Raw genomic sequence first — 115,343 nt, forward strand, 5'->3', positions numbered from 1 at the left:
ACCGCTTCCAGTTCGTTGAAGATCACAAGGCGCTCTACGGGGTGAAGCGGTTGTGCCGGGTGCTGCAGGTGTCACGCTCGGGTTTTTACCGGTGGCTGAAGGGCGCCGCGGCGCGGCTGGGCCGCCGCCAGGCCGATGAGCGGCTGGCCGAGCGGATGCGGCGGATTCACACCGAGCATGAGGGCACCTACGGCTCGCCCCGGATGACGGCCGAACTACGCGCGGCCGGGATGAGGGTCAACCACAAGCGGGTGGAACGGGTGATGCGCGAGCACGGCATCGCCGGGCTGCATCTGCGCAAGAAGGTCCGCACCACTATTCCGGAGCCGGACGCCGTGCCGGTGGCGGACCTGCTCCAGCGCGACTTCACCGCCGAGCGGCCGAACACCCGCTATGTCGGCGACATCACCTATCTGCCCGTCGGCGGCGGCCGGTTCCTCTATTTGGCCACCGTGGTGGATCTGTATTCGCGCCGGTTGGCCGATTGGTCGATCGCCGAGCACATGCGCACCGAACTCGTCGTCGATGCGTTGCAGGCCGCGGCGCAGACCCGGGGCGGCCGCCTGGACGGGGCGGTCTTTCACAGCGACAACGGAGCGCAATACTGCTCGCAGGAGTTCGCCCGGGTCTGTCGCCGCCTCGGGGTCACCCGCTCGCGCGGTGCGGGTGGCACCAGCGCCGACAACGCGGCGGCCGAGTCCTTCAACGCGAGCCTGAAACGCGAGACGCTGCAGGGCGCACACGGCTGGCCCGACGCCCGCACCGCCCGCTTGGCCGTGTTCGGCTGGATCACCCGCTACAACACGATCCGGCGGCACTCCCGCCTCGGCCACCTCAGCCCGATCGACTACGAGAAGACGGCAGATAACCTGAAGCCTGCCGCCTGAAATCGGTGTTCACGTTCATGGGGGAAGCCCCGAAGGTCATGAGGCATCTCCCTGGCTGGCGGCGGATGGGCGATCACGGCGGCGCAACAGCTGGTCGTAGGCGGCGACTGAGGGCAGCGGCCGGGAATCGACCGGTAACGTCGTCAGCCGCCGCTGGGTGAGGGAGGCGACGTCATCAGGAATCTCGGCCGGGTTGCCGACCGGGCGTGATCCAGGGGTGGTGTGCCGAGGTTCGGCGCTGCCGGCCTGGTCGGCTTGGGCGGCTTTGCGGGCTTCGACGGCGACGACGTCCGCAGAGAGCGCACCAACGCTCAACGCCGTGGCGATCCCGGCGACGACGTGGTCGTGCGCCATGGTCCGGTGCAAGAGCAGAACCTCGATCAGCGCCCGGGTCCCATCAGCGTCGCCATGGGCTCGACGGACCGCCGCCCACCACGCGTCATGCACCGGGGTGAACTTGCCGGTCTGGCGCGCCTGCTCTAGCGCGGTTGAGCCCGGCAACGCGCCAGGCTTGCGTATCAGGATTTCCAGATAGTGATTCAGGTCCAGGCGGGACCGATGCCGGGTGTCCATCCGCTCATGCCGGGCGACCTCGGCAGCCGCGCCGTCATCGGCCAGGACCCGGTAGGTGCTGGCCGTCGAGGTGTCGTACCAGACGCGGTTGCCGCGCCGGTCGGGATCATTCGCTTAACCATGGTCGGGGGCGGGAAAAGCAGCCTCCACCTCACCAGCGTTAATGAGTGCTGTGCGCAGCAGGTCATGCTTAAGGCTGTCGCTTGTGCTGGTACGAAGCAGCTTGAGGGCGTGGCGTCGGACCTCTAACGTCGTAAAGGCATCGGCGGAAACGCCCAAGATGGCTGTGACGATGCTCAGAGCCTCGGGCGAGGAAGGGGTGGCTGCGGCGCGGGCGGCGATGTTGGGGGCGTTGTCCAGGGCGGGTTGCTGTTGGATGGTGCGGGCGGTGAGGTCCAGCCACCTGTGCTCGTCGATCGTGTGGGCATCGGCGAAGTGTCCGGCGCCAGTCAGCGCGATCGGTGGGAGCGCGGCGTCCAGGGCCGAAGCCCACACTGTGCAGGCCCGTTCAGCTGCAGGAGGGGGCGTGGAAGGGTGGCCGATCATCCAGGCCAGCCGCTTCAGCAGGGCCGATACGGCGGCAGATCCGCCGTCATGGGCGGTGAGTTCGGTGAGGAACACCCGAGCTGATCCCAGAGGGTTGGCGTCTCGCATGAGGGCCAAACCGACGCGCTCGAGTACACCGACGTTATTTGGCGCGCATAGTTCGGTGTAAAGATCATCGCGTTTGAGTCGGGCCAACAGGTCGGGGCTGGGGGTGCCGTACCTGAGCCAGGTGTGTGCCGGACGCCAGCGATGGTCCAAGGCGAACAGATCGGTGGTGTGTGCGGCCGCCCAGGCAGGGTCGCTGTTGACGAGCTGAGTGAGGCAGAATCCGATGACTGCCAGTGCCTGATCGTCGGGAGCGGACTTCAGAATCTGGTCCAGGCGAACTGTCACCTGCGACGGCAACCCGTTCCCGGCGGCCCGGGCATGGTGCACGCCCCAGGCGATCATGGTTCGCAGCGCGGTCCCGCCCAACTGCATGGCGGCGTTGATCGGCTCAGGCGTGGAGGTGCGTGGCCGTATCCAGGCGATGGCGTGGTCGTCGAGCCAGGACAGGGCGGTGGGTGTGATGTCGCCGAGGTCCACATCGGCGTTCCAGGCCTGTTGGAGCAGCATGCAGATGATCAGCTGGAAGGAGTCGGTTTCGGACGGATCTGTGGTGGAATCCGTTGGTCGGTGTGCGAACGCGGCACCAGCGACTGCGGCAAGGGAGCTGGTAGGGGCGAGGTTCTCGTCTTGATAGGCACGCTGCAAGGCGGCGAAGTAGGCGAGGCGCAGGTCGGGGTCGCGGGCTACAGCGGTCACGCGGACTGGATCGGCTGCCCACCTGACGGGATCCGCGGCGACCAGGTCGGAGATGATTCCGCCGTAGACGGATACCGGGTCGCGGGTGTCTTGCGGGATCGGCGTGCGGATCAGAGTTTCGACGGCGGCTGCTGGGCCTTCTTCGGCCGCCTGCTGGGCGAACGGCGCGGGGGTCAGGCCGCCGTTGATGGTCCAGGTGTGGGTTTCCACGGCCCAGAGGGGTTCGGGTCGGCCAGGGGGAGGACCACCCGTCACCTCTTCAAGAAGGCGCAGGAGCGGCTGCCACGGGGCCAGGAGTGTGGCGGGCAGGATTTGGGCCAGGTCCCACACGGTGTGCCAGGCATCAGGCAGCGGTTCGCCGTTGCTGGTGTAGTCGTCCTGCCATTGATCGATGCGGGCCTGGCCTGGGGCAGGCCCCAGGCCGGCGGCGAGCGCGGCCTCCACCGTCGGCCGCTGATCGCTGGGCGCCACCTGCACGACGTGCCGCAGGAAGTCGAAGACGTCGGCGCGCACCGATTTCATCTCCAACGCCTTTTTGATCACCTCGATGGCCATGCTCCACCACGTTGACAGGGCGAACTCATCGAGAGCGACGTCGTCTGAGGGGTAGCTCTCGCGCAGATGAACTGCCAGCAGCCGTTCTCGTGTGGCCTCGGCGGGCAGGGCGTTTTGCAGCGGATTCACACGAAGGTGAAGCGGAACGCCGTGGGCGGTGTCGGCGCGCGCCAAGTCCAGCACAGCACCCAGCAGGAGAACCACGAATTGGTCCCTGCCCTCATCAACCGACACCGCGGCGAGGTCGTTCACAGATTCGATCGCCCAGCGGGTATCTCGGTTATTTGTCAGATGATGACCGAGAGTATGCGCGAGCGCGTACCGGATGCCGGTAGCCAGCTTGCCGTCGTCGTCGCGAGCGGCATTGCCTGGGTAGGCGGTCTCCAACAGCATGCGGAGAAGCTGGCCGCAGCGCCAGGTCTCGTGATCGGTGAATGAGGTCTTCTTGAAGATTTCCTCGATGACCTGGGCCCAGCGGCGGTTTCTTTCAACGGGGCTCACCGCGCCCACCCAGTTGGCGATGCGGAGCAGCACACCATGGTCGTCGGTGGCTTGGGCGGTTTTCCACATGAGGGGGAGGGCATACATGCCAGCCTCACGCAGCAGATGAAACGTCATCTTCACCGCGTGCGGGCCCCGCTGGTCAATGAACTCCAGCTGAGTTGTGACCCACGCGCAGACCAGTTCCGGATCATCAGCCAGCAGCCGTTGCAAGTAAGGGCTGGCTGACCAGCGGTTTTGGTCTGGAACCAGCCGCTCCGGCGGCAGCAGCTTCAGCCAGTGCGGGCTGATCGCGACGCGGAAGAAGTAATCACCTGCTCGCGGGTCGGTCATCAGCGCGACCTCCGCGGCGTCTTTCTCCAGGGGGTTTGCCAGCAGGGCCAGCTCACGCAGGCGCTCTGCGCGCTCGGGCAGGCCCAGGAACAACTGTCTGATCGCGGCGACCAAGTCTTCCCACAACTGGCGGGCGCTGTCCAGGCTGCTGGCCGAACCGTGTAGTACCCCTGAGGTGTCGCGGTAGAACTTCGCCCACGAAGCGCGGACCGCGGTCTGTTCGGCGATGCCTATATCCCGGCGTGTCCGTTCCCGTACCAGGTAGCCGACCTGCCGGACCCGGAACCCGCCCGGCTCCTTCTCCTCCAAGACGAGGGCGTCGACGGCGTCGCCGAGGGCGGTCAACCTCTCGGCCAGATCCGGTGCGTTTGCACGTACCGCCTCGACCACCGACTTCGCCTGGCTGGTCACCTTTTTTTGCGCCGACTGAAGACCGGGAAAGTCATCTCCCGCGATCTTCAGGATGCTGTCGAGCGCGTTACGACAGCAGGACTGAGCGACTTCGGCAGCGGCCGGATACTGCTGCGGTGTCGACAGCATCATGCCTGCGGTCTCTAGCAGGTTGACCGCCCGTTCCCCGTTGGGACCTCGTGCGGTCAGTGCGGCGGCGAGATCAGCCTGCACGATGAACCGTTCGAGCGAAACGACGTCATCTGTATCGTGGGAAGACATATGACTCACTGAGACACCGTAGCTCTTGTGTGAACTCGCGCCCCAGGAGTTTGATCGCGAACGTTCACGGTGGGGGAGGGGAGCGAAGTTAGCTGGTCCGCTAACGCCGGCGACGGGTGACCTCGGTTGGCATGTGCTGATCAAATCGGTGGTGTTCACACGGGTCGAGTTCAGGCACGCCTCTCGCGCGTGATCGGCGGGGTGCGACGACACGTGGATCCCGAGCACCACTGATCGGTGCTTGCCGTGTGCGCATCGAGGAGGTTGCGCTTTCGCTCACCGTGCGCTCTTTGACGGCTGGGTGGCCTTGGTCGGCAGCGGGAGGCTGAGACGGGGAAGGCCGTCGGCGCCCCGGCTCACCTCGGCGGTGACTCGATAGACCTCCGCCAGCAGTTGTTCGGTCACGATCTCCTGCGGCGCCCCCGCCGCCACTAGCTGGCCGTCGTGAAGCACCACTAGGCGGTCGCAGGCCGCCGCGGCCAGCTGCAGGTCGTGCAGGGCCGCCACCACCGTCACTCCCAGCTCGCCGATCAGTGCCAGCAGTTCCACCTGGTGGCGCAGGTCGAGGTGGTTGGTGGGCTCGTCCAAGATGAGCAGGCCCGGTTCTTGGACCAGGGCGCGGGCCAGTTGCACCCGCTGGCGTTCACCGCCGGACAGGCTCGCGTACACGCGTCGCGCGAGATGGGAGACCTCGCAGCGGGTCATGGCCGAGGCGATCAGCTCTTTTTCCCGGTCGGACAGGCGGCCGAGGGCGCCCAGGTAGGGAATGCGGCCGAGCGCGACGATCTGCTCCACCTGGTTCTCCAGGTCGGCGGGGGAGTCCTGGGTCACGGCGGCGACCCGCCGGGCGACCCGCATGGCGGGAGTCGCCCAGACGTCGGCTCCGTCGAGACGAACCACGCCGCGATCGGGCCGCTGGCGCCGGTAGGCACATCGCAGGAGGCTGGACTTGCCGCTGCCGTTGGGGCCGATCAAACCGACGATTTCCCCGGGTTCCACGGTGAGGCTGATGCCGCGCAGGATGGGTTTGCCACCTGGAGCCCAGTGCACGTTCTCCACCCGCAGGGCGGCCGGATCGGTCATGTGCCCGCCTCTGATGCGGAAGGTTCGGGCTTCGGCGGTGGGGGGGACGTCACGACAGGGATCTCCGATCGGCGCGTGCCAGCAGGACCAGGAAGAAGGGGGCGCCGAGCACGGCGGTGATGACGCCGATGGGAATCTCGTCGGGCTGGTTGAGCAGGCGCGCGCCGACGTCCACCCACACCAGCAGGAGCGCTCCGCCGAAGGTGCTCAGCGGCAGCACCCATCGGTTGTCGCCGCCGACGAGCATCCGCGCCGCGTGGGGCACCATGAGCGCGACGAAGCCGATGCCGCCGCTGACCGAGACGACCGCGCCCACGGTGACCGCGCCGGCCACGATCAGGCGCCATCGCACCCGGTTCACCTCGACGCCCAGGCTGGTGGCCCCCTCCTCGCCCAGGACGAGGGCGTTGAGCAGGCCCGCCCGTACCCAGAACCAGGCCGCGGCGCACGCCACGACGGCGGCGGGCACCCACAGGTCGCGCCACTGGGTGCCCGACAGCCCGCCGAGCGTCCAGAACAGCGCCGAGCGCAGTTGCGCCTGCGGTGAGGTGAGCACGATGAAAGAGGTCACGGCCTCGGTGAGGGCGGCCACGGCGACCCCGGACAGGATCAGGCGGGTGGTGGCGAGCTGGCCGCCCCGGCGCGCCAGCAGCACCACCGTCGAGAAGGTCGCCATCGCGCCGGCGAAGGCCGACAGCGGCAGGGACAGCACGCCGAACCAGGAGGCGCCCGACAGCAGGGCGAGCACGGCTCCCAGGGAGGCGCCGGAGCTCGCGCCGATCAGGTAGGGGTCGGCCAGGGGGTTGCGCAGCACCGCCTGCAGCACCGCGCCGGTGACCGCCAGCCCGGCGCCGACGACGGCGCCCAGCAGCACGCGAGGCAGGCGGATGTCGAGCACAATGGTGGCCAGCGGCCCGTTCAGCGCCCCGGCCGCCGCGTCCGCCGCGTCCGGCCACACCGCGCCCGCGATGATGGCCCAGACCTCGCCGAACGGGATGGACACCGGGCCCAGCCCGACGGCCGCGACGAGGGAGGCGGCCAGGGCCAGGGCGAGCAGGGCGACGGTGGCCGACAAGGTGAGCCGTCGCCGGGTTCGCGCCCGGTGGGGGCCGGCACTGGTCCCCACCGGGGTGACGATGTCGTTTTTCACGCGGTCGTCACCTGGCGAAGCCCTCGGCCAGTGCCTTGAGCGCCCGGCCGCTGCGCAGGCCCGGCTGCAGGTCGTTGACCGGGATGACGACGAAGCGGTTGTTCTTGACCGCGGTCACGTTCCTGATCGGCGCGTACGAGCGCATCCACGCGATCGACGCGTCGGCGGGCTCGAAGGCCTGGTCCTCCACGACGATGACCTCGGGGTCGCGTTTGACGATCTCCTCCCAGCTGACCTGCCCGAACTCGGTCACCTCGGGGAAGATGTTCTTCCCGCCGGCCCGTTCGAACAGGTCGTCGTACAGGGCGGTCGAGCCGGTCATCATTGGTTTTTCCTTGCCGCCGGCGTAGTCGAACACGCGCAGCGCCGGAGTGCGCGGGGTGACGGCGTCGATCTCGCTCTTCAGCGCGGTAGCGAGCTCTTCGGCCTTGGCCTCGACGTTGAAGATTTTGCCGAGGTCGCGCAGGTCGGTGTAGGTGTCCTCGACGTTCGCGGTGTGGCCGGGGCAGCTCGCCGACAGCAGGTGGGTGTTGACCCCGTCCTTTTGCAGCTGTGCTCGATCGCCCATGGCCTTGGGGCCGTAGTCGTCGGGGTAGCCGCTCACCACCATGTCGGGGTTGGCCGAGTAGACGACTTCCCGCGATGGGGGCGGGAAGGCGGACTCGGCGATGACCTTGATGCCGTTCAGGTCGGCGGCGTAAGCGTCGAGGATGTCCTTGGCCGCGACGGTGCCGGCCATTCGCTCCTTGAGGCCCAGGGCGAGGACGACCTCGGTGGCGACCGTGCTGGAGGTGACGATCCTTTCCGGCGTTTTGGTGTAGGTGTAGACGCTTTCGCAGTTGGTCACCTGGACCGGCCCTGCGCTGGAAGCCGCCGCGGACGCGACGGCCGAGGGCGTGGCGGGGGAGGCGGCTGTCGTGGTCGTGCCGGACTGTGCGCCGCAACCGGTGAGCAGGACCGTGGCGAGTGCTCCGGCGGTGATCGGCATCCGTGTGGTCATCGGACGTGGTTCTCCTTCATGGTTCCCGCGCTGTCGCGGGAGGTGTGGGGTGCGCGTGCGGCGGCCAACCGGGCCGCGTACTCCCCGCGCACGCGCAAGGTGTCGAGGATCGCCGAGGGCAGGTCTTCGGCGACCTCGGTGGCGGCGGCGACCAGGCAGGCCTGGTCTGCGGCGAAGCGGGCGAGGGCGTCGGCGTCCAGGTCGGCCAGGTCGGCGGGAGCCAGGCGCTCGACGACCAGGTCGATCCACTCGCGCAGGGCCGGTCCCGTGGGGCGCGCCCACCGGGTGGCCGCCACCCTGCGCAAGGTGGCCGCCCGCTCCAGCTCCTCGTACAACCCTTCCTGTCGCAGAGTGTGCAAGACCGCGTCGGTGAGGGCGGGAGGCAGCCCGTTGCGCGAGGCGGGGCGCACGGCCCGCCACTGCACCGTCTCCTCGAAGTGCCAGGCTTGCCCGGCGGGCGGGTGGGGCAGCGCGTCGGCGGCGAGCAGGGTCAGCAGGTGGCGGGCGTCGTCGGCTTTGACGTCGCGGCGCCCCTCGGGCAGCCAGCGGCGCAGCCCGGGGTGGCGGGCGGTGAGGGCGGGCCAGCGCCGATCGGGGTAATGCGTTTTCTTGGCCGTGCCGATGACCTCCTCGGCGGCCGCCGCGTCGATCACCCCTGCCGACAAGGCGGCCCGCATGGTCGCACGGATGTTGACCATGGCCTCACTGACCGGGCGATACCCCTCCTCAGGGCCCAGGTGGGCCACCGCGACCTCGTCGTCGTCGGTCAGCTCCCCGGACATCAGCGCCCGGTAGACCTCTCCGGCGCCGATCATGCCGTAGGGGGTGAGTTCGGCGGCGCGTAACGCGCCCATGCTGGCCGCCCCCGCCATCACGACGCCTTCGCGTAGCGCCCACAAAATCTCCTTGTGCCACACTGCGGGCACCCGCTCGTAGACGCCGTCAATGATCGCGATCACCCGGGGCCGGTCGGCGGCAACCAGTGCGGCCACGTCCCCCTGGGCGGCTGGCGGCAGCACTGTCGTCGTCCGGCCGGCCAGGAGTGTGCGGATCTCCCTTTCGCCGAGAGTGGGACCAGCAAAGACCGCGATATCAGGCACGCTCGTCCTCCAGCGGCATGGACAGTGCCCGCGGGCCGGGCACCGTGGGCTCCCCGGTGAGCGCTCCCGCGCCTTCCAGGCCGGGAACCAGCACCTTGACCACCGGGACGGCGAACTCGGGCCTGGTCAGGTCGACGGCGACGACCTCGCCCAGCCCGGACGCCTCCAGCCGGGCGATCAGCCAGTCCAGGTCGTCACCGAGCACGTCGTGGTCGGCACCCGCGCCCGCGTCAAAGGACCTGGCATGGGCGGCGGTCGAACGCAGCGCATCTCGCAACTCGACGATGCCCTCCACGTCACCGGTCTGCTCATAGCGTTCGCGGGTGATGTCGTCGCGGGTCCCGGAAATGGTGATCAGCCGGCTCTGAGCCGCCTCGGTGATCGCCCGCTGCAGGGCGATCACCGGGTGCGGGTGACAGCCCAGACCGGCGGCGGCCGGCAGCGGCCGAAATAGGTCGGGCTCGGCGTCGACAATGTGGCACAACACGCAGGGGACGCCGATGTCGGAGGTGATGTCGAACAGCGCGACCTCCACCCCGGCCGCCGCGTAGCGCTCCAGCAGCGCCACGGTCTGCGGATCGGTCACCGTGGCCGTGTCAAGACGCGCATCGGCCTGCTGCTCGGCCTCACGCAGGTCCCACAGCGCGGCCGCGTCCCGCTCGATCACCTCGCACAACGCGTGCACCAGGGCCTCCAGGGCGCTGTTGCCGCCGGCCAGGCCGTTGCTGTCGCGGCACAATCCGTGGTCGGTCAGCGCGGGCGGCAGGGTGAAGTCCAAGCTGACCGCCTCGAAGGGCACGAACACCGGCTCTCCGCCGACCACGTGGCGTCCTTCGACCCACAGCAACGCGGTCGCCTCGTCGAGCACCCCGTCGGCGGTGCGCGGCAGCGAGCGGGGGTCCAGGGCCGAGGTCAGCTCGGCCCGCCGGGCCAGTCGCAACGGCAGGTTCACCCGCTCGGCGTGGGCGTGCTCGACGGCCTCCATCACCGCCGAGATTCGGCTCGCCGCCCGGCTGACGCCCTTGCCCTGGCTGACGGCCAGACTGCGGGAGTTGGGGCGGTAGGCGGTCATGACGGGAATTCCGATCACGTCCAGCCCGGTGATGTCAGCCACCCGGGTGATGCCGCAGGCGGACATGACCGGCTGCAGCCGCCGCCAGGTCTGCTCCAGCAGTGCGGCGCGGTGGGTGCCGACGCGTTCGGCCTTGCGGCCGGGGCGCTCCAGGTTCCACGGGGCCGGCTCAGGCATGAGGCACCGGCAGCAGGTCGCAGGTGCCGGGCAGCGGGTCGGCGCCGTCGCCGAGGAAGGGGAAGGCGGCCGGGGCCGTGGAGCGCAGCCCGGGGACCACCACCCGGGTGACCGCGAGCCCCGATGCGGCCAGGTCGCGGGTGGTCAGGTCGACGCTGATCGGCCGCAACCCGTGCGCGGCCAGCGCCCGGCGGGGACTCCAGTCCGGCGAGCCGACTGGCTCGGGGGAGACGCTCTGCGGGCCTGGCATGAGAAATCGGTCGCGGACGGCGTCGGCGATGCGCGGGTCGGCCAGCAGCTGCAGCGTGCACAGCAGGTCGGTCGCGTCGCTCAGGTCGGCGGCGTAGGAGTCGGCGTAGCGGCGGTCCTCGCGGTGGGGCATGAGGGCGCCCAGGGGTCTTTCCCACTCGGGGATGCCGGCGATGACCTCCCGCAGGGCGTCGAGTGACCGCAGCGCCTCGGCGGCGGCCTTGCGGCCGGAGGCCTCCGCGCTCTCCGACAGCGAGCAGCCGGCCCCGAGCAGCCCGTCGCGTTCGGCCAGGCACAGCACGACCGGCGCCCGCAGCAGGTTCGGTACGGCGTACCAGCGCAGCCGGGCTCCCACGGGGCAGGGTAGGGGCGGGGCGCCCAGCGAGGGAAAGGCGTGCGCGCCGTGCCAGGCGGTCGCCAGCGCGTGCCGTTCCACGACCTCGGCTAGCGCCGCGGCACCGGCCGCCCGCGGGGTGGGACCGGCGGCGATGCCCGCGGCGACGGGCAGGTGGACCGGACGGCCCCGCGCGGTGGCGTGCTCGCCCGGGGCCAGCCACACCAGCGAGGCGGGTACCCACACGACGCCGCCGTCGCCCGCGCGGCCGGCGACCCAGTCGACGGCGTCGGTGCGGCGCAGGCCGGCGAACGGGAAACCGGGACGCTCGTGCTGGGCGGGGGTGTACAGGGCGAGCGCGGCGGGGTCCACGGCGTCGTGGCCGTCGGACGTCAGCCGCTCCCAGCTGTCGCGGCGCAGCCGGGAGCGGGGGATGAGGTGCCCGGCGTAGCGTTCGGCGGCCTCACCCAGCGCGCGGGCTCGGGCTCGGGCCGGGTCGCCGAAGGAGGCGCCGCCGACCGTGGGATTTCCCAGCGGGTGGGCGAAGACGCCGGTGTCGGCGAGCACGGCGGTGGCGGTGTGCAGTACGCCGTGGCTGCGGCCTCGCAGCACCCGGGTGACCAGGCCGCTGCGCTCGTCGCGGGCGAGGGCGGGGGGCGGTGTCATGGCGGCCTTCACGTGTGCGGCAGGGGAACGAGGTTGATGTCGGCCTCGGCCAGAGCGGCGGTGCGCAGGCCGAGCCGGACCGGGTCGTCGTACAGGCGGCTGCCGCCGAGGAAGGGGAAGGCCGCCGGGGGGTTGGAGTAGGCGCCCGGGACGACGACGCGGCTGACCCGCAGGCCGGTGGCGGCGACGTCGGCGGTGGTCAGGTCCACCGCGTGGGCCGTCAGGCCAGCGGCGGCCAGCCGCCCGAGGTAGGCGAGGTAGAGGTCGCCGGTGATCGTGGGCAGCTGCTGCAGCGACACCGTTGCGTTGCCGGCGGTGATCGGCGTCAGGTATTCGCTCATCGCCGGGTCCAGCCAGATCTGGCTGTGGCAGGCCAGGTCGACCACGTCGCGGAAGTCGGCGCGGTAGGAGGAGCGGTAGGCGCGGTCGGCGCGGTGGGGGTGGAAGAGGTCAGCGCTCAGGTCGCCGTCGGCGACCGCCTGCCAGATCGCGCCGTCGGGTTCGAGCAGGCCGAGCGCGTAGACGCGCAGGGTGACCGCTTCGGCGAGGGCCTTGGACACGGCCGCGACGGGGTCGGGGCGGGCGGCGACGCCGAACACCGACAGTCCCAGGGTGTGGTCGCGCAGCAGCACGCCGATCACGGACACGTCGAAGACGGTGGGGATGGCGACGACCCGGTAGCTCAGCTCCGTACCGGTTCCGGCCGCGTGACCCCAGCCCGGCCCCAGGTCGGGGGCGGGGCGCAGCAGGTGCGCCAATCGTGGGTCGTTCAGGTCCACGGGTGTGGCGGGCAGGTGGTTGGCCCACCAGATCACGGTCGCGTCGCGCTCGATGACCTCCTCCAGCGCCGCGGCGCGTGAGGCGCGCAGGTCCGGGCCGGCGGCGATGCCGGCGAGCATGGCGAAGTTGGTGAGCGGTTCGGCCTCGCGCGGCGGCTGGAAGTAGTTGACGTAGGTCAGCGAGGACGGCACCCAGATCTCCGCCTCGTCGTCGCCGCCGTCCAGGGTGACGCCGCGGCTCCACAGCACCGGCAGGTCCGCGGTGAACCTGGTGAACGGGCAGCCCGGTTCGGCGTACTGCGCGGCCGAGTACAGGGCGAGGGCGGCGGGGTCGACGGCGCGCTCACCGGCGCTGACGAGGTCGGTGTAGGAGGCGCGGCGCAGGCCGGCGGGGACGAAGTTGCCGCAGTAGCGTTCGATGGCCTCGCCGATGGCGCCGATCCGGGCGCGGCCGGGGTCGTTGAAGGCGGTGCCGGTGGAGACGCGGTCGGCGGGCCAGGGCAGGTGGCGGGAGATCGCCGCCACCGAGGTGGAGTAGACGTCCAGTCCGCGCGGCCACCAGGGCTGCGGCTCGGCCCGGTCCACGCGGGTGATCAGCCCGGTCCGCTCATTCACCAGCGCTTTCACGGTATCTCCTTACGCGGCCGGGGCAGCAGCAGCGCGGTGTCGGGGTCGAGGTCGAAGGTGAGGGTGAGCGATCGGCTCGGGGCGCGGTGGCGGGGGTGGCGGCCCGCGGTGAGTTCCAGGTGCAGCAGGTGTCCCTCGGGTAGTTCGGCGGCGACGGGGGCCAGGCGCACCTCCACCTCCTGGGTTCCCGTGGTCAGCGGCGCCGTTCCGTCGCACAGGCGTACCCGCGTCCCGCCGGGCCGCTCGTGGACCAGCGTGGCGACCAGTTCGGTCGGCGCTTCGGCGGTGACCTCGCAGCGCAGCCGCGCGGCGCCGTGCCAGCGCGCCGGGGGACGGGCCGTCAGGCGCACCACGTCGTCGCGGCCGGCGAGTACGGACAGATCGGCCGAGTGCGGCAGCGACGGGTAGGGGTCGCCGGGGTCGTGGCGCAGCGTGTGTCGCCGCGCGCGCGGTAGCACTGGGACGGGCTCCAGCGTGGGTCCGGCCGGTGGCAGCGGGTTGGCCTCGTGCCATCGGTCTGCTCCCAGGGTGAGAAGCAGGTCGCCGGTGACCTCACGCGGGTCGCCCTTCGCAGCGGCGGTGGCCAGCCAGGAGAGGGCCAGGTCGCTGGGGTCGGGCTCGTCGGGCACCTCGATGGCGCACTCCTGCTGAAGCCGGTGGGTCAGCGGCGAGGCCCATCCGCCCATCACGACCGTGGCCTGGCGGGCGAGCGCGGCCTGGCGCAGCGACGTGCCGGCCGATCCGCAGTACCAGCTGCCCAGGTGCAGGGTGGGGACCCGGGCGGCGCGCACGCGGGTCAGGGCGCGGCGCTCCTGGGCCTTCCAACTGCCGGGGGTGGGTGGCCAGGGGCCGATCGCGACCGGCCAGTTCGCCGGATCGGCCAGCACGCCGCGCAGGCCGGGGTCGCGGGCGGCGGCGAGGTCGTACAGGCCCGGCCGCGGGTGGCGGCCCGTGCCCAGCTCCGTGCGCCACCACAGTTCCTCGTCCACGGCGATCACACCGGGTGGCCAGGGCTGCCTGCTGACGACGCCGCGCACCGAGGGGTGGTCGGCCGCGCACCAGGCGGCGTAGGCCTCGTACGCGGTGCCGTACAGCAGGCTGGTGCCGTCCGACCAGCTCTGACGGGCGATCCAGTCGAGGGCGGCGTGGCCGTCGGCGCTCTCGTCGGCACCGGCGCTGAACGTTCCGGCGGAACGGTAGCGGCCGCGCAGGTCCTGCAGGACGACGGCCGCGCCCGCCCCGGCCAGGACCTCGGCCTCTGGCCACAACGCCGGCGTGCCGTAGGGGGTGCGCACCACGACCACCGGGGCCGGGAGCCGTTCGGGCAGGAACACGTCGGCCGGCAGCTGGCCGGTGCCGTCGGCCGGGATCGGCACGTCGATGGAGATCACGGGGTTTCCACCATCAGCAGGTCGCCGGGGACCGGCAGGACGGGGTGGCGGCGGATCCGCCCGGTGGCCGGATCGGCGCCCACCTGGACCCCGGCGCCGGGGGGACTGCCGCCGTGCAGGAAGGCGCGCAGGTCGGCGGTGATCAGCGCGGCGATCAGGTGGGCGCCGATCGGGGCCGCCGGGTCGGGGTGGGGCAGGCCGCCGGCGTCCAGCCAGGCCCAGTGCGCGGCCAGCTCCCGGGGCCAGGGCGAGGCGGCCAGGCGGCGCAGCCGCAGGTCCCGGTAGGAGGCGGTGTCCGGGCCGGTGTGGAAGGGGCCGGCGTACCAGCGGCGGCCTTCGGCGTACCCCAGGTGCCAGGGCAGGCGCCGCGAGCGGCAGTACTCGTCGATCAGGGTGAACCGTTCGTCGCGCAGCCGTGAGGTGGCCACCACCAGGGCGGCGACGTCGCGCAGCCCCTCCGGTTCCCGCGCGTGGGGGGCGTCCTCACCGGGAAGGACGCGAACGGCCAGGCCGGAGGCGGCCAGGAGAGGCGGCAGAACCTCCAGCAGGGGTCCTTCGCCGCACACGACGACGTCGCCCGGGACGGCGGGGGCGGTGGGGGCGACCAGCACGCCCTCCTGCCTGAGTACCTCCAGCAGGTCGGCGTTGTCCTGGCCGTCCTCGGCGAGCAGGTCCGGCACCGTGGTGGCGCGCTCGCCGTCCACTTCGACGGTGAGGAAATCCTCCTGCGGGGTGTGGATGAGCCAGCCGTCCACCGTCGGCACGAACGAGGTCCCGCCGGCAAGGGCGTCCATCGTGTTCTCCCGTCCTTCCTGGACTACTGTGCGAGTCCCGCGTGGGGGCGCGATTGGAGCGCGCCCCCACGCGGGCGACGACCCTCAGGTCATCGGCGGGTCACCGGGCCTCTAGCGCCAGGCGACGTTGGTGCGGGTGACGGTCGCGTGGTTGTGCGAGTGCACGCTCGCGCGGACCTGCGAAACCTTCAGCTTCTTCACCTTCATGTCGATTCACCTCCTTGGGGGGATAGGGAATTCGTCTGCGCCGGGCCAGCTGACAGCAGCGCGGCCGCGTCACGCTGAGCCTGGACCAGACGTCTGTAGGGTTCACATCGCGCCATGAGCTCGGCGTGTGTGCCGAGATCGGCGATGCGTCCCTGGTCGAGGACCGCCACATGGTCGGCGTGCAGCAACGTCGACAGGCGGTGGGCGATGAGGAGTGTGGTGCGTCCCTGGCGGGCGCGCTGCAGCGCCTGCTGCATCTCCTGCTCCGACAGCACGTCGAGCTGGCTGGAGGATTCGTCCAGCACCAGGATGGGGCTGTCTCTCAGCAGGGCCCGGGCGATCGCGACCCGCTGGCGCTCGCCTCCCGACAGTGCCGCGCCGCGCTCACCGACGACGGTCTCCAGCCCGTCCGTCAGCCGTTCGAGGAAGGGGGTCACCCGCGCGTCCTCGCAGGCGCGCCGCACCTCCTGCGGTGAGGCGTCCGGCCGGGCCAGCTCCAGATTGGCGCGAAGCGTGTCGTGAAAGAGGAAGGCCTCCTGCGGGACATGGCAGATGAGCCGGGTCAGCTCGGCGCTGGGCAGCTCGCGGATGTCCACCCCGCCGACTCGCACCGTGCCGGAGGCAGGGTCGAAGTGGCGCAGCAGCAGGTGAGCGAGGGTGGACTTGCCGGCCCCGGTGGGTCCGGCCAGCGCGAGCGTGGTTCCCGCCGCGACGGTGAAGGAGACACCTTCAAGGACGGGGGAGCCCTCGTCGTAGGCGAAGGTGACAGCGTCGAACTCCACCGTGAGCGGGCCAGGGTCGGCGAGCAGTAGGTGCTCGCCGTCATCGGGCACCGCGGCGGGCTCCTCTAACAAATCGAACACTCGCCCGGCCGAGGCCGAGGTCAGGCCCCAGACCTTGGTCACATTGAGCAGCATCGTGATCGAACCGAACGACCCCGCCGCCAGAGCGACCGCGGCCAGCAGCGAGGTCAGACCCAGTGTCTGCAGGTTCACCAGGCCAACGGTGAGGACGCTGAGCGCCGCGCCACCGGCCGCGATCCCACCACAGGCGCTCTCCAGCCCGGCTCGCAGCGCTTGCCGCCGCTGAGCGCGGGCCAGCATCCGGTCGGTCTGGGCGAGTGCGGCCAGCCGGTCGCCTTCCCGGCCGAAGGAGACGATCTCGCGAAGCCCCTGGACGAGGTCGGTGACCTCGATGTTGACCTGTGTCGTACGCAGGCTGACCTCGCGTCCCTGCCGGGCACCCAGCCTGCGCAACCACAGCGGGACCACGGCGGCGGCCAGCAACCACGGCAGCAACGCGAGCGCCAGCCAGCCGCTGATCCATGCCATCACTCCTACCGCGAGCGGCGGGAGCAGCAGGGCGACCGCGATGTAGACCGAGGTGTGCGCATAGAAGATCTCCAGGCTTTCGCTGTCATGCAGCGCGCGCACCACCAGGTCTCCGCTGCGGCGTCGCTGCAGCCCGCCGGGCGCGATGCGCTCGAAGGAGCGATACAGCCACTGGCGGACTTGGGCCAGGACGCGAAAGGACAACTCGTGGGAGATCCACGCCTCCACCCAGTTGGCGACGGCGCGCACGGCCACCAGGCCCAGTACCCAGCCGGCGAGGGGCCACAGCACCGACGGTGTGGCGCCGCTCAGTGCCCGCGCCACGGCGACGGCGGCCAGTACGACGGCTGCGGTGGCGGCGGCCTGGTTGAGGGCACCAAACAGCACTGAGACGGCGAAAGCGCGCTTGTGGGTGGACAAGACCTTCAGCAACCCGGCCGTGCCGCGCCGCTGGGGCGGAGCGGAGTCAAGAAGTCCCTGCTCCCATGCCGTGTCCACGATCGGTGACGAGGTCATCGCGGGCCTCCCGCGGAGGCGTTCGCGGTGACCAGCTCGGCCCAGGCGCCGCCGAGGGTGACCAGCCGCTCAGCAGGACCGGCTTCCATGATCTGCCCGCCGTCCATGACGACCACCACGTCGGCGGTGGCGAGACTGGACAGCCGGTGGGCGATCATGATGGTGGTGCGGCCCTCGCGTACCTCGTCCAACGCCTCGCGCAGCGCGGCTTCGGTGGCGCCGTCCACGCTGGCCGTCGCCTCGTCCAGGATCAGCACGGGTGCGTCCTTCAGCAGCGCGCGGGCGATGGCTAGGCGCTGGCGCTCACCCCCCGACAGTCTCGCGCCGCGCTCGCCCACCACCGTGTCGAATCCGTTGGGCAATGCCTCGATCACCTCTAGGACGCGAGCGCGGGCGGCTGCCTCGGCGAGCCTCCGCGGGCTCGCACCGGGTCGGGCCAGCAGCAGGTTCTCGGCGATCGTGCCGTGAAAGAGATAGGTGTCCTGGCTGACGACGGCGCTCAGGGCCCGTACCTGGGCCACCGGAAGGTCACGCAGATCCACACCGTCGGCGAGCACCTGACCGCCGCCGGGGTCGAAGAAGCGTTGCAGCAGGGCGATGAGCGTGGACTTTCCCGATCCCGAACGGCCGGTGATCGCCACGGTGGTTCCGGGCTCGATTGTCAGGCTCACCTCGCGCAGCGCCGGATGCGCGGCGCCAGGGTAGGTGAACGACACCTCCCGCAGCTGCAGGTGGGGCGGGCGGCCGGTGACCGGGCGTGGAAGTGACCGTGACGGCGCCGGCGTCAGGGAAGGGGTGTCGAGCAGGGCGAAGACACCGGCGCTCGCGGCCAGGCCGTGAAACCCCTCGTGCCAGTAGTTCTGCAACTCCAGCAGCGGGCGGAAGGCCTCGGCCGACAGCCACAGCACCAGCAGCAGAGCCGCGGCGTCCAGATGACCTTCGGTAAACCGGACGGCCCCCACGACCACCGCCAGCGCGGTGCCGGCCGTCATGACGAACGCGTTGAGACAGTAGACGCCGCTGGAGACGGCCAGATCTCCCATCGTCGCTCGGTACAAGGTCACCGCGTCGCGGCGCAGCAGCCGCCCGTACAGGGCCGAGGCCCCCAGCGACTTCAACGTGGTCATGCCTTGCAACGCGTCCAGTACCCGGGCGGCGAACGCCTCGTAGGCCTCCCAGTGCCGTGCGCTGCGCGTGCCGATGAGGCGGCGCCACAGCGGGCGAGACAGCGGGACCAGCGTGACGCACACCCCGCTCACCGCGCCCGCCACTGGATCGGCCTCGACTATCACGGCGACGATCAGCAGGGGGCCGAGAACGCTGACGACCAGTTGCGGAAGGTAGAAGCCCACGTAGGCTTGGATGGCGTCCACGCCGTCGGCGATCGTGGTGCGTAACGCGCCGCCGGGGCGAGTCACGCCGTAGCCGGGTCCCAGATCGAGCAGCCGCTCGGCCAACTGGGCGCGCAGGCGCCGTTTGACGATCGACGCTGTCCAGGTTCCCGCCTGGTCGCGCCCCCACAGCAGCAGCGAGCGTGCCAGGAGCAAAACGGCCGCAGCCAGGAGCGGCCCGGTGAACAGGCCCAGGTCAAAGGCGCCGCCAGGGGCGGCCAATGCCCGGCGCACCGTCTCGGCGATCGCCACTGCCTGTCCGGCTCCGGCGGCCGTGGCTAGCAAGGACAGCAACGCGGTCACGGTGACCGGGCCCGGAGCCTGACGTGCCAGAGCCAACAGTCGCCGACGGACCAACACGTGCCAACCTCCTGTGTTTCGGCCCGCCGGGCGGCGAGAGCGATCGGCTCAGATAACGGGCGATCAGCCCAGAACCTATGAAGTAACGATAATCATTGTCAATGATTATTTGGGGATGGTTTTCACTTTCTTTTCCGGATACCGTGAGGCGCCGTGGACGACATCAAGAGCGCGCCTCCCCCCGCGGCCGAAGGGCTTTTCACCCTGCTCGCCGGCAACCGGGACTTCCGGCTGCTGTGGTGGGGCAACCTCGTCAGCGTCTGCGGGGGCTGGTTCACCGCGGTCGCGGTCTTCGCCATGATCTACGAGCACACCGGTGCCGCCCTCGCCGCAGGCGCCTCGCTGGCTGTGCGCTACCTGCCGGGAATCGTCTTCGGAGCCTGGGGCGGCGTGCTGGCCGACCGGCTGGACCGTCGTACCGTCATGCTCACCGGTGATGCGGTCATGGCCGTGCTCGCGCTGGCCTTCCTGCTCGCCGACAACTCTGCCACCATCTGGCTGGTCTATCCCCTGACGTTCGCCTCCGCCGCGGCCGGGTTCGTGTTCCAGGCGGCCCGCAACGCGTGGATGCCCTCGCTGGTCCAGCCGCGGGAGTATGTGTTGTACTCCGCCGCCGTCCAGGTCAACGGCCTGCTGTTTCAAGCGGTCGGCGGCATGGCCGGCGCCGCCGTCGTCTCCTTGATCGGCTGGCGCTGGGCCTTCGCGGTCAACGCCCTGTCGTTCGCGCTGTCGTTCTACTTCACCGCCAGGGTGCGTCGCGGTGCCCGCCGGGGCGACACCGGTCCCGGTGCCGCGCGCGGCTGGCGGGCCTTTCGCGAAGGGCTCGACGTCGCCCGCCGCAACCGAGTGATCAGCGCGCTGCTCGGGCTGGAGGCCGTCTTCTGCCTCGGCCTCGGCGGCACTATCACCACCATGACCTTCCTGGCCGTTCAGGTCTTCCACCTGGGAGACGGCGGAGTCGGCTGGTTTTACGCGGCTCAGGGCGTTACCGGCGCCGTCGTGCTGCTGCTGGCCGCCCCTCGCCTCAAACGCCTCTCCGCCCGACGCCAGCTTGTTGTCCTTGGCTGGTCATGCGTAGGCGAGGGGGTGTTCACCGCCGCGCTGGGCCTGCCCTCCACGGTGGGGCCGGCGCTCGTGCTGTGGGCCGCCGCGGCCGCCGTCGACGTGTTGTACGGCCCCACCTCGATGGCTGCCCTCCTCAACGGCGCGCCCAACGCTGTACGAGGTCGGGTGATCTCTCTGTGGAGCGCCGTGGCGACCGCCAGCCTGGGCGTGTCCGCGGTCGCCTCCGGCGCCCTGCTGGACATCGTCGGCCCCGGCACGCTGCTGCCGATTCTCGGAGCGTGCATGGCCCTGCCCGGCGCTGCTTGGCTTTTGGCCTTGCGCCTGGGGGGTGTCACCACTTCCGGCTGAATCCTCGCCCGCCTCGCCTGGGCCGACAACGCCGGGGACCTGTCCTGACCTTCACTCGGTAGGTGCTGCGGGCCGGACCGGAGCACGCAACGGATCGCGACCGAGGCGATCAAAGGCCGGTTGAGCGGAGTGGTCAGTGAGGTGAACAGATCTCGGGGACCTACGATCTGCTTCAGCGAGAACTGCGTCAGCACCTTTCAGGCCCGAGGCATCGGCCCGATCATCCTGGGCCGTCTGGGCGAGCACGTTTGCGGCGGGAAGTGCCCGTGTCCGTGAGTCAACGGCGAATGTGCGCCGGGTTCGGCCGCGTGAAACCGTCGCAGACCGGCGGGAGCGAAAGTTATGCCGGCATACCGACATGAATGCCCTATCGGCCTAGGGCGCCTGCAAACGTGCCTGCGGCCCGTGCGGGATTTTCGTTACCAGCATGGCGGCAAATATAACCAAAGCTGGCATTGGCCGGATTTTATGACGATGTCGCGCCATTAAGGAAACCCGGCTGTGCCCTTGCGGGTTCCGTGCCGCCGAGAGGTTCATCGGGCGTCAGTGGTCGTCCCAGTGCCCCTCGTGTGAAGCGTGGCGATGCCCGTCGTGAACGTAGTCGACGTGGCCGTCGTGCGGAATCGCCACGTGGCCGCAGCCCTCACCGTGCTGGTGATCATGCCCAACGTGCTCGACATGGGCAGTTGAGCCGCACTCGTCGGCATGGTCATCATGAGGCCGGTGCAGGTGCCCGTCGTGAACGTAGTCGACGTGGCCGTCGTGCGGAATCGCCACGTGGCCGCAGCCCTCACCGTGCCGGTGATCGTGTCCGGTGTGTGGACGATGCTCAGTCGAAACAGACATGATTCCCCCCGCTGAATTTGGTATGCCAATACCGAACAATACCCAGGGAGGTTTGGGTTTCAAAACTCACGAACGACGACGGTTCGATCTGGATAACCATTGTCGATTGCTGTTCTATCTTTGCGGTTTCTGTATTGTTAATTTAAAGTGAGGGGAAAAATTGTGTTTTGAGAAAGCAGGGATCGGAGTTTGCCGGGCCAGATGGCCTCGCGCGGCGGCCGGTTGTTCGCGTTGGTCGGTCGGTAGCGCCGGTACGCAGAGAGATCGTTCGATCCAGTGGAAAATACGGCAGACGGAGGCGGCCTCCGGGAGACGCGCTCCCGTCACCCGCCTCCGATAGACGTGCTTGATGCATCATTCGCTCGGGGACTCGATAGGGGAAGTCGACCGCCCCCCTGGCCTCCATCGGCAGGAGATGGCCGCAGGTCCAGGCGCCCGAAACGCCATACCCCACGCTCTGTGGCCCGCTCGATCTGCATTCTCGGGGCCGGTGAACCAATCGGAAAGCCTGCCCCGGCGTGCTACGTACTTCGCGAATCCGAAATATTCAATTATGGTTATCAATATTATTACGGGTTGGAAGATTGCCTTCCGCAAAACACTCAGCTGGCGTGCTTCAGCTGAGGCGGTCAACGAGCATCTATGTTCGCTGGCAGGCAGCGGTGCAACGACTCTTTGAACTTCTCCGCTTGGTCAGCGGGATCGCGAGGCGGAGGCGTAGGGGAGCAGGGCCATCTCGCGGGCGTTCTTGATCGCGATGGCGAGTCGTCGTTGCTGCTGGACGGTGACCCCGGTGACGCGGCGGCTGCGGATCTTGCCGCGGTCGGAGATGAATTTGCGGAGCAGGTCGGTGTCCTTGTAGTCGATGTGGCTCACGCCGTGCAGCGGGTTGGCCTTCTTGCGGGACGTGCGGCGGGGTTTCACGCGGAGGTCTCCTTCAGGTCGAGGTCGAGGACGGAGGCGAACGGGTCGGGGTATCGGGCCCAGACGTCGGAGCCGGCCAGGGTCTCGGCCTCGGTGAGCAGGCAGGAGTCCAGCAGCCGGTGGATGCGGTCGTGGTCGAGGTCGGGGCCGGTGAAGGCGAGGTGCTGGACGCGGTCACCGAGCTGGGGGGTCCAGTCGAGGGTGGCGGCCATGCGCCGGGCCGGGCTCTCCATCTCCCAGGCGGCCTCGGGCAGGGTGACCAGCCAGGGACCGGCGTCCTCGACGGTGATGACGCCCGCGACGGCGTCCCAGGCGAGCAGGCGCTCGTGCCGGGTGGCCAGCCAGAACCGGCCGCGGCTGCGGACGGTCTCGGTGACGAGCTCGTCGACGGCGTCGAACAGCCGCTGGGGGTGCAGGGGGCGCAGCCGGTGCCAGACCACGGTGGAGATCTCCCCGGTACGCGCGTCGCAGGGCAGCTGGGCGGTCGCCGGGTCGACGCGGGCCCCGAGCATCTCCACGTCGATCCCCGCGCCGGTGACGGCGGGCAGGGCGAGGTCCGGCGGGGCAGCCGGGGTGGTGGGGGCGAGGTGGCCGAGCACGGCCAGGGCCAGCTCGACGTCTTCTTCGTCCGCGCCGGACACGACGAGGGCGGTGGCGTACTCGATCTGGCGGACGAGCACCTCGGCCAGGTGGCGCGTGTCGCCGGCCGCCGCGTGCTTGCCGTGGGCGGCCAGGGTGTCGCCGCAGCAGATGTCCTCGGTCGTGCGTGCCGCGTCGAGCGCGGTCAGCACTCCGGTCAGGCGCAGGCGGTGCACGGTGTCCTCGTGCCAGGCGAGGGCCTCGGCCACGGTCCTGGGCTCGACCGAGTCCCACAGCTCCACGATGAGCAGCGGCGCCGAGCCCGCCAGGGATAGCAGGACGGGGATGAGGTCCTCGCGCACGGTGCAGGTGACGCAGCCGTGCGCGAGTCGTACCTCGTGCAGGTCCAGCGTCCCCGACGTGTCGCGCACGACGCGCTGCACCCGTCCGGTGCTCACCTGCCGCAGGTCGTGGTGGATCGCCACCGATCCGGGATGCTCGGCGAGCAGGCGGTCCACCAGGGCCGAGCGCGGTTCGGGATGCAGTCCGGAGACGATGACGACGGGGACGGACATGACAGCTCCTCTCATGGTGCGGGGTTCACCGCGCGGGGTCGGCGCGTGGTCTCACGGTGCCGGTTCGCGGCGGTGGTGGCTTCGGGGTGCGGGCCGGTCCTCGGGGGATGCTTGCCGGGAAGCTCGGGAGGCGGTTTTCAGGGGGTGAGCAGGCCGCGCCGGTAGGCGCGGACGAGCCGGCGCGGTACCAGCAGCTCGCGCCCGTCGATGGTGATCGGGACGAGGTCGGGCGCGGTGGCCTTCCACTGCGAGCGGCGGTGGCGGGTGTTGCTGCGGGAGGTCTTGCGTTTGGGGACGGCCATGTCGTAGTGCTCCTACCAGCTGGACTTGGTGACGCCGGGCAGTTCGCCGCGGTGGGCCAGTTCGCGGAAGCGGATCCGGGAGAGCCCGAATTTGCGCAGGTGGCCGCGGGGGCGGCCGTCGGTGCTGTCGCGGTTGCGCACCCGAGTGGCACTGGCGTCGCGCGGCTGGCGGCTCAGCTCGCGGACGGCCTGAGCCCGCTCGTCGGGGGAGCCGGTACGGATGATCTCCTTGAGCTCGGCCCGGCGCTCCGCGTAGCGGATGACGACGAGCTTGCGCCGCTCGTTGGCCGCGATCTTGCTTTTCTTCGCCATCAGACGCGTTCTCCCCGGGCGCGGATGCGGGCCACGGCGGCCTCGATGCCGATCTTGTCGACGGTCTTGACCGCCCGGGCGCTGAGCGTCAGCCGTACGAAGCGACCCTCGGCGGGCATCCAGTAGCGGTGGGGCTGGATGTTGGGACTCCAGCGGCGCCGGGTGCGCCGGTGGGAGTGGGAGACGTTGTTGCCGAACACCGGCTTGACGCCGGTGAGCTGGCAGTGGGCGGACATACGGTTTCCTTTCTGAAGAGAGCGGGTCAGGTCTTGCCGTAGCGCTGGTTGAACCGTTCGACCCGGCCCGCGGTATCGAGGACGCGGCTGCGGCCGGTGTAGAAGGGGTGGCTAGCCGAGGAGACGTCGACGTCAACGAGCGGGTAGGTGTTGCCGTCCTCCCACTCGATCGTCTTGCTGCTGGTGACGGTGGAGCGGGTCAGGAAGGCGAAGCCCGCGCTTGGGTCGCGGAACACCACGGGGTGGTAGTCGGGGTGGATGTCTTTTCTCATCGCGTCAGCGGTCTTCTCGAAACAGCACGTGCTGGCGGATGACCGGGTCGTACTTGCGCAGGGTGAGCCGGTCGGGATCGTTGCGGCGGTTCTTGCGGGTCACGTAGGTGTAGCCGGTGCCCGCGGTGGACCGCAGCTTGATCACCGGGCGGACGTCGTTTCTGGCCAAGCGTCTTCGCTCCTGAGAGGGGGACAGATGGGGCAATAATAGCGATAACCGTTTTCATTAGCGAAGTGGGGGTGGCGATGACCCACCGTCTCGCCACACACTCCTTGACGATCTACTTAAAAGAGACGGCACAACCTGCCGTGGAAGAGCGCGGCGGGTCCTCACCCGGCATTCGACGCAGGCAGGCCATACGGGACTGGTGGAGGCTCTGGCGCCCCTGATCCTGTGGAGGCGGGGGCCTGGATTCCTGGAGCACTCATTGAGGGGGAGTGGCATGGGCGCACGCCATCCATCGGAGCTTCGGTGTGAGACGTCAGATCTCGTCGAGGCGGGCCATGAAATCGCCGATGTGGTTAGAGATCTAGTGTCCTGCGTCAGAAATTCGTCGGCAATATCGGGCTAACGAGTCGAGGATCTCCTCGGCGGTCTTCTTCCAGACAAACGGGCGCGGGTTGTCGTTCCAGTCGGCGATCCAGGCGCGGATGCCGCTCTCCAGGGCTTGCACGCTTTTGTGCACTCCGCGCCGGATCATCTGGTCGGTCAGGAAGCCGAACCAGCGCTCGACCTGGTTGATCCAGGAGGAGCCGGTCGGGGTGAAATGCATGTGAAAACGGGGATGACGGGCCAGCCACGCTTTGATCGCCGGGGTCTTGTGGGTGCCGTAGTTGTCGCAGATCAGGTGGACGTCCAGGTCCGCGGGGACACTCTTGTCGATCGTGATCAAGAACTTCTTGAACTCCGCGGCGCGGTGCTGGCGGTGCAGTTCACCGATGACGGTGCCGTCGGCGATGTTGAAGGCGGCGAACAGGCTGGCGATCCCGTTGCGGACGTAGTCATGGGCGCGCCGCTCGGGCATGCCCGGCATCATCTGCAATACCGGCTGTGAGCGGTCCAGGACCTGGATCTGGGACTTCTCGTCCACGCACAACACCACGGCCCGCTCGGGCGGGTTGTGATACAGCCCCACGACGTCAACGACCTTCTCCACGAACAGCGGATCACTCGACAGCTTGAAGGTGTCGGCCCGGTGGGGCTTGAGGCCGAAGTCGCGCCAGATTCGCCCGATCGTGGACTTCGACAGTCCGCTGCGGGCGGCCATCGAGGTCCTTGACCAGTGGGTGGCGTTCCTCGGCACCTGCTCCAAGGTCGTCACCACCACCTGCTCGACCTGATCCAAGGTGACCGAGGGCGGGCGGCCGGGGCGCTGCTCGTCCATCAGCCCCTCCAGCCGGAGCCGAACGAACCGCCGCCGCCATTTGGAGACCGTGTCGCGGTGGATCCGCAGGGCGGCGGCAATCTCAATGTTGTCCAGGCCGTCCGCACACGCCAGCACGATCTTCGACCGCATCGCCAGGACTTGTGAGGACTTCGCACGCCGGGCCCAGCGTTCCAACGTGGCCCGCTCATCAGCGGAAAGCGTCACCGGAGTCTTGGGCCGTCCCGTTCGCGCCATGCAGCCCATTCTAGACTTAGCCGACGAACTTTAGACGCGGCACACTAGCGACGCATCGCTCCAGCGGCGACTCGACACCGCGTTGGAGCGTAATCGTCAGCTCTGGGATCAGGTCGGCGATCTCACTCGGCGACTGGAGGCAGCGCTGGGTGAGGTCCGCAGGCTCCGGATTCTTGGACCTTCCTCAGATCAAGGATCTCAGCTCCAGTAAGGGACCTGCTGCGAGACCTCGGATGGCCACCGCGCGAATGATCACCCATGTCTTCAATTAACACTTAAAAGTAGAATCTCATTCTGAGATTTTCTCACCTGAAAACATAAGGTCCACATTTGTGGCGAAATGTCGGATTGGAACGAAATAGAAACTGTCGTTGCGGGGGAGTACGCTAATCGACGTAAGCGAAAACCCCGGCGCACGCGGGTTCACGCGAGCACCGGGGTGTGTCTTGATTCGCGCCTTGACTCTATCCCGAGGTCAACAGCCAGGCCATACCGGCCTGCCACGTTGTCACCTCTGCGTGTTCCTTCCTGATGCGCCGGACCTACCCCCTGGAAGGAAACATGCAGCTCATCAGGGCGCACATCACGCACTATCGGTCGATCGAGGATTCCGGCCAATTCGATGTCGAGAAGGCCGTCACCTGCCTGGTCGGCAAGAACGAGTCGGGGAAGACCACCGGACTACAGGCCCTCTATCGGCTCAACCCGGTCGAGTCGTCGGCGAAGTTCGACGAAGTGATCGACTTCCCCGCGAGGCTGACCCGCAAGCGCAAGGAATTCCGTCCGAAGCAGAGAATTCCCGTCATCGTTGCCACCTTCCGCTACAGCGACGACGAGGTGGCCGAGATCGAAGAGGACCTCGGTCCCGGCGCTTTGCTGAGCCCGGAGTTCACCGCGACGAAGGGCTACCGCAACGACAACGTCACCATCACGCACTCCTATGACGAGGAGGCGATCGTCAAGCACCTCATCTCCGGGCTCGACCTTCCCAAGGTCGCCGCCGAGGAGGTCAACGCCACCTCCACAATCGCGGAGCTCCTGGAGACCCTGGATAACTTGGAGGAGCTGCCAGCAGCCGCCAGGGAAGTCGCCAGCCGCATCCGCGAATGGCGGAATCAGGGTGTCAGCTACCATCTGATCGACGAATATGCCTGGCCGCGAATGCCCAAGTTCGTCTACTTCGACGACTACGACACCATGCCCGGCAAGGTCTCCATTCCCGACCTGATGCGCCGCCGGGATGAGGGACAGGTCACCCGGGGTGAGCAGGCGCTGCTCAGCCTGCTCACCATCGCCGACGTCGAGCTGGAGGACTTCCACCGGACCGACCAGCACGAACGCCTGATCAGGGAACTGGAGAACTCCGGCAACGTGATCTCCGACGAGGTCTTCGAATACTGGTCACAAAACGACGAGCTCGAGGTCCAACTCGAAGTCCTTCCGGTGGAAGACGGGGCGCCCCCTCCGTTCAACGAGGGCCCCATTCTGCAGATCCGGGTGTTCAACCGACGCCACCGCGCCTCCGTCCCCTTCGACGAGCGCTCGCGCGGGTTCGTCTGGTTCTTCTCCTTCCTGGCCTACTTCACCGACCTGGAGCGCGAGTCCAACCGAGACCTCATCCTGCTGTTGGACGAACCCGGCCTGTCCCTGCACGGCCGGGCCCAGCAGGACCTGCTCCGCCTCATTGATGAGCGTCTGGCGCCTCGGCATCAGGTTCTCTACACCACGCACTCGCCGTTCATGGTCTCGTCCGACCAACTGCATCGCGTGCGCACCGTCATCGACCGGGACAAGGTCGGCACGAAGGTCTCCTCCGAGATCTTCGAGGCCGACACCGATACCGTCTTCCCCCTGCTGACGGCCATGGGAATCGAGATGAGCCAGACGCTGTTCGTCGGCGAGCACACCCTGCTCCTCGAAGGCCCCAGCGACCTGATCTACCTTGACGTCCTGTCCGATCTGGTCCAGGGCCAGGGGCAGAACGGGCTTGACCCCCGCTGGGTGAAGACGCCAATCGGTGGCTCCGGCAAGCTGTCCACCTTCGCCACCCTGCTCGGCGCGAACAAGCTCCACGTCGCCGTCCTGGTCGACTCCAGCACCAAAGACGTCGGGGCCGTCCAGCGCCTGCGCGCTAACGGCCAACTCGCTACCAACGGCCTCATCGAGATCAGCGAATTCACCGGCACCGCTGACGCCGACATCGAAGATCTCTTCAATCCGGACTTCTACCTCGCCCTGGTTAACCGGGCCTACAACCAGCAGTTGGCGAGCCCGATCACCATCGCGGACCTCAACCCCCACGACCCTCGCATCGTCCGGCAAGTCGAGGCCTACTTCCGCCAGCACAACATCGCCGGCGGCAAGCTGGACCACTTCAAGCCCGCGGCCGTCCTGCTCCGTCAGCAGCAGGACATCCTGACCCAGCACCCCATCGACCAGGCCACCTTCAACCGCGCGACACAGTTGTTCACCCGACTGAATAGCCTTTTGCCCTGACGTTCTCGGCCGCAGCATGAGGAATTTCTGCCGCGGCCGATGCTGATCCATGAGGTCAGGAACGATCTTCTAAGGTCTGGGCCCGCGAAGCGGGCCCAGACCTTAGAAGATCAGAACGGGGCCTCTTGCTCATCGAAACCGGCACCAGCGCCAGCCATGGCCGGCTCCTGGCGCTCCTGACTCTCCCCGTTTCAGGGGGCGGAAGCGTTGTCCCAGGACTCGGCCGGGTGCGGAACCTTTTCCCGCTTGACACTGTCGACCTTGGCGGTCGTGAACTTCAGCGAGATACCGGCGTCCTCGGCGATGACCTCGTTGACCCATCGCTTGATGCCCTGTTTGTCCTCATAACTGCGCTGCTGGAGTCGACCGGTGACCACCAAACGGGTCCCCTTGGAGGCCGACGCAGCGATGTGCTCTGACAGCTCACGGAAGGCCGAGCACCGCATGAACAAGGTGTCTCCGTCGACCATCTTGCCGCTGGCCTTGTCGAACACCCGGCGGGTGGAGGCGACGGTGAAGGCCGCGATGGCGGTGCCCTTCTCGCTGAACTTGAGCTCGGGGTCGTCGGTGAGGTTGCCGACGATGGTGACGGTGGTGTCGCCGATGGACATGCTGAAGCTCCTTCGTGAGCTGAAGGTGGATGGAAATCGAAAGATCGGGAACCCGAGATACAGGGAACGGGCAGAAAGACCCGGGCGGGAGAAGCTGAGCCAACCCGCGTCGAAGACATGTCCGCGACGCATTACCTCAGGTCAGCGCATGATCAGTTCAGAGAACTCTGCATAAGGACCGACCTTCGCCCCGGGTTCATCGCCCGACGATTGTGCTGCGCCGCTCCATCATGATCACATCGCGCCAGGTGCCGTGGTGGGCAGCGGCCAACGGCGGCAATGCTCTCACCGCTGTTGGCGTCGTTCCCGGCGGGCCCGTTCCCGGGCCCGGACCAACGACACCATGCGCGGATCCAGCTCCTGCTGCGGCGGCGGCGGCGACCACCGCTCCACCGGCGAGAGCGCCGCATCCAGTACCGCCTGCGCCGCCTCATCGGCCTGATTCCACCGAAGCTTTTCGGCCTCGACATCACGCTCGGCGCGCTGAGGCGCCGCCCGCTGGCGGGCGAGGATCACCGCGGCGGCCCTCGGCGATGCCATGCCCAAGACGAACCGCGCCCACTGCGCAGCTTGAACGGGCTTGGCACTGGCGTTGGCCACCATCACCGCCCAGTGGCGTCGTTGGCGCTGCTGCTGTTTGCGCAGCTGTCGCGCATGCTGCTCCAGCACCGCCGATCTGGGCATGATCGGCCTGCCGTGCCCGTCCAGCCACCCGGCCAAGCGGTACTGCGCCCAATCGCCTGTCCCATACGGGAACGGGTTGTACAGCCACGGGGTGCCATCAGGCCGGTTGTCCAGCGCGTACAGCACGTCGCTTTCCCACCAGCCCGCCTCCAGGAAACGGCCGGCCGCCTCCCGCGCCCAGCCCGGAACCTCGAACACGATGTCTCCAGCAGTCACCTACGCTTATCAGCATCGAAATCAGCGTTGAGTCTCATCCGGCCAAAGCCTGCCCTCCAGCACGGCACACACCACTTGAGACGGCGTATGCCAAAAACGCAAAAAGCCAAGAAGGACCACGTGCAGTGCAGGAACCTCCCGCCGGGTGAGGTCTGGCCACCGCGTCAGGAAAGCGCTGTCGACGTGCCGTCGCAAGGAGGCCTCGCTCGGTAAACACGGACATCTCCGGCGGGCCGGTGCGCCAGGATGAACGCTGTGATAGCGGACTTGGACTCCTACGAACTTCTTTGGCCCACAGCGTTGTTCGTCGCCGAGGGACAGCGGGTCGCGCGCTCCAGCGCAGGAATGTGGAGTGATCGCGTTATCTGGTTGCTGACCGAGGCGCTGTCGGGGGCAACAGCGGTGGCCGACTTCGAGGATGTCGCAACCCTCAAAGCCTTCGGACAGGCAGACCCCTGGGCGTCGGCGGATCCGTGGGCATCGGCGTCAGCACAGGCGGCACACAGGGATCCCCAGCGGGAATGGTTCACCGAGCTGATCAATCGCGCCGGCGAACTACGGCACGCGATCACTCCGCGACCGTACTGGCCGCAGCGCCACGCCGACAGCTTCCCCTCCTTTCGCAGCGGTCCCAGGGATGTACGCCGGGAGTTCGCCCGGATCGTCACCGATTTCGAAGCCAACGGCTACCTGGTGGAAGCGTTCGGCAAGGAATGCGTCGACGACCATCGCGACCTGCCAGAGCCCGCGGAGGTCATCGACCGCCGCCTCGGCATCGCCGACCTGTGGCCGCTGAACCCCGCCGCGTGGGACGACGACACCTTCTACGGGCTCGTGGAGGTCTTTCACGACCTGCTCAGCCGGCCCCGCCGGCGCCACTATCACTCATGGAACGACTGCGGCTGGCACTACTCGGAGTTCCACGCCGTCCCCGGACAGACGCTGTACCGGTGGAAGATCAACCACATGCTGCGCTCGGCCGGGATCGACTACGAACTCGCCGCCGAAGGGGAAGACCTCGGACGGCTGGTGGCGATCACCGATGATGGGCGCAGCCAGCTCGTCCAGCAGGTCTTGCACGCCTCGGCGCCCAGTATCAAGGACCAGGTTGAGCATGCGATCGCTCTTTTCCGTAGCCGTTCCACCTCACCCGAAAACAAGCGGTCAGCGATCGTCGCGCTGGCCGGAATCTTGGAGGAGCGCCGTCAGCTGATCCGTGACGACATCGGCAAACCAGACGAAGGCGCGCTGTTTGAGATCGCCAACCGCTATGCCCTGCGTCACCGCAGAGCCGACCAGCGCGGCGACTACGATGACGCGTTCTTGGACTGGATCTTTTGGTGGTACCTGGCCACCGTGGAGCTCACCAACCGCCTGATCGCCACCCGGCAGTAATCACATCGGCGTCAGCAACGATGTTCCCTCAGCCAAGACCTCCGGCCGGTGGCCGATCCGCAGGCCACCGACAGCGCATCCCCAACCTGGCCCATCTTCACGGCCATGACCGGCCTTTCCCGCGACCTGCTGTTCAACGTTGTGCTCGCCACCGATCTCGCCGGTGCACAAGAACCGTAACCACCGCTCCCGCTGGCGGCCGCCGAGTCGTTTTAACGCGTGACCTGCGGCCGTAGTGGCACTGTTCACCCGGCAGGGGCCGCGGCGGCCGTTATCAGCACGTTCGAACCTGGTGACCCGGGCCCGGACACAAAAAGAACTCCCCTCAGGAAACCTTGCATCGCGCTCGTAGGGTGTTCACGGCCGACCCTCGAGTGGGCTTTCCGGCGCTGCCTGGCGGGCCTGGGCCGGCGGCTGCGGGCGGCGCTATGTCCGTTCGGCGTGCATCCGTTTCAGGGCCGCAGGGTGTCGTGGTGCGGGGCGGGGCGGTGGTGGATGAGCCGAGAGGAGGTGTGGCGCAGGCGCCGCCAGCGTCGCAGCGGGGTGGTCAGTCTCAGCAACTGCTGCAAGGACGCCTCGCCGGTGGCCCAGCGGTCGAGCTCGTCGCGGCCGAGTAGGTGGATACGGAAGTCGACGGCTGTCTGGCGGGCGTCGCGGGTGAAGGAGCCGTTGGTGACTACCACCGCGACGTCGCCTCCGTGTGCGGCGGCGGCCGTGCCGTTGACCTCGTAGATCACCCGGGAGGCGACCTTGGCGGCGGTGGTGGTGTGCTTGCACTGCACGACGATGACGTAGCCGCCGCGCTCGCGGCCGATGACATCGGCCGCCTTGTCTCCGCGCTGTCCCACGTGCCGGGCCGCGATGCCGTCTCGGATCATGAGGTCACGCACGGCCCACTCGAATGCGGTGGGACTCATCGCATCCAGCTGCGGCAGCGTCAGCTGCAGATCGCGCAGCCGCGCAGAACGGCGCCGGGCGGCAGCGGCTTTCCATTGCAACCATCCGATAATCGCCGCAACGGCGCACACTCCTGCCGAAACACCGATGTACCAGGTGCTGAAAATCGCGTCGGCCACGGCGCTGATGATCTGAATCGCGAACGAGCCGATAACGAGTGCGATGACGGCGGCGGCGCACCATTCCGCCGGCCCGGCGGGCGTACGCGGCCGCGGAAGGCGCCGCCGCAGCGATCCGATGCGACGTTTCACGGCGCCCCGGTCGGGTCGGGCGGCGGCGGCTCCTGATCGACGTTGGCGACCTGCTCGGGGGCTTGGACAGGAGGTGCGGGCTCCGACACCGAAGACGGCGGCTGGGCCGGGGCGGGTTGCCCGGTTCCGCTCTGGTTCCAAAACCATGCGAGCGCGGCGATAGCCGCCAGCACAACCCAGCCCGATCCCTTCGCGCTTTTCGGTTTCGGCCTGCTAACCCAATGTCCGCGCCGATAATACTTACCTCGAGGCATAGCGACTCCCTGGAAATGGTGATGGCGTTTTGCCGGGTAGCGGCTTATGTGAGATGTAAACACGAGCCACCGACAGATGAGCCCACATTCGCAGCGTTCAGGAAAGCCGGGAATAGACAAATGTGTTTCCATCGGGTGAGTGGATTGTCGCGTTTTTGACGTAGCAGCGAGTGGACTCAACGCCTCATATGCCACCGAAAACGGCTGAACGAGCAGGCCCCGGCCGAGAAGAGCGCGGGGCCGATGATCATCCCAACGAGGTACCTTCGAAGAGGCCGCACGCCCAGGTCAGCACCTGCGCTGTGAACACGGGCTTGGCCTCAGCGGTCAACTCCACGATGAACTCCACCTCGATCTCGCCGTCCGCGCCGCGCACCGCGTCCGCCAGATCAATCTCCGTCACGCCGCCTTCAAGCACCGGGCCGCTGCCTGCTGCCTTCGTCTTCTCGGCGGAAAGGAGCGGGGTGCGGCGGTACTACGGGATCACCCACCGCAAACCAGGCACCCGGTCAGCGTCGACGGTGCTCCTGGATCGACATCCAATACCCCGGTTGTGGGCGGGTCGATCCGTTACCGATCGCTGTGATGGCGGATCTTTTCCACCCCAGGGGCGAGGTCAAGGGGTGATGGGCAGGTCACGGCGGGCTTGGTCCAGGTCATCGCTCCAGATCCACAGTCGCTGGGCGGGGGGTACCTGGTGGTAGCCGTAGAGGCCGACCTCGTTCAGGCCGCGCAGGTCCACGCAGATCCGCTGGAAGGCTTGGGCGATCGCGGCGGCGGGGCCGTCTTCCAGGTTGCGGGCGCCGAGTTTGATGGCGGCCCGATACTCATACCCCAGCAGCAGGTCTTCGCCGAACTGCGCCCACGCTCCGCGCTTTTCGGCCCAGGCGCTCTCGGCGTCGCTCACCAGCAGGGTCAGGTCGGCCGCTGAGGGCAAGGAGGGGTAGATGAGGAAGGTGGCGGCCCAGCCGGAGGCGACCATGTCGAGGTTGAAGGTGCGCCGCCGCGGGTCGGTGCGGGGCGGTAGCGGGTCGCCGGCGCTGCCGGTGAACCAGGCGCCGGTGTAGGCCAACAAGCGGCCGTTGCCCTCGATCAGCTCGCCGGTGGCGATGACGGCGAGTTTGCGCTGGGAGCCGTCGGGGCGGGTCAGGCGGGCGGTCACCATCGCCTGGTGGGCAGCGGCCGCAGCCTTGCCCGCGGCCAGGTGCCGCGCGGCCGCGTCCGGGGTGATCCGGGAGATCAGGTAGTCGCGCAGCTCCTGCGGCAGGGCGTCGTAGGTGCCATCCAGCAGCCGGGCCTTGGTGCGCTCCAGGGTGGCTTGCGCGGTGGCGGGGTTGCCGCCGTAAGAGCTCTCGGGCGTGTCGATGGACACCATCCGGATCGCCATCGCGATCGTCGGGGTGTCGCCGTCGGTCACCCCGAGCAGCTGGTAGTCGTTGGCGGGTTTGCTCGGCCCGACAAAACCAAGATCAACCATCAGTGCTCTCCTGAACGGGGTGCGGCGACGGGGAAGGTGTGCGTGCTCAGCAGGAACATCGCCGTTGATCACTACTTCGTTGCCGCCCATGCCGATTCGGTCATCTGTCCCCGTTGTGATCCGGCGAGCTGGCCTCGCCGGCCCATTCGCGCTGATTGCCGCGGACCCCCTTTTTTTTCGGTGACGTCGAGGGTGCACCTCTCGTCGGGAGGGGCAACGGGGGTGAGGCTTTTCGGGGTGCGGTTAGCCGTCGATGTGAAGGATTCTTACACGTTCCAAATTGGTCACCATCTGTATCGAATTGAACCCATAAGGCTACGGTCGAGGCTCTGTACCGTGTGAAGGAGTCCCGTGAGCCGAAGCATCAACGCCTCCCTGCTCGCCGTCGCTCTCGCCGTGCCCCTGGCCGTGGCCGCGCCCGCCGCGCCCGCCGGTGCTGGCGCCATACCGAAAAGCGCGAAGAAGGCGACGGTCGTGAAGATCGTGGACGGTGACACGATCGATGTGCGCTTCGCCCGCACCGGCTCCACCGTCCGCGTCCGCCTCCTGCAGGTCGACACCCCCGAGCGCGGCACGTGCTGGTTCACCGCCGCCACCAGGCGCACCGGCGCCCTGCTGCCCGTCGGTAAGACGACGTACCTGCTCGCCGACAAGGAACCCAAAGACCGCTACGGCCGATCCCTGTTCTACGCGTGGAACACCGGCGGGGTGTTCGTCAACCGCAACCTGGTGCGCTACGGCTACGGCAAGGCCGTGCTGTACAAGCCGAACGACAAGTACATCACCGTGATGCGCGCCGAGCAGGCCAAGGCCAAGCGCGAGCGGCTGCGCATCTGGTCGGGCCGGTGCGACACCACCAACACCCCGACTCCGACCCCGGCACCCACCTCGACGCCGGATCCGCCCTCGGGCGGCAACGATCCCCGCTTTCCCACCTGCGCGGCGGCCAACGCCGCCGGATACGGGCCCTACCGGCGCGGAACCGATCCCGAGTACGCCTGGTACCAAGACCGCGACGGCGACGGCGTCGTCTGCGAACGCTGATCCCCGGCCTCGGAAAGCCCCCGCCCGCAGAAGGGCGGGGGCTTTCTACGATGGGGTGAGGTATCGCTTGGCGTCCGCGTCGATGACGTGAATGTCCTGGTTGTTGGTCTTCACCCTCTGCGCAGGACTTCGCAGCCGTCGAACAACTCACTGACCGAAACCTCGAGGGCATCAGCGATCTGGAAGACGTTGTCCAGCCGGGGGCTGTACATGCCGTTCTCGATACGGTTGATGGTCTTGCGGTCGACGTCGGCGAGTTCTCCGAGTCGTTCCTGGCTGAGCCCTTGACCTTCCCGCACGTCGCGCAGCCGCAGACCGAACTGTCTGCGCAGCTCAGCGAGGCGTGGCGGGATCGGGGCGGGCACCTACCCAAGGTGACGTGCATGATCCTTCAAGGTCTGTACCAAGATTGGTACACATCGTGAAGGGGGGCCAGCGCACGCCTCCACGGAGCGCAAGGCTGGCGGTGATCCTTTGCTCACCCCGGCAAACCTTGAAGAGGCAACGATGATCACTACGGAGCCGCATCGTCCCGCTCGCACGGTCCCCCTGCCCCGACGTAACCATCACGGTGGTCACTCTCCCGCCTGGCTGCTGGCCCAGGCCGCTCAGCTGTCGTGGGAGATCCACTCCATCTTGACCTTGATCCACGGTGCGCGACTCAACCTCACCGAGGAGCTGTCGCTGCAGTACGAGACGACCCAGGCGCTGATGAACGCCGCCCACGCCGGCGTCCTGGTGGAGGCGCGGTTGCCGCTCGCGCCGTCCTGGAGCAGCGGGGTGCCGCGCCCGCGGTCGGTGTTCGCCCAGGCCCGCGAAGCCGGCAGCGATCCGCAGTCGGTCCTGCCGGAGATGATCGTGCCGGCCAAGCCCGCCATCCCCGCCGAACACCTGCAGGCCCTGATCGAGGCCTCCCGCCCTGACCCCTTTCCCCACGCCCAGTGCGCGGGCGTCAACCTCAAAGGAGCGCGCTGCGCCAAGCGCATCTTCACCGGCATCGGCGCCGCGCACTGCCACGTGCACCTGACCTCGGCCGAACAACAGCGCCGCGAGCAGCTGCGGGCCGCCCGTGAGCAGGTTCGCCAGGCCGAAGAGGACGCGGTCGAATCCCAGCAGATCACCTTGGCCCACGAATGGATCGACCGCTATGGCCGACGCCCGCACCGGGTGGAGCTGCCCACCTTGCCGCCGCGCCCCCACCAGATCACCCTGGCCCACCCCGATGCTCCCGCGTCGACCGATCAGCCTCATCCGATCATCACCGCTTATGAGAGCGGCTGGCTGCCCCTGTGCCCCCGCGCCGGTGAGATCATCAGGGTTTTCCTCGACACCCCCCGCGCCACGGCCGAGGAGATCGCCGTCCATGCCGCGGCCCAGACGCCAAGCCGCTGGAGTGATGCCGAGCAATGGCTGGACTCCAGCATCTGGGACGGCATCCAACCGCCTCTGGAGCACCTACCGGTCACCGGTGAGGCGCCTGATCTCGACGAATACCCCGGCATCTACACCTTGCGCCTGCAAATGATCAGCGATGAGCGCACCTGGAACCACTGGGAGAGCGGGTTTTACGCACTGGTACAAGCCTGCGGGCATCCAGCGGTGGAAACCATGGCCGACCTCGTGGCGTTCTGGCAGCACGTCGGCATCTTGACGCAAACTCAGGGCGCACCGAGCAGTTCCCCCACCGGCCCGCAGCTGATGATCAGCGCTACAACGCGCTCACCCTGGCGGGTTCTGCACGCGATGGGACGCCCCCAGACTCCGCACGCGCTGATGCAGGCGGTGCGCTTTTTGACCCAGGCGGCCGTCCCATGGGATCGCGAGATCTCTCCCAGCGAAGTCTTCGACCTGGCGCGTATCGCGATATAGACCGCACCACACAACGGGGCCTGACCGGCGGGCCCGGACCCGAAGTTCGTGAGGAGCGCGCCGCCGGTCAAGGCGGCGCACATCTCAGCAGGCCAGGCGAAGGTGAGATGATGCGTGGCCGCCCAGGCATCGATGTGATCGACAGCGCCGCGCAGGGCGATTTCGTGTTCGGTCACGCGATAGGTGATCAGAGTGGGGGGCACGTCTGCGACGACGCGCCGCACCAGCCCTTGGCCGGCCAGTTCGCGCCTCACGGTTGCGGGACCGAACGGCGATCCGGCGGGCGCACCCCAAACGGCCGCTCACCCCTTGTCGGCCCCATCGGCACGCATGAGGCGTCGTCTCCTTGGCCCTCATCACCGAGTGATGACCGACAGCCTGCCCGAGGCGACCAGCCCAGCATCATTCTCCTCATAACCACCCACCCGGCCGTCCTGGCCCGGTAAGGCGGCGCAACCGGCGCTCAGCCGGGGACGATGGGGCAAGCCACAGTGCTCGGCAAGAGCGCGCACGATGATGAGCACGCGCGCGCTGGTCAAAGGCAGGTCGCCAGTTCCCCCTTCTTCGGCAGGGGTGGTGGCCAGCAGCGGTCCGCGTAGTTGCTCCCAGTGCCGTCCCAGCCTCGCGCTGCGCCGTTCCAGATACCCGCGCACCAGCCGGTCGGCGTGACCGCTCAAGGGCACACGATCACTGCTGTCGGCCTTCACCAGCCACAGCTCGCCTACGGTGAGCCTCAACGCGCTCAGCTCATATGCCAGCAACGGCGGCGGCGCGATTTCGGTGTAGAACCACATGGCCACCAGGGCGGCATCGCGCCAGGCCCCCTCAGAGCCGTCATCTGATGCGCGCGCATCGGCGTAGTCGACCAATACCGCGCTGGCCAGCACTCCATGAACGCGCACACGGGGACGTGCCGGCTCACCGGACGGAAACTGCACCCCTTGAGTAGGGTCGCGCACACAGACCCGATGCTGCACCAGATGCGCGTACCACAAGCGGACGCTCGCCGCGCGCTTGGCCGGCGGCATCGACGTCTCGCTGCGTTTCGAAGTACTGACCCAGTAGATGACATCCCAGGGAGTCGCCGTCAACGGGTTCACGTGCGTCTTCTGGCAATGGCTGAGCCAGCTGCGGATGCCCTCCAGGTGGGCGGCGCGGGCGTGATCTGGTCTATCGGCCAGCCAATCAGCCGTTGCCTGGACGGTCAGATCGAGGGTCGCCGCTGATTGAGGGTCTGCAAACGGCAGGTGAGCATCGCCAGCGCTGCCGCGCTCAGGAACGGGCCCGCTCATCGGCGCCGCCGTGGTGGGTGTGAGGGCCAGCGCACCGGCCTCGTGCACAAGGCTCGACCGAAGCCGTTCACAACAGGTCCGAGCCGTGATCGGCGCACACCTTCACCACCTCACCAGTCATTGGCGGCTCACCGGCGCTGAAGGCGAACACGACATCGGGGTGCAGCACAAACGGCAGACCGTCCTCTTCAGCAGCGCGAGCCTCGCCGGGCTCGCCGCTTTCGTCCGCCGGGGCGCGAGAAAGCACCGCGATACCGCGTTGAACCAGCTCAGTAACCGTGACAACGGGAAGTTCGACAGCATTGTGCGCGCCGTGCGACACCTGACGCAGCGAGGCGACCAGCAGGCATGCTTCCTGGGCAAGTACAGGAAGCGACCAGTCGTGGTGGGCCTGAAGGGCATCAGCCACTTTGCTTGGCAGTGCACCTTTTTTCTCCTGCAGGTTCAGCGCACCTTCGCTGCGCTGAACCTGTCTTCCCGTCGCGGCCAAAGGGCCTTCCAATGCCTCAACGGCAGCCTCCAACTCCTGCATGCTCCAGCCGAAGGCAGAGGTGACCTGTCCATCGGTGAGGGGGCCGAAATGCGCCAACGCGAGATGGAGTGCTCTGCCGTTTTCAAGATCTCGCGGCATGGATTCCACAGTAACGACGGAGGTTTCCTCCATCAGTTCCTTTGCTGTCAGCCCAAGGATGAGCTGCAGCTTCAACACCTCCCGGCCGGTGAGCTCACCCAGATCGATCGGCGCACCAGGTTGCTGGCGGGTCAGTGTGGTCACCGCGTTAGTGAAGATCCCATCATTTATCTCAGCGGTCCGGCTCCACACGCGAGCACTGTCGATATGTGTGAACGGCATAGATCCTCCCGAGCGCGAAACAACGGCGAATTCAGGTGTGCGCCTCGATCGTGCGGGCCGCATGAGCACGAGGATGAAGCGGTGCCGCCACCCAAAAGCAGCGCGTGAGTAAATGCCACTCCTCGCCACGCTCAGCCAGCATGGATTTTCCCAGACGCAGGCCACACCGCTGCGCGGTGTCTGCCAGTGTCTGCCCTTCCACACCGATCCCCGTAGCCAGGAAGCGCTCACCGGTGCCGAAGTTCTGCAAGGCGACGAACGCGTGCGCCGCTGCCAGTAAATCCCTCGCCCACACCGGAATCGGGTAGTGCACCTCGACCGGGGTCAACATCCCCACGGTGGAGGCGTCTGGCGCCACCATCGACATGTAGGTCAGGCTCAACCTCCACGTTGAAAGGCCGGTTGCCAGGAACACTGCCAAAGCACCTGCCCGCACCGGATCGACAATATGGCTGCGGATCTGTTCGGCAACGGCCGGCGTGAGCGGCGGGTCGGCGAAACCCGGCCCGCCCAGTTTTTCCGGGTCGGCGGGAACAGCAAGATGAACGCCGTGCAGCAGGAAACCCGCCTGCGCACCACGCAGGAGCGCAAGAGTATGCGCAAGGGAGGGGGCGGTAGCGACGAGTCCGGCGACAAAGCGCGTGACCGCTTGGTGATCCTTCCAAGGACGGGGCAAAGACGCCGACACCGAAGGCAGAGCGTCGGCCACCTGCAGGGCCAGGTGATCAAGGGCGAGCTTAAGCTCACCAGCAACCCGACCGTTCGGCATGTTGCGACCGTCCTGCTCAGCGCCCTTACCAGAGCCGGCAGGGGCGTTGGCTTCGACCTCATCGCAAAAGGCCTCACAGGTGGACAAGAAAGCGCATGCGGCGTCCATGGCCGAGGTGTAGAGCAGATCCACACGAGCGAAGTCCTCACGGCTCAGCGCCCGGAAGGTATCGGCACGAAAATGCAGTACATTGCTTCGCGGCACCTCGGGTAACGCTTGGCTCATCACCGCGTGAATCTGTTTTTGCTGCTCTTGCCCCACCAGGGGCGAGCATCGCTGCTCAGGTGCGACAGCGGGCACAACAGCGGGCGGCTGTGACTTCTGGTCCACGATCGGCGCGGGGGCTCCCTGCACGACCTTTATGGTCGCCGCCGGCAGCACCCCCTCCCATGTCACAGGCGGCTGAGCGTGCCAGACCAACGTCAGTGACGCGTTGGCGTCCGCGGCCAGGTGCACCAGCCGGGCCAGACTCGGGCGAGACAGCCGATGGGCTCGCAAGATCACCAGCTGCCGGATACCTGCTCCCTTGACCCACGCCGCGGCGCTCATCCACATCGCGGTGGCCGTCACACGCTCCTTCACCACGACGGCCGGCCGTTTACCCAGCGCGACCAAGATGTCTTGGGCCAGCGCCACCATCGCCGAGATGCCGACCGTGGGATGCACCGTGAGAACACCGTTGGCGACATCGTGCGCTTGGAGCGCGGCGTGGGTGATGCGGTAGTCGTCATCCGGATCCACCAGGATCGTCACCAAAGGAGGAGCAGGCGCTCGTGAGGACAAGGCGCCAGAGGTGGTTGTCACTGCACCTCCTTGCGTCCGCCGAGCCTGTCAAACACCCACAGCAAGACGTCCTGGTCGACCGTCGTGCGCTCCAGCTTCTTGAGCGCGCGAACCGCCAGCACGGTGAGTTGCGCCCAGGCGCGGAAGTTGCCGTGCCCAGCGCGCCGATTGGCGAGCAGGATGTCTTCAAGGTCGGCCTCGGCCCAGATCGAGTGGTAGACCGGCATCACCGTCATCACCTCAGCGGCGCTCATCGGCTCGAACTTCTGCCACAACAACACCCGAGAAGCCAGCATCTGTTCACGCTGCAGCACCTTGTAGCAGTTCGCACCCCCCACAAAGATGATCGCGATATCGGTACCCGGGTCATCCCACAGATGACGCCACAGCTCAAAACAGTCAGTGGACAGCCATTGCGCCTCATCACACACCAGCACCCGGAACTTTTCCGCCAGCTTCTTCTTGAGCAGGTTGTCGAATTCCAGCGGGTGAGCGGGCGGAAATCCTGGCAGCTCGAGAGCGGCGAACAACACATGACGGATATCACGCGGGTAGGGGTGCGAACGAAACTGGATACGCACGGTCTCCTCAGGAGCCAGCTCACGCAATGAGGCGTTCACCGACAACGTCTTCCCCAGCCCGGCATCGCCGTGCACGCACATCATCGCGCGCTCATCGATCGCGATCTCCACATTGTCCTGGATGAGTTGAAGCGCGTCGGTCACCACCACGCTCGCGCCCTTCAACCGCAAGAAGTGATCATGAATTTCAGCCAGCGGAGACACAAAACCCGCGCTCATGATCTATCCTCCCGCTCCGCAGAGGGGCTCTGTGGCGGCTTCTTGGGCGGCGGCTTCTTGGGCAAAACCCAGCCAGAGGCAGGAGGCCGCAACGGAATGAGATCCGAAGCCGCCCGGGCGGGCAGCTCCTCATCAGCGGCGCCCGCCAACTCGGCCCTGGCCTCCTCAGAGGTCATCGCCCCCAGCAACCGAGGCGGCTCTGCCTTGGTAACCGCCCCATACTGGACCCTGCGCTTTTTCGCAGCGGCCTTAAGCGCCTTGGTGACCCGTTTGCTCGCACTACGGCGCGCGGCTTGAACCGCCGCGACAGCCTGCTTCGACGCCTGATCCGACAAACCGGCCGAGCCCAGATGACGGCCAGTGACCGCGTCGAACACCTCAACCTCATGATCATGATGGGGCATGTACCGCAGGCGCACCTTCTTGCCCACCCCACCAGAGCCCGTCATCCACGCCCCGACATACTTGCGCCCGCGCCACGACACCCCACTGCTGGTGATGACCCGCTCGCGTCCGTCGTCTTCCAGCATGAACAACCGCAGATCCTCGGCAGGAATACCATCGACCGGCCACGGATCATCCAACCAGGCTTGATGCGGGGTCCGGCCCGACAGGGCCGGTTTAGGAATATCGAAGTTCCATTCCCGCACCCACTCCAGCAGAAGCTCGACGAAATCTTCAAACAACAGCGCGGGCTCGTCCGGATCGATGGGCTTGCCCCCGAGAAAGGTAGGTTGGCCGACATAGTGCGGCAGCGCGTTGAAGAACATTTTCTCCGCAGCGCCGTTCAACTCCTCGACGGTCCCCTTAAGCCACGGGCAATAACCCGGAAGGTCTCCGACAACAACGGCGAATCGGTTCAGCGCCGCCGTCACCGTCTTACACAAGAAGTCCTTACCTCGATCGACGCGCAGTAGTGTCGGCACTCCACCGAACGGCCCGTACTGCTCATCGTGCAAGATCGCACTGCGCAGCGCAGCCAGGATGCTGGCCCGATTGGGATATCCAGGGGTCACCGCCAGCCCGCAAATGGCATCGGTGGCACAGTCAACGAACCAGGTCACCCACGGCTTGATCAGTTGCCCGTCGACGTCGACCCGCACCGGTACCTGGACATGATCACCTTCCCAGACCGTGTTGCGATGGTGACCTTCGGTATCGGTAGGCCGGCGCAGGTAGACATCGAAACGGCGGCGCGCCAATTCCCCCTTGCGGATACCGCTCCACTCGCCCGGCGTCAACGCACGGTTGACCGCCCGATACAGCGTGCGCAGGCTAGGCGCGGCAGGGCCTCCGGCGCGTTCCTGCTTGACCAACTCCCGGTGCAGGTGCGCACAGTTGCCCCCCAACAGCGCAAGCTGGGCGAGAAGGTCGTCGGTCAGCGTGAACGCGCTACGGGACTTGCGCTCAGTATGCCCATTGGTTCGCGCTCGCTCGAGCCAGCGCCACACCGTTCGTTCCGAGGCATTCAGGCACGACGCCACGAGCCGCACATGCTGGGTGGCCAGTTCACCGCGCGCTTCCAAAGCCAGCAATCGCCGGGTCGTCGGCCCACGAAGCTCGTGCAGCGATTCAGGCTTCTGTTCCGATTCATGTTCGGGCGTTGTGCTGTGGTCTGCGTCAGGGGCGGAAGGGGGCATCTGCATTGGCCTCCAATTCGGCGGGCCGTATCAGGACATAAAGAACACAAGGCAACCCACCTCAGCGCCGATAATTAACGACAATCGACTACTGCGGTGGCCCGAGGGGCCATTGAGACGGCCCGTCGACTGTGTGAGCCACGTCACTGCCGAGTCGTATGTTAATACCAAAAATCACTTGGTGCTATGGAGTAGCCACAATGAGGTTCCAAAAACCTCGCTGGACTCCGACATCTCGATCCAACACAGTCGCCCTTTTGGCTTCGATCACGGCTTTCGTGCTCGAACTACTACATATCGCCAGATTTCATCACTTTCCTGCTATATCAGCATTGCTCTATCCGCTTCAACGAAATCGTGTAGGCGAAACCGGGCACGTTGCGCCGGACGCCGCAAGGTAGCCAGCACTGACGTTTAATGGCACAACTCGCTGACAGCTTGTGGCAAAACTGCACTTCAAGGCATAGGTATCGGTTGTCACCGTGTGGCATTTTTGACAGCCAATGACAGTTGGCTACAGGCGACAGGAAGGGGGCGGTGGCAACTGGAAACTTCCGGGGCAGGAAGGAGCTTGTTCTAAGCGATCAGCGGATCCCACAGCTACGAAACTGTCCGTAGCGCCTTTGCGTGACGACGCTCTGACCTGCGCACTGACACCTCGCGGCAAATCACCGCTGATAGTTTTATGGCAGTTCTCAGGCCGCCCTCCCAGGTACTGCCCGGGCAAGCCCTGCGCCGCCGAGGCCAAGGCCGCCCGCCTCCGCGACGGCCACAACGCGGTGGACGAGCGGCTGGCCCGGCTGCTGGAGTGGGACGAGCGACACACCCCGGTCCTTCGCGAGCAGCTCCGGCTGGTGACCGAGCTGCGCGAAAGCCTGCTGGCGCGCAACACCGACCTGGAGGAGGCCGTCAAGCAGGCCGACGAGCAGGCCGCGGCCGCCGAGACCCGCGCCGGCGCGGCCGAGAAGACGGCCGAGACCGCGATCACCGACGGCCGGAAGGCGGTGGAGGAGGCGGTTGCGACGCAACAGCGCGCCGAAGCGTCCGAGCGGGAGGCCTGGCGCGCGGTCGGCGAGCACAAGGCCGGTCGCGTCGACGCCGAGCGGGCCGCCGAGGCGGCGAAGCGCGCGGCCGAGCGGGCCGTCGCCGAGGCGGCGAAGGAGCGCCAGCGGACGGCCACCGCGGCCGCCGAGCAACAACGGACGATCGACGAGCAGAAACAGAAGATCGATGCGTTGGAGGGCGAGGTGGCCGGCCGGGACACCGCGCTCGCCGCCGCCGAGGAGAAGCATGCGGCCGCCGCCGAGGAGGCCCGCATCGAGATCAGCCGGCTACGCGCGGACCTGGCCGCCGCCATCGCCCGCACCGAGGCCGCCGACACCAGCCGGGACAGGGCACTGGCCATGGCGGAAAAAGCCCATGCCACCACCGACGCGGTGCGCACCGAACTGTCCGCTCAGCTCGCCGACCTGCGCGCTGAACTCGCCGGCCACGCCCAGGCTGTGCGGCACGCTCACGGCGAGCGCGACGAGGCTCGCGCCGCGACCGCGATCGCCGAGGCCCGCGCCGAGGCGCTGGCCGACCGGGCCCGGCGCGGCGATCGGCTGGTCGACCAGCTGATCGCCCCGTTGCCGCCGCTGGAGGATCTGGACGGCACCCCGGGCATCCTGCTGGAGAACGGGAACGCGGTCCTGGCCGAGAAGGGGATGGTCGCCCTACCCGGCGGCTACCCCGCACGCCAGGGCCCGTCCGCGGCCCGCGCCCTGGCCGCAGCCCTGCAGGCGGTCAGCCTGCGTCTCGACCGTGCCGGTGACGAGCCGCTCGGCACCCTGGCCCCGCCCGGCGGCGCCGCAGCCGAGAGCCCGTAGCCGCACCGCCTGCCCCGGGAGCCGTCACCGGCGCTGAACATCGGCTCGCTGTTCAGCGCCTACCGCTGACTGCGGCCCGCCCTCATGGCCGACATCAACGATCGGGGACGTTTTCACCGCGCGGGCGCGGTGGTAGTTCTCCGCGCTCGTCCGGCCGAGCATCCATGCCTGCTCCAGCACCTTGCGCACCGCGCTGAGGTGCTTGTTGGTCGTGCTCGGCGACCAGGCCGCCGCCTGCCGGTCCGCGCTCGCATACCTCTGTTCGATGAACAGGGTGCGCAGCCGGGCGGTGTGCCGGAAACGCAGCACCCCCCACGGCACCACCGCACCGTTGGCGAAGCCGAGCAGCTGCACGGCCTGGTCCAGGCACAGGCGCATGGTGCGCCGCGAGGCCGCGCTCGGTGGCGACCCGAGACGCGGCTTTGGCCGCTGTACTCCTTGCAAGGTGCGCAGGAAAGCCGCGACCTTACAAAGGTCGCGGCTTTCCTGCGCGAAAAGTGATCTACTAATGACTTTCCGGGGAGTCTCGGGATACTGAAACCGTCATTATCGCCGCTACTGCACTAATTGTTGCCGGTCCGGCAACGCGCACCCAGTAAAGCTCCGGCAGCCCGCTGAATCGGGTCACCAACCCTTCGGCCTCGTCAGGCCAGGATTGATTGGTCTTCGGCAAGTATGACACCGATACCTCATCAACAAATACACTTACCAGGTCATCGCCCTTGCTGATCTTGAAGTATCGAACATCTTCGAGAAGTACGGTCACCACTCCCCATTTTTGGGTCTGGATCAGTTTAAAGTCGAGGTAATCGCGCTCCCCGATGGCGCCGAATGTAACCGCATCAATATAAGACCCTTCGCAACTTGCGAAAATTTCTTGAAATTTCCTGCAAGCCGCTTCGACCTTACTCGCTAACACTTCAAAATCTCCCCGGTGTCATGCGACAAAGTCCTGTTTCCGTTTCGATCCCAGCGCCGCGTGCCGTTCTTTTCGTTTGGCCCGTTATCTACTACAGTTGACCGGCTTATGCGCCCATCCGCCAGTCGGACAGTAACCTTACTCCCGTGCCCGTCAGGGCTCTTGTAGGTGGCGTATGCGCCGCTTTCGGAAATCGAATGCAGCTCGAAGCCGTACCTCGATAGTACAGCGTCCGCCTGGGTTTGGTTCATGCCCGTCAGGTCGGGCAACCGGCTTACCGCTGGGTCTGGGGAAGCGTTGTGAACGAGGACGTCAGTGTCTCCGACAGCCACGTGATAGGTGTGCGGACCTTCGGCCGACCGATCGCATCCGTTAGTCCCTTAACCGTCCGAGCTCCGCGACCAACCGGGGCTGTGGGGGGGAACATGCTGAGCCCGTCAAGAATCGCGTTGTCGATGGGGCCACCGAGAAGGCCAGCCGCTCCCTGATCGCCGAAGTACGGCGGAGATTTACCGTCGGAGAAGCCCGGTAGCGAAGCCGAAAAGTCAAGCAGGGTGGGTGTTCGAGGGGCCCGTCCTGGGCCTGAGGCATGCTCGCGAGCCGAAACATGTCAAGAATCGCGGGGAATGCTCACTTCGCCCAAGATTCGCGGCGTCGATTTCACCTGCACGTATATCATTCATGTAACGAAAATCTTCGATTTTCACCTCTCGATGTCTTCCAGCGGAAACCCGGCGTCGTTTTCTCCAGAAAGATTTCGAAGCGGAATCTCCATCTCTTGCGGCTGAAAGTTTCATGACTTCGGGCCTCCAGGGCGAACGTCCCGGGACCGCCGCCACAGCGTACGGCACGCGTTTGCCGAGTCATGTGATCGGGCGATAAGTCGCCTCTTGACCGGGTGCGTCCATCTCGGATTTGCTTCGGTTCTCGACCCAGCCGTCGTTCGGGGTGTGGCGACCGCCCGGTTCCGAGAGCACCATGGCCAGATTGTGGGGGCGGACCACCTGCTGAACACCCTTGATCACCTCTATCGGGAGTCGCCCGCAAGCGCCCGGAAGACCACCTCGATCAATCCCGTCGACTTGAGGCGCTGCCGCCGACTGCGGTAGCCGCGCTCGCGGATGAGCCTTTCGACCAGGGCACGGGTTTCCGAGCCGACCTTGGCGTGTCCGTTGACCACCTTGGACACGGTCGCCGTCGACACCCCGGCGAGTTCCGCCAGCTCTGCCCGGGTCAGCGCCCCTGACGGCGTCGAGCCGGCGGCGAGGGGTCCCTCGACCGCGGTCATGGAGAAAGTCTAGTTGGGGATTTCGGGCTTCGATCGGGATCTTCGCGCCGCTCTCATGGCGAAGTGGACACGGGGTCCACGACTCTCGCGTGGATCCATCGGATGAGAGTCAGAATCTTCGGAGGGTGTGATCCGAAGATCCCCCCGGCCGGCAACCTGCCCCGACTCCTCGGGCCGTGTTGAAGCCGACCGGGGTGAGGCCGCCCGTGACGATCGGCGGCCTGACGCGTGAGCGGCCCCCGTCCTTGGACGGGGGCCGCTCACCGGCTGACGAGGTCGCCTCCCGGGGCGGCCGTCACACCTGCCCGGCGGCGGGCGCTACTCGCCGCCGGCTTCCACGATCATGAACTTGGCCGTGCCCACCGACATGTTCCCGGCCTTGTCCTTGGCCCGGTACGACAGGGTGTGCGCGCCGGGCTGGTTGACCGACAGCGGCTGTGTGTACGCCGCGAACGGCTGGCCGTCGAGCGAGTACTCCACGGTGTCCAGCCCGGAGCCGACGTCGCTCGCCGTCAGCTTCACCGTCGCCGAGCCGACGTAGTTCCAGGCCCAGTCCTGGGTGCCGGTGATCGCGGCCGACACCTGCGGCAGCGTGGTGTCGTCCTCCGGAGCCACCACGGTGAACCTCAGCGTCACCACCGGAGAGGTGTTCCCGGCCTTGTCGGTGGCCCGGTACGCCAGGGTGTGCGCGCCCGCCTTGTTGACCGACACGGGGGACGGGTACTCGGTGTAGGCCCCGCCGTCGAGCGAGTACTCCACCGTGGCGACCCCCGACTCGGTGTCGCTCACCGAGATCATCACGGTCGCCGAGCCGACGTAGTTGCCCGCCGAGTCCTGATCGCCCGACAGCTGCGCCGAGACCTGCGGGGGAGTGGTGTCCTCCTCCTGCGAGGTCGCCACCGTGAACTCCACCGAGCCCACCGCTGAGGTGTTGCCCGCCTTGTCGGTGGCCCGGAAGGTCACCGTGTGCGCGCCGGGCTGGTCGACCGACAGCGGCTGTGTGTACGCCGCGAACGGCTGGCCGTCGAGCGAGTACTCCACGGTGTCGACCCCGGAGCCGGTGTCGCTCGCCGTAACGGTCACCGTCGCCGCGCCCACGTAGTCGCCGTCCGCGTCCTGCTCACCGGTCACCACCCCGGTGACCTGGGGCGGAGTGGTGTCCTCCTCCTGCGGAGCCACCACCGTGAACGCCACCGAGCCCACGGGCGAGGTGTTGCCCGCCTTGTCGGTGGCCCGGAAGGTCACCGTGTGCGCCCCCACCTGGTTGACCGACACCGGGGCCGCGTAGGCCGCGAACGCCCCGCCGTCGAGCGCGTACTCCACGGTGTCGACCCCGGACTCGGTGTCGCTCGCCGAGACCGTGACCGTCGCCGCGCCAATGTAATCGCCGTCCGCGTCCCGGTCGCCCGCCACCTGCGCGGAGACCTGCGGCGCGGTCGTGTCCTCGCCTCCGCCTTCGGTGACGACGAGTTCGCCGGTCATCTGGCCGTGACCGGGGATCACGCAGTAGTAGCGGTACTTGCCGGGGGTGAGGTTCACCTGGGCGGTGTGCCGGCCGCCGTCGGCGTCGAAGGGGCTGGCGATGATGTTGAGGCTGACGTCGTGGTTGTAGCCGGGGGTGGAGGTGTCGAACGTCAGCGTGTGCGTCATGCCGGTGGTGTTGCCGGTGGCCGCGCTGTTCTCGAAGACGATGGTGGCGGGACCCGCCGTCGCCGATTCCGGCGTCGACTTGTACGCGGTCATGCTGTTGTCGGCGGTCCAGGTGAGCACCTGGTCCGCCGCCTGTGCGGCGGTGAGCTGCGTACGGGGCTGCGCGGCGGCCTGGACCGACGACAGGAGGAGCGCGGGAAGCGCCACGGCGAGCAGCACCACGGCGAGGCGCGGCGCCGTCACCGCTCCGGACGCCCGCCGTAAGGCCCTGATCACGAGGGAGGGGAGAGATCCGACATGCATGTGTCGACGCACCTTTCCGAGCTGGGGGGGGAGTGCCGGGCACGGGGAACGCTCCCCGGCCCGGCACCCGGCCGGTGTACCGTCCTAGAGTTCGCGCACGCGGATGTTGCGGAAGTCGATCACGTCGTTGGTGCCGTGGTTCTGCAGCCCGACGAACCCGCTGATGAACTGGCGCAGGTCCGTGGGCGGGTCACCGGCGCGCGACGACGCCTTGCCCGGCGTGTTGTCGAACTCGCTGATCACCGTGCCGTTGCGGATGATCGTGTAGTGCTGGCCGACCGCCCGGACCTCGTAGTCGTTCCACCGGCCCTTCGGGGTCGCCCCGGCCCGGTTCAGGGCGTTGGGCGAGAAGTTGTAGACGGAGCCCGTCTTCTGCGGCTCGCCCGTGTCGCCGTCGTAGATCTGGATCTCGTGGCCACAGAAGATCGCGACCCACGCGGGTGACGTGCGCGCCGCGCCGACCGTGCCGCAGCTTCCGGCGGGACGCTGCTCCAGCGGGGTCCTCGGGTCCGGGAACCGGATAAAGACGCCGCTGTTGGCACGGTGCGGGTCGGGCGAGCTGTCACGGAACTGCAGCCGGACCGAGAAGTCCGCGTACGCCTTGTCGGAGTACCACAGCATGCCCAGGCCGCCGGAGCTGCGGATCGTGCCGTCCGGCTGGAGGGCGAACCGCCCGGACGGGGCCTGGCTCCAGCCCAGCAGCGACGACGCCGTGCCGTCGAAGATGGGCTGGTACCCGCTCACCCTCCCGACCTCCGACCTGGCGCCGGCGGTGCGCAGCGCCTCCGCCTCCTGGGCGGTGACGACGCCGTCCTTGAGGAGCTGCTTCACGACGGTGTCGAGGTGCTGGACGAACTGGTTGCGGTTCTTCCAGGCGCCCTCGTCGTCGATCAGGTCGTTGATCGTGCAGCCGCCGCCGGCCACCTTGTTGCGCACGCCGGTGAGGGCGTCGAGCAGCTGCACCGTCGGCCGGGCGTCGGGCGCGGCGCAGCCGACCGTGACGGCGATCTTCCCGGTGGCCTGCTCGCCGTCGGCGTAGGTGACCTTCAGCGTCACCTCGAAGGTGCCGAAGCCTGCGTAGGTGTGCGTCGGGGCGGCCTCCTTCGACGGCGCGTCGCCGTCGCCGAAGTCCCACTCCCATGCGATGCCTCCGGCTTTGGCGCTGGAGAACGTCATCGTCCTGGGATCGGCGTTCTGCCGGGCGGGACGCGCCACGGCGGCGGCCGGGTCCGGCGTCGCCGGGCCGCCCTTGTAGGTGACGCGGACCAGCTTCTGGTTCGCGTGCAGGCTGAAGAAGCCGCTGCCGTAGTCGAGCATGTAGAGCGCGCCGTCGGGACCGAACTTCGCGTCCATCCACGACTGGAGCTGGCCGGCGCCGCCGCCGCCCGGGATGATGTTCCGCAGGTCCTCGGCGAACGCCGGCCGGCCCGCGGCCCGGGCGGTCTCCGGGTTCACGGTCACGGCGACGCGGTTGTTGCCGTTGGACTGGTCACCGATGAACCACTTGCCGTCCCAGTACTCCGGCCACGCGACCCCGCTGCCGGTGTCGGTCTGGGAGCGGTGGTAGGTCGGGCCCGACATGACCGCCTGGCCGCCGCCCTTGAGGTAGGGCATGGTGAGGGTCTCCTCGCCCTGCTTGTACGTCGGGAGACCGCTGCCGTCCTGCCGCTTGGGGTAGACCGGGCCGCCGCCCTGCGGCGAGTACCAGATCATGTTGTCGCGCGCCGGCGGGATGTCGACGAGGCCGGTGTTGCGCGGCGAGGTGTTCTTCAGGTTGTCGCAGTCGTACCACTCGGCGGGCTGGGTGGCGTTGCCGTTGCTGCGGTCGCGGTAGGGCTGCTTGTCTCCCATGCAGTACGGCCAGCCCTGGTTGCCGGCGGAGGTGAGGACCGTCACGGTCTCGTACTTCGCCGGTCCCCATGTCTCGCTCGGGCCGCCGGCGTCCGGGCCGACCCAGCCGGCCGTGATCCAGTCGTTCTTCTTGTCCCACTGCAGCCGCGCGATGTTGCGGACGCCCATCACCCAGATCTCCGCGCGGGTCTTGCCGCCGCCCTCCTCCTCGCCGGTGAACAGGTTGCCCTCGGGGACCGTGTAGGTGCCGTCGGGCTCCGGGTGGATGCGGAGGATCTTGCCGTTGAGGTCGTTGGTGTTGCCGGAGGTACGGCGGGCGTCCTGGAACGAGGTGCCCTTGTAGTCCTGGGTCCAGTTGTTCCCGGAGTACCCGCTGGATCCGCCGGAGGAGTTGCTGTCACCGGTGCCGATGTAGAGGTTGCCGTCCTCGTCGAAGGTCATGCCTCCGCCCGCGTGGCAGCAGCTGTGGATCTGGGTGTCCCACTGCAGGAGGTCCTTGCGGCTGCTCTGGTCGATCGTCTGGGTCCGCGAGTCGTAGTCGAACCGGGAGACCGTCCGCTTGCCGATGCGCCTGTCCCGGTCGATCGACGCGTGCGGCATCCAGTACGCGTAGATCCAGCCGTTCTCCGCGAAGTCCGGGTCGAGGGTGATGCCGACCAGGCCCTCCTCGTTCTTGACCAGCTCGTCGCCGCTGCCGCGGTTGCCCATGACGGGCAGCGTGGTCAGCAGCTTGACCTGCTTGGTCCTGGGGTCCCACTGGTGGACGGTGCCGCAGCCGAGGCCCACCTTCGGGTCGGTCCAGGCGGGGACCGGGCCGGTGGCGCACGCCGCCTTGCCGATGTAGAACACCTTGCCGTTCGGCGCGACGGTCAGGCCGTGCGGCTCGCCGATCTGGTCGAGCTGGCCCTGCGTGTTCGGCGCGGTCAGCCGTTCCACGGTGTAGTTGGCCGCGATGGTCGCCTGGCAGTCGCCCCGGACGATGCCGGTCGCCCACCGGATGGCGCCGGCGAGGTGCGTACGGAACTGCTTGTCGCCGGTGTAGCTCGCCGCGGTGCCGCCCATGCCGGTGTAGAAGGACCGGCCGCCGTCGTAGTCACGGCACCAGGAGACCGGATGGAACGGGCCGTTGCCGTTCATGCTCGGGTTGTAGGTCCACTCCTCGACCTGCGCGATCGTGTGGACCTTGCCCACCGGGTTGGGGTTCCAGCTCAGCCACTTGTCGGTCCGCGACAGGGTGAGCGGAAGTCCCTCGTTCGCCGGATGCCGGCGGTCGAGGATGTCCACGACGGCCTTCTGCTCCTTCGCCACGGGGGGAGGCGCGGAGTCGGGCCCGAACAGCCGCAGCTCGGCGAGCTGGATCAGGGGCTCGCCGCCGTTCGCGGTGACGTTGAGCCGGTAGTACTGGTACGCCGTGGTGTTCTCGAACTTGTATTCCTTGCTCTGGAACCGCTGGGGGAAGACCTCCCCGCTGCGCTTGTCAAGATCCGTCCAGGTCGTCCCGTTCTGCGAGCCCTGGAGGGTCCAGTCCTTCGGGTCCCGGCCGGCGGAGTCGTTGGCCGACGTCAGCGCGTAGTGCGCCACCGCGACGGGCTTCTCCAGCTTGCCCTGCACCCACCCGGTCGTCGTCCGGGCCAGCCACTTGGTGTCGTTGTCCCCGTCGAAGACCTTGTCCTTGGTCTCGTTCGGCGGGTTCTCCGCGCTCGCCGCGGTCTCCGTCACCTTCTCCGCGATGGGGAGGGCGCCGACGGGGCGGGTGCCGATCAGTTCGGTGAACCAGGCCGAGTCGACCTGCGCGCGGGCGGCGTCGCGGATGCCGACGAACCCGCCGCCGCCCCTGATGTACGCCTGGAAGGCGGCGAGCTGCGCCTCGTCCAGGCTCACGCCGTTGGCGGACAGGAACACCACGCCGCGGAACCGCGCCAGGTTGCCGGCGGTGAAGACCGCCGGATCCTGGGCCTCCTCGACGGAGAACCCGTTCTTCGCGCTCAGTTCCCTGATCGCCGTCGCGGCCGCCCGCACCGGGTCGTCCTGCTGCGCGGCCTGACCGCTGAAGATCAGCACGTTGACGGCGGGCTTCTTGGCGGCCGGGGCGGGGGCCTGTGCCTGTGGCCGGGCCTGGGCCTGGGCCGGCACGGCGGTCGGGGCCGCCAGCCCGAGCACCAGGGCGGCACTCGACATCGTGATCAGTACGCGTCGCCAGGCGGGTGGCCGGGGCGGTGAATAGCCTGTTCGGCCCATCATTGCTCCTTGGGATCGAGGGGGGTGCGGGACCGTTCGCGGACGAGTTCGGGGGGGTGGCCGCGGTCCGGGGTGTCGACGTCCGCGTGGAGCCGTGCTCGTACGGCATTGGGTGACCGGATCCGGTCTCGGCGGGGAGGGGGCGCCCGGGGCCGGGCCGGCCGTGCGCGGCCGTCAGTGGCCCGCGTGACCGCCGCCTGGGTGACCGCCGCCCGGTTGACCCGGCACGTTCCCGTCCGCGTCCGTCACCGTGAAGACGCCGGCCATCCCCATGTCGGAGTGGCTCTGGACGTGGCAGTGGTACATCCACGCCCCCGGGCCGACGCGCTCGCCCGCGATCAGCTGGAAGCCGAACGACTCGGCGGGCCCGGTGATCTTGGTGTCGATGATCCGGCTCGGGTCCTCAAGGCTCTCCAGCATGCCGGTGCGGTTGTCGGCCCAGCGGTGCCCGTGGATGTGGAACGTGTGGTAGAACTCGCCGTGGGTGATCACGATCCACTCCACCCGCTCGCCGACCTTGGCGACGAACTCCGGCGCCTGGTGCGCGGGGCGGTTGTTGATCGTCATGTCGTTGAAGACGACGGTGAACGTCTTGTCCGGCTTGACGTCCTTCTTCCGCCGGACCACCAGCGGGCCGTACAGCCCCTGCCGGATGCCGCCCGTGCCGTGATCGGTCCCCACCACGTGGTCGTGGTAGTGCCAGTAGCCCGCGCTGCCGGGCTCGATGCCGGCGCCGCCCCCGCGCCTGCCCTGCGCGTGGGTGCGCCAGATGTAGGTGCGCCGGTCTCCGGGCTCGACCACGCTGCCGTTCAGTCTCGTGCCGTCGCTGGCCACGTCGTAGTCCACCCCGTGGACGTGCAGGCTCGCCGTCACGCTCAGGTTGTTGACCATCTCGATCTCAAGCGTGTCGCCCTCGACCATCTCGATGAGCGGCCCGGGAATCGTGGCCTTGCCGGGCTCCAGGCCGTAGCCCAGCCGGCCGTCCTCCAGCCGCTCGGCGTACAGGGTGATGCGGCGGACCGCGCCCATGGTCGTGCCGGTCGTGCCGGTCTGGGCCGACGCCGCGGTCTGACTCGCTGTGACCAATGGCGCCAGCGCGGCAGCCGCCGCGGACGTGGTGAAGGCACGCCGGGAGAGCAGGCTTTTCGCCATGCCTCTGCCTACCTCGGTCATGGTTCCCCAATCGGTGACGCTTGCGGAGGGTGACTTGCGGGTGCTCGGGACACTGCTTTCGCGCGACATGGATCTTGGCCTGGATCGGTCGCGTCGTGATCGGTGATGCTGCAGGGGGTAGTGAGATCGACATTCGAACAGAAGTACGCGCCATTTTCGGCGAAATGTCAAGAAGTATCACTGGAAGAGTCGGAACTTCTGCTCACATCTGGCCAAAGGTGGATGTGACTGTTACGGTAACCCCAAGATCGAACTTCCCCGCAGCCCTCACGTCCGCGCCCTCTACCCCATAACCCCTGGTCACCACCCCTCCCGGCGATCCGCACGGTGAATCCGCATGACGAATCCGCGCGGTGAATCCGCCCATATACGCACCGACCCGGCCACACGTCACCGTTCTGCCGCCACCTCTCGGGTGGCCCTCCCACTGACAGCCTGTCACCGCCCGCGCCGGCCATCGGCTCGTCCCACGCCGCGCCCCCGCCACCTGGCGCGTTCACCGGCCGCGATCCGTGCGCCCCGGCCTTCGGGCGGATGGCGCGGGATGCCGGGGACTCGCAGGGGCCGGACACGGCGCCCGGCCGCTCCGATCCCGTTGCGCGGCGATCCACGGCTTATGCCGAAGCTCATGCAAAAGATGCCGAGAATCGCGCCGGAAGTGACCATCGCGGCCCGGCCGCCATCATGGCGTCCGGCGTGACGTCGTGGTCATCGGCGCCTGGGCGGCGGCACGGTGAACAGGTACGTCAGGCGGCGGCGCGGTCACCGGTGCGGCGGCGGCGCAGGTCGGCTCGCGCGAGTGCGGGTGGCACGTAGGCGATGTCGAGCGTGCCCGGGTTCACCCCGGGCGCGACCACCTTGTCGATCCGGTCGAGGGTGTCGTCGTCGAGGGTGGTGCCGGCGCCTGCGAGCAGGTCGTCGAGCTGCGCCATGGTGCGAGGGCCGATGATCGCCGAGGTGACCCCGGGATGGCTGACGACGAATGCCAGGGCCAGATGGGTGAGCGACAGACCGGCCTGCTCGGCGATCGGGACGAGTTCTTCGACGGCGTCGTGGTTACGCTTGTCGGTCATGTGCTTCGGCACCCAGTGCATGCGGGCGCTCGATACCTGCGCGCCGCCGTCCTCGCGGTAGCGGCCGGTGAGCAGGCCCGAGGCCAGCGGGCTCCAGGCCAGCGTGCCCAGCCCGTAACGCTCGCAGACCGGCAGGACGTCGCGCTCGACACCGCGGTTCAGGATCGAGTACGGCGGCTGTTCGGTGCGGAAGCGGGCCAGCCCGCGCCGTTCGGAAACCCACTGGGCCTCGACGATCTCCGCGGCCGGCAGGCTGGAGTGGCCGATCGCGCGTACCTTGCCCGCCCGCATCAGGTCGGTCAGGGCGGCGAGGGTTTCCTCGACATCGGTGCCGGGCTCGGGGTGGTGGACCTGGTAGAGGTCGATGTGGTCGACGCCGAGACGCCGCAGCGAGTTCTCGAGCGCGGTGACGATCCAGCGGCGGGAGTTGCCGCGCCGGTTGGGACCGGCGCCCATGGGGCCGTTGAACTTGGTGGCGAGCACCACGTCGTCGCGCCGGCCGCGCAGCGCCTTGCCCACGATCCGTTCGGTCTCGCCGTCACCGCCGTAGACGTCGGCGGTGTCGATGAAGTTGATACCGGCCTCAAGGGCCCGGTGGACGATGGCGACGCAGTCGCCGGGGTCGGGGTTGCCGAACGGGCCGAACATCATGGTGCCCAGGCAGTAGGGACTGACCTGGATGCCGGTACGGCCGAGGGGGCGGGTGCGCATGATCTGTTCCTTCGGAAGGCGGAAGGCGGAAGGCCGCGTGGGCCGTGTGGGCCGAGGCGGCTCGGGTGGTCCGAGGCGGCCAGGGAAGGCCGTCTCGGACCGTCTCGGGCGTCTCGGGCCGGATGGTGCGGTGGTTGGTCAGCCGGCGTACGGGGCGGCGACGTCGAGGATCCAGGTGACGCCGAAGCGGTCGGTCAGCATCCCGAAGCCCGGCGCCCACCGCGAGGGGCCGTACTTCTCGATGATGCAGGCGCCGTCGGCGAGCTTTTCCCACAGCGCGCCGACCTCCTCGGCGGTTTCGCCGCGGACGGACACGAAGAACCGCTCGCCGGTCAGCGTCATGCCGTGCTCGCGGGTGGTGGCGGCGGGCGCGGCGGCGGGCGGTGCCTGGCCGGGCACGTCGTAGGCCATGATGCCGAAGCCGTTGCCGGCCGTGACCTGACCGAAGACGATCTTGTCGGCGTCGGGCAGTTCCTTCGGCATGCCGAAGTCGCCGTAGGTGACGGTGGTGAGGTAGCCGCCGAACACGGTCTGGTAGAACTCCAGCGCCGCGCGGGCGTCGCCGCGGAAGTTCAGGTGGGTGGTGGTGGAGATGGCCATGCTGTCTGGCTCCCTGCTGATTTTCCGGGCGTCGTACGCCCGATCAAGTCCGTTTCGGAGAACCGGCGAGGAAGGTGCCGGACGTCCGAATCGGGTGGCCGACCGGCTCGGAACGAAGATTCGCAGGGGTAGGTGACAGGATGTGGCACCTACTGCGGGCAGAATCAGGTCATGCCGAAAACCTCCGCCCGGCTGCTGGCCCTGCTGTCGCTGCTGCAGACCCGCCGGGACTGGTCCGGCACGGTGCTGGCCGATCGCCTGGACGTCAGCCTGCGCACCGTGCGCCGCGACGTCGACCGGCTCCGCGAGCTCGGCTACCCCATCGCCGCCGTCAAAGGCCCCGACGGCGGCTACCGGCTCGGCGCCGGCACCGAACTCCCCCCGCTGCTGTTCGACGACGAACAGGCCGTCGCCCTCACCGTCGCCCTGCGGATCGCCGCCACCACCCCCGGCGACGGCCTCGCCGAACCCGCCGAACGGGCACTGAACACCATCCGGCAGGTCATGCCCTCCCGGCTCCGGCACCGCGTCGACGCGCTGCGCGTCACCGCCGTCGGACGACCCGTCACCCGGCCGCCCACCCCGGTCGACGGCGACGTGCTACTGACCATCAGCGCCGCCGTCCACGCCCGCGAGATCCTGCGCTTCGACTACGGTGGCGAGGCCGCGGACGAACCCCCGCGCCGCGTCGAACCCCACCACGTCATCCTCCGGGACGGACGCTGGTACCTCATCGCCTGGGACCTCGGCCGCGACGACTGGCGTACCTTCCGCGCCGACCGGATCACCCCGCGCACCCCCAACGGGCCCCGGTTCGCCCCCCGCGTCCTGCCCGGAGGAGACGTCGCCGCCTTCGTCACCAGCGCGTTCCGCGGCTCCGGCGACACCTCGGGCGACTGGCCCTGCCAGGGTACGGTGATCCTCGACCTGCCCGCCGCCACCGTGGCCCTCTACACCCGCGACGGACTCGTCGAGGAGGCCGGCCCCCACCGCTGCCGGCTCACCCTCGGATCCTGGTCCTGGCCCAGCCTCGCCGCCGCCTTCGCCGGCTATGACGCCGACATCGAGGTCGTCGGCCCCGGCGAACTCACCGACGCCTTCGAACACCTCGCCCGCCGATTCAACAGAACCACAGCCGGCCACGGCACTAAGACCACCCGCCGCCACAACCCGCCCACCCGGGCCGGCGAGGAGCGCGCCATCCGGCGGACCCCCGTCGACGAGTAGAGGGCGCACTGAGAAACGTGTCATGAGCCCGGCCACCAGCACCACCGCGCGAGGCGGCGGGCCGTCATGACGCCACGCGTCCGGCGTCCCGGCGAGCGGCGGATGCCGTCGCTGACCGTCCAGGCCGGAGAGCAGACCAGCCCGCACTTCACGACCGTCACAGTCGGTGGGGACGACGTCCGGCACCTGCGACAGGCCGGCGTCCATTTTCTCCGGGAGGGCGGCGGCGTCCGGAGTCGCCACGGCCCGTTGTCACGTACGTGGATCATGGTCGTCCGAGCCCGGTCCGGGGTCGGCGGATGGCTGTTCGATCGGGAAGAGGATCGGGCTGAGCAGGTACTGCGCGCGGTCCGGTGCCGGCTGGTTGGCCAGCCGGGGCAGGATCGCGCGACGCAGCTCGCCGATCATTTCTTCCAGTTCGCCGTGATCGAGCCAGACGGCGTGCTGACGGTAGCCGACGAGATCCGCCACCGGGTCGGCGTTCTCGCGGTCGAGGTAGGCGTTGAACTCGGCGACCAGGACGGCCATCGACGTGGCGAATATGCGCCGGTGATCATCGGGTGACTGTGCCGCGACCGCGTCGGCGTCGACGACGACCCGGTCGTGGCGTAGCCGGTAGCGGCGTTCCACCGCGCCACGCACCCGCCTCTCGTCGGCCACCTCCAGGATTCCGCTGTTCGCGAGCAGTTCGACGTGCCGATAGACCATGGCCTTCGAGGCGTCGGGGATCCGGGCGCACAGCTGAGCGGTGGTGAGTGCCCGCCCGCCGCGCATCGCGTGCACGATCCGCAGCCGCACCGGGTGTGCCAGTAGTTCCAAGGTGTCCACGATGCAACGATCTCATGATGTGCTACCGTTCGCGAAAAATGAGAAAGGTTGGCGTGGGGGATGAGCGTGGAAACGGACCCGGCGGCGATCGCCGCGACGGTCGTCGAGCTGGCGCGGAGCGGACGCTTCGCGGACGTCGAGAAGCTGTTCGCCCCGCCGCTGCGGGCGGTGGCGTCCGCCGAGACGCTGCGGGTCGGCTGGGAGAGTCAGGTCTCCAGGATCGGGGCGATCACCGCGACCGGGACACCGGTCGGCGAGCCGGCCCCCGAGAGCTGGGTGACCGCGTCGGGGAAGGCGGAGCTGGTCAAGGTGAGCGTCCCGGTGACGCACGAACGCGGCGAGCTGACGGTGGTCATGTCGGTCGACGGGACCGGCCTGCTGCAGGGCCTGCGGCTCGCGCCCGCGCTCACCGGGCAGTGGACGCCGCCGCCGTACGCCCGCCGCGGGAGGTTCGGCGAGCACGAGGTCACCGTGGGCTCCGGCGCGTCGGCCGTGCCCGGGACGTTGAGCCTGCCGCGAGGGCGCGGCCCGTGGCCCGGGGTGGTGCTGCTCGGCGGCGGCGGACCGTTCGACCGCGACGGCACCGTCGGCCCGAACAAGCCGCTCAAGGACCTGGCCTGGGGGCTGGCCGGTCGTGGCGTGGCGGTGCTGCGCTTCGACAAGGTGACCTACGCCCACGCCGGCCAGGTGGCCGCGAGGCCCGGCTTCACGATGAGCGAGGAGTACGTCCCGCACGCCGTCGCCGCCGTCCACCTGCTCCGGCGTCATCCGGACGTCGATGCCCGGAGGGTGCATGTCGCGGGCCACAGCATGGGCGGCAAGGTCGCCCCGCGGGTCGCCGCCGCCGAGCCGTCCGTGGCCGGCCTGGTGCTCCTGGCCGGTGACACCCAGCCCATGCACCACGCCGCCGTGCGCGTCACCCGCCACCTCGCCACGCTCGATCCCGGCCCGGCCGCCCAGGCCGCCGTCGAGGCGATCACGCGGCAGGCCGCACTCGTCGACAGCCCTCACCTGTCGGCCGCCACCTCCGCCGCGGAGTTGCCCTTCGGCTACTCGGGGGCGTACTGGCTGGACCTGCGCGGCTACGACCCGGTCGCGGCCGCGGCCGCGCTGGACAAGCCGATGCTCATCCTGCAGGGTGGCCGCGACTACCAGGTGACCGTCGCCGACGACCTCGCGGGCTGGCAGGCGGGCCTCGGTCACCGTACGGACATCACCATTCGCGTCTACGACGCCGACGACCACCTGTTCTTCCCCGGCACAGGCCCCTCCACGCCCGCGGACTACGAGGCGCCCCAGCACGTCGACGCGGCCGTGGTCGCCGACATCGCCGACTGGCTCGCCCCTCGCCGATCGTCGATCGCCCGGCTCGTCGCCGGCTTCACGCGCCGGCCGTCCCGGCCCGGCACCGCCGTCAGCGGGCCCTCAGGCCTCGGGGTCGCGCAGGCCGACGCAGTCAAAGGCCCAGAAGACCTCTGAGTAGACGAAGGTGCCCGTCATCCACGGCTCGTGAGCGGACAACCGGGCGACCTGGAACGCGGCTTCGGGAATACGCAACGAGGGCGAACGGAAGCCCGCCGCCCCGGCCCCCTCGAAGCCGCGCGTGCCGTAGTAGCGCGGCGAACCCTCCAGGAACACCAGCGGCACACGCCGGCCGTCGGCCGCCGCGAGGGCGTGCGCGACGAGCCGAGTACCGATGCCCTGACGCTGGAACTCCGGGAGCACGCCCAGCGGCGACAGGGACAGGACGTCCACGATCCGGCGCGGAGCGTCCAGCCGCGCCGCGCTCAGCAGGACGTGCCCGACGACCCGGCCGTCGACGGTGGCGACGAAGGACATCGGCGCCGGCGCGGCCTCCGCGACGCGAAGTGCCTCCACGAGCCCGGGAACCCGCTCGCCGTCATCGAAGGCGCGCGTGTGGACCTCGCGCACATCTCGGTGATCGTCGGCGGTCTCCTGCCGGATCACCGGCCCGCTACCGCCGGAAACGATCCCGAGGCCTTCACGCGCATCGTGTGACGTCATGGCCGCGAGAGTAAACCGCGAGGCGGCTCGTACGCGAGGCAATTAGGCGGTCCCGGACAAGTCATCCGATTCCTGCCATCAGGGCCGCGGCGGACAGGGCCAGCGCGCCGAGTCCGCCGATCACGCCCGTGACCGTGGCGGCCCGGCGGTCGGCCATCGTGCTCAGGTGATGACGTGCGGCCAGGATGAAGGCGCATGACCGTGATTCTTCCCGAGCCGTCAAGGGGAGAGGCGAACGTCTCCGCTGTGCGGGGTATCGCCCAGGGGCTGGAAGTGCCGTAGGCGGGCGGCGCAACCGGCCAACGGCCCGGCGAGCGTTCCCAGGACCGGTCCGTGCGTGGTGAGGTGGTCGGCCAGGGCGGCGAGCCCGCCGGCGCCGATGGAGGCGATGTCGACGTGGAACGGGTGAGGTTGTCCAGGGCGACACGGATCGACACGGATCGACACCACTCCGGCCTCGGTCGCCTATCGGATGACAGCCCCTTGTCGCAGGGGTCAGCCGACCGTGATGACGAGCTTTCCCGGCGCGTTGCCCGCCGCCAGGTCACCCACCGCGGTGGCGGCCTCCGCCAGGGGGTACGTGCGCCCGACGGCCGGTCGTACGGCCCCGGCCTCGATGAGGTCGCGCAGCGTGTCCAGGTCGGCGGCGCGGGTCAGCACGATCGGCGCGTCCAGGCGCTGGCGCGTGAACGGGGTGATCAGCCGGACGGTCAGCATCCGGCTGGTCCCGCCGAACCACCGGCCGCCGCCCTCGCCGCCGACGATGACGAGCCGGCCGCGCTCGGTGAGCAGCCCGCGCAGCAGGGGCAGCGGCCGGATGCCCGCGATGTCGATGATCAGATCGTACGTCCCGGTGAGCGGCTCGCGCGTGTAGTCGATGACGGCCTGGGCGCCCAGTGACCGGACGAGGTCGGCCTTGGCCGTGCTGCACACGGCGGTGACGTGGGCGCCGCCGGCGACCGCGAGTTGCGTCGCGAAGCTGCCCACTCCGCCGCCGGCGCCGATGACCAGCACCTTCTCCCCGGTGGTGACCTGGCCGACGGCCCGCAGCGCGGTCGCCCCCGACACGGGTACGGCCGCCGCCTCGGTGAAGCTCAGGTTGGCGGGCTTGCGGGCGAGCCTGCCCGGACGGGCGAGCGCGAACTGCGCGTACGCGCCGGTGGCCTCGCCGTACACCTCGTCGCCGGGGCGGAACGCGGTCACGTTGGCGCCGACGGACTCCACGACGCCGGCCACGTCCATGCCGGGCACGCGGTTGCGGGGCCGGCGCAGGCCGAGGCCGAGGCGGGCGACGAGCGGCAGCCCGGTCATGATGTGCCACACGCCGTAGTCGACGCCGGCCGCGCGCACCCGGACCAGCACATCGTCGGCGCCGGGCACCGGGATCGGGACCTCGCCGAGGCTCAGCGTGCGCGGCGGGCCGTACTCGTCCTGGACGATCGCCTTCATGAGGGGTCTCCTTCGGTGTCGGGGTACTGGAAGACGTCGTCGAGTCCGGCCCGGAACACCCGGGCGATGCGGAACGCCATCTCCAGCGAGGGGGAGTAGCGACCCTGTTCGATCGCGATGATGGTCTGGCGGGTGACGCCGACCCGGTCGGCCAGCTCGGCCTGGGTCATCTCGCCGTGCGCGAACCGCAGGGCCCGGATCGCGTTGGTGACCCGCGTCGGCTTCACCACGTCTGGAAGCCGCCCTTGCGGTACGCCGCGATCTTGGCGATCGAGCTGAGCACCGAGGACAGCACGAACGCCAGGTAGACGACGTTGGCGATCCAGAAGTGGCGCAGCTCGGCGATGGCCATGACCAGTGCGGCGATCGCGCCGATGATGACGAGCGACTGCCCGATGCGCTCACTGACCTGGTTGATCTCACGGTCGCGCTCGTCGGTGCGGTCGGCGCCGTGGCCGCCCGCGACGGCCATCGCGATGTGGGCCGCGATCGCGGTGACGATGGCGCCACCGATGGTCCACAGCAGGGTTCCCGTGTAGGCGACGTCGGCGAGCGGGCCGTCGCCGGCCCGGCCCAGGACGGTCACCACGTAGATCGTGTACGCGCCGATGGAGATCACGATCGTCACCCAGGCGCTTTTTTCCTCGAAGGCCATGCCGTTCCCTATGTAAAACAAAGCTGACATCAGTCAATGTAAAGCGCCTTGGACACCATGTCAAAGTTTATTTACACGCGCGGTCGGCGACCGCGAACCACCGGGGGCAGGCCGGGACGTCCTGCGATATCGGCGCGGGTCGACGACCCGACGTCACGGTGGTCACGGACCGTCACTCGTTCCCTCGCCGTGCGCAGGGCGGGGAAGGTCCGGGCCGGACTAGGGTGAGCGGGCCGTCCCCCACCGGATCGGTGCTCGGTGAACGCCCGCCGCTCAGCCGCGCAGCCGCGCGTTGAGCCGCGCGGCCTGCCGCATGAGGTGGTCGCGTTCGGGCAGGCTGGGCGCCGATCGGGCGGCCTCGGCGTAGAGCCGCGCCGCGGTCACCGGGTCGCCGTCCCGCTCGCGCAGGTACGCGGCGACGGCGGTGTGGCGGGGCAGGGCGGGGTCGAGCTCCGCCAGGGCGGCCAGGCCGGCCCGCGGGCCGTCGGCCTCGCCGACCGCGACGGCCCGGTTGAGGCGGACCACCGGGCTGCCGGTGAGGCGCACCAGCTCGTCGTACCACTCGACGATCTGCACCCAGTCGGTCTCCTCGGCCGTCCGGGCGTCGGCGTGGAGCGCGGCGACGGCGGCCTGGGCCTGGAACTCGCCCAGGCGGTCGCGGGCGAGGGCCGCCTGGAGCACGTCGACGCCCTCGGCGATCAGGCGGGTGTCCCACAGGCCGCGGTCCTGCTCGGCGAGAGGCACGAGCCTGCCGTCGGGGCCGGTTCGTGCCGGGCGCCGCGCGTGGTGGAGCAGCATGAGCGCGAGCAGGCCCGCGACCTCCTCGTGGCCGGCCGTGGCCGCCAGCCGGCGAGTGAGCCTGATCGCCTCGCCGGCGAGGTCGACGTCGCCGGAGTAGCCCTCGTTGAAGACCAGGTAGAGGACGCGCAGCACCGTGGCGACGTCACCTGGCTGGTCGAACCGGATGCCCGAGACGGTCCGCTTGGCCCTGCTGATCCGCTGGGCCATGGTCGCCTCCGGCACGAGGTAGGCCCGCGCGATCTGACGCGTGGTCAGGCCGCCGACCGCGCGCAGCGTGAGCGCGACGGCCGAGGCCGGTGTCAGGGACGGGTGCGCGCACAGGAAGTACAGCTGGAGCGTGTCGTCCACCGCCTCGCCCGGACCGGGCACGGGTTCGCTCTCGACGCGTACCTCGCGGTGACGGCGGGAGGCGTCGGCGCGGGCGGCGTCGAGGAACTTGCGCCAGGCCACGGTGACCAGCCAGCCCTTGGGGTCTCGCGGCGGGTCGTCCGCCCACACGCGCACGGCCTCGACCAGGGCGTCCTGCACGGCGTCCTCGGCCGCCGCGAAGTCCGCTCCGCGGCGGACGAGGACGCCGATCACCGCGGGCACCAGCTCCCGCAGCAACGGCTCGTTCACTCGGTGGCCGCCGGGTGCTCGGCGTAGAACGGGCGCACCTCAAGCCACTCGTGGATCGGCTTCCCGCCCGCGCCCGGGGCCGCGGACAGCTCGCCGGCCAGTTCGAGTGCCCGCTCGTAGGTCTCGACGTCGATCACCATCCAGCCGGCGATCAGGTCCTTGGTCTCCGCGAACGGGCCGTCGGTGACCGGCGGCCGCCCCTCGCCGTCGTAGCGGACGAACGTTCCCTCGGGGGCGAGCGCCTGACCGTCGACGAACTCGCCGGTGCCTTCGAGCCGGGTGGCGAAGTCACGCATGTACTGCACGTGGGCCGAGACCTCCTCCGGCTCCCACTGGTCGATCGGCACGTCGTTGACCGCCGCCGGCGCGCCCCGGTAGTGCTTGAGCAGCAGGTACTTGGCCATCGTGTTCTCCTTGGTGCGGTACGGCCCATTGTGGGCCGTGTTCACCGCGGGGACGAAGCCACGCGCGGGTTCTCGACATCCCGCCGCGATGTTTTCCGGCGAATTTCAAAAACCTCGACGGGCGGGGGCGGGGGAGCACGGGGCCGCCGCGTGTCCGAGGTACGAAAGCGCGGTGGCGGGGGATCCGCGTCAGGCCCGGCCGAGGACGCAGAACTCGTTGCCCTCGGGGTCGGCCAGGACCTTCCACGAGACGTCGCCCTGGCCTATGTCGGTGAGCGTCGCGCCGAGGGCCTCCAGCCGGGCCACCTCCGCCGCCTGATCGTCGGCGGAGTACGGGAGCAGGTCGAGGTGGACGCGGTTCCACACGTTCTTCCTGTCGGGCGTGCGGAGGAACTCCAGGTACGGCCCGACCCCCTCGGCGGAGCGCAGCAGCGCGTGATCGTCGGTCACCTCGTGGAGGGTCCAGTCGATCGCCTCGCCCCAGAACCGGGCCATGGCCCGCGGGTCGGCGCAGTCGACGATCACCACGGCGATCGGCCCGGTGTCCCGGTAGATCTCCCGGGGCTCCAGCACGCAGAACACGTTGCCCTCCGGGTCGGCCAGGACCGTCCACGGCACGTCGCCCTGGCCCACATCGGCGGGCGTGGCGCCGAGCTCCTTCAGGCGCGCGACCAACTCGGCCTGGTGGGCCGCGGAGGTGGTGGCGAGATCGAGGTGCACGCGGTATCTCACCGTCTCGGGGTCCGGGACGGTGACGACGTCGACGCAGACGGCCGAAGGGTCCGGCCAGACGAATCCCACGGGTTCGACGTTGGTCACACCGGGGCCCTCGCTGGAGACGCCCCAGCCGAGCGCCTCCGCCCAGAACCGGCCGAGCGCCGAGTCGTCCCGAGCCTTGAAGTTCACCTGAACAAGTCGCAGCGCCATGCCGCCAACCCTATGCCCGGCGGATCGACCAGGGTGAACCACGCGTTTTCCGCCCAACCGGCGGTAACGGGCAGGCCGGGGGCCTTCGCCGAGCCGCCGAAGGCCCCCGGCGGAGGCCCTGGGCGGAGGCGGTGATGGTGTGATCCGCGTCGGCCCGGCCGGGCTGAAGGACAGAACGGGGCGGAACACGGCTCGGCCGTGTTCCGCCCCGGCGGGAAGCGTCGCGCCGATACCCGGACCTACTGAACCGGCCACATCAGGACGAATGAGAAGTCCAGTTTCGTCCTGCGGTTCAGCGGGATATCGATCTTGATTCTGCGGGCGATCTCGTTACGGCTGATGCCCAGCCCGTGGGCGATGAGCCGTTCGGGACGGACCGGCACGGGATCGTCGAAGGTGACCGTGATCCGAAGGGGCCACGGATCCTCGGGAACGGGAGGCGCGTGGAGTTCCCAGCACCCGTACCAATCGAGCGCGAACCGGTTGCGCCGGGCGATCAACGGGTCGAGAAGGGTCTCCGTGACGAGGGAAGGCGAGTTGTCCGAGTAACCGGCCAGAAGGCCGGCGGGCATCGAGCGGACCGGGACGCGATCGTGGACGGTGAGCTTGCCGGTCCGGTCACAGGAAACGCAGTTGACCAGGAGCCAGACGTCGAGAAGTTTGCCGTTGGCGTTGACGCGGAACCTGCCGTCGCCGACGGTGGCGTGACCGGAGGGGCAGGCCACGCACTGGAGGGCGAGCAGGGGCAGGCGGGTGCGTCGCACCGCCCAGGGCGGCACGATATGAGGATGTGAGGACATGATCTCTCTGAAGACCTGACGAAGAGCACGGGGAACAGAGCCGACGGCGTCGTCGGCGACCGATGCGCGGGGAAGGTGTCAGGTCTAAAGAGCAGGCGGCGTCATGCGCGCGAAGTCCTCACATGGTGATCGTTTGCCGGTACGGGCCGGTCGGTCCAGGGCCGGTCAGTTCAGGGCCGGCCAGTTCAGGGCCGGCCAGTTCAGGGCCGGCCAGTCCAGGGTCGGTTCGGAAGGGTCGATCGGTTCAGGGCCGGTTCGGAAGGGCCGGCCGGTTCGGGATCGGTCAGTTCAGGCGGGCTCGCAGGAGGCAGAACTCGTTGCCCTCGGGGTCGGCCAGGCAGTGCCAGGACTCCTCGCCGGTCTGGCCGACGTCGGCCGGGCGCGCCCCGAGCCTCAGGAGGCGTTCGAGCTCGGCGTCCTGATCGCGGTCGGTGGCGTTGACGTCGAAGTGCAGCCGCAGCTTGCCCGCCTTGGGCTCGGTGGTGGGGCTGAAGACCAGGGTCGGCTGCAGTCCGCCGAACCCTTCCCGCGGTCCGATCTCCACCGCGCCGGCGTCCTCGGTGTCGAGCACGACGAAGTCCAGCACCTCGCACCAGAACGCCGCCAGCCGTCGCGGATCCCGGCAGGGGATTACCAGTTCGGAGATGCGGCAGGCCATGATCGGCACACTACCGGGCGTCAACCGCACGCGGCCATTCCTTAAAACGGCCCGGGGCCGCGATGCGCCGCACTACGGGATCTCCGGGCCGAGGCATGAGGTTCGGCGTCCGCGGGCGACCGGCCCGCCCTGCCTCGGCCCTGGCAGTGGAGGTGACCCCCGGCCTCAGGGTTCGCGGGCGCGGAGGTAGGCGTCCAGGCCGGCGGCGCCCTTGAGCATGGCGCGGCCCCGGGCCGACAGGCGGGTCCGCCAGTCGTGCAGGGTCGACTCCAGCGGGGCGACGCCTCCGGCGGAGCGGACCTGGGCGATCAGCGGGGCGATCCGCTCCAGCGGGTAGCCGCCCCGCCTGAGCTGGTGGGCCAGCCGGACGTCCCGTACGTCGGCAGCGTCGTAGACCCGGTAGCCCGTCCGCGGATCGCGGTGCGGGCGGACCAGCCCGGCGTTCTCCCATTTGCGCAGGGTGGCGGGGCGGACGCCGAGCCTCCTGGCCAGCGGGCCGATGAAGGTGCCCCCGCGCTCCTGCGGCACCGGCGCCAGGTCGCGGAGCGCGGCCTCGACGGCCTGGAGGGTGCGGCGGTCGTCGAGGAGCTGGCCGTGGCTCTCGTCGACGAGCCGCAGCGCGTCCTCGGTGGCGCCCCGGTTGACCGCCTGCATGATCGCCGTGGCCGCGCGGTGGCCGTACCCGGGGACGAGGGCGAGGAACGCGTCCAGGGCGTGCGCGTGCAGCGGAGTGTAGGTGCGGTAGCCGTGGACGGTGCGTCCGGCGGCGGGCAGGATGCCGGCGTCCTCGTAGTTTCTGACCGCCTGGGTGGACAGGCCGTGCTCGCGCGCCAGGTCCACCGGCCTCATGGATGCACCACCGTTTGAAGGTTAGTCGCGAAGGGATCGAAGATTTCCGGGAAAAGTTTACACCGAATGTTCAACGATACCGTTGAAGGTATGGATATCAAGGACACGGCCCGGCCGCTCGACGGCGCGGGGTCTCGGCGTTCCTCCGGTCGCTTCCCGCCGAGCCCCTGCTGCTCGGCCTGGGCGAGGCCAGGCACTTCGTGGGGGAGCTGGGCGAGGTGCGCAACGAGATCTTCCGGCATCTGGTCGAGCGGGAGGGCTACAGGTCGTTCGCCATCGAGAGCGACTGTCTCATGGGCCTCGTGGTCGACGAGTACGTCACGACGGGCGCGGGCACGCTCGACGACGTCATGGAACGCGGCTTCAGCCACGGCTTCGGCGCGTCCCCGGCCAACCGCGAGCTCGTGCGCTGGATGCGGTCGTACAACGAGGAGCATGACGAGAAGCTCCGGTTCTTCGGGTTCGACGGCCCCCTGGAGTACTGGGCGGCGAGCCCGCGCCAGGCGCTCACCGCCCTGCACGCCCTCCTCGACGGGCCGCTGCCCTGCACCGGGGAGACCCTCGACGCGCTGCTGGGCCCGGACGAGCGGTGGTCGGACGAGGCGACGGCCATGGATCCGTCCCGGTCGATCGGCCGGTCAGAGGAGGCCCGGCGGCTGCGGCTGATCGCCGACGACCTGGTGGCGCTGCTCGACACGCAGGTGCCGGGGCTCAGCGCGGAGGACGGGGAGCGGGCGGCACTGTACGCGCGCACCGCCACCGGCCTGCTCCGCTACCACCACTGGATGGCCGACACGTCCCCGGTGCGGTGGGCCCGGCTGTCGGCCCTGCGGGACGCGATGATGGCCGCCAACCTGCGTGCCGTCGCCGAGCGCGGCCCGGCCCTGGTCTTCGCCCACAACATCCACCTGCAGCGTGACCGGAGTCTCATGCCGTTCGGCGACCAGCGGCTGGAGTGGTGGAGCGCGGGGGCGATCGCCGGGGCGCACCTGGGCGACCGGTACGCCTTCCTGGCCTCGGCCCTCGGCACGGCCGGCGACGACACCCCGCCCCCGGACACCGTCGAGGGCATGCTGTCCACGCTCCCGTGGGACCGCTCGCTCGTCGACGCCCGCCGCCTGGCCGAGGCCGTCACGGAGCCCGCTCCGCGCGTCTCCCAGGATTTCGCCTATTTCCCGCTGGACCCGGCCCGGCTCGGCATGATCGACGGCGTCGTCTTCCTCAAACGGCCGTCAGGCTGGGATGACGGGCGCCCGCGCGTCGTCCGGGACACCGCGGGCCCCTGACCCGCGGTGCCCCGGCGGGAGGGCCTCCCGGATCGGAAGGCCCTCCCCGTCCTCGTCAGGACGACGGCTGCGGGTCGCCCAGGCCCTTGAACCGGTTGTCGATGAAGTCGCCCCAGGTCGCGTCGAGCATGGTCACCTCACCGTCGATCATCTTCCACTGGGGTGCCTTGTGCGGCGGGTAGGCGAACAGCACCGACGACAGGCGTTCGTAGCCGGCCGGCATGGGCTTGGTGTGCACCCGGTGCGTCGACGGCCGGAAGCGGTCGTTGGAGGCGCTCGTCAGCATCCGGCCGATGTTGCACAGGACCACGTCCGTACCGGCGATCACCGGCTCCACCCAGGTGCCGTCGTGCAGCACGTACTGCAGCCCCTGGTCGGAGGGCGGCAGCTGCAGCCCGAGCATCTGGATGCCCGAGTGCTCGTGCGCCAGCACCTCGCGGTCGCCCACGTCCCGGTAGCGGATCACCCGCAGGTTCGTGGCCTCGCGCGACAGGTCCAGCTCGGGAGTGCCGGGCGGCAGCATGCCGCGGACGACCTCGCCGAACAGGGAGATGAGCCGGAACGCGGTGTCGAACACGTCGTTCGCGGCCGCCCCGAACGTCGGGAAGGCACGCATGACGTCACCGGCACCGGGCGGCTGGTCGGCCAGCAGCGCCCCGCTGACGTGGATGAACTCCTTGGGGTCGGGCACGCCGTTGGCCAGGCGCGGGATCTCGGAGTTGTACGGGAAGAACCCGTGCGTGCCGCCGACGGACAGCTGGGGCACCGACGACTGCGCGTAGTCGGCCAGCCTCGGCTCCGTCGACCGGCACGCCGACGCGAACTCCTCCATCATGGTGCGGACGCGCGCGCCGATGCCGGGGACCTCGGCGGCCATGAAGCCCCAGTCGGTCAGCTGGGTCCTGATGGCCTGCGCCGCCTTCTCCATGTCGGCGTCGAGTTCGTCGGCGCGCACGATGGGAACGCGACCACTGAGTTCCATGGGGGGGACGTCCATTGTCGCTCCACTTCTCTTCGGTCACTTCGGGGTGCGGGCAATATGCGAATTCGGGAGGGACGGCGGAGCCGCCCCTCACCTGACCGCCGGGTTGACGCGGGGAACGCCGGTGGTGGAGCTGAGTCCCAGCCGCTGCGCGACCAGGGCCACCTCCGTCCGGTTGGAGCAGTCGAACTTCACGAGCAGGTTCGAGACGTGCCGTTTGACGCCGTGGATCGAGATGCCCATGGCGCGGGCGATCTGGTTGTTGCTCATGCCGCGCAGCAGCAGGGTCAGCGCCGTGTGCTCGCGTTCGGTCAGCCGGTCGGTCGGCTCGGCGCCGGCGGTCCCGGGCGGTGATGCGGCCGGTGCGAGCGGGACGACCGGCGGGTCGCCGCTGAGCAGGTGCGCGAAGGTGTAGGACAGTCCGGCGACGTTGACCATGTCCCACAGCAGGCAGCCGTCGACGCCGTGGTCCTTGGCCGGGGAGGGGAGGTGGCGTGCCTCCTCCGTCCGTATCAGCGCCAGCACCCTGGTCCGGCCGCGGGGCGTACCGGCGGCCGCCATCACCTGCGGCACCGCCGCGACCGGCAGCACCACCACGTCGAAATCCCCTTCGCCGAGCGCCTGGCCCGCCTCCGCCACGCTCCGGCCGACCCTCGCCCTGACCACGTGCGGTACCCGGCGGAGCAGCAGCGGCAGCCCGTAGAAGGAGATCTCGTCCTCGGCCAGCCAGAAGACGGACAGGATCCGGCGGCGGCGGGCAAGAGACGACGTGGCGATCCGCTCGCCCGCGTCCATCGTGCTCGTGCTCATCGCATGATCCTTTCTGTGGTTGACGTCATCGCCCGTGGGGCGAGAGTGGTGAGGAAGTGCCGGTAGAACCGGTCCGCGTCGACCGTCCTGGCGCAGCGGACCGCGCGGCCGCCGGCACTTCTTACGATTCGTCCCTGGCTCGCGTTCCGGGTCACGACATCGCAGCGCACCGTCTCGAAGGTGCAGATGTCCTGGTCGGCGAGGTAGGACGTGGTGAGGCTGTCCCAGCAGCAGTAGGGCAGCCCGGTGGTCTCCAGCGTGCCGAAGGTGAGCGCCAGCAGCGACCCGGCCAGGTCGCTCACGTGCTCGCCGTACGCGCGGCCGAAGGTCTCGGCGAACTCGGCGGTCACCGGCACCCGGTTGGTCACGTCCAGCGGGAACATGGTGATCGGCACGTCGGAGTCGAACACCCGCCTGACGGCGTCGGGGTCCCAGTAGACGTTCCACTCGGCGGTGCCGTCGTGGCCGGGCTGGTGAACGTTGCCCGCGACGTCCAGGGCGCCGCCCATGAACACGATCTCCTCGATGCGCGCCGCGAGCCGGGGGTGGTGTTCCAGGCACCAGGCGAGGTTGGTCAGCGGGCCGGTGACCAGCACGGTGACCGGTCCCGGCGCCCGCGCCAGCCAGGCGGCGAGCCGCTCGTGCGCCGGGGGCGTGTCCCCGGCGGCGGCGACGGCGGCGGCGGCGGGGTCGCGCTGGTTGAGCACGGGCAGCGCGTCCGCCCGCAGGGCGTCGATCCGCCAGGCGAGCGGGAACGGGTTGCGGCCGGGCAGCACGCCCAGCGCCGTGGGCACGTCCCGGCCCGTCAGGGCGAGGATCTTGCGGGTGGCCGACAGGCCGGGCGCGGGCAGGCAGTCGGCCGGGGTGACGGCGACACCGCGCAGATCGACGTTCTCGTAGCGGGTCAGCAGCAGCAGCGCCAGCAGGTCGTCGGGCGCGCCGTCGTGGTCGAACACGACGTGGCGGCGGCGCGCGCCGATCCCGGCACCGGTCGCGGCGCCGTTGGAAAAGGGGTCAGTCACGGCGCCTCACCAGGTGGAAGGAGAAGTCGGTGCCGCGGTGGTAGTCCTGCGAGAACAGCAGGGGCCGCCCCGCGCTGTCGTGGTGGGTCTGGATGAGCAGCAGCCACGCGCCGCCGGCCTCGGTGCCGCCGATGCGCTCGGCCTGCGCCGCGTCGAGGGTGACGGCACGGACCTGGGTGACCGCGTACGCGATCGTGTGGCCGTGCTCGGTGAGGAGCTGGAACAGCGACCCCGACCAGTCGACCTCGTCCATCGGCAGGGGGACGAGCTGGCGCGGGAACAGGTCGATCGAGTAGAGCAGCGCGTCGTCCCGGTGGCGGCGCAGCCGCTCCAGGCGCACGATCGTCTCGCCGGGCGCCATCCGCAGCACCTCGCGCTGGTGCCGGTCCGGCTCGGCCGACGCGACGTCCAGGACGGTGTCGTCGGCGGTGAAGCCGCGGCTGGCGAGCATCTCCGTCACACCTTCGAGGCGGGTCAGCGGACGGTCCAGGCTCGGCTGCGCGGTGAGGTAGCGGCCGTCGCCGTGGCGCGCCTGGATGACGCCCTCCTGCTCCAGGAGCTTGAACGCCTCGCGGATGCTGGTGCGGCCCGCGTCGAACAGGCTCATCAGCTCGTTCTCCGACGGCAGCTTGTCCCCCGGGCGCAGGCCCTGCTCGACGATGAGGAGGCGGAGCCGGTCGCGGATCCTGATGGCCAGGGTGTGCGGTCGTGGTGTCATGCGGATATCTCCTGCGCCGGTGGACCGTGGAGAGGGGCGAGGCCGAGCTCTCCGGCGGACGGGTAACTGGGAGCGCAGAAACGGCGCGTGACCGAGACGGCGGCCACCCGGCAGGCGAGCCGGACCCCGGCCGCCAGGCTCACGCCGGCGCGCAGGGCCGCGGCCAGCGTGCCGGTGAAGGCGTCGCCCGCTCCGGTCGTGTCGACCGCGTCCACGCGGGGTGCGTCGACCAGCATAGTGCCGTGATCGTCGATCACCCCGGCTCCCCGCTCGCCCCGGGTGACGACCACGGCGCCCCCTTTCGTACGGAGGCGCAGGGACTCCGGCGAGTCCGTGGCGCGGCCGCCGGTCAGCACGCCCAGTTCCCCCTCGTTGAGCACCACCACGTCGGCCAGGCTCAGCAGGTCCGCCCCGCCCGCACCGAGGAACACCCGGGCCGGGCTGGGGTTGACCAGGACGCGGACCCCGGACGGGACGGCCGCCGCCGCCGCGCACGAGGTCGCCACCGGGATCTCGCCCTGCAGGACGAGCACCGACCCGGCCGGCAGGCGCGCGGCCGTGGCGGCCGCCTGCGCCGGGGCCAGCAGGTCGGCCGCCCCCGGCCAGGTCATCACGATCTGCCGCCCCCCGCCGTCGACGTAGACGAAGCTGCGCCCGGTGGCCACGCCCTTGGCGATCACGCAGTCGCCCACCTCGACGCCGTCGGCCCGCAGCGCCGCCAGCGCCGCCAGCCGTTCGGCGTCGTCGCCCAGGCAGCCGACGAAACGCGCGGGCGCGCCGAGCCGGGCCGCCGCGACCGCCACGTTCACCGCCTTGCCGCCGTGCGCGGTGGCGTACTCGGCGGCGTTGACGCTCTCGCCCGCCGCGGGCAGGCGGTCCCCGAACATGTAGAGGTCCAGGGTGTAGGCGCCGAGCGCGAGCACGGTCATGCGCCCAGCCCCAGCACGCACGGGGCGATGCTGTCGGCGTCCACCGAGACGCGCACGTCGGGGTGGCGGTGCGCCAGCGTGACCGGGAGCGGCACCTCGGGTTCGGTCGTCAGCAGCAGCACGCGCACGATGTACCGCTTCCACGCGCCGCCGTCGGTGATGAGGTGCAGCCGCCGGGCCGAGAGGATCTCCGCCATGCCCAGCGTGATGGCCATCGGCGGGATGGCCTGGGTGTAGCCGCCGGTCAGGCGGTGGGAAAGTGCCACGAGCGTGTCGTCGAGCAGGGTGACGACCCGGGTGGTGGAGGCGGCGAACTCCTCGACGGTGTACTGGTGCCAGCGGTTCGAGGGCGGCTCGTTGAAGGCCAGGTGCCCCCGGTAGCCGAAGCCCGCGAAGCACGTGTCGGCCCCGCCGACCTCGCGCAGGCGGGCGCCGTACGCGTCCGGGTCGAGGACGTCCGGGTAGACGACGTTGGCCGGGTGGGGGCGCAGCTCGGGGTCCAGCAGCTGGTAGAGGTTGCGGTCGCAGTAGCCGCGGAAGCTGAACGGGTGCGACGGGTCGACGGGCCGGCCCTGCCAGTCGAGGAACTCGTCCATGTGGAAGGCGTGCACGTCGGCCCAGCTGATGCGCTCCCGGTTGCAGATGCGCGCCAGGAGCGGGTAGTGGGCCTTGGGGCCGACGGGCAGGATCCAGCGGGTCGGCTCGCCGCGCAGGTTGTTGTCGCACAGCTCGTCGGCCATCTCGCGCGCCAGCCGGTGGTAGAGGGCCTTGGTGTCCGGATGCACGGTCACCGGGTGCCGCGCGATCGCGGTCAGCTCCTCGGCGGGCATGCTCAGGTGCTCCTCGGTGAGCTCGCCCGAGATGCGGGGATAGGGGTAGGCGTGCGCCTCTGTCCTGACGACGGTCACGTCACTCCTCTGAGGGTTTCGGGGAAAGGAACCGGGACAGGACGTTTCGCGTGACGCGCCGGACGTCGCCGTCGCAGCAGGCGAGACTGGCCACCCAGTTGATGGATCCGGCGGCGAAGACGGCGCCGCCCGCCCGGGTCGGGCGAAGCGTCATGTCGGCGCGGACGGCTTCCGCGCCCAGACGGGCCTCCTCCGGCGCGTTCTGGTAGTGACCGCTGTGCCCGCCCGCGGACGTGGCGAGCAGCAGGGTGCCGGGCGGGGTGCCGAGGCCGGGGTCGGCGCGGTCGATCTCGTCCCCGGCGGCGCCGCCGAGGGCGAGGCCGTGGCGGCCGACGACCGGTCCGGGAACCCCGTCGAACACCCAGGCCGCCTCGGCGCGGTAGCTGTCGGGCAGGCGGGTGAAGCCGGGCGCCGGGCCCCAGCCCTGGGCGGCGAAACCGACGCCGAGCAGTTCCTGGGGCGGCAGGCCGCGCTCGCGCCACAGCCCGCCGGGCTCCCCGGTGGAGGTGAGGACGTCCTCGCCGGGCTCGTTGTCCCACCAGGCGCCGGTGTGGCCGCGGCGTACCTCGATCGCGTGCGGGTGGCGCGGGTCGACGCCGGTCACCCAGTAGAAGCCGTTGCCGCCCAGGTACATGAGCCGCCCGCCGCCGGACACGTACGCCGCGACGGCCTCGCGTTCGGGCGCGCTGACGTACTCGGGGTGGCTGCCGGTCAGCACGACGCGGTAGCGCGCCAGCAGGGCGGCGCCGCCCGCGTGCACGTCCTCGTCGGTCAGGACGTCGAAGGCGAAGCCCTCGGCGCGCAGCCAGCGCAGCAGCAGCAGGTCGGCGGCGAAGTGCCGGGGCGCCCCGGTCATCCACCACCGGTAGCCGGGCGTGTGGTTGAGCACCGGGCGCCGCCCCGAGGAGTGGTAGACGGGGCCGCCCTCGCGCCGCTGGTCGTAGAGGGACAGGCCGAGCTCGCGGTGCTCGTTGAGGTAGGCGTCCGTGCCGGACAGCTCGATGCCCCGGTCGGTCACCGTCGAGTAGTCGCCGAAGTACTCGGCCTCGCTGGACTGGCGGTGGTTGGCGTAGGCCAGGTAGGTGAACGTCGGCAGGACGACCGCGACCGGGTTCTCCGGGCTCGCCGGGTCGGCCGGGCTCTCCGGGCGTACGACGAGCGGGACGACGTACGAGTCGCCGCCGGCGCGCACCCGCACGCCGAGCACGGTCGAGCCGGTGCCCGCGGGCACGGTCACCGCGCACGTCCGCGGCCAGCGGGCGTCGTCCAGGTCCTCCGGGCTGAGCTGGAGGGCGGTGCGGGTGCCGTCTCCGCCGGGGCCGGCGAGCCCGGCGAGCGGCCGGTTGACGGCGCGGGCGTGCCGGGCGTTGCCACTGATGTCCGGGACGACGGGGGCGCCCGGATCGGCGGCCGGGTCCCACAGGGCGACGAGGCCGTCGCCCAGGTGCCGGGCCAGGGCCGGGCCGGTGGTCAGGCCCGCCAGGGTGTCGCAGTCGCCGGGGGTGAGCGCGTTCCCGGTCAGCAGGGGCAGCGCCAGGCGCCCGGCGTACGGGTCGCCGTGGTCCGCGCCCGCGCCGAAACGCAGGGTCGCGGTCGCCTGCGGCGGCGGCGGGCCCGCCCCGTGCGCGGCGGCGTCGTCGCGCGCGCCACCCCGGACGGCCAGGCGCAGCCGGGTGCCGGACGGCTCCGCCTCCCAGGCGGCCACCAGCAGGGACCACGACCCGTGGGGGACGGCCGGGCCGGATCGTACGCGCAGGGAGCCGGACCGGGTCTCGACGGCGGCCCCGGGGTGCCCGGTCTCCTCCAGGGTGACCAGCAGCCGCCAGCCGCCTGCGGCCAGCTCCGCCACGACCTGGCGGGCACCGGCGTCCCGGCGCTCGTGCGGGCGCAGCCACACCGCGACGCCGCCCCGGGCGGGCACCGGCACGTCGGCGGCCTCCAGGTGGGAGCCGGTCCGGACGCGCCGGGGCTCGACGGTGACCGGCGTCGCCGGGCCGAGGACGGTCTGGCTCACCAGGTCGGTCAGCTCGACCTCCGCGGCTCCGGCGGGCCCGCTCGCGTGCACGGCCACGTGCTGTCCGGGCGCCGCCGACCAGCGGTCCAGGTAGGCCAGCAGCCGGGTCTCCGGCGGACGCGTCACGGTCAGGCACCTCCCCGCCGGTAGGGCAGGCCGACGTAGGCGGGCATGCGCAGCCGCTGGGCGACCGTGGCCAGCACCAGCAGCGTGGTCAGGTACGGCGTGGCGTAGATGAGCTGGCTGGGCACCGAACCGGTGCTCTCGAAGATCACGAAGGCGGCCGCGCCGAGCAGTGCCATGCCGGCCGCCAGGCGGGGCCGCCGCCGCGCGAGGGCGATCGCCGCCGCCCACGCCAGCACCGCGCCCAGCAGCAGCAGGGTGTGCACGGCGCTCGCCTGGCGCAGCTGCACGGCGTCGGCGTAGCCGAACAGCAGCGCCCCGCCCGCCGTGCCGAACGGCCGCCAGTTGCCGAAGATCATGGCGGCGAGCCCGATGAAGCCGCGCCCGCCGGTCTGGCCCTCCTGGTAGAGGCCGGAGGAGACGGTGACGAGGTAGGCGCCGGCGAGACCGGCCAGCCCGCCGGAGACGAGCACGCCGCAGTAGCGCATGCGCTGGACCGGCACCCCGAGCGAGTCGGCCGCGGCCGGGTGCTCCCCGGCCGAGCGCAGCCGCAGCCCGAACGCGGTGTGCCACAGTACGACGACGCTGACCGGGACGAGCACGACGGCGGCCACGGTGAGCCACGACACCTCGTGAAGCAGCCCCCGCAGCAGGCCGGCGGCGTCCGCGAGGAGGAAGACGCCGCCGCGTTCCAGGTCGCCCAGCAGGTCGACGCCGCCCGCGCCACCGGCGAGCAGCGGCACGCTGACGGTGCCGATGTCGCCCGTGACGGGCGGCGACTGGGTGGCCCCGGCACCGGGCAGGCCGGTGAACACGACGACGCACAGGAAGCGCGCCACCCCAGCCGCCAGGATGTTGACCGCGATGCCGCACACCACCTGGTCGACGCCGAAGGTGACGGTGACGACGGCGTGCAGCAGGCCGGCGGCGGCGCCGCCCAGGATTCCGGCCAGCACGCCGGCCCAGACGCCGTGGAAGTGGCCCGCCCACGCCCCGCACACCGTCCCGATGATCATCATGCCCTCGATGCCGAGGTTGGCGACGCCCGCGCGCTCGCTCCACAGCCCGCTCAGGCCGGCCAGCCCGATCGGCACCGCGAGGCGGAGCGCGGCGCCGACCATGCCGGAGTCGGCGAGCGCCTCGCCGGTGAGGACGCGGACGCCCGCCAGTGCCAGCAGCACGAGGAGGACGATCAGCGGCAGCCGCCGCGTCAGCGCGTTCACGGGACCCGTCCCGGCACCGGGGCCGGCGTGGCGTCCGGTTCGGTCCGCTCGCGCACCAGCCGCGCGGCGCGGCGGCGTTCCGCGCGGCGCACCACCTCGTGCGCGACCACGACGCTGATCACGATGACGCCCTGCATGATCGTGACGATCTCCTTGGGCACGCCCTCGATGTCGAGGATGAGCGCCGACCGCTCCAGGAAGCCGAAGAGCAGGGCGGCCAGCGCGATGCCGAGCGGGGTGTTGCGGCCCAGGAGGGCCACCGCGATGCCGGTGAAGCCCGCCCCGGCCGGGAAGTCCAGGCCGAAGTGGTAGGCGGTGCCCAGCAGGTGGGGCAGCCCGGCAAGCCCGGCGATACCGCCCGAGACGAGCATCGTCACGATGGTCATGCGGCGCGGGTCGACGCCGTGGACGCGGGTCGCCGCGGCGTTCAGCCCGCTCATCCGCAGGTCGTGCCCGAACAGCGTCCGGGTGAGCAGCAGGTGCACGGCCACGCCCAGGACGACGGCGCCGAGCACGGCCCCGCCGAGGCTCGCGCCGCCGGGGAGCGTCACCCCGACCAGGGCGAGCAGGCCGTTCAGCTCGGGCAGGCGGGCCGAGGCCGGCAGTTCGGCGGTCGATCCCGTCGTGCTGCCGGCGGCGAACACCTCGGCCAGCAGGTACGCCACGACCGCGGTGGCGACGTAGTTCAGCAGCAGCGTCGACAGCACCTCGGAGACGCCGCGCCACACCTTGAGCAGCGCGGCCAGCGCGGCCCACGCGGCCCCGGCGAGCACGGCGACCGCGCACATGACGGCCACGTGCAGGGGCGCCGGCAGGTCCAGGCTCGCGCCGACGGCCGCCGCCAGCAGCGCGGCGAGGCGGTACTGGCCCTCCACGCCGATGTTGAACAGGTTCATGCGGAACGTGACGGCCACCGCGAGACCGGCGAGGAAGTAGACGACCGACCGGTTGACGGCCGAGACGACCGAGTCCGGCCGCGCGCCGAACTCCAGCATCGTCAGGTACGTCCTCCCCGGCGACGCGCCCGCCACGGCCAGCAGCGCCGTGGCCACGACGAGGGCCATCAGCAGCGCGAGCGCGGGCGCGGCGAGCGCGCGCGGCACCCCCCGGAACCGGGCGGCGGCCGTGTTCGTCGCGTTCGTCGCGTTCATCGCGCCCCCGTCATCAGCCGGACCAGGCGCGCCGGGGTCAGCTCGCCGGCCGGCAGGGCGGGCGTCAGCCGGCCGCGCAGCATGACCTGTACGCGGTCGCTCAGGGCGAGCACCTCGTCGAGGTCGGCGCTGACCAGCAGGACGGCCAGCCCGGCGTCCCGGGCGTCGCGCAGCAGGTCCCGGATGACGGCCTGGGCGCCGACGTCCACGCCGAGGGTGGGGTGGGCGGCCAGCAGCACCTCGGGACGGCCGCGCAGCGCCCGGCCGACGACGAGTTTCTGCTGGTTGCCGCCGGACAGCGCGGCGGCGGGGAAGTCGGGGGAGGGCGCGCCGACGCCGAGGCGGGCGCCGATCTCCCCGGCGGCCTCCCGGGCGGCCGCGCGGTCCAGGCGCCACCGGCTGCGGCGGCGCAGGTCCTCGCTGCCCAGCATGACGTTCTCCCACAGCGTGGCGGGCAGTGCCAGCGCGTGGCGGTGCCGGTCCTCGGGGATGCACGCCAGCCCGAGGCGGCGGCGCCGGCGCACGCCCAGCCGGGTGGCGTCATGGCCGCCGAGGTGCACGGTTCCGGCCGTGATCTCGCGGGTGCCCACCAGCGCGTCGATCAGCTCGGACTGCCCGTTGCCCTGGACGCCCGCGATGCCCAGGATCTCGCCCCCGGCCAGCTCCAGGGAGGCCCCCTGGACGGCGTCGGTGCGCAGGCCGTCCACGCGCAGCACGACGGGGCCGCTCTCGGCGCGCCCGCCGCGCGCGGCGGACGGCAGGTCGCCGCCCGCGATGAGCCGGGTGAGCACGCCCGGGTCGGCGTCGCCGGCGGCGAACTCGCCCACGGAGGTGCCGGCGCGGATGACGGTGACGTGGTCGGAGACGCTGAGCACCTCGTCGAGCTTGTGCGAGATGAACAGCACGGCCAGGCCCCGCGCGCGCAGCTCGGCGAGGCTGGCGAACAGGCGCGTCACCTCGCCGGGCGCGAGCACCGTGGTGGGCTCGTCGAGGATCAGCACGCGCGCCCCCCGGTACAGGGCCTTGAGGATCTCCACCCGCTGCCGCTCGCCCAGGCCCAGGTGCTCGATCCTGGCGCCGGGGTCGACGGCCAGGCCGTAGCGCTCGCCGAGGTCGCGCAGGGCGCGGGCGCTCGCGCGGCGGTCGAGCAGCCCCCGGCGCGAGGTCTCGGCGCCCAGGATCACGTTCTCCAGCACGGTCAGGTTCTCGGCGAGCAGGAAGTGCTGGTGCACCATGCCGATCCCGGCCGCGATGGCGTCGGCGGGCGACCGGAACCGCACGGGGACGCCGTCGAGCAGCAGGTCGCCGGAGTCGGGCCGCTCCTCGCCGTACAGGATGCGCATGAGGGTCGACTTGCCGGCGCCGTTCTCGCCGACCACGGCGTGCACCTGGCCCGGCCGTACGACGAGGTTCATGTCGCGGTTGGCGGTGACGCCGGGGTAGCGCTTGGTGATGCCGCGCAGCTCGACGAGCGGCGCGCCCGGGAGGGAACCCGTGCCGGAGGAGGTCGTCTCGGGACGCGTCACGGGACGACCGGCACGTCGATCTCGCCCGCGATGATCTTCTTTCTGATCTCGTCCAGCCGGGGCCGGATGTCGGAGAGGTCCTCGCCGGTGGTGGCGTAGCCGACGCCGTCCTCGTCGAGCCCGAACTCGCGCACCCCGAAGACGGCCTTGCCCGCCGCCTCCTCCTCGATGATGCTCCGCACCGCGACGTCGATCTGCTTGGTGGCGCTGGTGAGGATCACGCCGGACAGGTCCTTGCCGACGGTGCGGCGCTGGTCGACGTCGACGCCGATGGCCCACTTGCCCGCCGCCTTGGCCGCCTGGAAGACGCCGAGCCCCGACGCGCCGGCCGCGTGGTAGACGACGTCGGCGCCGCTGTCGTACATGCCGCGGGCCGCCTCCCGCGCCTTGTCGGGGGAGGAGAACCCGCTGAAGTCGGGCGGCTGCGTCATGAAGACGCTCGACAGCCGGATCTTCGGGTCGATCGCGCGGGCGCCGGCGGCGTACCCGGCCAGGAACTTCTCCTGGGGCGGCGTCTGTACGCCACCGACGAAGCCGATCCGCCCGGTGGCGGACTTCAGCGCCGCCGCGGCCCCGACCAGGTAGCTGGCCTGCTCCTCGCGGAACACCACGTTGGTGACGTTGGGCAGCTTCACCGTCGCGTCGTCGATGATGACGAAGTGCGTCTTCGGGTACGCGGGCGCGACCTTCGTGAGCGGCTGGGCGTAGAAGAAGCCGACGGCCAGTACGGGGTTGTGGCCCGTCTCGGCCAGGAGGCGCAGGATCTCCTCCAGGTCGGAGCCGGCCGCGTTCGGGCTCAGCTCCTTGACCCCGACTCCGAGCTTGGCCCTGGCCTGGTCGACACCCGCCCCTGCGGAGTCGTTGAAGGACTTGTCGCCGCGTCCGCCCCGGCTGTAGGCGACGCCCACCCGCAGGTCGGAGCCGCCGGCGGCGGCCCCGTCCGCCCCCGCGTCCTGGGCGGTGACCTGCGAGCCCCCGCAGGCGGTGAGCGTGAAAAGAACGCAAAGAGCGGTCGACAACCGGATGAACAGGCGGGGCATGCGAACCTCCCAAACCGAACCTTCGACTAGAATGCGTACTCATCAGACAAGTGTCAATGCTTCTCTGATAACCGTTCCAGCCATATGGCGACGCCGTCCTCGTCGTTGGACGAGGTCACCTCGTGGACCGCCGCGAGCACCGCCGGGTGGGCGTTGGCGACCGCGACCGCCGTCCCCGACCAGGTCAGCATCGGCAGGTCGTTGGGCATGTCGCCGAAGGCGATCACCTCCGGGCGGCCGAAGCCGAGCCGGCCGGCCATCGCCTCCAGGGCGGCCGCCTTCGTCACCCCGGCGCGGGTCACCTCGCAGAACACGTCCGCCGACACGGTGACCTCGCAGCCGGGCAGCAGCACGCCCACGCTCTCGTAGTACTGGCGGGCCGCCCCCTCCAGCTGGACCATGATCTTGCCGACGCCGTGCCGGTCGATGGCCTCCTCCAGCCTCGGCACCCGCCTGGCGTCGCCGGCCAGCGCGGGGGACAGTTCGAAGGCGTCCTCCAGCAGCAGTTCCAGATGGCACTCGGCGCCCAGCCGGATGCCGGGGAACCGTTCGCGCAGCGCCGTCAGCGCCGTCACCACGTCCGCCTCGGCGAGCGGGTGGTGGTCGACCACCTCGTTCCTGGCGAAGTCGTAGACGACGGAGCCGTTGCCGCAGACCGCGATGGTCGCGTTGCTCGTGTCGGTCGTGTCGGTCGCGTCGGTCGTGTCGTTCAGGCCCGCGACCAGGTGCCGGGTGTCGCGGACGGGCCGTGCCGTCGCGACGACGAACACGTGGCCGTCCGCCCGGACGCGGCGCACGGCCGCGCGGGTGCGCCCGGACAGCTCGCCGCGCGAGTCGAGCAGCGTGCCGTCCAGGTCGCAGACGATCATTCGGCGTTCCACGGGCGGCACGCTCCTCACGGTCGGCGGGGCTTCCCCGAGGGGCCCCGGCTGATAGGTCACGACCCGCTGGTCTCACGGTCGGCGAGGCCCATGCGACGGGTGCCCCGGCCGAGGGGTCACGACCCGCCGGTCTCACGGTCGGCGGGGCTCCCCGAGGGGGGCTCCGGCTGATGGGTCACGACCCGGCCGACCGGGGACGCCACGACGTCGGCCGCGCCCGCGGCCAGGATGCCGTCGATGGTCTCGGCCACGCCGCGCCGCGCCGCCAGCCCCTGCACCACCACCAGGCCGTCCTCGCGCGGGTCGCCGACGCGCCACGAGCTCGGGGGCAGCGCCGGCGCGACGCGCGGCAGCTCGCGCGACGACGTGCGCACCGTGAGCAGCACGTGCGCCGCCCCCGCCCGCACCGAGTCCAGCAGCCGGGCCACCCGCTGGATCCTGGCGCGCTTGCGGGCGTCCCGCCAGGCGTGCGGCCCGGCGACGAGCCGTGGCGCGCAGGTGCGCACCGTGTCGACGATCCGCAGGTCCGGCGCGAGGGACGCGCCCGGCTCGAGCACCTCGATGACGGCGTCCGCGAGCTCGGGGATCTTGGCCTGGCTGGCGCCGTAGGAGTGCACCACCTCGGCCGCCAGCCCCCGGCTGCGCAGGTACTGCCGGCCGATGTCGGGGAACTCGGTGGCCACGCGGGCGCCCGGGGACAGGCCGCCGGGATCCCCCGCCGGTACGGCCAGCACCATGCGCCACGAGTGGCCCGCCGCCACCGGCTCCACGATCTCGACCTTGGCGCCGGTCTCCTCGATCCAGTCGGTGCCGGCGACGCCGAAGTCGAAGGCGCCCCTCTCCAGGACCAGCGGGATCTCCCGGGGCTTGAAGAAGACGACCTGGATCGGGCCGCCGTAGTCGATGCTCGCCCGGTAGCTGCGGCCCGAGGTCCGGTGCACGCCGAGCCCGGCGGCGGCGAAGAGGCTCAGGACCGGGCGCTCCAGAGCCGATCCCTTGGGCAGCGCGAGCGAGATCATGTGATCAGCGTCTCCAGGTAGGCGGGGCGTTCCCCAGGGGGGAGCGCATGGCGAGGGCGCGCAGGGCGAGGTCGATCATGCCGGTCTCACCGCCGCCGGCGGCCAGGGCGCGCAGCCGGGCCGCGTCCAGCCAGCCGGCCTCGACGAATTTGTCGTGTTCGATGCGGGGCCGTTCCAGGTCTCCGGTGACGGTGGCGAGCACGTCGATCTCGCGCCTGCGGGTGCCGTCGCCGCCCTGCCAGTCGAACGCCTTGACCAGGTCGCCGACCCGCTCCAAGCGCCAGCCGGTCTCCTCGGCGATCTCGCGGGCCAGCGCCGCGCACAGCGTCTCACCGGCCTCCACGTGCCCGCCGACGATGTCCCAGCAGCCGGGGAACAGCCGGACGTGCGGGGCGCGGCGCTGCAGGAACACCTCGCCGCGCGGGTTGACCAGGACGGCGCCCACCACGCAGCGCACCCCCTCGGCCGTGGCCTCCCGCTGGATCACGTCGAACTCCGGCGGGTGCGGCGCACAGCACCCCGGCTGGTGATCCGAGGGGCCGTTCACGCCGTCTCCTGGTGGGCGTAGTACGTGGCGTACAGGGCGGCGAACGGCCCGTCGCGGCTCAGCAGCTCGTCGAAGGGGCCGTCCTCGGCGATCCGGCCCTCTTCGAGGACGAGGATCCGGTCGGCCCGCCGGATGGTCGACAGCCGGTGCGCGATGACCAGGACGGTCCGGCCGGCGAACAGCCGGGTCAGCGCGTTCTGGATGCCCCGCTCGGTCAGGGGGTCGACGCTGGCGGTCGGCTCGTCCAGGAGCACGATGTCGGGCTCGCGCACGAACATCCGCGCCACCGCGATGAGCTGCCGCTGCCCGACCGACACCCCCCGGCCACCGTCGGTGAGCCGGTCGTGCGGGGACATCGGCATGCTGCGCGTCCACACCCGGCGCCCGATCCGGTCGATGGCGCGCTCGACGTCGGCCAGGTCCGCTCCGGGACGGCCGTAGGCGATGTTCTCGGCGAGCGTGCCGGCGAACACGAACGGGTGCTGTGGCACGACGCCGACGCGCCGCCGGTAGGCCGTCAGGTCGAGCGCGCCGACGTCGCGGCCGTCGACGAGCAGTTCGCCGCCCTGGAAGTCGTACGCACGGGCGATGATCTTGGCGAGTGTGGACTTGCCGCTCCCCGTTCGCCCGACGATCGCCACCGTCTCGCGGGCGGGGATCCGCAGGTCCAGCCCGTCGAAGACGGGGGCGCCGGAGCCGTAGCCGAAACACAGGCCGCGCGCCTCGATCTCGCCGTCCAGGCGGGGCACCGGCTCCCGTCCGCGCCGGACGACCGAACCGCGGTCGTCGATGAGCGCGAACACCCGTTCCGCGGCGGCGAGTCCCTGCTGGAACAGGCTCCAGAACGCCGCCGCCTGGGTGACCGGCTGCCACAGCATGCCGAGCGCCTGCAGCGCGAAGTACCACTCGCCGGGCGAGAGCCGGCCGAGCACCGCGAAGCGCCCGCCCTGGTAGAGCACCACGGCCGTCGCCAGCCCCGCCAGCAGGGTCAGCACCGGCAGGATGACCGCGTAGATGAGCCCCTGGCGCACGTACACCCGGTACGACAGCCGGTTGACGTCGTCGAAGTCGTCGTAGACGGTCTGCTCGCGGCCGAAGCCCTTGGCGACGGCGATGCCCATCATCGACTCGTGCACGTTGGCGTTGACCCTGGCCATCACCCGCCGGGTGGCGGCCGCCGCCGTGCGGGCGATCCGGCGGAAGGCCAGCGCCGTGCCCAGCAGGAACGGCAGCGCGGCCAGGATGATCAGGCCCAGGCCCGGGTCGGTCCAGAACACCACGCCGCCCAGCAGCAGGACCAGCAGCGACTGGCTGAGCAGGTTCAGGGTGAGCGTCATCACCGAGCCGAAGCCCTCGGTGTCACCGGTGACCCGGCTGAGCACCCGCCCGACGGAGTTGTCGTCGTGGAAGACGACGTCCTTGTCCAGCGCGGCGTCGGCGGCCTCGCACTGCAGCCGGTAGACCATGTCGCCGACCAGCCGGGCGGTGACGGCCTGGCGCGCCCAGTTCATCGCCCACGCCAGCACCGCGGCGGCGACGACGAACAGGCACAGCCACAGGCCCAGCCCGGCCCCGCCGCCGACCTCGTCGATCAGCTGCGCGATGACGACGGGCACCGAGGCGGTCAGCAGGGCCGACCCCACCACGAGGACGGCGCAGCCCAGCATCGTGCCGCGCTGGGCGCGCAGGTAGGTCAGGATGCGGCCCAGGAGGCGGCGGTTGCCGTAGACGCGATCGTACGCGTCGGCGTGCAGGCCCGCGAACAGGTCAGTCACTGTAGATCTCCCGGTAGAGCGCGCAGCGCGCCATCAGCTCGTCGTGCCCGCCGAGGTCGACGCCCCGCCCGGCGTCCAGCAGCAGGATGAGGTCCGCGCGCCGGATCTGGCCCGGGCGGTGCGAGACCAGCACGGTGGTGCGGCCGGACGTCGCTCGCTCGATCGCCTCGGTGATGGTCGCCTCCGTGCTCGCGTCGATCGCGCTGGTCGCGTCGTCCAGGGTGAGGACGCGCGGGTCGGTGAGCAGCGCCCTGGCGATGGCCAGCCGCTGGCGCTGGCCGCCGGACAGTGTCGTGCCGCCCTCGTTCAGGACGGTGGCGTAGCCCTGCTCCATCGCCTGGACGAACTCGTCGGCGCAGGCCAGCTTGGCGACGCGCTTGACGTCCTCGTCGGCGGCGGTCCCTGCCGGTGCGCCGAAGGCGATGTTGTCCAGCACGCTCTTGGAGAACAGGAAGATCTCCTGGTCCACGTGGCCGATCTGGCGGCGCAGCGCGCCCGGCTCCCAGTCGCGCACGTCCCGGCCGTCGATCAGCACCCGCCCCTCGTCGGCGTCGTACATGCGGCCGACGAGTTTCAGCAGCATGCTCTTGCCGCTGCCGGTGGGGCCGACGACGGCCAGCGTGCGCCCGGCGGGCAGGTGGAACGACACCTCACTCAGGATGTCCTTACCGTCGTGGCGCAGGGTCACCCGGTCGAAGGTGATCGCGCCCTCGACGGCCGTCGTGACGCCGGTGGTCTCCTCCAGGTCGCCGGGCCCGTCGATGATCTGCCGCATCCGGGCGGCGGCGGCCAGTCCCTCCTGGACGACCGGCACGGCCTGCTCCGACAGGGTGACCGGCTGCGCCAGCGACACCAGCCAGCCCAGGTAGGTGACGACCTGCGCGAGCGCCAGCTCGCCCTGGCCGTACAGGTACAGGGAGTGCAGGGCGCCGACGGCCATCGCGACGGCGAAGCTGAGCGCGGGCAGGTAGACGGCCTGCGCCCGGCCGCGCCGCACGAAGGTGTCCCGGTAGACGGCGGCGGCCCGCCGGAACGCGAGCCGCTCGTGCTCCTCCTGGGTGGCGGCCTTCACGGTGGCGATGCCGGACAGGGTGGTGGAGAAGCGCTCGTTCAGGTCGGCGAACGTCTCCCGGATGCGCATCGTCAGCGGCTGCAGCCGCCGCAGGTGCCGGCGCAGCGCGATCGCGAACACCACGATCAGCGCGCAGGGGGCGAGCAGGAGCCGGGCGTCCATCGAGGCGATGAACGCGATCGGCACCACCAGCGCCAGCAGCGCGTTGAACGCGGTGGAGACGCCCGGGCTGAACATGTAGTCGACGAGCCGCGCGTCGTTGATGGCGCGGGCCATGATGTCGCCGACGCGCTGCTGATCGTGGAACGACATGCGCTTGGCCAGCAGAGCGCGGTACAGCTCGTCGCGCACGTTCCGTTTGACCCGCTGGGCGACGACCTCCATCGAGCCGTGCGACAGCAGGTCGGCGGCGAACCGGCCGGCCGCCAGCAGCGCGGTGGCGACCGCCGCGGCGGCCAGCACGCCGAGGTCGGCGCGCCCGCCGGTCGCCTCGGCGAACGCCGCGCCGATCTGGACCGGCACCAGCGTCGTGCACACGTTCGCCGCCACCGCCGCCACGGTGAACACCAGCAGCAGCGGCCGGTGCGCGCGCAACCGGGCGGCGATCCATCCGAGCACGGCCGGCGACGCGACCGGCCGTGCCTCTCCGGCCCGGCCTACCGGTCGCGTCTGGCCCATGCTTCCTCCGTCGTCGGTCCCTCCGTGGTCACCGGCCGGCCTACGCGGAGGCCTGGACCGCGTCCGTCAGGTGTCCCAGCCCGTTCTTGCCGGCCCGGTCGATCTCCTCCATCACCTGGTCGGCCAGCACGGAGGCGGCGAGCGCGTCGGCGACCGACGGCGTGCCGTCCGGACGGGACGCGTCGCCCCGGCAGGACGCCACGAACGCCTCCAGTTCCGGGCCGAAGCCGCTCCGGCCCCAGCCGTGGTCGAGGTTCTTCGTGCTGTGCAGCTCCTGGCCGAGCGGCATTCCGTCGGCCAGGTCCAGGGTCACCCGCTCCAGGGACGGCGCGCTGTAGCGGCTGCCGTCCATGCCCTGCACCATGACGCCCACGAGGAACCGCTTGACGTGGTTGCCCATCCGCAACGTCGACAGGGACCCGTCGCGGTGCCGGATGACCACGTTCACCTGGAAGCGGTCGCCCTCGCCGGGGATGACGTGCGCGTCCACCTGGGCGGCGGGGGAGGGGGTGAACCAGCGGGCCAGGTCCAGGGCGTGCACCCCGTTGTGCCGGATCCACGCCTCCAGCGTCGTGTCCACGCCCCACTGCGGGACCGAGGGATGACGGCTGTAGAAGTCGATCGTCACCGAGCACGAGGTCGCCCGGGCGTCCTGGCTCAGCTCGTGCAGCCGCTGCAGCGTCTCGGCGTACCGGAAGTTGAAGCCCACCTGGACGTGCCGGCCGCTCCGGTCCACGACGTGGTGGAGGTCCTGCAACGCGGGCGTCGAGGGCCCGGCCGGCTTCTCCACGAAGCAGTCGACGCCGCCCTCCACCAGCTGGCGGGTCAGCCGGTACGACGGCTCGGGCGGCACCGCGATGACGGCCGCGTCCACGGTGTCCAGGTCGAGCGCCTCGATCGAGTCGGCGCAGACCGCCGCCCCGGACTCCTCCTGCAGCTCCTTGGCCAGGGACAGGTCGGGGTCGACGCAGGCCACGATCCGGTTGCCGCGTGCGCGCTGCAGGAACGGCAGGAGGTTCTGGCGCATCTGCCGGCCGCAGCCGACCAGGGCGAGGCGCGGGAGGTCAGTCACGGCCGGCCTCCACTGTCGCGCTCCACTGCTCGAACGCGCGGCGCGCCCGGCCGCGCAGCTCGTCCGGGTCGATCTCCCGGTGGGCCACGCTGACGAACGACGGGTGCCCTTCGAGGAGCAGGATGCCGGCGCCGGTGAGCGCGGCGAGCAGCGCCTCGCGCCGCGTCTTGTCGCCCAGCAGCGCGTCGTCGTGGTAGACCAGCTCGAACATCCCGCCGCCCAGGACGGGACGGGCGCCGACCAGGGCCGCCACTCCGGCGTCCTCGGCGGCGGCGGTCAGGGTGGCCGCCACCTGCGTGCCGATCCGGCCGATCTCGGCCCAGCCGTCCGGCGCGTCGCCGATGGGCTTTTCCAGTATGTCGCGTGTCGCCAGCGCCGCGTACACGGCGATCATCTCCTTGGAGAACGTGCCGCTGAGCCGGGCCCGTTCGGCGTCGGCCAGCAGATCGGCGGCGCCCACCACCAGGCTGAGCGGCGCCCCGTTGGCCAGCGCCTTGCCGATCACGACGAGGTCCGAGCCGATGGCGTGGTCGTGGTCGTAGCCGAGCGGCGAGATGCGGCCGCCGGTCTTGGTCTCGTCGAAGACGGTGAGCAGGCCGGCGTCCCGGCACATCGCGACGGCCTGCCGCAGCACCTCGGGCGTGGTGAACGAGGCGAGGTAGGCGTCGAAGACGAAACAGCCCAGCCGGTCCCGGTAGCGGTCCAGGATCTCGGCCAGCGACTCCAGCCGCAGGTCCACCCAGTTCACCGCGGGCTCGGTGTCGCCGATGCCGCGCATCGCGTCGGTGTAGCGCAGTTTCTCGCGCAGCGGCGAGTGGAGCGGCTCGTGCCATTTGAGGGAGTTGGCGATCTGCGCGTCGTGCCAGCCGATGTAGCCGCTGCGCAGCACCCCCAGCCGGCCGTTGCGCATCGCGGCCAGCCGCAGGGTCGCGGTGACGGCCTCGGAGGCGGTCTTGAAGAACGCGCCGCGGTCGCCGGTCCGCTCGCCGAGCAGCCGCTCCAGGTACTCCGAGTGGAAGGTCGTGTAGCCCGGCATCATCACGCCGTTACCGAGATAGCCGCTCAGAATTTCATTGAAGAGTTCGTCCGAGTGGCCAATTATCACCGGCCCGTATCCCATGACGAAGTCGATGTACGTCATCCCGTTCGCGTCCGAAACCTCACCGCCCTTCCCCTGCGTGAACAGGAGCTGGCGGCCTTCGGACCGGAACTTACGGGTGATCTTCGAGTGAGCTATTCGCTCATTCTGCGACAAGATCTTCTCCCTCCCCGGAAATCATGAATAAGATCATGTGCTTAATTTCCGAGACCGTAGCGGCGGGCTCCGAGCAGGGTCAAGGTGAACTTTTTTCTAGGTTTACAAAGCCGTAATAAGACTGCAACGGTCGAGGCGGTAGATCGAGCCGAACTCCGATATGGAGGCGATGTGGACCACGGATCGAGCCGGCGAATTCCGATCTCCGAAATAGCCAGAACGGTGCAGCCGGATATCGTCGGGCGCAGTAAGCGCCTGTGGCGGCTGCCCGACGGGCAGTGCCTCGTGCAGATAGTCCCCAGCCTGCGCAGTTTCACGTACCAGCGCGACGAAATGGTGGAGCGCACCGGGCCGCTGCGGCTGACTTTCTACGAAAAGGCCGCGGCCAGGATCGAGGCGGCCGGGGTGGCGTGCGCGTTCCGCGAGCGGGTCGGCCCGGACACCTACCTCGCCGACTACTGCCCGGCACCGCCCTTCGAGGTCATCGTGAAGAACCGGTCCACCGGTTCGACCACGCGCAAGTACCCCGGCCTGTTCGAGGACGGCGCGCCGCTGCCGCGCCCGGTCGTGAAGTTCGACTACCGGGTCGACCCGGAGGACCAGCCGATCGGCGAGGACTACCTGCGCGTCCTCGGGCTGCCCGTCGAGGAGATGCGCGAGCTCGCCCTGACCGTCAACGAGACACTGCGCTCCTGGCTGCACCCCGTGGACGTCTGGGACATGTGCCTCATCTTCGGCGTCACCGCCGAGGGCGGTCTCACCGTCATCTCCGAGATCTCCCAGGACTGCATGCGGCTGCGGCACGAGGACGGGTCCCCGCTGGACAAGGACCTGTTCCGCGACGGTGTCGACGCCGACGAGATCGTCAACCAGTGGAGTCGCATCCTCGATGTCATCAGATGACGGCAGGGTGGCGCTGATCACCGGTACCAACCGGGGCAGCGGCCGGGCCATCGCCGAGGAGCTGCGCGAGCGCGGGTTCCGCGTCTACTCCCTGAACCGCTCCCTCGCCGGCGCGGACTGGCTCGGCGAACGGCGCTGCGACGTGTCCCGGCCCGCGGAGATCAGGTGGGCCGTCGCCGACGTGCTGGCCGAGGCGGGGCGGCTGGACGTCTGCGTGTCCAACGCCGTCGACCGGGTCCTGGACCCGATCGCCGACCTGCGCGAGGACGACTGGGAACGCCTGGTGGCGATCAACCTCAGCGCCGGCTTCCACCTCCTCCAGGCGGTGCTGCCGACGCTGCGGGCCCGCCGGGGCGTCTTCGTCGCGATGGGCAGCCACGCGGGCACCCGCTACTTCGAGGGCGGCGCCGCCTACAGCGCCACCAAGGCCGGGCTGAAGGCGCTGGTCGAGACGCTGCTGCTGGAGGAGCGGCGCAACGGCGTGCGCGCCTGCCTCGTCTCGCCCGGCGCCATCGCCAACCTCGACGGCGACGACGACCCGTACAAGATGAGCACGCGCTCGATCGCCCGCTGCGTCGGCACCATCGTCGACTCCTGGCCCACCGACCTCGTCGTCGGCGAGATCGAGGTACGCCCCGCCGAGCTGGCGACGCCGCCGATCATCGGCATCGACCGGCTGCTGCACGTCTGACGCGCGAAGGAGGAAGCATGATCTCGCTCGCCCTGCCGACGGGATCCCTGGAACGGCGGGCCCTGGAGCTCTTCGCGGCCGCCGGCCTCGACGTGCGGCGGTCCTCCGAACGTTCCTACCGGGGCACCATCGAGTACGCGGGCACCGCGCGGGTCGCGTTCTACAAGCCGCGCGAGATCCCGCTCGTCGTCCAGAACGGCTCGTTCGACATGGGGCTCACCGGCGCCGACTGGGTCGAGGAGACCGGCGCCGAGGTCGAGGTGGTCGAGTCGTTCGACTACTCCCGCAACACCGAGAAACCCTGGCGGCTCGTCCTCGCCGTGCCCGCCGACCACCCGGCGACCAGCGTGGCCGACCTCGACGACGGCGTCCGGATGGCCACCGAGTACCCCAACATCGGCCGCCGCTTCTTCCAGGACGCCGGCCGGCGCGCCGAGGTGGTCGTCTCGTACGGCGCCACCGAGGCCAAGATCCCCGAACTGGCCGACGTGATGGTCGACGTCGTGGAGACGGGACACTCGCTCCAGCAGAACAACCTGCGCATCATCGAGACGATCCGCACCTGCGGCGCCCAGCTCATCGCCAACCCCGCCGCGTACGCCGACGAGGGCAGGCGCGCTGTCATCGGGAGGATCGCCCGGCTGCTGCGCGGCGCCTGGACCGGCCCGGCGAACGTGCTGCTGACGGTCCGCGCCCCCGCCGACCGCCTGCCGGAGGTCACCCTGGCCATGCCGGGGCGCTCGTGGCGGGCCGGGGCGGAGCTGACCGACGAGAACATGGTCGTCCTGCAGGGCGTGCTGTCCAGCCGGGACGTGCCGGAGACGATCGACGTCCTGCTGTCGGCCGGCGCCGTCAACGTCACCGAGACCGGGATCGGCATCCTCGCCACGAACGCGGTGCGGCCGTGACGCCCGCGACCCCCTCCCACGCCATGGACGACCGGCTGCTGCCCGCAGACGGAGCCGGGTGGCGGCCGGGTTCGGCGACGCTCGACCTGCGGCTCGCCGGTGCGGCCCTCGTAGCCCCCGCCACTTTCCGCCATCTGGAGGTGAACGTCGCCCTGGGCGTCGACCTGGACGAACGCGGCGACATCCTGGACGTCGACCTCGTCGGCCTGCCGCCCGAACTGCTCGCCCCGCTGAGCCGCTACACCGCCCCCGCCCACCCGTCGGCCCGCTGCGGACCGGTCGCCCTGGACCAGGACGCCGCCTGGTTGTGGCTCCACGTCCGCGACGGCCGCCGCGCGTCACGCCACCAGCGGTCCGCGCTCGTTCGCTTCTCCTTCGCCGGCCCGCGCCTCGTCGCCGTCCTGGCCGTGCCGGGTTGACCGGCACGCGAGGGCACGATGACCATTGGGGCCGCCGTGACATCGTGCGAAGGAGAGACAATGAAGTCTGAGCCAGCCCCGGACGCGCCCGTGCGACCCGTGCGGCCCGGATCGCGCTCGCGGTGGGTGACCATCGGCGTCGTCTATCTCGGCGGCGTCGTCGCCGCCATGAGCCTGGGCAAGTTCGCCCCCGTCGGACCGGCGGTGACCGGCCAGCTGTCGCTGTCGCTGTCACAGCTGGGCTGGGTCATCTCGGCGGTCGTCGGCGTCGGCGCCGTCTTCGGCCTGCCCGGCGGCTACCTGATGCGCCGCTTCGGCGCGCAGGGGTCGCTGGTGTACGGCCTCGCCCTGATCGCCGTGGCGAGCGCGGCGGGTGTCCTGGCCGGTGACTTCGCCACGCTGCTCGTCGCCCGCGTCGTCGAGGGCTTCGGCTACCTGCTGGTCACCATCGCCGGGCCGGTGCTCGTCCTGCGCCTGGCCGACGAACGCGACCGCAGCGCCGCCCTGTCGATCTGGGCCACGTTCGTGTCCGTGGGCCTGTTCGCCAGCACACTCGTCGGCGGCGCGGCCGGAGAGGCCTTCGGCTGGCGCGGCTGGATCGGCCTGCTCGCCGGTCTCACCCTCCTCATGGCGGTGGCCGTACGGCTGCGGCTGCCCCGCTCGGGGGCCGGTCCGCGGGCGGCCGCCGGGCCCGTCCCCCGGCTGGGCGCGCTGCGGTGGCCGGCCGCGCTGGCCGCCTCGTTCTGCCTGACCGCGCTGGTGACCATCCCGGTGATCGTGCTGCTCCCCACGCTCCTCATCGACCAGCACGCGAACTCGGCCGCCGCCGCGGGCGCGAGCACCTCGGTGATCTCGCTGCTCAGCGCGGCCGGCGGGCTGCTCGCCGGCATGCTGCTGCGCCGAGGCACCCGGGTCGGCGCCCTCGCGCTGCTCGGCCTGCTCGCCGTGCCCGCCGCCTGGCTCGTATACGGCGGCGGCCCGCTCGCCGGGGTGCTCGCGGGCGCCGGGACGCTGTCGCTCGCCAACGGGTTCCTGGCCGCCCTCGTCTTCGCCACCCTGCCGCTGATCCTGGAGCGGCTCGACCACGCCGACGTCGGCAGCGGCCTGGTCGCCCAGGCGGGCAGCCTCGGATCGCTGCTCGGCCCGCCGATGTTCGGCGAGGTCGCGGCCGCGTTCGGCTTCGCGGCGCTCACCCCGATCATCGCCGGTGGGCTCGTCGCCGCCGTCGCCGCGCTGCTGCTGGCCGGTGGCCGCGCCACGAGGCGTCCACCGGGCGCCGCCTGAACCACCCCCGCGTGCCGAGAACCTGGAGGACCGACAGGTGCGACCCGACGTGCACGCGCGCGGCGAAAGCCCGCTGGAGGAGGCCGAAGGCCGCCTGCTGCCCGCTCCCGCCCGCGCGCTGACGCTGGCGGGAGCGCTGATCGCGGTGGCCGCCGGGTCGCTCCTGCTCGTCATGGTCGTCGGCTCCGGCGCGGCGCCCGCCGCGTCCGCGCCGCCGCCCGGCGCCGAGACGGGCCCCGCCCAGCCCATCCTGCGCCTGTTCCTGGCCGTCGCCGTCATCGGCGGCCTCGCCTCCCTCGGCGGCCGCCTGGCCCGCCGCCTCGGCCAGCCCGCGGTGGTGGGGGAGATCGCGGCCGGGCTGCTGCTGGGGCCGTCCGTGCTGGGCTCGGTCGCGCCGGCGGTGACCGGCCTGATCCTGCCGGAGTGGGCGCACCCTCAGCTCGGCCTGCTCGCCCAGGCCGGTCTGGTGATCTTCATGTTCACCGTGGGCACCGAGTTCGACACCGCCGCCCTCGGCCGCCAGCGCACCGTCATCGGGGTCGCCTCCCTCGCCATGGTCGCCGTCCCGTTCGCGCTGGGCGTGCTCGCCGCCCTGCCGTTCGCCGCCGACCTCGCGGGCCCATCCGGCGGTGGTGCCGCGTTCGTGCTGTTCGTCGGTACGGCGCTCAGCGTCACCGCGTTCCCCGTCCTGGCCCGCATCCTGCAGGAGTCGGGGCTGGCGGGCACCCGGCTGGGCACCCTGGCGATCGTCTGCGCGGGCGTCGCCGACGTGCTCGCCTGGTGCGCGCTGGCCGCCGTCGTCGCGCTCGCGCACGCGCGTTCGGCCGTGGGCGTCCTGACGACGATCGCGCTGACGGCCGCGATCGTCCTGGCCGTGATCCTCGTGCTGCGCCCGCTCCTGCGGGCCCTGGCGGACAGGTACTCGGCGGTCACGCTGTCCACGCCCGCCGGGCTCGTCCTCGTCCTCGGCCTGATCTTCGCGCTGTCGGCCGCGACGGACGTCGCCGGCGCCCACGCCATCTTCGGCGCCCTGCTCGCGGGTATCGCGCTGCCCCGCGACGCGCCCGTGCTCGGCGCCGTGCCCCGGCGGCTGGGCGCCCTCAACCGGTCGCTGCTGCTGCCGGTGTTCTTCGCCTCGATCGGCCTGCAGACGAACGTGTTCCTCGCCTTCGACGAGCCGGTGGTGCTCGTCGGCGGGGCGATCCTGCTGGTGGCCGCCGTGCTCGGCAAGCTCGGCACCGCCGCCGCGATCGCCTGGGTCGGCGGCATGCCGGGCCGGCTCGCGATGGGGCTGGGGGTGCTCATGAACGCGCGGGGCATCACGGAGATCGTCGTGCTGAGCACGGGGCTGAGCATCGGGGTGATCTCGTCGGGGACGTTCACCGTCCTGGTGATGATGGCGTTGCTCACCACGGTGATGACCGTGCCGGCGCTGCGGCTGCTGCGGCTGTTCCAGCCGGACGGTCAGGGGAGCGCCACGGACGTGACGTCGCCCTCACACCGCGTCGAGGCCCGCCCTCTTCCCTGACCGTGACGCCTTCGGCCGCCGGCCGGGCCGCCCGCTGTGGTCAACCGGCCAGTGGCACCCGCAGCCGCTCGCGGTGCGCCCGGTTCGTGGCCATCAGCCCGTCGAGCGCGTCGCGGGTGCGGACGAGGTCGGTGATGTGCGCGGAGAGCCGGTCGCGCTCCTGCGCCATCCGTTCCAGGGCGGCGTCGGAGTTCTCCGTGCTGGGCGACTCGGTGCACGGGAGCAGCTCGGCGATGGTGCGGCTGGACAGGCCCGCGGCGTACAGGCGCTGGATGAACGTGACCCGCTCGACCCCGTCGTCCGAGTAGTGCCGCTGCCCGCTGGCGCTGCGGGTGCTGGCGAGCAGCCCCTGCTCCTCGTAGTAGCGCAGCGACCGGACACTGACCCCGGTCCGTGACGCGAGCTCGCCGATGCGCACATCGTCCTCCCGGTGTGATCCGCGTCACAGGGCTTGCCTCTGACATTGATGTGAGCTTCTAGCGTACTCGTCGTACCCGCGATCCGGGACCGACGACCATGGAGGACGACGTGACGACCCTTTTCGACAGCTATCGGCTCGGCGACCTGACGCTGCCCAACCGGATGGTGATGGCCCCGATGACGCGAGTCCGGGCCGCCGCCGGCGGGCTGGCGACACCGGCGATGGCGACGTACTACGCGCAGCGCGCGACGGCCGGGCTGATCGTCTCCGAGGGCGTGCAGCCGAGCCTGATCGGGCAGTCCAACCCGGGCACGCCGGGGCTGCACACCGACGAGCAGGTCGCCGCGTGGCGCCCGGTGACCGCCGCCGTGCACTCCAACGGCGGGCGGATCTTCGCCCAGCTCATGCACGGCGGGCGGGTCTCCCATCCCGACACCACCGGCATGCGGCCGGTCGGGCCCTCGGCGGTCCCGGCCGTCGGCGACGTGTTCACCCCGGCCGGGCCCCGGCCCGCGCCGACGCCGCGCGCCCTGGACGCCGCAGAGGTGCCCGAGCACGCCGAGTCGTACGGCCTGGCCGCCCGCCGGGCCGTCGAGGCCGGCTTCGACGGCGTGGAGTTGCACGGCGCGAACGGCTACCTGATCTCGCAGTTCCTCTCGTCGAACGCCAACCTGCGCACGGACCGCTACGGAGGCTCGGTGGCCAACCGGATCCGGTTCGCCGTCGAGGCGGTGTCGGCGACCGCCGAGGCCGTCGGCGGGGCCAGGACCGGGATCCGCCTCTCCCCGGGCGGGACGTTCTGGGGCGTGGAGGAGACCGAGGTGCCGGAGCTGTACGCCGCGCTGCTGGCCGAGCTGGCCCGCCTCGACCTGGCCTACGTCCATCTGGAGGCCACCGCCGACGAGGAGGTGCTGATCGGGCTGCGCCGCGCGTGGCCGGGCACCCTCGTCACGAACCCGGTGCTGCCGATGGGCCCGAAGCAGACCGGGCGGGCCGAGGCCGACCACTGGCTCGGGCTGGGCGCCGACCTCATCAGCTTCGGCCGAGGGTTCCTCGCCAACCCCGACCTGGTCGAGCGGCTGCGTACCGGCCTCCCGGTCGCCCCCGTCGACGAGGCGACGTACTACCAGGGCGGTGACGCGGGCTACCTGACCTACTCGACGTACCGGCACACCGCCTGACGTCTCCCCGCGCCGGGTGCTTCCGGCGCCTCGGCGTGTCGGGGTCTCGACGGTCCGTGAGTCCTTGCTCGTGCTCCGGTGCGGGCGATGTCCCGTACTCCGCCCTGGCAGGTTTGCTGTCCGCTTTTAATGACAACAATGCTATTTTTTGCATATTTCATCATGCTTGACCAGATTGGTCATTCATGATGACGGATGGCACTGTAAATGGCTCGGCGTAGACTTATGGGTAATTCGGTATGTCAATACATATGCGTTCGCTCCACGCGAAACCGATGTCGCCACACCCGTCTGTCAACCTTCCAGTCAACTCCGGGACCCGTGCTGACCATCGGCCGCGTAGGGGAAGGGTCGCGGGGTCAGGCTCCCCGTGATCACCACATCGAGCGTCAAGTCATGTCGCCCGATAACAAGTAACAGGACGGACATTTACTCGGGCATCCGGCGACGTACTATGCGTGTTGTAGATCATCTTTCGCTAAAGGGGGCCTTGGTGATTTACACCGCTGACGTGGCATAACTGCGCGTTCACGCGGGACGGCGGGGCCTGACCCGCCACGGGGGCGGGTGTTCTCACGGGGGTGAGGTGTACGTATGAGCGATCCCGGCGCGCGGAGCGGCCACGACGCCATCGCGATCATCGGACTGTCCTGCCGGTTCCCCATGGCCGGGAGTCCCTCGGAGTTCTGGACCCTCCTGCGGGACGGCGTGGACGCCGTCACCGGGCCGCCCGGCGACCGCCCCGGTCAGGCCGGCCCGCGCGGCGGGTTCATCGAGCGGATCGACCACTTCGACCCGGCCTTCTTCGGCGTCTCGCCGAGGGAGGCGGCCTTCATGGACCCGCGGCAGCGGCTGATGCTGGAACTCGGCTGGGAGGCGCTTGAGGAGGCCAGGATCGTGCCGGCGAGCCTGCGCGGCAGCCGTACGGGAGTCTTCGCGGGCGCGATCTGGGACGACTACGCGGCCCTCGCGGGCGGGCGGGGCGCGTCCGCGCTCACGCCCCACGCCATGACCGGGCTGCACCGCGGCGTCATCGCCAACCGCCTCTCCTACACGCTCGGCCTGCGCGGTCCGAGCCTCACCGTCGACACCGCGCAGTCGTCCTCGCTGGTGGCGGTGCACCTGGCCTGCGAGAGCCTGCTGGCGGGCGAGTCCGTCCTCGCCCTGGCCGGGGGCGTCAACCTGATGATCGGCCCCGACAGCGCCGAGGTCTCCGCGGCCTTCGGCGGGCTGTCCCCCCGGGGCCGGTGCGCGACCTTCGACGCCCGCGCCGACGGGTACGTGCGCGGCGAGGGCGGTGCCGTCCTCGTGCTCAAACCCCTGGCCTCGGCCCTCGCGGACGGCGACCGGATCCACTGCGTCATCCGCGCCACCGCGACCGGGAACGACGGCGGCGGCCGCACGCTCACCACACCCGAGGCGGCGGCCCAGGAAGAGGTCGTCCGGCGCGCCCACGCCCGCGCCGGGGTGCGCCCCGAGGAGGTCCAGTACGTCGAGCTGCACGGCAGCGGCACCCCGGTCGGCGACCCGGTCGAGGCACGGGCCCTCGGCGCGGCCTTCGCGGGGGGACCGGGGGTGCCCGGGACACCGGGGGCGGCGGGGGCGGCGGGGGTACGGGGAGCACCGCTGCGGGTCGGCTCGGTGAAGACGAACATCGGTCACCTGGAAGGCGCGAGCGGCATCGCCGGGCTGGTGAAGACGGCGCTGTGCGTCGCCCACGGCGAGCTGGTGCCGAGCCTGCACTTCGAGACGCCCAACCCGGACATCCCGCTGGAGGAGCTGCGCCTGAGGGTGCAGACCGAGACCGGCCCGTGGCCCGTCGCGGACCGCCCGAGGGTGGCCGGGGTGAGCTCCTTCGGCATGGGCGGCACCAACTGCCACGTCATCCTCGCCGAGGCCCCGGCCTCGGCACGGCCCGCACCCTCTTCAGGCTCCACCGTCTCCCCGGGCGCCACCGTCTCCACCGCCCCCCTGGGTTCCCTGGGCTCCGTGGCTGCCCCGGCTTCCACCGTCTCCACCGCTACTCCGCGTGCCCCGGGCTCCGTGGCCTCTCCGGCTTCCACCGTCCTCCCGGACTCCGTGGCCTCCGTGGGCTCCGCGACCTCCCCGGACCCCGACGCCTCCTCACGCTCCGCCGCTCCTTCGACTGCCGCCGGATCCTCCATGTGCCCCACCGGCGCGGAGCCCGTGGCACGCGGGGACCTTCCCGGTGTCTGGCCGGTCTCGGCACGTGGCGAGGAAGCGCTCCGGGCACAGGCGGGCCTGCTGCTGGACAGGCTGGAGCGCGACCCGGGCCTCGACCTCGCCGACCTCGGACACTCGCTCGCCACCACCAGGACCGCCTTCGAGCGCCGCGCGGCGGTCGTCGCGCCGGACCGCGAGACGCTGCTGCGCGCCCTGGCCGGGCTGGCGCACGGCGAACCCACGCCCGGCCTCGTCCGGCGAGCAGGTACGGCGGGTGCCGGACGGATCGTGTTCGTCTTCCCCGGCCAGGGCTCGCAGTGGACCGGGATGGCGGCCCGGCTCGTGGAGACCGCCCCCGCCTTCCGGGACCGGCTCGCCGACTGCTCCCGGGCGTTCGCCCCCCACCTGGGCTTCTCCCTCATCGACCGGCTGGCCGACGGTGAGCCCCTGACGGGTGACGACGTCGTCCAGCCCGCACTGTTCGCCCAGATGGTCTCGCTGGCCGCCCTCTGGGGCTCCCACGGAGTGCGGCCCACCGCCGTCGTGGGCCACAGCCAGGGCGAGGTCGCCGCCGCGTACGTGGCGGGCGCGCTGTCACTGGACGACGCCGCGCGCCTGGTCGCGCTGCGCGGCCGGGCGATGTCCGAGATCGCCGGGCGCGGAGGCATGCTGTCGGTGGCCATGTCCGCCGGCGAGGTACGGGCACGACTGGCCCGCGCGGCCGGGCGGCTCGCGGTCGCCGCCGTGAACGGCCCGGCGTCGGTCGTGGTCTCCGGAGACCTGGACGCGCTCGACGAGCTGCGGGCCGCCTGCGAGGCGGACGGCGTCAGAGCCCGCCGGGTCGCGGTCGACTACGCCTCGCACTGCGAACACGTCGACGCGGTGCGCGAGCGGCTGCTCGGCGAGCTGTCCTACCTCCGGCCTGAAGGGTCGCGCGTCGCGTTCCACTCCACCGTCACGGCCGGGCCGCTGGACACCCGCGAGCTGGACGCCTCCTACTGGTACCTCAACCTGCGGCGGCAGGTCCGCTTCGAGGAGACGGTCCGCGCCCTGGAGGCAGCGGGCCACGACCTCTTCGTCGAGATGAGCCCGCACCCGCTGCTCACCGGGGCCGTCCGGGACACCCTCGGGGCCGGGGGCGCGGTCGTCGGCACCCTCCGCCGCGACGAGGGCGGCATGGACCGCTTCCTGACCTCACTGGCCGAGGCGCAGGTCGCGGGCGCCTCCGTCGACTGGGAAACGATCTTCCCCGGCGGCCGGCCGGTGGACCTGCCGACGTATCCGTTCGAGCGGCGCCCCTATTGGCTGGACACCCGGACCGGCCCGGAACCTTCCCGCGATGCCGCCGTGTCCCTTCCCGTGTCCCTCCCCGCCACTCACGACGGTTCCCCCGAGGCGGTACGGGACCTCACGGGCGTGGTGCGCGCGCAGGTGGCCGCGATCATGGGCCACTACGCGCCCGACGCCGTGGAGATGGACCGGACCTTCAAGGACCTCGGCTTCGACTCCGCCATGTCGGTCGAGCTGTGCGACCGGCTCGCCGCCGCCACCGGACGGCCGGTGCCGGGCACCGCCGTCTTCGACCACCCGACCCCCTCGGCCCTCACCGCCCACCTGGGCTCGGCCCCGGCCGCCCCCACGCCCCCGGCCGTGGCGACGCCCTCCACCGATCCGGTGGTGATCGTGGGGATGGCGTGTCGTTTTCCGGGTGGGGTGTCCTCTCCGGAGGGGTTGTGGGATGTGGTGGCGTCGGGTGGGGATGTGGTGTCGGGGTTTCCGGTGGATCGGGGGTGGGATCTTGGGGTGTTGGGGGAGGTGTCGGCGTCTGGTGTGGGTGGGTTTTTGTATGGGGCGGGGGAGTTTGATGCGGAGTTTTTCGGGATCTCTCCGCGTGAGGCGTTGGCGATGGATCCGCAGCAGCGGTTGTTGCTGGAGACGTCGTGGGAGGCGGTGGAGCGGGCGGGGATCGACCCGTCGTCGCTGCGGGGCAGCCAGACCGGCGTCTACATCGGCGCGATGCCGACCGACTACGGCCCGCGCCTGCACGAGACCGAGGGGGAGACGGCGGGCTACGGCCTGACCGGTACGACGTCGAGTGTGGTGTCGGGCCGGGTGGCGTACGCGCTGGGGCTGGAGGGTCCGGCGGTGACGGTGGACACCGCGTGTTCGTCGTCGTTGGTGGCGTTGCATCAGGCGGTGTCGGCGTTGCGGGCGGGGGAGTGTTCGCTGGCGCTGGCCGGTGGTGTGACGGTGATGGCCAATCCGGGGATGTTCGTGGAGTTCAGCCGCCAGGGCGGGCTCGCCTCCGACGGGCGCTGCAAGTCGTTCTCCGCCGCCGCCGACGGCACGGCGTGGTCCGAGGGTGTCGGCGTGCTGCTGCTGCAACGGCTGTCGGAGGCCCGGCGCCTGGGGCGGTCCGTGCTGGCCGTCGTCTCCGGCAGCGCGGTGAATCAGGACGGGGCGTCGAACGGGTTGACGGCGCCGAATGGTCCGGCGCAGGAGCGGGTGGTGCGGCGGGCGTTGGCTGATGCGGGGTTGGTGGCGTCGGATGTGGACGCGGTGGAGGCGCATGGTACGGGGACGCGGTTGGGTGATCCGATCGAGGCGAAGGCCCTGTTGGCGTCGTATGGGCAGGGTCGGGATCGGCCGTTGTGGCTGGGGTCGTTGAAGTCGAACATCGGTCACACGCAGGCCGCTGCGGGGGTGGCGGGTGTGATCAAGATGGTGATGGCGATGCGGCATGGGGTGTTGCCGAAGACGTTGCATGTGGATGAGCCGTCGCCGCATGTGGACTGGTCGTCGGGTGCGGTGTCGTTGCTGACGTCGTCGGTGCCGTGGCCGGAAACGGGTGGGCCGCGCAGGGCTGGGGTGTCGTCGTTCGGGATCAGCGGCACGAACGCGCACGTGGTGTTGGAGCAGGGGCCGCAGGAGGTCGGCGGGAGAGCCGGGAGAGCCGGGGGAACCGAGGAAATCACGGAGATCCCGCAGGTTGTGGCAGCCCCGGGGCGCGGAGAGGTTGGGGCGGTTCCGGAGTACGGAGAGGGCCGGGTGGTTACGCAGGTCGTGACCTTCCCGGGGCGCGGAGAGGTTCAGAGGGTCCCGCAGGTTGTGGCCGTCCCGGAGCGTGGAGAGGGCGCGGGGGATCCGGAGGGCGGGGAGACGGCTCGCCCGGTGCCGTGGATCGTCACCGGCAGGGACGGCCGCGCGCTGCGCGAGCAGGCGGCGCGGCTGCGCGAGCACCTGGCAGGACACCCCGAGGCCACCCCGGCCGCCGTCGGGCACGCCCTGGCCACCACCCGTGCCACGTTCACCCGGCGCGCGGCCCTGGTCGCCGCGGACATCCGGGACTTCGACCGCGGCCTGGCCGCGCTCGCCACCGGACGGGAGACGCCGGGCCTGGTCACGGGTACGGCCTCCGGCGGGCTCGGCTTCCTGTTCACCGGCCAGGGGAGCCAGCGGCACGCGATGGGGCGCGAGCTGTACGCGGCCCACCCGGTGTTCGCCCGGGCGCTGGAGGAGGTCTGGGACGGGCTCCGGCCGCATCTCGGCCGTTCACCGGCCGACATCGTGTTCGGCGACGCGCCCCGCGAATTGCTCGACCGGACCGAGCACACCCAGACCGCGCTGTTCGCGCTGGAGGTGGCGCTGTTCCGGCTGCTGGAACACTGGGGTGTCCGCCCGGACGTCCTCGCCGGGCACTCCGTCGGGGAGCTGGCCGCCGCCCACGTCGCCGGGGTGCTCTCGCTGCCCGACGCGTGCGCGCTGGTCGCCGCTCGTGGCCGCCTGATGGGCGCGCTGCCGGAGGGCGGGGCGATGGCGGCCGTGGAGGCGTCGGAGGAGGAGGTGCTCGGCCTGCTGGCCGGGCGCGAGCACGAACTCGCGCTCGCCGCGGTCAACGGCCCGGCCGCGGTCGTCGTCTCCGGCGACGAGGCGCCCGTGCTCGGCGTGGCCGCGCACTTCGAGGCGCGAGGCCGCAAGGTCCGCGGGCTGAGGGTGAGCCACGCGTTCCACTCGCCGCGCATGGACGGGATGCTCGACGCCTTCGGGGAGGTGGCCGAGAGACTGACCTACGGGGAGCCGCGCGTCCCCGTCGTGTCGACCGTGACCGGGGGGCCGGTCGTCTTCTCCGCCGACCACTGGGTACGCCAGGCGCGCGGGCCCGTCCGGTTCGCCGACGCCGTGCGGGCCGCGCACGCGGACGGGGTGCGGACGTTCCTGGAACTCGGGCCCGACGGGGTGCTCTCCGCGATGGGGGCCGAATGCGCGCCGGACGCGGTCTTCACGCCGGTGCTGCGCCGTGGCGTACCCGAGACGACGACCCTGGCCACCGCGCTGGCGACGGCCGCCGTGCGCGGTGCGGACGTCGACTGGGGCGCGTTCTTCGGCGGCGCGCGTCCCGCCCCGCTGCCGACCTACCCGTTCCGGCGCCGTCGCTACTGGCTGGAGACGCCCCGGGCCGTGGCGGGCGAGCACCCGATGCTGGACGCCCCCGTCGAGTCGGCAGCCTCGGGGGAGACGCTGTTCACGGCCCGGCTCTCCCGCCGCTCCCACCCGTGGCTCGCCGACCACGAGGTGGCCGGATCGGTCATCCTGCCCGGGGCGGCACTCCTGGAGCTGGCCTGGCACGCGGGCGCGCGGACGGGCTGCCCGGCGGTCGAGGAGCTCACCCTCGAACGACCGGTGACGCTGCCCGGAGAGGGCCACGTCGAGGTTCAGCTCGTGGTCGCCGCCCGGGACGCCGAGGACCGCAGGGCCCTCACGCTCTACAGCCGGTCCCGGGACGGCGAGTGGACGAGGAACGGTTCCGGCCTGCTCGCCCCCGCTCACGTCCTCGCCCCCGCCTCCGCCTCCGCTCCCGCTCCCGCTCACGTCCCCGCTCCCGCTCCCGCTCTCGCCGGGACGGCGTCGTCCGGTGTGGACGCGGGCAGTACGCGCGACGCGACCTCGCCGGTCGCCGGAGACGTCCCCGAAGACGCCGGTGAGGACGCCGGTGCCGTCTACGAACGGCTCGCCGACCGTGGCTACGCCTACGGGCCCGCCTTCCGCGGCCTGCGTACCGTCCGCTACCGGGGCGCGGAGGCGTACGCCGAGGTGAGGCTGCCGGGGGGCCTGCCGCGCGGCGGCTTCGGGCTGCACCCCGCGCTGCTGGACGCGGCCCTGCACGCGTGGGCCGGTCGCCCGGCGGCCGGTGACGGACCGCCCGAACTGCCCTTCGCCTTCAGTGGCGCGTCGCTGGTCACGACCGGCGCGGAGACTTTGCGGGTACGCCTGGCGCCCGCGGACGGCGGCGGGATCACGCTGACCGCCTCCGACGAGGAGGGCAGGGTCGTCCTGTCGATCGACGAACTGGTGCTGCGCCCGGCCCGCCCGGGCTCGGCGGCGCCGGTGAACGCGATGTTCCGGCTCGACTGGCCCTCCGTGCCGCCCGGCGGGGCACCGGTGGGACGGATCGTCACGCTGGGAGAGGACCTCGCCCTCGGCCCGGTCCTCGACGCGACCCGTGCGCCGGTCCTCGGTGTGGCTCCCGAACGGTCCTCCGGTGGCGTGCCCGCCCCGGTCCCCGGCCCGGTTCCCGGTCCGGAGCGGCCCGGGGTGGTGGTCGCCAAGTGTCCTCGGTCCGGCGGCGTGCGCGCCGTCACCGGGCGTGTCCTGGCGCTGGTACGCGAGTGGCTCGCGGAGGAGCGTCTCGCCGATGCCCGGCTGGTCCTGGTGACCCGCGGCGCGGTCGCCACCGAGGCGGGACAGGCCGCCGACCCGATACAGGCCGCGGTGTGGGGGCTGGTGCGTTCCGCGCAGACCGAACATCCCGGGCGCCTGGTGCTGGTGGACACCGACGACGACTCCGCGGACCTGCTCCCGGACACGCTCGCGACCGGGCTCCCGGCCGGGCTTGCGACCGCGCTCCCGGACGCGCTCGCGACCGGGCTCTCCGCCAGGCTCGCGACCGCGCTCGCGACCGGGCTCTCGGACGCGCTCGCGACCGGCGAGCCCCAGCTCGCGCTCCGCGGCGGCACGGTCCGCGTCCCGCGCCTGGCCAGAGCCGCCACCCCGCGCCCCGGCTCGCTCCCCCCACCCGACGGGGACGCCTCCCCGGTGTCCGGCCGGAGGGTCCCGTGGCGGCTCGGGGTCGTCCGGCGGGGCACGCTGGACGGGCTGGCCCTGCGGCCCTGCCCCGAGGTGGACGGACCACTGGCGCCCGGCCAGGTCCGGGTCTCGGTGCGCGCGGCGGGCGTGAACTTCCGTGACGTGCTCGGCGCCCTGGGCCACTATCCGGGCGATCCAGGTCTCCCCGGCCTCGAAGCGGCCGGAACGGTCAGCGAGGTGGGGCCGGGCGTCACGGGGATCGCGCCGGGCGACCGGGTGATGGGCGTGTTCTCCGGCGCCTTCGGTCCCGTCGCGGTCGCCGACCGGCGGGCCGTCGCGCCGATCCCCGCAGGCTGGACGTACGCACAGGCGGCCGCCACGCCCATCGCTTACCTGACCGCCTACCACGCGCTGGTCGAGCTGGCGGGGCTGCGGCACGGCGAGTCCGTGCTGATCCACTCCGCGGCGGGCGGGGTGGGCACGGCCGCCGTCCGGCTCGCCCGGCACCTGGGCGCGGACGTGTACGGCACCGCCTCCCCTGCCAAACACGACGCCACCGGCCTGCCATCCGAGCGGGTCGCCTCGTCGCGGGACACCGCCTTCGAGGAACGGTTCCGGGCGGCCACCGGCGGCCACGGCGTGGACGTCGTGCTCAACTCCCTCGCGGGGGAGCCGACCGACGCCTCCCTGCGGCTGCTGGCCCCCGGGGGCCGCTTCGTCGAGCTGGGCAAGACCGACCTCCGGGACCCGGCCGGAGTCCGCTACCACGCCTTCGACCTGCTCGAACTGGAACCGGACCGGATCGGCAGGATGCTCTCCGAGCTCGCCCCGCTGTTCGCCGACGGGACGCTCGAACCGCCGCCGGTCACCGCCTGGGACGTACGCCGGGCACCCGAGGCGTTCAGGTTCGTCGGCCAGGCCAGGCACACCGGCAAGGTCGTGCTGACCGTCCCGGGCGGGCCCGACCCGCAGGGCACGGTCCTGATCACCGGCGGCACCGGCGCGCTCGGCCGGGCACTGGCCCGGCACCTGGTGGACGCGTACGGCATGCGCCACCTGATCCTGGCGGGGCGCCGCGGCCTCGCCGCCGACGGCGCCGCGGACCTGCGGCGGGAACTGGCCGGGCTGGGCGCCACGGTCACCTTCGCCGCCTGCGACGTCGCCGACCGCGCGGCCGTCGCCGCGCTTCTCGGCACCGTCCCCGCCGAGCACCCGCTGACCGCCGTCGTGCACGCCGCCGGTGTCCTCGACGACAGCGTGATCACCGAACTCACCCCCGGACGGCTCGACACCGTACTCCGCGCCAAGGTCGACGGCGCCCTGCACCTCCACGAGCTCACCGCCGGTGCGGACCTGCGGGCGTTCGTCCTGTTCTCCTCTGTAATGGCCACCCTGGGCGGGGCCGGACAGGCCAACTACGCGGCGGCCAACGCGGCACTCGACGCGCTGGCGCAGAGACGGCGGGCCCGTGGCCTGCCGGCCACCGCGCTCGCCTGGGGCCCCTGGCTGCAGGCGGAGGGCATGGCCGGTGGCCTCGCCGCCGCCGACCTGGCCAGGATGGCCCGTTCCGGGCTGCGGCCCATGCCGACCGCCGACGCGCTCGCCCTGTTCGACCTGGCCCTGGCCGGGGACGAGGCGGTGTCCGTACCGGCCGCGTTCGACCTGGGCGCGCTGCGGGCGCGCGGCGGGGAGACACCCGCGGTGCTGCGCGGGCTGCTGACCGCGCGCCCCGGGCCCGGGGAGAGGGCGTCCACGCGGGCCGGGGACGCGACGCCCGCCCCGGCCGAGGATGTCGCCGGGCCCACGCTGCGCGAGCGGCTTGAGGGGGCGGCTCCCGCGGAGCGGGAGAAGCTCCTGCTCGACCTGGTGCACACACACGCCGGTCTGGTGCTCGGGCACGGCGCCGCCGCCGACGCGATCGACGGCGAGACGCCGTTCAAGGACCTCGGGTTCGACTCCCTGACCTCGGTCGAGCTGCGCAACCGGCTGAGCGCCGCCACCGGCTTGCGGCTGCCCACCGGCCTGCTGTTCAACCATCCCAGTCCCGGCGCCCTGGTCCGCTATCTGCGCGATCGGCTGTTCCCCGCGGACCCGGCCCCGGAACCGCCGGTCCCACCGGCACCGCCACCTGACTCGGACGTCACCGAGCGACTTCGTACGGCCAACCTCGACGACCTCCTCAGTTTCATCGACAAGGAGCTCACCCATGGCGAATGACGAGCAGCTCGTCGAGTATCTGCGCCGGGTCACCATCGAGTTGCAGGAGACCAGGCAGCGTCTCCAGGAGGTGGAGTCCCGCCGCCCCGATCCGGTGGTGATCGTGGGGATGGCGTGTCGTTTTCCGGGTGGGGTGTCCTCTCCGGAGGGGTTGTGGGATGTGGTGGCGTCGGGTGGGGATGTGGTGTCGGGGTTTCCGGTGGATCGGGGGTGGGATCTTGGGGTGTTGGGGGAGGTGTCGGCGTCTGGTGTGGGTGGGTTTTTGTATGGGGCGGGGGAGTTTGATGCGGAGTTTTTCGGGATCTCTCCGCGTGAGGCGTTGGCGATGGATCCGCAGCAGCGGTTGTTGCTGGAGACGTCGTGGGAGGCGGTGGAGCGGGCGGGGATCGACCCGTCGTCGTTGCGCGGCAGCCAGACCGGCGTCTACATCGGCGCCATCGCGCAGGACTACGCGGCTCCCCTGTACTCCCCGCCGGAGGGCTTCGAAGGCCACCTGCTGACCGGTACGACGTCGAGTGTGGTGTCGGGCCGGGTGGCGTACGCGCTGGGGCTGGAGGGTCCGGCGGTGACGGTGGACACCGCGTGTTCGTCGTCGTTGGTGGCGTTGCATCAGGCGGTGTCGGCGTTGCGGGCGGGGGAGTGTTCGCTGGCGCTGGCCGGTGGTGTGACGGTGATGGCGAACCCGGGGATGTTCGTGGAGTTCAGCCGCCAGGGCGGGCTCGCCTCTGATGGGCGCTGCAAGTCGTTCGGGGCCTCGGCCGACGGCACGGGCTGGTCCGAGGGCGTGGGGGTGCTCGTCGTCGAACGCCTTTCCGATGCCGTGCGTAACGGTCATCGGGTGCTGGCGGTGGTACGTGGGTCGGCGGTGAATCAGGACGGGGCGTCGAACGGGTTGACGGCGCCGAATGGTCCGGCGCAGGAGCGGGTGGTGCGGCGGGCGTTGGCTGATGCGGGGTTGGTGGCGTCGGATGTGGACGCGGTGGAGGCGCATGGTACGGGGACGCGGTTGGGTGATCCGATCGAGGCGGAAGCCCTGTTGGCGTCGTATGGGCAGGGTCGGGATCGGCCGTTGTGGCTGGGGTCGTTGAAGTCGAACATCGGTCACACGCAGGCCGCTGCGGGGGTGGCGGGTGTGATCAAGATGGTGATGGCGATGCGGCATGGGGTGTTGCCGAAGACGTTGCATGTGGATGAGCCGTCGCCGCATGTGGACTGGTCGTCGGGTGCGGTGTCGTTGCTGACGTCGTCGGTGCCGTGGCCGCAGACGGGTGGGCCGCGCAGGGCTGGGGTGTCGTCGTTCGGGATCAGCGGGACGAACGCGCATGTGGTGTTGGAGCAGGGTCCGGTGGTCGATCCCCCCGAATCTTCGGAGGTTTCTGGGGTTCCGGTGCCGTTGGTGGTGTCGGGTCGGTCGGTGGGTGCGGTGGGGGATTTGGTAGGGGGTTTGCGGGGTCGGGTGGTGTCGGCGGGCGCGGGCCGGGTGTTGGTGTCGGGTCGGGCGCGGTTTGAGCATCGCGGGGTGGTGGTGGGCGGGGAGTCGGTTGAGGGCCGGGTGTTGGGCGCCGGTGCTGGTTCGGGTGGGGTGTTTGTTTTTCCTGGTCAGGGGTCGCAGTGGGTGGGGATGGGTGCGGGGTTGTTGGAGTCCTCGCCGGTGTTCGCGGATCGGTTCGCGCAGTGTGGTGAGGCGTTGGAGCCGTTTGTTGATTTTTCGGTGGTGGATGCGGTGCGTGGGGGGTTTGGGCTGGATCGGGTGGAGGTGGTGCAGCCGGTGTTGTGGGCGGTGATGGTGTCGCTGGCGCAGGTGTGGCGGGGTTTTGGGGTGGAGCCGGTCGCGGTGGTGGGGCATTCGCAGGGGGAGATCGCGGCTGCGGTGGTGTCGGGGGGGTTGTCGTTGGGTGATGGTGCGCGGGTGGTGGCGTTGCGCAGCCGGTTGCTGGGTGGGGTGGCGGGTCGGGGTGGGATGGCGTCGGTCGCTCTTTCGGCGGATCAGGTGGAGGAGCGGCTCGGGGGTTGGGGTGGGTTGTCGGTGGCGGCGGAGAACGGTCCGGCCTCGACGGTGGTATCGGGTGAGGCCGGGGCGTTGGCGGGGTTTGTGGCCGAGTGTGAGGCGTCGGGGGTGCGTAGCCGGGTGATCGCGGTGGATTACGCCTCACACTCGGCGCAGATGGAGGAGATCGGGTCTGAGGTGGTGGAGGCGCTGGCGGATATTTCGCCGCAGGTGCCACGGGTGCCGTTCTTCTCCACGGTGAGTGGGCGGTGGTTGGACGAGCCGTTGAACGCGGGGTATTGGTTCCGGAATCTGCGGGAGCGGGTGCGGTTCGCCGAAGCGACAGCGGGGTTGATCGGGGCCGGGCATCGGGTGTTCGTGGAGGTGAGCCCGCACCCGGTGCTGACGGTGGGGGTGGAGCAGTCCCTGGAGGCCGCAGGGGTGGAAGGCGCGGCGGTGGGGACGTTACGCCGCGACGAAGGCGGCATGGACCGCTTCCTGCTCTCTCTGGGTGAGGCGTTCGTCCACGGGGTGGAGGTCGACTGGAGTCCGGCGTTCGGGGACGCGCCCCCGGACCTGGACGCGGACCTGCCCACCTACCCCTTCCAGAGAAAGCACTACTGGCTCGCGTCCCCCGCCGCCCGGTCCGGTGGTCCGGCGACGGCAACCGTGGACGAATGCCGTTACCGCGACGAATGGCGGCAGGGAATCACCGCCGAACCCGCGCCGCTCTCCGGAACATGGCTGGTCGCCGTACCACCCGGACGTCAGGACGACCCGCTCGCCGGACTGTGCGCGGAGGCGCTCCGCGCTCGCGGTGCCACCCCCGTGGTGGTCCCGGTCGACGCGGAAGGGGCACTCGCGGCGCTGCGCGGACACGCGGGCGCCGCCGGCACGCTGTCCCTGCTGTTCCTCGACGAGGCCGAGGCCCTGGCGTCGACCACGCGGCTGGTGCGGGCGCTCGCGGAAGCGGGCGTCGAGAGCCCGCTCTGGCTGGTGACCCTGGGTGCCGTCGCAACCGGCGAAGCCGACCCGCCGCGTGCTCCCCGCCAGGCGGCCCTCTGGGGCCTGGGCCGGGTGATCGCCCTGGAACGGCCGCACCGCTGGGGCGGCCTGATCGACCTGCCCGAGACCGTGACGGAGGCCGTCGCGGGGGACCTGGCCACGGTCCTCGCCGCCGGCGACGGTGAGGACCAGGTGGCCGTACGAGCGGAAGGTGTCCTGGTACGCCGTCTGGTGCGGGCGCCGCTGAACGGCGCGCCCCCGGCGCGGCCCTGGCGTCCGCACGGGACGGTGCTGGTCACGGGCACCGGCCTGGTCGCGACGCGGGTCGCCCGGTGGCTCGCGGAGCAGGGGGCCGACCGCGTCCTGATGGCCGGGCGCCGAGGCGCCGCCTCCCCGGACGCGCGGACGTCGCGGGACGAGGCGGAGGCCCGGATCCACGTGACCGCGTGCGACATCACCGACCGGGACGCCGTCGCCGCGCTGCTCGACGGCATCCCCGCCGACCAGCCGCTGACGGCGGTCGTCCACGCGGCCGGCGCGGGAGACGACGCCCCGCTGGACGACCTCACCCCCGAACGGATCGTCTCCGCCGCCCGGCCGCACCTCGAAGGCGCGACGATCCTCGGCGAGCTCACCGGCGACCTGGACGCCTTCGTGCTGATCTCCTCCCTCGCCGGGACCCTGGGCACCCCCGGACGGGCGGGCACGGCCGCCGGACACGCCTACCTCGAAGCGCTCGCCCGCTCCCGGCGCGCCCGAGGGCTGCCCGCCACCGTGATCCACTCGGGCGACTGGGTACGCGACGACACGCGCAGGGCCCACGGCCTGCGCGAACTCGCGCCCGACCTGGTGTTCCAGGCACTGCGCCAGGCGCTCGACCACGACGAGACCGCGATCACCGTCGCCGACATCGACTGGCCGCGCTTCCACCTGGCCTTCACGGCCTCGCGCGCCAGGCCGTTGCTGGCCGGTGTGCCCGAGGCGCGGGCGATCGCCGAGGCGGACGCGCACGACGACGGCTTCGCCGCCCGGCTGGCGGGCCTGGGCGACGCCGAACGGAGCCGCGTCGCGCTGGACCTGGTACGCGCCCAGGTCGCCGCCGTGCTCCGGCACGACGACCCCGGCGCGGTACGGACCGGCCTGCCGTTCAAGGACCTCGGGTTCGACTCGCTGCTCGGCGTGGACCTGCGCAACCGTCTCAACGCGGCGACCGGTGTACGGCTGTCCGCCACGCTGGTCTTCGACCACCCGACCCCCGAGGCCCTGGCCGGGCACCTGGTGTCGACGGTGACCGGGACGGCCGGACGGCTTCCAGAGCCCAGCGTCAGCGTCACCGCCGAGGACCCGATCGCGATCGTGGGGATGGCCTGCCGTTTCCCCGGTGGGGTGCGTTCGCCGGAGGACCTGTGGCGGCTGGTCGCCGGGGGCGGGGACGCCATCGGCGACTTCCCCACCGACCGCGGCTGGGATCTGGAGGGGCTCTACGATCCCGACCCCGACCGGCCGGGCAAGAGCTACGTACGACACGGTGGTTTCCTCTACGACGCCCTGGAGTTCGACGCCGGGTTCTTCGGGATCTCGCCGAACGAGGCGCTGGCGATGGATCCGCAGCAGCGGTTGCTGCTGGAGACCTCCTGGGAGGCGTTCGAACGGGCCGGGATCGACCCCACCTCCGCCCGCGGCAGCCAGACCGGCGTCTTCGTCGGCCTCAGCTACCAGGACTATCTGACCCGGCTGCACGAGCAGCCCGCCGGTTTCGACGGACACCTCCTCACCGGTACCACCGCCAGCGTCGCCTCCGGCCGGGTCGCCTACCTCCTCGGACTCGAAGGCCCCTCACTCACCGTCGACACGGCCTGCTCGTCGTCGCTCGTCTCGCTGCACCTGGCCGCCCAGGCGCTACGCCGTGGCGAGTGCTCGCTCGCCCTCGCCGGTGGCATCGCCGTCATGTCCACTCCCGGTATGTTCCGCTTCTTCAGCCGCCAGCGCGGCCTGGCCCCCGACGGCCGCTGCAAGCCGTTCTCCGCCGCCGCCGACGGGTTCGGCGCGGCGGAGGGCGTCGGCATGCTGCTGGTGGAGCGCCTGTCGGACGCCCGCGCGAACGGTCACCGGGTGCTGGCGGTGGTGCGGGGTTCGGCGGTGAATCAGGACGGGGCGTCGAACGGGTTGACCGCTCCCAATGGTCCGGCGCAGGAGCGGGTGGTGCGGCGGGCGCTGGCCAACGCGGGGGTGGCGGCGTCGGAGGTGGACGCGGTCGAGGCCCACGGGACCGGTACGGCACTGGGTGATCCGATCGAGGCGCAGGCGTTGATGGCCGCCTACGGGCAGGACCGTGAGCGTCCGTTGTGGCTGGGGTCGGTGAAGTCGAACATCGGTCACACGCAGGCCGCTGCGGGGGTGGCTGGTGTGATCAAGATGGTGATGGCGATGCGGCATGGGGTGTTGCCACGGACGTTGCACGCGGATGAGCCGTCGCCGCACGTCGACTGGTCTTCCGGAACGGTGTCGCTGCTGACCGAGGCACAGGAGTGGCCGAGGAACGCCGGAGCCCGGAGAGCCGCGGTGTCGTCGTTCGGCATGAGCGGCACGAACGCGCACGTGATCGTCGAGCAGGGGCCGGAGGTGGCGGATCTCCCGGCGGCCGACGGGGGTCCTTCGCCGGTTCCGGTTCCGGTGCCGTTGGTGGTGTCGGGTCGGTCGGTGGGTGCGGTGGGGGATTTGGTAGGGGGTTTGCGGGGTCGGGTGGTGTCGGCGGGCGCGGGCCGGGTGTTGGTGTCGGGTCGGGCGCGGTTTGAGCATCGCGGGGTGGTGGTGGGCGGTCAGGTGGTCGAGGGCCGGGTGCTGGGCGCCGGTGCTGGTTCGGGTGGGGTGTTTGTTTTTCCTGGTCAGGGGTCGCAGTGGGTGGGGATGGGTGCGGGGTTGTTGGCGTCCTCGCCGGTGTTCGCGGATCGGTTCGCGCAGTGTGGTGAGGCGTTGGAGCCGTTTGTTGATTTTTCGGTGGTGGATGCGGTGCGTGGGGGGTTTGGGCTGGATCGGGTGGAGGTGGTGCAGCCGGTGTTGTGGGCGGTGATGGTGTCGCTGGCGCAGGTGTGGCGGGGTTTTGGGGTGGAGCCGGTCGCGGTGGTGGGGCATTCGCAGGGGGAGATCGCGGCTGCGGTGGTGTCGGGGGGGTTGTCGTTGGGTGATGGGGCGCGGGTGGTGGCGTTGCGCAGCCGGTTGCTGGGGGGTTTGGCGGGTCGGGGTGGGATGGCGTCGGTCGCTCTTTCGGCGCGGCAGACAGAGGGGTTGTTGAGTGGTTGGGGTGGGTTGTCGGTGGCGGCGGAGAACGGTCCGGCCTCGACGGTGGTATCGGGTGAGGCCGGGGCGTTGGGGGGGTTTGTGGCTGAGTGTGAGGCGTCGGGGGTGCGTAGCCGGGTGATCGCGGTGGATTACGCCTCGCATTCGGCGCAGATGGAGGAGATCGGGTCTGAGGTGGTGGAGGCGCTGGCGGGTATTTCGCCGCAGGTGCCACGGGTGCCGTTCTTTTCCACGGTGAGTGGGCGGTGGCTGGACGAGCCGTTGGACGCGGGGTATTGGTTCCGGAACTTGCGGGAGCGGGTGCGGTTCGCCGAAGCGACCCGAGGGTTGATCGGGGCCGGGCATCGGGTGTTCGTGGAGGTGAGCCCGCACCCGGTGCTGACCGTGGGGGTGGAGCAGTCACTGGAAGCCGCAGGGGTGGAAGGCGCGGCGGTGGGGACGTTACGCCGCGACGAAGGCGGCATGGACCGCTTCCTGCTGTCGCTGGGTGAGGCGTTCGTCCACGGGGTGGAGGTCGACTGGAGTCCGGCGTTCGGGGACGTGCCCCCGGATCTGGACGCGGACCTGCCCACCTACCCCTTCCAGAGAAAGCACTACTGGTTGGACGCACCGCCCCCGGCGGCCGACGCGCACGGTCTCGGTCTCGTGCCCGATGAGCACCCCCTGCTCGGCGCCGTCCTCGACGGCGCGGACGAGGACGGCCTGGTGTGGACGGGCA

At 70.6% G+C, this 115,343-nt stretch carries 90 protein-coding genes (1 of these 90 running past the window's edge); 20 read left to right on the top strand and 70 right to left on the bottom strand.

Annotated elements, in window-relative coordinates; genetic code table 11:
- Positions 1 to 887: IS3 family transposase (locus tag ACSC1Q_RS35635; RefSeq protein WP_436763127.1), on the top strand; the 887-nt coding region annotated here is incomplete at its 5' end.
- Between the two features lie 36 nt (positions 888 to 923).
- Here the strand turns inward: ACSC1Q_RS35635 and ACSC1Q_RS35640 are convergent.
- From ACSC1Q_RS35640 to ACSC1Q_RS35700, 13 genes are all read right to left on the bottom strand, one after another.
- Positions 924 to 1,460 (bottom strand): hypothetical protein, encoded by a 537-nt coding sequence (locus ACSC1Q_RS35640; protein WP_436763128.1) that lies wholly within the window; start codon positions 1,458 to 1,460, stop codon positions 924 to 926.
- Between the two features lie 114 nt (positions 1,461 to 1,574).
- Entirely contained in the window at positions 1,575 to 4,871 is a 3,297-nt protein-coding gene (locus ACSC1Q_RS35645) for a hypothetical protein (protein ID WP_436763129.1), read from the bottom strand.
- 276 nt (positions 4,872 to 5,147) lie between these two features.
- On the bottom strand, positions 5,148 to 5,954 hold the full coding sequence (locus ACSC1Q_RS35650) for an ABC transporter ATP-binding protein (RefSeq protein WP_436763130.1): 807 nt from the start codon (positions 5,952 to 5,954) through the stop codon (positions 5,148 to 5,150).
- Positions 5,955 to 6,003: 49 nt separating this feature from the next.
- Positions 6,004 to 7,104 carry a FecCD family ABC transporter permease gene (locus ACSC1Q_RS35655; RefSeq protein WP_436763131.1) on the bottom strand — a complete coding sequence of 367 codons (1,101 nt, stop codon included), beginning with the start codon at positions 7,102 to 7,104 and terminating at the stop codon, positions 6,004 to 6,006.
- Positions 7,105 to 7,111: 7 nt separating this feature from the next.
- Complete coding sequence (locus tag ACSC1Q_RS35660; protein ID WP_436763132.1) at positions 7,112 to 8,104, bottom strand: ABC transporter substrate-binding protein; 993 nt, start codon at positions 8,102 to 8,104, stop codon at positions 7,112 to 7,114.
- Complete coding sequence (locus tag ACSC1Q_RS35665; RefSeq protein ID WP_436763133.1) at positions 8,101 to 9,096, bottom strand: TfuA-like protein; 996 nt, start codon at positions 9,094 to 9,096, stop codon at positions 8,101 to 8,103. The genes ACSC1Q_RS35660 and ACSC1Q_RS35665 overlap by 4 nt, the downstream gene beginning before the upstream one ends.
- Before the next feature lie 100 nt (positions 9,097 to 9,196).
- The gene (locus ACSC1Q_RS35670) at positions 9,197 to 10,453 is read right to left on the bottom strand and encodes a YcaO-like family protein (protein WP_436763134.1); all 1,257 of its coding nucleotides are present in this window, start codon (positions 10,451 to 10,453) and stop codon (positions 9,197 to 9,199) included.
- Complete coding sequence (locus tag ACSC1Q_RS35675; RefSeq protein WP_436763135.1) at positions 10,446 to 11,702, bottom strand: YcaO-like family protein; 1,257 nt, start codon at positions 11,700 to 11,702, stop codon at positions 10,446 to 10,448. Before ACSC1Q_RS35675 ends, ACSC1Q_RS35670 begins: the two co-directional genes overlap by 8 nt.
- Positions 11,703 to 11,710: 8 nt before the next feature.
- The gene (locus tag ACSC1Q_RS35680; protein ID WP_436763136.1) at positions 11,711 to 13,108 is read right to left on the bottom strand and encodes a YcaO-like family protein; all 1,398 of its coding nucleotides are present in this window, start codon (positions 13,106 to 13,108) and stop codon (positions 11,711 to 11,713) included.
- Positions 13,105 to 14,499, bottom strand: coding sequence for a CocE/NonD family hydrolase (locus tag ACSC1Q_RS35685; protein ID WP_436763137.1), 1,395 nt, complete (start codon positions 14,497 to 14,499; stop codon positions 13,105 to 13,107). Before ACSC1Q_RS35685 ends, ACSC1Q_RS35680 begins: the two co-directional genes overlap by 4 nt.
- Complete coding sequence (locus ACSC1Q_RS35690) at positions 14,496 to 15,293, bottom strand: hypothetical protein (protein ID WP_436763138.1); 798 nt, start codon at positions 15,291 to 15,293, stop codon at positions 14,496 to 14,498. The genes ACSC1Q_RS35685 and ACSC1Q_RS35690 overlap by 4 nt, the downstream gene beginning before the upstream one ends.
- A 203-nt stretch (positions 15,294 to 15,496) precedes the next feature.
- Entirely contained in the window at positions 15,497 to 17,218 is a 1,722-nt protein-coding gene (locus tag ACSC1Q_RS35695; RefSeq protein ID WP_436763139.1) for an ABC transporter ATP-binding protein, read from the bottom strand.
- 125 nt (positions 17,219 to 17,343) lie between these two features.
- A complete protein-coding gene (locus ACSC1Q_RS35700) occupies positions 17,344 to 19,032 on the bottom strand; it encodes an ABC transporter ATP-binding protein/permease (RefSeq protein ID WP_436763140.1) in 1,689 nt (562 codons plus the stop codon).
- 219 nt (positions 19,033 to 19,251) lie between these two features.
- On the opposite strand from ACSC1Q_RS35700, the gene ACSC1Q_RS35705 reads away from it, so the two are divergent.
- A complete protein-coding gene (locus ACSC1Q_RS35705; protein WP_436763141.1) occupies positions 19,252 to 20,511 on the top strand; it encodes an MFS transporter in 1,260 nt (419 codons plus the stop codon).
- A 1,539-nt stretch (positions 20,512 to 22,050) separates the two neighbouring features.
- Here ACSC1Q_RS35705 and rpsR read toward each other — a convergent pair.
- The 8 genes from rpsR to ACSC1Q_RS35745 form a co-directional block, all read right to left on the bottom strand.
- The gene (gene rpsR / locus ACSC1Q_RS35710; RefSeq protein WP_436763142.1) at positions 22,051 to 22,281 is read right to left on the bottom strand and encodes a 30S ribosomal protein S18; all 231 of its coding nucleotides are present in this window, start codon (positions 22,279 to 22,281) and stop codon (positions 22,051 to 22,053) included.
- Positions 22,278 to 23,435, bottom strand: a complete 1,158-nt coding sequence (locus ACSC1Q_RS35715; RefSeq protein WP_436763143.1) for a CobW family GTP-binding protein — start codon at positions 23,433 to 23,435, stop codon at positions 22,278 to 22,280. The genes rpsR and ACSC1Q_RS35715 overlap by 4 nt, the downstream gene beginning before the upstream one ends.
- A 137-nt stretch (positions 23,436 to 23,572) precedes the next feature.
- Positions 23,573 to 23,737: a 50S ribosomal protein L32 gene (gene rpmF / locus ACSC1Q_RS35720; protein ID WP_326639955.1), complete on the bottom strand. Its 165-nt coding sequence runs from the start codon at positions 23,735 to 23,737 to the stop codon at positions 23,573 to 23,575.
- A gap of 12 nt (positions 23,738 to 23,749) precedes the next feature.
- Positions 23,750 to 24,049: a 30S ribosomal protein S14 gene (gene rpsN / locus ACSC1Q_RS35725; RefSeq protein WP_350960469.1), complete on the bottom strand. Its 300-nt coding sequence runs from the start codon at positions 24,047 to 24,049 to the stop codon at positions 23,750 to 23,752.
- Positions 24,049 to 24,285, bottom strand: a complete 237-nt coding sequence (rpmB, locus tag ACSC1Q_RS35730; protein WP_436763144.1) for a 50S ribosomal protein L28 — start codon at positions 24,283 to 24,285, stop codon at positions 24,049 to 24,051. The genes rpsN and rpmB overlap by 1 nt, the downstream gene beginning before the upstream one ends.
- A gap of 26 nt (positions 24,286 to 24,311) precedes the next feature.
- Positions 24,312 to 24,557, bottom strand: coding sequence for a type B 50S ribosomal protein L31 (locus ACSC1Q_RS35735; protein ID WP_436763145.1), 246 nt, complete (start codon positions 24,555 to 24,557; stop codon positions 24,312 to 24,314).
- 4 nt (positions 24,558 to 24,561) lie between these two features.
- The gene (gene rpmG, locus ACSC1Q_RS35740; protein ID WP_355552578.1) at positions 24,562 to 24,726 is read right to left on the bottom strand and encodes a 50S ribosomal protein L33; all 165 of its coding nucleotides are present in this window, start codon (positions 24,724 to 24,726) and stop codon (positions 24,562 to 24,564) included.
- Positions 24,727 to 25,087: 361 nt separating this feature from the next.
- Entirely contained in the window at positions 25,088 to 26,179 is a 1,092-nt protein-coding gene (locus tag ACSC1Q_RS35745; protein ID WP_436763146.1) for an IS630 family transposase, read from the bottom strand.
- Between the two features lie 561 nt (positions 26,180 to 26,740).
- On the opposite strand from ACSC1Q_RS35745, the gene ACSC1Q_RS35750 reads away from it, so the two are divergent.
- Complete coding sequence (locus ACSC1Q_RS35750; protein WP_436763147.1) at positions 26,741 to 28,675, top strand: ATP-dependent nuclease; 1,935 nt, start codon at positions 26,741 to 26,743, stop codon at positions 28,673 to 28,675.
- Positions 28,676 to 28,866: 191 nt separating this feature from the next.
- Here ACSC1Q_RS35750 and ssb read toward each other — a convergent pair whose 3' ends face one another.
- Both ssb and ACSC1Q_RS35760 read right to left on the bottom strand, forming a co-directional pair.
- On the bottom strand, positions 28,867 to 29,286 hold the full coding sequence (gene ssb, locus ACSC1Q_RS35755; protein ID WP_436763148.1) for a single-stranded DNA-binding protein: 420 nt from the start codon (positions 29,284 to 29,286) through the stop codon (positions 28,867 to 28,869).
- 285 nt (positions 29,287 to 29,571) lie between these two features.
- Positions 29,572 to 30,168 (bottom strand): hypothetical protein, encoded by a 597-nt coding sequence (locus ACSC1Q_RS35760; protein ID WP_436763149.1) that lies wholly within the window; start codon positions 30,166 to 30,168, stop codon positions 29,572 to 29,574.
- 285 nt (positions 30,169 to 30,453) lie between these two features.
- On the opposite strand from ACSC1Q_RS35760, the gene ACSC1Q_RS35765 reads away from it, so the two are divergent.
- Entirely contained in the window at positions 30,454 to 31,581 is a 1,128-nt protein-coding gene (locus ACSC1Q_RS35765; RefSeq protein ID WP_436763150.1) for a hypothetical protein, read from the top strand.
- 48 nt (positions 31,582 to 31,629) lie between these two features.
- On the top strand, positions 31,630 to 31,761 hold the full coding sequence (locus ACSC1Q_RS35770) for a hypothetical protein (RefSeq protein ID WP_436763151.1): 132 nt from the start codon (positions 31,630 to 31,632) through the stop codon (positions 31,759 to 31,761).
- A gap of 272 nt (positions 31,762 to 32,033) precedes the next feature.
- Here ACSC1Q_RS35770 and ACSC1Q_RS35775 read toward each other — a convergent pair whose 3' ends face one another.
- From ACSC1Q_RS35775 to ACSC1Q_RS35785, 3 genes are all read right to left on the bottom strand, one after another.
- Positions 32,034 to 32,789: a restriction endonuclease gene (locus tag ACSC1Q_RS35775; protein ID WP_436763152.1), complete on the bottom strand. Its 756-nt coding sequence runs from the start codon at positions 32,787 to 32,789 to the stop codon at positions 32,034 to 32,036.
- 501 nt (positions 32,790 to 33,290) lie between these two features.
- Positions 33,291 to 33,461: a hypothetical protein gene (locus tag ACSC1Q_RS35780; RefSeq protein WP_436763153.1), complete on the bottom strand. Its 171-nt coding sequence runs from the start codon at positions 33,459 to 33,461 to the stop codon at positions 33,291 to 33,293.
- A gap of 198 nt (positions 33,462 to 33,659) precedes the next feature.
- Positions 33,660 to 34,520, bottom strand: coding sequence for a hypothetical protein (locus ACSC1Q_RS35785; RefSeq protein ID WP_436763154.1), 861 nt, complete (start codon positions 34,518 to 34,520; stop codon positions 33,660 to 33,662).
- 351 nt (positions 34,521 to 34,871) lie between these two features.
- Here ACSC1Q_RS35785 and ACSC1Q_RS35790 point away from each other — a divergent pair, with 351 nt between their 5' ends.
- The gene (locus tag ACSC1Q_RS35790) at positions 34,872 to 35,564 is read left to right on the top strand and encodes a thermonuclease family protein (protein ID WP_436763155.1); all 693 of its coding nucleotides are present in this window, start codon (positions 34,872 to 34,874) and stop codon (positions 35,562 to 35,564) included.
- 110 nt (positions 35,565 to 35,674) lie between these two features.
- Here ACSC1Q_RS35790 and ACSC1Q_RS35795 read toward each other — a convergent pair whose 3' ends face one another.
- Positions 35,675 to 35,929 (bottom strand): helix-turn-helix transcriptional regulator, encoded by a 255-nt coding sequence (locus ACSC1Q_RS35795; protein WP_436763156.1) that lies wholly within the window; start codon positions 35,927 to 35,929, stop codon positions 35,675 to 35,677.
- 142 nt (positions 35,930 to 36,071) lie between these two features.
- Here ACSC1Q_RS35795 and ACSC1Q_RS35800 point away from each other — a divergent pair, with 142 nt between their 5' ends.
- Positions 36,072 to 37,433, top strand: a complete 1,362-nt coding sequence (locus tag ACSC1Q_RS35800; protein WP_436763157.1) for a hypothetical protein — start codon at positions 36,072 to 36,074, stop codon at positions 37,431 to 37,433.
- 356 nt (positions 37,434 to 37,789) lie between these two features.
- On the opposite strand, the gene ACSC1Q_RS35805 is transcribed toward ACSC1Q_RS35800, so the two are convergent.
- The 5 genes from ACSC1Q_RS35805 to ACSC1Q_RS35825 all read right to left on the bottom strand — a co-directional run bounded on the left by ACSC1Q_RS35805 (position 37,790) and on the right by ACSC1Q_RS35825 (position 43,576).
- On the bottom strand, positions 37,790 to 38,773 hold the full coding sequence (locus ACSC1Q_RS35805) for a site-specific integrase (protein WP_436763158.1): 984 nt from the start codon (positions 38,771 to 38,773) through the stop codon (positions 37,790 to 37,792).
- A gap of 19 nt (positions 38,774 to 38,792) precedes the next feature.
- Positions 38,793 to 39,500, bottom strand: coding sequence for a hypothetical protein (locus tag ACSC1Q_RS35810; RefSeq protein WP_436763159.1), 708 nt, complete (start codon positions 39,498 to 39,500; stop codon positions 38,793 to 38,795).
- 109 nt (positions 39,501 to 39,609) lie between these two features.
- Positions 39,610 to 41,100 (bottom strand): hypothetical protein, encoded by a 1,491-nt coding sequence (locus ACSC1Q_RS35815; RefSeq protein ID WP_436763160.1) that lies wholly within the window; start codon positions 41,098 to 41,100, stop codon positions 39,610 to 39,612.
- Between the two features lie 47 nt (positions 41,101 to 41,147).
- Entirely contained in the window at positions 41,148 to 41,930 is a 783-nt protein-coding gene (locus tag ACSC1Q_RS35820; protein WP_436763161.1) for an AAA family ATPase, read from the bottom strand.
- Positions 41,927 to 43,576, bottom strand: a complete 1,650-nt coding sequence (locus ACSC1Q_RS35825) for a TnsB C-terminal domain-containing protein (RefSeq protein ID WP_436763162.1) — start codon at positions 43,574 to 43,576, stop codon at positions 41,927 to 41,929. The genes ACSC1Q_RS35820 and ACSC1Q_RS35825 overlap by 4 nt, the downstream gene beginning before the upstream one ends.
- A 617-nt stretch (positions 43,577 to 44,193) precedes the next feature.
- On the opposite strand from ACSC1Q_RS35825, the gene ACSC1Q_RS35830 reads away from it, so the two are divergent.
- A complete protein-coding gene (locus ACSC1Q_RS35830; protein ID WP_436763163.1) occupies positions 44,194 to 45,438 on the top strand; it encodes a hypothetical protein in 1,245 nt (414 codons plus the stop codon).
- A 24-nt stretch (positions 45,439 to 45,462) separates the two neighbouring features.
- Here the strand turns inward: ACSC1Q_RS35830 and ACSC1Q_RS35835 are convergent, their stop codons facing one another.
- The 8 genes from ACSC1Q_RS35835 to ACSC1Q_RS35870 form a co-directional block, all read right to left on the bottom strand.
- Positions 45,463 to 45,882, bottom strand: coding sequence for a hypothetical protein (locus ACSC1Q_RS35835; protein WP_436763164.1), 420 nt, complete (start codon positions 45,880 to 45,882; stop codon positions 45,463 to 45,465).
- 61 nt (positions 45,883 to 45,943) lie between these two features.
- A complete protein-coding gene (locus ACSC1Q_RS35840) occupies positions 45,944 to 46,357 on the bottom strand; it encodes a hypothetical protein (RefSeq protein WP_436763165.1) in 414 nt (137 codons plus the stop codon).
- 1,027 nt (positions 46,358 to 47,384) lie between these two features.
- Positions 47,385 to 47,645, bottom strand: a complete 261-nt coding sequence (locus ACSC1Q_RS35845; protein WP_436763166.1) for a LacI family DNA-binding transcriptional regulator — start codon at positions 47,643 to 47,645, stop codon at positions 47,385 to 47,387.
- A gap of 318 nt (positions 47,646 to 47,963) precedes the next feature.
- A complete protein-coding gene (locus ACSC1Q_RS35850) occupies positions 47,964 to 49,598 on the bottom strand; it encodes a cupredoxin domain-containing protein (protein WP_436763167.1) in 1,635 nt (544 codons plus the stop codon).
- An 84-nt stretch (positions 49,599 to 49,682) separates the two neighbouring features.
- On the bottom strand, positions 49,683 to 53,627 hold the full coding sequence (locus tag ACSC1Q_RS35855) for a ThuA domain-containing protein (protein WP_436763168.1): 3,945 nt from the start codon (positions 53,625 to 53,627) through the stop codon (positions 49,683 to 49,685).
- A gap of 234 nt (positions 53,628 to 53,861) precedes the next feature.
- Entirely contained in the window at positions 53,862 to 54,860 is a 999-nt protein-coding gene (locus tag ACSC1Q_RS35860; protein WP_436763169.1) for a multicopper oxidase domain-containing protein, read from the bottom strand.
- Between the two features lie 746 nt (positions 54,861 to 55,606).
- The gene (locus ACSC1Q_RS35865; protein ID WP_436763170.1) at positions 55,607 to 56,644 is read right to left on the bottom strand and encodes an aldo/keto reductase; all 1,038 of its coding nucleotides are present in this window, start codon (positions 56,642 to 56,644) and stop codon (positions 55,607 to 55,609) included.
- Positions 56,645 to 56,782: 138 nt separating this feature from the next.
- Positions 56,783 to 57,244 (bottom strand): VOC family protein, encoded by a 462-nt coding sequence (locus ACSC1Q_RS35870; protein WP_436763171.1) that lies wholly within the window; start codon positions 57,242 to 57,244, stop codon positions 56,783 to 56,785.
- A gap of 171 nt (positions 57,245 to 57,415) precedes the next feature.
- Between ACSC1Q_RS35870 and ACSC1Q_RS35875 the strand changes: the two genes are divergently transcribed.
- A complete protein-coding gene (locus ACSC1Q_RS35875; RefSeq protein WP_436763172.1) occupies positions 57,416 to 58,471 on the top strand; it encodes a helix-turn-helix transcriptional regulator in 1,056 nt (351 codons plus the stop codon).
- A 252-nt stretch (positions 58,472 to 58,723) separates the two neighbouring features.
- On the opposite strand, the gene ACSC1Q_RS35880 is transcribed toward ACSC1Q_RS35875, so the two are convergent.
- Positions 58,724 to 59,299 (bottom strand): helix-turn-helix domain-containing protein, encoded by a 576-nt coding sequence (locus tag ACSC1Q_RS35880; RefSeq protein WP_436763173.1) that lies wholly within the window; start codon positions 59,297 to 59,299, stop codon positions 58,724 to 58,726.
- A 60-nt stretch (positions 59,300 to 59,359) separates the two neighbouring features.
- On the opposite strand from ACSC1Q_RS35880, the gene ACSC1Q_RS35885 reads away from it, so the two are divergent.
- Positions 59,360 to 60,778, top strand: a complete 1,419-nt coding sequence (locus tag ACSC1Q_RS35885; RefSeq protein ID WP_436763174.1) for an alpha/beta hydrolase — start codon at positions 59,360 to 59,362, stop codon at positions 60,776 to 60,778.
- Here ACSC1Q_RS35885 and ACSC1Q_RS35890 read toward each other — a convergent pair.
- The 10 genes from ACSC1Q_RS35890 to ACSC1Q_RS35935 form a co-directional block, all read right to left on the bottom strand.
- On the bottom strand, positions 60,725 to 61,324 hold the full coding sequence (locus tag ACSC1Q_RS35890) for a GNAT family N-acetyltransferase (protein ID WP_436763175.1): 600 nt from the start codon (positions 61,322 to 61,324) through the stop codon (positions 60,725 to 60,727). The two genes, ACSC1Q_RS35885 and ACSC1Q_RS35890, sit on opposite strands and share 54 nt — an antisense overlap.
- A gap of 495 nt (positions 61,325 to 61,819) precedes the next feature.
- The gene (locus ACSC1Q_RS35895; RefSeq protein WP_436763176.1) at positions 61,820 to 62,773 is read right to left on the bottom strand and encodes an NAD(P)-dependent alcohol dehydrogenase; all 954 of its coding nucleotides are present in this window, start codon (positions 62,771 to 62,773) and stop codon (positions 61,820 to 61,822) included.
- Entirely contained in the window at positions 62,770 to 63,003 is a 234-nt protein-coding gene (locus ACSC1Q_RS35900) for a helix-turn-helix transcriptional regulator (protein ID WP_436763177.1), read from the bottom strand. Before ACSC1Q_RS35900 ends, ACSC1Q_RS35895 begins: the two co-directional genes overlap by 4 nt.
- Complete coding sequence (locus tag ACSC1Q_RS35905) at positions 62,997 to 63,458, bottom strand: hypothetical protein (RefSeq protein WP_436763178.1); 462 nt, start codon at positions 63,456 to 63,458, stop codon at positions 62,997 to 62,999. Before ACSC1Q_RS35905 ends, ACSC1Q_RS35900 begins: the two co-directional genes overlap by 7 nt.
- Positions 63,459 to 63,701: 243 nt before the next feature.
- On the bottom strand, positions 63,702 to 64,847 hold the full coding sequence (locus tag ACSC1Q_RS35910) for an RNA polymerase sigma factor (RefSeq protein WP_436763179.1): 1,146 nt from the start codon (positions 64,845 to 64,847) through the stop codon (positions 63,702 to 63,704).
- Complete coding sequence (locus ACSC1Q_RS35915) at positions 64,844 to 65,251, bottom strand: YciI family protein (protein ID WP_436763180.1); 408 nt, start codon at positions 65,249 to 65,251, stop codon at positions 64,844 to 64,846. Before ACSC1Q_RS35915 ends, ACSC1Q_RS35910 begins: the two co-directional genes overlap by 4 nt.
- 189 nt (positions 65,252 to 65,440) lie before the next feature.
- Positions 65,441 to 66,178 (bottom strand): VOC family protein, encoded by a 738-nt coding sequence (locus tag ACSC1Q_RS35920; RefSeq protein WP_436763181.1) that lies wholly within the window; start codon positions 66,176 to 66,178, stop codon positions 65,441 to 65,443.
- A 239-nt stretch (positions 66,179 to 66,417) separates the two neighbouring features.
- A complete protein-coding gene (locus ACSC1Q_RS35925) occupies positions 66,418 to 66,957 on the bottom strand; it encodes a DUF1062 domain-containing protein (protein ID WP_436763182.1) in 540 nt (179 codons plus the stop codon).
- 304 nt (positions 66,958 to 67,261) lie between these two features.
- Positions 67,262 to 67,636, bottom strand: a complete 375-nt coding sequence (locus tag ACSC1Q_RS35930; RefSeq protein ID WP_436763213.1) for a VOC family protein — start codon at positions 67,634 to 67,636, stop codon at positions 67,262 to 67,264.
- A gap of 165 nt (positions 67,637 to 67,801) precedes the next feature.
- Entirely contained in the window at positions 67,802 to 68,485 is a 684-nt protein-coding gene (locus ACSC1Q_RS35935; protein WP_436763183.1) for a TioE family transcriptional regulator, read from the bottom strand.
- 218 nt (positions 68,486 to 68,703) lie between these two features.
- On the opposite strand from ACSC1Q_RS35935, the gene ACSC1Q_RS35940 reads away from it, so the two are divergent.
- On the top strand, positions 68,704 to 69,771 hold the full coding sequence (locus ACSC1Q_RS35940) for an erythromycin esterase family protein (protein WP_436763184.1): 1,068 nt from the start codon (positions 68,704 to 68,706) through the stop codon (positions 69,769 to 69,771).
- 55 nt (positions 69,772 to 69,826) lie between these two features.
- Here ACSC1Q_RS35940 and ACSC1Q_RS35945 read toward each other — a convergent pair whose 3' ends face one another.
- The 18 genes from ACSC1Q_RS35945 to ACSC1Q_RS36030 form a co-directional block, all read right to left on the bottom strand.
- Positions 69,827 to 70,768, bottom strand: a complete 942-nt coding sequence (locus ACSC1Q_RS35945; protein ID WP_436763185.1) for a 2OG-Fe(II) oxygenase family protein — start codon at positions 70,766 to 70,768, stop codon at positions 69,827 to 69,829.
- Positions 70,769 to 70,843: 75 nt separating this feature from the next.
- Positions 70,844 to 71,563, bottom strand: coding sequence for a helix-turn-helix transcriptional regulator (locus tag ACSC1Q_RS35950; RefSeq protein ID WP_436763186.1), 720 nt, complete (start codon positions 71,561 to 71,563; stop codon positions 70,844 to 70,846).
- Positions 71,560 to 72,585 carry a nucleoside hydrolase gene (locus ACSC1Q_RS35955; protein WP_436763187.1) on the bottom strand — a complete coding sequence of 342 codons (1,026 nt, stop codon included), beginning with the start codon at positions 72,583 to 72,585 and terminating at the stop codon, positions 71,560 to 71,562. Before ACSC1Q_RS35955 ends, ACSC1Q_RS35950 begins: the two co-directional genes overlap by 4 nt.
- A complete protein-coding gene (locus tag ACSC1Q_RS35960; protein ID WP_350971355.1) occupies positions 72,578 to 73,303 on the bottom strand; it encodes a GntR family transcriptional regulator in 726 nt (241 codons plus the stop codon). The genes ACSC1Q_RS35955 and ACSC1Q_RS35960 overlap by 8 nt, the downstream gene beginning before the upstream one ends.
- Positions 73,300 to 74,253 carry a PfkB family carbohydrate kinase gene (locus ACSC1Q_RS35965; protein ID WP_436763188.1) on the bottom strand — a complete coding sequence of 318 codons (954 nt, stop codon included), beginning with the start codon at positions 74,251 to 74,253 and terminating at the stop codon, positions 73,300 to 73,302. Before ACSC1Q_RS35965 ends, ACSC1Q_RS35960 begins: the two co-directional genes overlap by 4 nt.
- Complete coding sequence (locus ACSC1Q_RS35970; RefSeq protein WP_436763189.1) at positions 74,229 to 75,140, bottom strand: 6-phosphogluconolactonase; 912 nt, start codon at positions 75,138 to 75,140, stop codon at positions 74,229 to 74,231. The genes ACSC1Q_RS35965 and ACSC1Q_RS35970 overlap by 25 nt, the downstream gene beginning before the upstream one ends.
- 1 nt (position 75,141) lies before the next feature.
- On the bottom strand, positions 75,142 to 77,280 hold the full coding sequence (locus ACSC1Q_RS35975; RefSeq protein WP_436763190.1) for a N,N-dimethylformamidase beta subunit family domain-containing protein: 2,139 nt from the start codon (positions 77,278 to 77,280) through the stop codon (positions 75,142 to 75,144).
- Between the two features lie 2 nt (positions 77,281 to 77,282).
- The gene (locus ACSC1Q_RS35980) at positions 77,283 to 78,500 is read right to left on the bottom strand and encodes an ABC transporter permease (RefSeq protein WP_436763191.1); all 1,218 of its coding nucleotides are present in this window, start codon (positions 78,498 to 78,500) and stop codon (positions 77,283 to 77,285) included.
- Positions 78,497 to 79,651 (bottom strand): ABC transporter permease, encoded by a 1,155-nt coding sequence (locus tag ACSC1Q_RS35985; protein ID WP_436763192.1) that lies wholly within the window; start codon positions 79,649 to 79,651, stop codon positions 78,497 to 78,499. The genes ACSC1Q_RS35980 and ACSC1Q_RS35985 overlap by 4 nt, the downstream gene beginning before the upstream one ends.
- Positions 79,648 to 81,177 (bottom strand): ABC transporter ATP-binding protein, encoded by a 1,530-nt coding sequence (locus ACSC1Q_RS35990; protein ID WP_436763193.1) that lies wholly within the window; start codon positions 81,175 to 81,177, stop codon positions 79,648 to 79,650. The genes ACSC1Q_RS35985 and ACSC1Q_RS35990 overlap by 4 nt, the downstream gene beginning before the upstream one ends.
- A complete protein-coding gene (locus ACSC1Q_RS35995; RefSeq protein WP_436763194.1) occupies positions 81,174 to 82,217 on the bottom strand; it encodes a BMP family lipoprotein in 1,044 nt (347 codons plus the stop codon). The genes ACSC1Q_RS35990 and ACSC1Q_RS35995 overlap by 4 nt, the downstream gene beginning before the upstream one ends.
- Before the next feature lie 53 nt (positions 82,218 to 82,270).
- Complete coding sequence (locus ACSC1Q_RS36000) at positions 82,271 to 83,098, bottom strand: HAD family hydrolase (protein ID WP_436763195.1); 828 nt, start codon at positions 83,096 to 83,098, stop codon at positions 82,271 to 82,273.
- A 116-nt stretch (positions 83,099 to 83,214) separates the two neighbouring features.
- Positions 83,215 to 84,117, bottom strand: coding sequence for an ATP phosphoribosyltransferase (hisG, locus tag ACSC1Q_RS36005; RefSeq protein WP_436763196.1), 903 nt, complete (start codon positions 84,115 to 84,117; stop codon positions 83,215 to 83,217).
- A gap of 4 nt (positions 84,118 to 84,121) precedes the next feature.
- On the bottom strand, positions 84,122 to 84,664 hold the full coding sequence (locus ACSC1Q_RS36010) for an NUDIX hydrolase (RefSeq protein WP_436763197.1): 543 nt from the start codon (positions 84,662 to 84,664) through the stop codon (positions 84,122 to 84,124).
- Entirely contained in the window at positions 84,661 to 86,439 is a 1,779-nt protein-coding gene (locus tag ACSC1Q_RS36015; RefSeq protein ID WP_436763198.1) for an ABC transporter ATP-binding protein, read from the bottom strand. The genes ACSC1Q_RS36010 and ACSC1Q_RS36015 overlap by 4 nt, the downstream gene beginning before the upstream one ends.
- The gene (locus tag ACSC1Q_RS36020) at positions 86,432 to 88,189 is read right to left on the bottom strand and encodes an ABC transporter ATP-binding protein (RefSeq protein WP_436763199.1); all 1,758 of its coding nucleotides are present in this window, start codon (positions 88,187 to 88,189) and stop codon (positions 86,432 to 86,434) included. The genes ACSC1Q_RS36015 and ACSC1Q_RS36020 overlap by 8 nt, the downstream gene beginning before the upstream one ends.
- A 40-nt stretch (positions 88,190 to 88,229) precedes the next feature.
- Positions 88,230 to 89,261 (bottom strand): Gfo/Idh/MocA family protein, encoded by a 1,032-nt coding sequence (locus ACSC1Q_RS36025; RefSeq protein WP_436763200.1) that lies wholly within the window; start codon positions 89,259 to 89,261, stop codon positions 88,230 to 88,232.
- Positions 89,254 to 90,516: an aminotransferase class III-fold pyridoxal phosphate-dependent enzyme gene (locus ACSC1Q_RS36030; RefSeq protein ID WP_436763201.1), complete on the bottom strand. Its 1,263-nt coding sequence runs from the start codon at positions 90,514 to 90,516 to the stop codon at positions 89,254 to 89,256. The genes ACSC1Q_RS36025 and ACSC1Q_RS36030 overlap by 8 nt, the downstream gene beginning before the upstream one ends.
- 222 nt (positions 90,517 to 90,738) lie before the next feature.
- Between ACSC1Q_RS36030 and ACSC1Q_RS36035 the strand changes: the two genes are divergently transcribed.
- The 6 genes from ACSC1Q_RS36035 to ACSC1Q_RS36060 are packed head-to-tail and all read left to right on the top strand — an operon-like array spanning position 90,739 to position 96,249.
- Complete coding sequence (locus ACSC1Q_RS36035; protein WP_436763202.1) at positions 90,739 to 91,419, top strand: phosphoribosylaminoimidazolesuccinocarboxamide synthase; 681 nt, start codon at positions 90,739 to 90,741, stop codon at positions 91,417 to 91,419.
- A complete protein-coding gene (locus tag ACSC1Q_RS36040; RefSeq protein WP_436763203.1) occupies positions 91,406 to 92,110 on the top strand; it encodes an SDR family oxidoreductase in 705 nt (234 codons plus the stop codon). Before ACSC1Q_RS36035 ends, ACSC1Q_RS36040 begins: the two co-directional genes overlap by 14 nt.
- A 17-nt stretch (positions 92,111 to 92,127) precedes the next feature.
- Positions 92,128 to 93,018, top strand: coding sequence for an ATP phosphoribosyltransferase (gene hisG / locus ACSC1Q_RS36045; protein ID WP_436763204.1), 891 nt, complete (start codon positions 92,128 to 92,130; stop codon positions 93,016 to 93,018).
- Positions 93,015 to 93,437 carry a hypothetical protein gene (locus ACSC1Q_RS36050; RefSeq protein ID WP_436763205.1) on the top strand — a complete coding sequence of 141 codons (423 nt, stop codon included), beginning with the start codon at positions 93,015 to 93,017 and terminating at the stop codon, positions 93,435 to 93,437. The genes hisG (ACSC1Q_RS36045) and ACSC1Q_RS36050 overlap by 4 nt, the downstream gene beginning before the upstream one ends.
- Before the next feature lie 60 nt (positions 93,438 to 93,497).
- A complete protein-coding gene (locus ACSC1Q_RS36055; protein ID WP_436763206.1) occupies positions 93,498 to 94,721 on the top strand; it encodes an MFS transporter in 1,224 nt (407 codons plus the stop codon).
- Between the two features lie 37 nt (positions 94,722 to 94,758).
- A complete protein-coding gene (locus ACSC1Q_RS36060; protein ID WP_436763207.1) occupies positions 94,759 to 96,249 on the top strand; it encodes a cation:proton antiporter in 1,491 nt (496 codons plus the stop codon).
- Positions 96,250 to 96,289: 40 nt separating this feature from the next.
- On the opposite strand, the gene ACSC1Q_RS36065 is transcribed toward ACSC1Q_RS36060, so the two are convergent.
- A complete protein-coding gene (locus tag ACSC1Q_RS36065) occupies positions 96,290 to 96,667 on the bottom strand; it encodes a MerR family transcriptional regulator (RefSeq protein WP_436763208.1) in 378 nt (125 codons plus the stop codon).
- 110 nt (positions 96,668 to 96,777) lie between these two features.
- Here ACSC1Q_RS36065 and ACSC1Q_RS36070 point away from each other — a divergent pair, with 110 nt between their 5' ends.
- From ACSC1Q_RS36070 to ACSC1Q_RS36080, 3 genes are all read left to right on the top strand, one after another.
- Entirely contained in the window at positions 96,778 to 97,851 is a 1,074-nt protein-coding gene (locus ACSC1Q_RS36070) for an alkene reductase (RefSeq protein ID WP_436763209.1), read from the top strand.
- Positions 97,852 to 98,445: 594 nt separating this feature from the next.
- Positions 98,446 to 108,336, top strand: coding sequence for a type I polyketide synthase (locus tag ACSC1Q_RS36075; protein ID WP_436763210.1), 9,891 nt, complete (start codon positions 98,446 to 98,448; stop codon positions 108,334 to 108,336).
- Positions 108,326 to 115,343: the 5' portion of an SDR family NAD(P)-dependent oxidoreductase gene (locus ACSC1Q_RS36080; RefSeq protein ID WP_436763211.1), read on the top strand. It continues 6,842 nt past the right edge of the window; only the first 7,018 of its 13,860 coding nucleotides appear in the window; its start codon is at positions 108,326 to 108,328; the stop codon falls past the right edge of the window. Before ACSC1Q_RS36075 ends, ACSC1Q_RS36080 begins: the two co-directional genes overlap by 11 nt.

The sequence above is a fragment of the Streptosporangium heterodermiicola genome, assembly GCF_051390675.1.
Taxonomy (GTDB): domain Bacteria; phylum Actinomycetota; class Actinomycetes; order Streptosporangiales; family Streptosporangiaceae; genus Streptosporangium.

Bases quoted from the DNA above. Each gene is read 5' to 3' on its own strand.
- ACSC1Q_RS35895 (WP_436763176.1), bottom strand. From the start codon at position 62,773: ATGAAGGCGATCGTCCAGGACGAGTACGGCCCGCCGCGCACGCTGAGC.
- ACSC1Q_RS35865 (WP_436763170.1), bottom strand. From the start codon at position 56,644: ATGCGCACCCGCCCCCTCGGCCGTACCGGCATCCAGGTCAGTCCCTAC.
- ACSC1Q_RS35950 (WP_436763186.1), bottom strand. From the start codon at position 71,563: ATGAGCACGAGCACGATGGACGCGGGCGAGCGGATCGCCACGTCGTCT.
- ACSC1Q_RS36040 (WP_436763203.1), top strand. From the start codon at position 91,406: ATGTCATCAGATGACGGCAGGGTGGCGCTGATCACCGGTACCAACCGG.
- ACSC1Q_RS36075 (WP_436763210.1), top strand. From the start codon at position 98,446: ATGAGCGATCCCGGCGCGCGGAGCGGCCACGACGCCATCGCGATCATC.
- ACSC1Q_RS35650 (WP_436763130.1), bottom strand. From the start codon at position 5,954: ATGACCGATCCGGCCGCCCTGCGGGTGGAGAACGTGCACTGGGCTCCA.
- ACSC1Q_RS35820 (WP_436763161.1), bottom strand. From the start codon at position 41,930: ATGAGCGCGGGTTTTGTGTCTCCGCTGGCTGAAATTCATGATCACTTC.
- ACSC1Q_RS35870 (WP_436763171.1), bottom strand. From the start codon at position 57,244: ATGGCCATCTCCACCACCACCCACCTGAACTTCCGCGGCGACGCCCGC.
- ACSC1Q_RS35905 (WP_436763178.1), bottom strand. From the start codon at position 63,458: ATGTCAGCTTTGTTTTACATAGGGAACGGCATGGCCTTCGAGGAAAAA.
- ssb (WP_436763148.1), bottom strand. From the start codon at position 29,286: ATGTCCATCGGCGACACCACCGTCACCATCGTCGGCAACCTCACCGAC.
- ACSC1Q_RS36020 (WP_436763199.1), bottom strand. From the start codon at position 88,189: ATGGGCCAGACGCGACCGGTAGGCCGGGCCGGAGAGGCACGGCCGGTC.
- ACSC1Q_RS35920 (WP_436763181.1), bottom strand. From the start codon at position 66,178: ATGGCGCTGCGACTTGTTCAGGTGAACTTCAAGGCTCGGGACGACTCG.
- ACSC1Q_RS35785 (WP_436763154.1), bottom strand. From the start codon at position 34,520: ATGGTTGATCTTGGTTTTGTCGGGCCGAGCAAACCCGCCAACGACTAC.
- ACSC1Q_RS35645 (WP_436763129.1), bottom strand. From the start codon at position 4,871: ATGTCTTCCCACGATACAGATGACGTCGTTTCGCTCGAACGGTTCATC.
- ACSC1Q_RS35670 (WP_436763134.1), bottom strand. From the start codon at position 10,453: ATGCCTGAGCCGGCCCCGTGGAACCTGGAGCGCCCCGGCCGCAAGGCC.
- ACSC1Q_RS35915 (WP_436763180.1), bottom strand. From the start codon at position 65,251: ATGGCCAAGTACCTGCTGCTCAAGCACTACCGGGGCGCGCCGGCGGCG.
- ACSC1Q_RS35935 (WP_436763183.1), bottom strand. From the start codon at position 68,485: ATGAGGCCGGTGGACCTGGCGCGCGAGCACGGCCTGTCCACCCAGGCG.
- ACSC1Q_RS35660 (WP_436763132.1), bottom strand. From the start codon at position 8,104: ATGACCACACGGATGCCGATCACCGCCGGAGCACTCGCCACGGTCCTG.
- ACSC1Q_RS35745 (WP_436763146.1), bottom strand. From the start codon at position 26,179: ATGGCGCGAACGGGACGGCCCAAGACTCCGGTGACGCTTTCCGCTGAT.
- ACSC1Q_RS35875 (WP_436763172.1), top strand. From the start codon at position 57,416: ATGCCGAAAACCTCCGCCCGGCTGCTGGCCCTGCTGTCGCTGCTGCAG.
- ACSC1Q_RS35750 (WP_436763147.1), top strand. From the start codon at position 26,741: ATGCAGCTCATCAGGGCGCACATCACGCACTATCGGTCGATCGAGGAT.
- ACSC1Q_RS35890 (WP_436763175.1), bottom strand. From the start codon at position 61,324: ATGACGTCACACGATGCGCGTGAAGGCCTCGGGATCGTTTCCGGCGGT.
- ACSC1Q_RS36055 (WP_436763206.1), top strand. From the start codon at position 93,498: ATGAAGTCTGAGCCAGCCCCGGACGCGCCCGTGCGACCCGTGCGGCCC.
- ACSC1Q_RS35860 (WP_436763169.1), bottom strand. From the start codon at position 54,860: ATGACCGAGGTAGGCAGAGGCATGGCGAAAAGCCTGCTCTCCCGGCGT.
- ACSC1Q_RS35825 (WP_436763162.1), bottom strand. From the start codon at position 43,576: ATGCAGATGCCCCCTTCCGCCCCTGACGCAGACCACAGCACAACGCCC.
- hisG (WP_436763204.1), top strand. From the start codon at position 92,128: ATGATCTCGCTCGCCCTGCCGACGGGATCCCTGGAACGGCGGGCCCTG.
- ACSC1Q_RS35885 (WP_436763174.1), top strand. From the start codon at position 59,360: ATGAGCGTGGAAACGGACCCGGCGGCGATCGCCGCGACGGTCGTCGAG.
- ACSC1Q_RS35715 (WP_436763143.1), bottom strand. From the start codon at position 23,435: ATGTCCGTCCCCGTCGTCATCGTCTCCGGACTGCATCCCGAACCGCGC.
- rpmF (WP_326639955.1), bottom strand. From the start codon at position 23,737: ATGGCCGTCCCCAAACGCAAGACCTCCCGCAGCAACACCCGCCACCGC.
- rpmB (WP_436763144.1), bottom strand. From the start codon at position 24,285: ATGTCCGCCCACTGCCAGCTCACCGGCGTCAAGCCGGTGTTCGGCAAC.
- rpsN (WP_350960469.1), bottom strand. From the start codon at position 24,049: ATGGCGAAGAAAAGCAAGATCGCGGCCAACGAGCGGCGCAAGCTCGTC.
- ACSC1Q_RS35675 (WP_436763135.1), bottom strand. From the start codon at position 11,702: ATGACACCGCCCCCCGCCCTCGCCCGCGACGAGCGCAGCGGCCTGGTC.
- ACSC1Q_RS35995 (WP_436763194.1), bottom strand. From the start codon at position 82,217: ATGCCCCGCCTGTTCATCCGGTTGTCGACCGCTCTTTGCGTTCTTTTC.
- hisG (WP_436763196.1), bottom strand. From the start codon at position 84,117: ATGATCTCGCTCGCGCTGCCCAAGGGATCGGCTCTGGAGCGCCCGGTC.
- ACSC1Q_RS35850 (WP_436763167.1), bottom strand. From the start codon at position 49,598: ATGCATGTCGGATCTCTCCCCTCCCTCGTGATCAGGGCCTTACGGCGG.
- ACSC1Q_RS35845 (WP_436763166.1), bottom strand. From the start codon at position 47,645: ATGACCGCGGTCGAGGGACCCCTCGCCGCCGGCTCGACGCCGTCAGGG.
- ACSC1Q_RS35960 (WP_350971355.1), bottom strand. From the start codon at position 73,303: ATGACACCACGACCGCACACCCTGGCCATCAGGATCCGCGACCGGCTC.
- ACSC1Q_RS35855 (WP_436763168.1), bottom strand. From the start codon at position 53,627: ATGTCGAGTGCCGCCCTGGTGCTCGGGCTGGCGGCCCCGACCGCCGTG.
- ACSC1Q_RS35800 (WP_436763157.1), top strand. From the start codon at position 36,072: ATGATCACTACGGAGCCGCATCGTCCCGCTCGCACGGTCCCCCTGCCC.
- ACSC1Q_RS35945 (WP_436763185.1), bottom strand. From the start codon at position 70,768: ATGGACGTCCCCCCCATGGAACTCAGTGGTCGCGTTCCCATCGTGCGC.
- ACSC1Q_RS35985 (WP_436763192.1), bottom strand. From the start codon at position 79,651: ATGAACGCGACGAACGCGACGAACACGGCCGCCGCCCGGTTCCGGGGG.
- ACSC1Q_RS35640 (WP_436763128.1), bottom strand. From the start codon at position 1,460: ATGGACACCCGGCATCGGTCCCGCCTGGACCTGAATCACTATCTGGAA.
- ACSC1Q_RS35690 (WP_436763138.1), bottom strand. From the start codon at position 15,293: ATGGACGCCCTTGCCGGCGGGACCTCGTTCGTGCCGACGGTGGACGGC.
- ACSC1Q_RS35930 (WP_436763213.1), bottom strand. From the start codon at position 67,636: ATGGCCTGCCGCATCTCCGAACTGGTAATCCCCTGCCGGGATCCGCGA.
- ACSC1Q_RS35735 (WP_436763145.1), bottom strand. From the start codon at position 24,557: ATGAGAAAAGACATCCACCCCGACTACCACCCCGTGGTGTTCCGCGAC.